Origin of the sequence: Serratia sp. C2(1), assembly GCF_036352655.1 — a bacterium.
In the GTDB taxonomy this organism is placed as follows: domain Bacteria; phylum Pseudomonadota; class Gammaproteobacteria; order Enterobacterales; family Enterobacteriaceae; genus Serratia; species Serratia inhibens.
Genome location: NZ_JAZFBA010000002.1, coordinates 1 through 114,298, shown reverse-complemented (window position 1 = coordinate 114,298; position 114,298 = coordinate 1). Strand labels below are relative to the sequence as shown.

112 protein-coding genes, 6 tRNA genes and 1 pseudogene are annotated in these 114,298 nt (G+C 54.5%); 37 read left to right on the top strand and 82 right to left on the bottom strand.

Annotated elements, in window-relative coordinates; genetic code table 11:
• Positions 1–16: 16 nt before the first annotated feature.
• The 13 genes from rpsO to rlmE all read right to left on the bottom strand — a co-directional run bounded on the left by rpsO (position 17) and on the right by rlmE (position 12,521).
• On the bottom strand, positions 17–286 hold the full coding sequence (gene rpsO, locus V2S86_RS16090) for a 30S ribosomal protein S15 (protein ID WP_004933502.1): 270 nt from the start codon (positions 284–286) through the stop codon (positions 17–19).
• 123 nt (positions 287–409) lie between these two features.
• Positions 410–1,354, bottom strand: coding sequence for a tRNA pseudouridine(55) synthase TruB (truB, locus tag V2S86_RS16085; RefSeq protein WP_212558299.1), 945 nt, complete (start codon positions 1,352–1,354; stop codon positions 410–412).
• Positions 1,354–1,764: a 30S ribosome-binding factor RbfA gene (rbfA, locus tag V2S86_RS16080; protein WP_004952863.1), complete on the bottom strand. Its 411-nt coding sequence runs from the start codon at positions 1,762–1,764 to the stop codon at positions 1,354–1,356. The genes truB and rbfA overlap by 1 nt, the downstream gene beginning before the upstream one ends.
• Positions 1,765–1,832: 68 nt before the next feature.
• Entirely contained in the window at positions 1,833–4,520 is a 2,688-nt protein-coding gene (gene infB, locus V2S86_RS16075; RefSeq protein ID WP_004952860.1) for a translation initiation factor IF-2, read from the bottom strand.
• Between the two features lie 24 nt (positions 4,521–4,544).
• Positions 4,545–6,053 (bottom strand): transcription termination factor NusA, encoded by a 1,509-nt coding sequence (gene nusA, locus V2S86_RS16070; protein ID WP_004952855.1) that lies wholly within the window; start codon positions 6,051–6,053, stop codon positions 4,545–4,547.
• A 21-nt stretch (positions 6,054–6,074) separates the two neighbouring features.
• Positions 6,075–6,527, bottom strand: a complete 453-nt coding sequence (gene rimP, locus V2S86_RS16065; protein WP_004952852.1) for a ribosome maturation factor RimP — start codon at positions 6,525–6,527, stop codon at positions 6,075–6,077.
• Between the two features lie 217 nt (positions 6,528–6,744).
• Positions 6,745–6,821 (bottom strand) — tRNA-Met (locus V2S86_RS16060).
• A gap of 60 nt (positions 6,822–6,881) precedes the next feature.
• Positions 6,882–6,968 (bottom strand) — tRNA-Leu (locus V2S86_RS16055).
• A gap of 77 nt (positions 6,969–7,045) precedes the next feature.
• On the bottom strand, positions 7,046–7,381 hold the full coding sequence (gene secG / locus V2S86_RS16050; RefSeq protein ID WP_006317502.1) for a preprotein translocase subunit SecG: 336 nt from the start codon (positions 7,379–7,381) through the stop codon (positions 7,046–7,048).
• A gap of 251 nt (positions 7,382–7,632) precedes the next feature.
• Positions 7,633–8,970 carry a phosphoglucosamine mutase gene (gene glmM, locus V2S86_RS16045; RefSeq protein ID WP_330763271.1) on the bottom strand — a complete coding sequence of 446 codons (1,338 nt, stop codon included), beginning with the start codon at positions 8,968–8,970 and terminating at the stop codon, positions 7,633–7,635.
• A gap of 7 nt (positions 8,971–8,977) precedes the next feature.
• A complete protein-coding gene (gene folP, locus V2S86_RS16040) occupies positions 8,978–9,811 on the bottom strand; it encodes a dihydropteroate synthase (protein WP_330763270.1) in 834 nt (277 codons plus the stop codon).
• A gap of 92 nt (positions 9,812–9,903) precedes the next feature.
• Positions 9,904–11,835 carry an ATP-dependent zinc metalloprotease FtsH gene (ftsH, locus tag V2S86_RS16035; RefSeq protein WP_006317499.1) on the bottom strand — a complete coding sequence of 644 codons (1,932 nt, stop codon included), beginning with the start codon at positions 11,833–11,835 and terminating at the stop codon, positions 9,904–9,906.
• A gap of 56 nt (positions 11,836–11,891) precedes the next feature.
• Complete coding sequence (rlmE, locus tag V2S86_RS16030) at positions 11,892–12,521, bottom strand: 23S rRNA (uridine(2552)-2'-O)-methyltransferase RlmE (RefSeq protein WP_004952836.1); 630 nt, start codon at positions 12,519–12,521, stop codon at positions 11,892–11,894.
• Between the two features lie 142 nt (positions 12,522–12,663).
• On the opposite strand from rlmE, the gene yhbY reads away from it, so the two are divergent.
• Positions 12,664–12,957 carry a ribosome assembly RNA-binding protein YhbY gene (yhbY, locus tag V2S86_RS16025; protein ID WP_004933536.1) on the top strand — a complete coding sequence of 98 codons (294 nt, stop codon included), beginning with the start codon at positions 12,664–12,666 and terminating at the stop codon, positions 12,955–12,957.
• Between the two features lie 114 nt (positions 12,958–13,071).
• Here yhbY and greA read toward each other — a convergent pair whose 3' ends face one another.
• A complete protein-coding gene (gene greA / locus V2S86_RS16020) occupies positions 13,072–13,548 on the bottom strand; it encodes a transcription elongation factor GreA (RefSeq protein WP_006317498.1) in 477 nt (158 codons plus the stop codon).
• A gap of 257 nt (positions 13,549–13,805) precedes the next feature.
• Between greA and dacB the strand changes: the two genes are divergently transcribed.
• The 3 genes from dacB to pmrB are packed head-to-tail and all read left to right on the top strand — an operon-like array spanning position 13,806 to position 16,971.
• Positions 13,806–15,239, top strand: coding sequence for a serine-type D-Ala-D-Ala carboxypeptidase (gene dacB, locus V2S86_RS16015; RefSeq protein ID WP_004952830.1), 1,434 nt, complete (start codon positions 13,806–13,808; stop codon positions 15,237–15,239).
• A gap of 8 nt (positions 15,240–15,247) precedes the next feature.
• Entirely contained in the window at positions 15,248–15,910 is a 663-nt protein-coding gene (pmrA, locus tag V2S86_RS16010) for a two-component system response regulator PmrA (RefSeq protein WP_330763269.1), read from the top strand.
• Entirely contained in the window at positions 15,907–16,971 is a 1,065-nt protein-coding gene (gene pmrB, locus V2S86_RS16005) for a two-component system sensor histidine kinase PmrB (protein WP_330763268.1), read from the top strand. The genes pmrA and pmrB overlap by 4 nt, the downstream gene beginning before the upstream one ends.
• Before the next feature lie 53 nt (positions 16,972–17,024).
• Here the strand turns inward: pmrB and cgtA are convergent, their stop codons facing one another.
• The 4 genes from cgtA to rplU form a co-directional block, all read right to left on the bottom strand.
• Entirely contained in the window at positions 17,025–18,197 is a 1,173-nt protein-coding gene (gene cgtA, locus V2S86_RS16000; RefSeq protein WP_311994213.1) for an Obg family GTPase CgtA, read from the bottom strand.
• 16 nt (positions 18,198–18,213) lie between these two features.
• Entirely contained in the window at positions 18,214–19,185 is a 972-nt protein-coding gene (locus tag V2S86_RS15995) for a DMT family transporter (RefSeq protein ID WP_330763267.1), read from the bottom strand.
• 105 nt (positions 19,186–19,290) lie between these two features.
• On the bottom strand, positions 19,291–19,548 hold the full coding sequence (gene rpmA, locus V2S86_RS15990; RefSeq protein ID WP_004933559.1) for a 50S ribosomal protein L27: 258 nt from the start codon (positions 19,546–19,548) through the stop codon (positions 19,291–19,293).
• Positions 19,549–19,565: 17 nt separating this feature from the next.
• Positions 19,566–19,877 carry a 50S ribosomal protein L21 gene (gene rplU / locus V2S86_RS15985; RefSeq protein WP_004933561.1) on the bottom strand — a complete coding sequence of 104 codons (312 nt, stop codon included), beginning with the start codon at positions 19,875–19,877 and terminating at the stop codon, positions 19,566–19,568.
• A 269-nt stretch (positions 19,878–20,146) separates the two neighbouring features.
• On the opposite strand from rplU, the gene ispB reads away from it, so the two are divergent.
• Positions 20,147–21,118 carry an octaprenyl diphosphate synthase gene (gene ispB, locus V2S86_RS15980; protein ID WP_006323259.1) on the top strand — a complete coding sequence of 324 codons (972 nt, stop codon included), beginning with the start codon at positions 20,147–20,149 and terminating at the stop codon, positions 21,116–21,118.
• Between the two features lie 49 nt (positions 21,119–21,167).
• Here the strand turns inward: ispB and V2S86_RS15975 are convergent, their stop codons facing one another.
• A complete protein-coding gene (locus V2S86_RS15975; protein WP_330763266.1) occupies positions 21,168–21,518 on the bottom strand; it encodes a DNA-binding protein in 351 nt (116 codons plus the stop codon).
• A gap of 181 nt (positions 21,519–21,699) precedes the next feature.
• Here V2S86_RS15975 and V2S86_RS15970 point away from each other — a divergent pair, with 181 nt between their 5' ends.
• Complete coding sequence (locus tag V2S86_RS15970; protein ID WP_006317491.1) at positions 21,700–21,960, top strand: helix-turn-helix domain-containing protein; 261 nt, start codon at positions 21,700–21,702, stop codon at positions 21,958–21,960.
• 67 nt (positions 21,961–22,027) lie between these two features.
• On the opposite strand, the gene mdh is transcribed toward V2S86_RS15970, so the two are convergent.
• Positions 22,028–22,966 (bottom strand): malate dehydrogenase, encoded by a 939-nt coding sequence (mdh, locus tag V2S86_RS15965; protein ID WP_006317490.1) that lies wholly within the window; start codon positions 22,964–22,966, stop codon positions 22,028–22,030.
• A 466-nt stretch (positions 22,967–23,432) separates the two neighbouring features.
• Here mdh and argR point away from each other — a divergent pair, with 466 nt between their 5' ends.
• From argR to yhcN (V2S86_RS15950), 3 genes are all read left to right on the top strand, one after another.
• Complete coding sequence (gene argR / locus V2S86_RS15960) at positions 23,433–23,903, top strand: transcriptional regulator ArgR (protein ID WP_330763265.1); 471 nt, start codon at positions 23,433–23,435, stop codon at positions 23,901–23,903.
• Positions 23,904–24,306: 403 nt separating this feature from the next.
• Positions 24,307–24,570, top strand: coding sequence for a peroxide/acid stress response protein YhcN (gene yhcN, locus V2S86_RS15955; RefSeq protein WP_119804623.1), 264 nt, complete (start codon positions 24,307–24,309; stop codon positions 24,568–24,570).
• A 124-nt stretch (positions 24,571–24,694) separates the two neighbouring features.
• Entirely contained in the window at positions 24,695–24,958 is a 264-nt protein-coding gene (yhcN, locus tag V2S86_RS15950) for a peroxide/acid stress response protein YhcN (protein WP_006317488.1), read from the top strand.
• A 189-nt stretch (positions 24,959–25,147) separates the two neighbouring features.
• Here yhcN (V2S86_RS15950) and mpl read toward each other — a convergent pair whose 3' ends face one another.
• Positions 25,148–26,527 carry a UDP-N-acetylmuramate:L-alanyl-gamma-D-glutamyl-meso-diaminopimelate ligase gene (gene mpl / locus V2S86_RS15945; RefSeq protein ID WP_311994219.1) on the bottom strand — a complete coding sequence of 460 codons (1,380 nt, stop codon included), beginning with the start codon at positions 26,525–26,527 and terminating at the stop codon, positions 25,148–25,150.
• Between the two features lie 169 nt (positions 26,528–26,696).
• Here mpl and fbp point away from each other — a divergent pair, with 169 nt between their 5' ends.
• Positions 26,697–27,701 (top strand): class 1 fructose-bisphosphatase, encoded by a 1,005-nt coding sequence (gene fbp, locus V2S86_RS15940; protein ID WP_004952791.1) that lies wholly within the window; start codon positions 26,697–26,699, stop codon positions 27,699–27,701.
• 41 nt (positions 27,702–27,742) lie between these two features.
• Here fbp and V2S86_RS15935 read toward each other — a convergent pair whose 3' ends face one another.
• Complete coding sequence (locus V2S86_RS15935) at positions 27,743–29,296, bottom strand: methyl-accepting chemotaxis protein (protein ID WP_330763264.1); 1,554 nt, start codon at positions 29,294–29,296, stop codon at positions 27,743–27,745.
• 256 nt (positions 29,297–29,552) lie between these two features.
• Here V2S86_RS15935 and ppa point away from each other — a divergent pair, with 256 nt between their 5' ends.
• Positions 29,553–30,083, top strand: a complete 531-nt coding sequence (gene ppa, locus V2S86_RS15930) for an inorganic diphosphatase (RefSeq protein ID WP_004952787.1) — start codon at positions 29,553–29,555, stop codon at positions 30,081–30,083.
• Positions 30,084–30,136: 53 nt separating this feature from the next.
• On the opposite strand, the gene V2S86_RS15925 is transcribed toward ppa, so the two are convergent.
• The 3 genes from V2S86_RS15925 to tamA are packed head-to-tail and all read right to left on the bottom strand — an operon-like array spanning position 30,137 to position 36,038.
• Positions 30,137–30,484 carry a gamma-glutamylcyclotransferase family protein gene (locus V2S86_RS15925; protein WP_006317485.1) on the bottom strand — a complete coding sequence of 116 codons (348 nt, stop codon included), beginning with the start codon at positions 30,482–30,484 and terminating at the stop codon, positions 30,137–30,139.
• A gap of 2 nt (positions 30,485–30,486) precedes the next feature.
• The gene (tamB, locus tag V2S86_RS15920) at positions 30,487–34,305 is read right to left on the bottom strand and encodes an autotransporter assembly complex protein TamB (RefSeq protein WP_330763263.1); all 3,819 of its coding nucleotides are present in this window, start codon (positions 34,303–34,305) and stop codon (positions 30,487–30,489) included.
• Positions 34,302–36,038, bottom strand: a complete 1,737-nt coding sequence (tamA, locus tag V2S86_RS15915; protein WP_330763262.1) for an autotransporter assembly complex protein TamA — start codon at positions 36,036–36,038, stop codon at positions 34,302–34,304. The genes tamB and tamA overlap by 4 nt, the downstream gene beginning before the upstream one ends.
• A 287-nt stretch (positions 36,039–36,325) precedes the next feature.
• On the opposite strand from tamA, the gene msrA reads away from it, so the two are divergent.
• Positions 36,326–36,967 (top strand): peptide-methionine (S)-S-oxide reductase MsrA, encoded by a 642-nt coding sequence (gene msrA, locus V2S86_RS15910; protein ID WP_442996144.1) that lies wholly within the window; start codon positions 36,326–36,328, stop codon positions 36,965–36,967.
• A 187-nt stretch (positions 36,968–37,154) separates the two neighbouring features.
• Positions 37,155–38,486, top strand: coding sequence for a hemolysin family protein (locus tag V2S86_RS15905; RefSeq protein ID WP_006317481.1), 1,332 nt, complete (start codon positions 37,155–37,157; stop codon positions 38,484–38,486).
• 136 nt (positions 38,487–38,622) lie between these two features.
• On the opposite strand, the gene V2S86_RS15900 is transcribed toward V2S86_RS15905, so the two are convergent.
• Entirely contained in the window at positions 38,623–38,829 is a 207-nt protein-coding gene (locus tag V2S86_RS15900; RefSeq protein ID WP_004952776.1) for a DUF1107 domain-containing protein, read from the bottom strand.
• Between the two features lie 325 nt (positions 38,830–39,154).
• Here V2S86_RS15900 and V2S86_RS15895 point away from each other — a divergent pair, with 325 nt between their 5' ends.
• Positions 39,155–39,709 carry a YtfJ family protein gene (locus V2S86_RS15895; RefSeq protein WP_330763261.1) on the top strand — a complete coding sequence of 185 codons (555 nt, stop codon included), beginning with the start codon at positions 39,155–39,157 and terminating at the stop codon, positions 39,707–39,709.
• A 1-nt stretch (position 39,710) separates the two neighbouring features.
• Here the strand turns inward: V2S86_RS15895 and cysQ are convergent, their stop codons facing one another.
• Positions 39,711–40,451, bottom strand: a complete 741-nt coding sequence (cysQ, locus tag V2S86_RS15890) for a 3'(2'),5'-bisphosphate nucleotidase CysQ (protein WP_006317479.1) — start codon at positions 40,449–40,451, stop codon at positions 39,711–39,713.
• Positions 40,452–40,707: 256 nt separating this feature from the next.
• On the opposite strand from cysQ, the gene V2S86_RS15885 reads away from it, so the two are divergent.
• Positions 40,708–42,660 (top strand): bifunctional 2',3'-cyclic-nucleotide 2'-phosphodiesterase/3'-nucleotidase, encoded by a 1,953-nt coding sequence (locus tag V2S86_RS15885; protein WP_330763260.1) that lies wholly within the window; start codon positions 40,708–40,710, stop codon positions 42,658–42,660.
• 48 nt (positions 42,661–42,708) lie between these two features.
• Positions 42,709–43,044: pseudogene (locus tag V2S86_RS15880) on the top strand (hemerythrin domain-containing protein); the annotation flags it as partial.
• A gap of 43 nt (positions 43,045–43,087) precedes the next feature.
• Here V2S86_RS15880 and fklB read toward each other — a convergent pair.
• Entirely contained in the window at positions 43,088–43,708 is a 621-nt protein-coding gene (gene fklB, locus V2S86_RS15875; protein ID WP_006317468.1) for an FKBP-type peptidyl-prolyl cis-trans isomerase, read from the bottom strand.
• A 288-nt stretch (positions 43,709–43,996) separates the two neighbouring features.
• On the opposite strand from fklB, the gene V2S86_RS15870 reads away from it, so the two are divergent.
• Positions 43,997–44,665: an OapA family protein gene (locus V2S86_RS15870; protein WP_330763259.1), complete on the top strand. Its 669-nt coding sequence runs from the start codon at positions 43,997–43,999 to the stop codon at positions 44,663–44,665.
• Here V2S86_RS15870 and V2S86_RS15865 read toward each other — a convergent pair.
• The 5 genes from V2S86_RS15865 to rpsF form a co-directional block, all read right to left on the bottom strand.
• Positions 44,662–45,021, bottom strand: coding sequence for a DUF488 domain-containing protein (locus V2S86_RS15865; protein WP_330763258.1), 360 nt, complete (start codon positions 45,019–45,021; stop codon positions 44,662–44,664). The two genes, V2S86_RS15870 and V2S86_RS15865, sit on opposite strands and share 4 nt — an antisense overlap.
• A 109-nt stretch (positions 45,022–45,130) precedes the next feature.
• Positions 45,131–45,583, bottom strand: a complete 453-nt coding sequence (gene rplI / locus V2S86_RS15860; RefSeq protein WP_006317461.1) for a 50S ribosomal protein L9 — start codon at positions 45,581–45,583, stop codon at positions 45,131–45,133.
• A 39-nt stretch (positions 45,584–45,622) separates the two neighbouring features.
• The gene (rpsR, locus tag V2S86_RS15855; protein WP_002210155.1) at positions 45,623–45,850 is read right to left on the bottom strand and encodes a 30S ribosomal protein S18; all 228 of its coding nucleotides are present in this window, start codon (positions 45,848–45,850) and stop codon (positions 45,623–45,625) included.
• A 4-nt stretch (positions 45,851–45,854) separates the two neighbouring features.
• On the bottom strand, positions 45,855–46,172 hold the full coding sequence (priB, locus tag V2S86_RS15850; RefSeq protein WP_212558276.1) for a primosomal replication protein N: 318 nt from the start codon (positions 46,170–46,172) through the stop codon (positions 45,855–45,857).
• Positions 46,173–46,180: 8 nt separating this feature from the next.
• On the bottom strand, positions 46,181–46,579 hold the full coding sequence (rpsF, locus tag V2S86_RS15845; RefSeq protein ID WP_006317459.1) for a 30S ribosomal protein S6: 399 nt from the start codon (positions 46,577–46,579) through the stop codon (positions 46,181–46,183).
• Positions 46,580–47,036: 457 nt separating this feature from the next.
• Here rpsF and V2S86_RS15840 point away from each other — a divergent pair, with 457 nt between their 5' ends.
• A complete protein-coding gene (locus V2S86_RS15840) occupies positions 47,037–47,303 on the top strand; it encodes a DUF1471 domain-containing protein (RefSeq protein ID WP_004952740.1) in 267 nt (88 codons plus the stop codon).
• 111 nt (positions 47,304–47,414) lie between these two features.
• Here V2S86_RS15840 and yjfP read toward each other — a convergent pair whose 3' ends face one another.
• Complete coding sequence (gene yjfP / locus V2S86_RS15835; RefSeq protein WP_330763257.1) at positions 47,415–48,167, bottom strand: esterase; 753 nt, start codon at positions 48,165–48,167, stop codon at positions 47,415–47,417.
• Between the two features lie 125 nt (positions 48,168–48,292).
• On the opposite strand from yjfP, the gene bsmA reads away from it, so the two are divergent.
• Both bsmA and V2S86_RS15825 read left to right on the top strand, forming a co-directional pair.
• The gene (gene bsmA / locus V2S86_RS15830) at positions 48,293–48,601 is read left to right on the top strand and encodes a biofilm peroxide resistance protein BsmA (protein WP_330763256.1); all 309 of its coding nucleotides are present in this window, start codon (positions 48,293–48,295) and stop codon (positions 48,599–48,601) included.
• A 112-nt stretch (positions 48,602–48,713) separates the two neighbouring features.
• On the top strand, positions 48,714–48,989 hold the full coding sequence (locus V2S86_RS15825) for a DUF1471 domain-containing protein (RefSeq protein WP_330763255.1): 276 nt from the start codon (positions 48,714–48,716) through the stop codon (positions 48,987–48,989).
• On the opposite strand, the gene V2S86_RS15820 is transcribed toward V2S86_RS15825, so the two are convergent.
• From V2S86_RS15820 to nnr, 16 genes are all read right to left on the bottom strand, one after another.
• A complete protein-coding gene (locus tag V2S86_RS15820; RefSeq protein ID WP_006317453.1) occupies positions 48,986–49,384 on the bottom strand; it encodes a DUF350 domain-containing protein in 399 nt (132 codons plus the stop codon). The genes V2S86_RS15825 and V2S86_RS15820 overlap by 4 nt on opposite strands.
• A gap of 87 nt (positions 49,385–49,471) precedes the next feature.
• Positions 49,472–51,100, bottom strand: a complete 1,629-nt coding sequence (locus V2S86_RS15815; protein ID WP_330763254.1) for an isovaleryl-CoA dehydrogenase — start codon at positions 51,098–51,100, stop codon at positions 49,472–49,474.
• Positions 51,101–51,216: 116 nt separating this feature from the next.
• Positions 51,217–51,948, bottom strand: coding sequence for a 23S rRNA (guanosine(2251)-2'-O)-methyltransferase RlmB (gene rlmB / locus V2S86_RS15810; RefSeq protein WP_006317451.1), 732 nt, complete (start codon positions 51,946–51,948; stop codon positions 51,217–51,219).
• A gap of 59 nt (positions 51,949–52,007) precedes the next feature.
• Positions 52,008–54,503: a ribonuclease R gene (gene rnr, locus V2S86_RS15805; RefSeq protein ID WP_330763253.1), complete on the bottom strand. Its 2,496-nt coding sequence runs from the start codon at positions 54,501–54,503 to the stop codon at positions 52,008–52,010.
• A 59-nt stretch (positions 54,504–54,562) separates the two neighbouring features.
• Positions 54,563–54,988 (bottom strand): nitric oxide-sensing transcriptional repressor NsrR, encoded by a 426-nt coding sequence (gene nsrR / locus V2S86_RS15800; protein ID WP_004952720.1) that lies wholly within the window; start codon positions 54,986–54,988, stop codon positions 54,563–54,565.
• 231 nt (positions 54,989–55,219) lie between these two features.
• Entirely contained in the window at positions 55,220–56,518 is a 1,299-nt protein-coding gene (locus V2S86_RS15795; RefSeq protein WP_311994236.1) for an adenylosuccinate synthase, read from the bottom strand.
• A gap of 97 nt (positions 56,519–56,615) precedes the next feature.
• The gene (locus V2S86_RS15790) at positions 56,616–56,816 is read right to left on the bottom strand and encodes a DUF2065 domain-containing protein (protein ID WP_311994237.1); all 201 of its coding nucleotides are present in this window, start codon (positions 56,814–56,816) and stop codon (positions 56,616–56,618) included.
• 62 nt (positions 56,817–56,878) lie between these two features.
• On the bottom strand, positions 56,879–57,886 hold the full coding sequence (gene hflC, locus V2S86_RS15785; RefSeq protein ID WP_330763252.1) for a protease modulator HflC: 1,008 nt from the start codon (positions 57,884–57,886) through the stop codon (positions 56,879–56,881).
• Positions 57,887–57,889: 3 nt separating this feature from the next.
• A complete protein-coding gene (gene hflK, locus V2S86_RS15780; RefSeq protein WP_330763251.1) occupies positions 57,890–59,149 on the bottom strand; it encodes an FtsH protease activity modulator HflK in 1,260 nt (419 codons plus the stop codon).
• A gap of 68 nt (positions 59,150–59,217) precedes the next feature.
• Complete coding sequence (hflX, locus tag V2S86_RS15775; RefSeq protein WP_330763250.1) at positions 59,218–60,498, bottom strand: ribosome rescue GTPase HflX; 1,281 nt, start codon at positions 60,496–60,498, stop codon at positions 59,218–59,220.
• A 98-nt stretch (positions 60,499–60,596) separates the two neighbouring features.
• Positions 60,597–60,905, bottom strand: a complete 309-nt coding sequence (gene hfq / locus V2S86_RS15770; protein WP_004952704.1) for an RNA chaperone Hfq — start codon at positions 60,903–60,905, stop codon at positions 60,597–60,599.
• A gap of 114 nt (positions 60,906–61,019) precedes the next feature.
• Positions 61,020–61,961: a tRNA (adenosine(37)-N6)-dimethylallyltransferase MiaA gene (gene miaA, locus V2S86_RS15765; RefSeq protein WP_330763249.1), complete on the bottom strand. Its 942-nt coding sequence runs from the start codon at positions 61,959–61,961 to the stop codon at positions 61,020–61,022.
• The gene (gene mutL, locus V2S86_RS15760) at positions 61,954–63,828 is read right to left on the bottom strand and encodes a DNA mismatch repair endonuclease MutL (protein WP_330763248.1); all 1,875 of its coding nucleotides are present in this window, start codon (positions 63,826–63,828) and stop codon (positions 61,954–61,956) included. The genes miaA and mutL overlap by 8 nt, the downstream gene beginning before the upstream one ends.
• Positions 63,829–63,850: 22 nt before the next feature.
• Positions 63,851–65,434: an N-acetylmuramoyl-L-alanine amidase AmiB gene (gene amiB, locus V2S86_RS15755; RefSeq protein WP_330763247.1), complete on the bottom strand. Its 1,584-nt coding sequence runs from the start codon at positions 65,432–65,434 to the stop codon at positions 63,851–63,853.
• A 7-nt stretch (positions 65,435–65,441) separates the two neighbouring features.
• Positions 65,442–65,912, bottom strand: coding sequence for a tRNA (adenosine(37)-N6)-threonylcarbamoyltransferase complex ATPase subunit type 1 TsaE (gene tsaE, locus V2S86_RS15750; RefSeq protein ID WP_330763246.1), 471 nt, complete (start codon positions 65,910–65,912; stop codon positions 65,442–65,444).
• Between the two features lie 13 nt (positions 65,913–65,925).
• Positions 65,926–67,437, bottom strand: a complete 1,512-nt coding sequence (nnr, locus tag V2S86_RS15745) for a bifunctional ADP-dependent NAD(P)H-hydrate dehydratase/NAD(P)H-hydrate epimerase (protein ID WP_330763245.1) — start codon at positions 67,435–67,437, stop codon at positions 65,926–65,928.
• On the opposite strand from nnr, the gene queG reads away from it, so the two are divergent.
• Positions 67,436–68,575, top strand: a complete 1,140-nt coding sequence (gene queG / locus V2S86_RS15740; RefSeq protein ID WP_330763244.1) for a tRNA epoxyqueuosine(34) reductase QueG — start codon at positions 67,436–67,438, stop codon at positions 68,573–68,575. The genes nnr and queG overlap by 2 nt on opposite strands.
• A gap of 309 nt (positions 68,576–68,884) precedes the next feature.
• On the opposite strand, the gene V2S86_RS15735 is transcribed toward queG, so the two are convergent.
• The 4 genes from V2S86_RS15735 to orn all read right to left on the bottom strand — a co-directional run bounded on the left by V2S86_RS15735 (position 68,885) and on the right by orn (position 69,980).
• A tRNA-Gly gene (locus V2S86_RS15735) sits at positions 68,885–68,960 on the bottom strand.
• Positions 68,961–69,014: 54 nt separating this feature from the next.
• Positions 69,015–69,090: transfer RNA gene (locus V2S86_RS15730), tRNA-Gly, on the bottom strand.
• 63 nt (positions 69,091–69,153) lie between these two features.
• A tRNA-Gly gene (locus V2S86_RS15725) sits at positions 69,154–69,229 on the bottom strand.
• 205 nt (positions 69,230–69,434) lie between these two features.
• Entirely contained in the window at positions 69,435–69,980 is a 546-nt protein-coding gene (gene orn, locus V2S86_RS15720; RefSeq protein ID WP_212558261.1) for an oligoribonuclease, read from the bottom strand.
• 184 nt (positions 69,981–70,164) lie between these two features.
• Here orn and rsgA point away from each other — a divergent pair, with 184 nt between their 5' ends.
• The 3 genes from rsgA (at position 70,165) to mscM (ending at position 75,545) form a co-directional block, all read left to right on the top strand.
• Positions 70,165–71,214: a small ribosomal subunit biogenesis GTPase RsgA gene (gene rsgA, locus V2S86_RS15715; RefSeq protein ID WP_004952676.1), complete on the top strand. Its 1,050-nt coding sequence runs from the start codon at positions 70,165–70,167 to the stop codon at positions 71,212–71,214.
• A 76-nt stretch (positions 71,215–71,290) separates the two neighbouring features.
• Positions 71,291–72,184: an archaetidylserine decarboxylase gene (gene asd / locus V2S86_RS15710; RefSeq protein WP_330763243.1), complete on the top strand. Its 894-nt coding sequence runs from the start codon at positions 71,291–71,293 to the stop codon at positions 72,182–72,184.
• A gap of 13 nt (positions 72,185–72,197) precedes the next feature.
• On the top strand, positions 72,198–75,545 hold the full coding sequence (gene mscM, locus V2S86_RS15705) for a miniconductance mechanosensitive channel MscM (protein WP_330763242.1): 3,348 nt from the start codon (positions 72,198–72,200) through the stop codon (positions 75,543–75,545).
• Between the two features lie 68 nt (positions 75,546–75,613).
• On the opposite strand, the gene epmA is transcribed toward mscM, so the two are convergent.
• The gene (epmA, locus tag V2S86_RS15700) at positions 75,614–76,591 is read right to left on the bottom strand and encodes an elongation factor P--(R)-beta-lysine ligase (RefSeq protein ID WP_330763241.1); all 978 of its coding nucleotides are present in this window, start codon (positions 76,589–76,591) and stop codon (positions 75,614–75,616) included.
• A gap of 385 nt (positions 76,592–76,976) precedes the next feature.
• Here epmA and frdA point away from each other — a divergent pair, with 385 nt between their 5' ends.
• From frdA to blc, 5 genes are all read left to right on the top strand, one after another.
• Complete coding sequence (gene frdA, locus V2S86_RS15695; protein WP_330763240.1) at positions 76,977–78,773, top strand: fumarate reductase (quinol) flavoprotein subunit; 1,797 nt, start codon at positions 76,977–76,979, stop codon at positions 78,771–78,773.
• Positions 78,766–79,500, top strand: coding sequence for a succinate dehydrogenase/fumarate reductase iron-sulfur subunit (locus V2S86_RS15690; RefSeq protein WP_330763239.1), 735 nt, complete (start codon positions 78,766–78,768; stop codon positions 79,498–79,500). The genes frdA and V2S86_RS15690 overlap by 8 nt, the downstream gene beginning before the upstream one ends.
• A gap of 14 nt (positions 79,501–79,514) precedes the next feature.
• Entirely contained in the window at positions 79,515–79,907 is a 393-nt protein-coding gene (gene frdC, locus V2S86_RS15685; RefSeq protein WP_330763238.1) for a fumarate reductase subunit FrdC, read from the top strand.
• Between the two features lie 12 nt (positions 79,908–79,919).
• Entirely contained in the window at positions 79,920–80,279 is a 360-nt protein-coding gene (gene frdD / locus V2S86_RS15680) for a fumarate reductase subunit FrdD (RefSeq protein WP_004952659.1), read from the top strand.
• 86 nt (positions 80,280–80,365) lie between these two features.
• The gene (gene blc, locus V2S86_RS15675; protein ID WP_004952656.1) at positions 80,366–80,899 is read left to right on the top strand and encodes an outer membrane lipoprotein Blc; all 534 of its coding nucleotides are present in this window, start codon (positions 80,366–80,368) and stop codon (positions 80,897–80,899) included.
• Here blc and sugE read toward each other — a convergent pair.
• The 4 genes from sugE to efp form a co-directional block, all read right to left on the bottom strand.
• Positions 80,893–81,210 carry a quaternary ammonium compound efflux SMR transporter SugE gene (gene sugE / locus V2S86_RS15670; RefSeq protein ID WP_006322027.1) on the bottom strand — a complete coding sequence of 106 codons (318 nt, stop codon included), beginning with the start codon at positions 81,208–81,210 and terminating at the stop codon, positions 80,893–80,895. The two genes, blc and sugE, sit on opposite strands and share 7 nt — an antisense overlap.
• A gap of 203 nt (positions 81,211–81,413) precedes the next feature.
• Complete coding sequence (locus V2S86_RS15665) at positions 81,414–81,545, bottom strand: entericidin A/B family lipoprotein (RefSeq protein WP_006323187.1); 132 nt, start codon at positions 81,543–81,545, stop codon at positions 81,414–81,416.
• 122 nt (positions 81,546–81,667) lie between these two features.
• Positions 81,668–81,799: an entericidin A/B family lipoprotein gene (locus V2S86_RS15660; RefSeq protein WP_061800517.1), complete on the bottom strand. Its 132-nt coding sequence runs from the start codon at positions 81,797–81,799 to the stop codon at positions 81,668–81,670.
• Between the two features lie 71 nt (positions 81,800–81,870).
• Positions 81,871–82,437, bottom strand: coding sequence for an elongation factor P (gene efp / locus V2S86_RS15655; protein WP_004952647.1), 567 nt, complete (start codon positions 82,435–82,437; stop codon positions 81,871–81,873).
• Between the two features lie 43 nt (positions 82,438–82,480).
• Here efp and epmB point away from each other — a divergent pair, with 43 nt between their 5' ends.
• Positions 82,481–83,509, top strand: a complete 1,029-nt coding sequence (gene epmB, locus V2S86_RS15650) for an EF-P beta-lysylation protein EpmB (protein ID WP_330763237.1) — start codon at positions 82,481–82,483, stop codon at positions 83,507–83,509.
• Between the two features lie 79 nt (positions 83,510–83,588).
• Here the strand turns inward: epmB and V2S86_RS15645 are convergent, their stop codons facing one another.
• The 4 genes from V2S86_RS15645 to V2S86_RS15630 all read right to left on the bottom strand — a co-directional run bounded on the left by V2S86_RS15645 (position 83,589) and on the right by V2S86_RS15630 (position 86,846).
• Positions 83,589–83,933 carry a DUF4156 domain-containing protein gene (locus V2S86_RS15645; protein WP_006322050.1) on the bottom strand — a complete coding sequence of 115 codons (345 nt, stop codon included), beginning with the start codon at positions 83,931–83,933 and terminating at the stop codon, positions 83,589–83,591.
• 246 nt (positions 83,934–84,179) lie between these two features.
• Positions 84,180–85,826 (bottom strand): chaperonin GroEL, encoded by a 1,647-nt coding sequence (gene groL / locus V2S86_RS15640; protein ID WP_004952637.1) that lies wholly within the window; start codon positions 85,824–85,826, stop codon positions 84,180–84,182.
• 50 nt (positions 85,827–85,876) lie between these two features.
• Positions 85,877–86,170: a co-chaperone GroES gene (locus tag V2S86_RS15635; protein WP_004952634.1), complete on the bottom strand. Its 294-nt coding sequence runs from the start codon at positions 86,168–86,170 to the stop codon at positions 85,877–85,879.
• Between the two features lie 184 nt (positions 86,171–86,354).
• Complete coding sequence (locus V2S86_RS15630) at positions 86,355–86,846, bottom strand: FxsA family protein (RefSeq protein ID WP_330763236.1); 492 nt, start codon at positions 86,844–86,846, stop codon at positions 86,355–86,357.
• Positions 86,847–87,191: 345 nt separating this feature from the next.
• On the opposite strand from V2S86_RS15630, the gene aspA reads away from it, so the two are divergent.
• The 6 genes from aspA (at position 87,192) to V2S86_RS15600 (ending at position 93,162) form a co-directional block, all read left to right on the top strand.
• The gene (gene aspA, locus V2S86_RS15625) at positions 87,192–88,628 is read left to right on the top strand and encodes an aspartate ammonia-lyase (protein WP_330763235.1); all 1,437 of its coding nucleotides are present in this window, start codon (positions 87,192–87,194) and stop codon (positions 88,626–88,628) included.
• A gap of 250 nt (positions 88,629–88,878) precedes the next feature.
• Positions 88,879–90,180 (top strand): anaerobic C4-dicarboxylate transporter, encoded by a 1,302-nt coding sequence (locus V2S86_RS15620; protein WP_330763234.1) that lies wholly within the window; start codon positions 88,879–88,881, stop codon positions 90,178–90,180.
• A gap of 124 nt (positions 90,181–90,304) precedes the next feature.
• Positions 90,305–90,628, top strand: coding sequence for a divalent cation tolerance protein CutA (cutA, locus tag V2S86_RS15615; protein WP_330763233.1), 324 nt, complete (start codon positions 90,305–90,307; stop codon positions 90,626–90,628).
• Positions 90,604–92,310 carry a protein-disulfide reductase DsbD gene (locus V2S86_RS15610; protein ID WP_330763232.1) on the top strand — a complete coding sequence of 569 codons (1,707 nt, stop codon included), beginning with the start codon at positions 90,604–90,606 and terminating at the stop codon, positions 92,308–92,310. The genes cutA and V2S86_RS15610 overlap by 25 nt, the downstream gene beginning before the upstream one ends.
• 40 nt (positions 92,311–92,350) lie before the next feature.
• Positions 92,351–92,926 (top strand): division control transcriptional repressor DicD, encoded by a 576-nt coding sequence (gene dicD / locus V2S86_RS15605; RefSeq protein ID WP_006322075.1) that lies wholly within the window; start codon positions 92,351–92,353, stop codon positions 92,924–92,926.
• 160 nt (positions 92,927–93,086) lie between these two features.
• Positions 93,087–93,162: transfer RNA gene (locus V2S86_RS15600), tRNA-Phe, on the top strand.
• A gap of 192 nt (positions 93,163–93,354) precedes the next feature.
• On the opposite strand, the gene V2S86_RS15595 is transcribed toward V2S86_RS15600, so the two are convergent.
• The 5 genes from V2S86_RS15595 to V2S86_RS15575 form a co-directional block, all read right to left on the bottom strand.
• Complete coding sequence (locus V2S86_RS15595; protein WP_330763231.1) at positions 93,355–94,386, bottom strand: tyrosine-type recombinase/integrase; 1,032 nt, start codon at positions 94,384–94,386, stop codon at positions 93,355–93,357.
• 86 nt (positions 94,387–94,472) lie between these two features.
• Positions 94,473–96,167 (bottom strand): TraI domain-containing protein, encoded by a 1,695-nt coding sequence (locus V2S86_RS15590; protein WP_330763230.1) that lies wholly within the window; start codon positions 96,165–96,167, stop codon positions 94,473–94,475.
• Entirely contained in the window at positions 96,161–97,615 is a 1,455-nt protein-coding gene (locus V2S86_RS15585) for a UvrD-helicase domain-containing protein (RefSeq protein WP_330763229.1), read from the bottom strand. The genes V2S86_RS15590 and V2S86_RS15585 overlap by 7 nt, the downstream gene beginning before the upstream one ends.
• Positions 97,616–97,899: 284 nt before the next feature.
• Positions 97,900–98,727, bottom strand: coding sequence for a phosphoenolpyruvate hydrolase family protein (locus tag V2S86_RS15580; RefSeq protein ID WP_330763228.1), 828 nt, complete (start codon positions 98,725–98,727; stop codon positions 97,900–97,902).
• 41 nt (positions 98,728–98,768) lie between these two features.
• On the bottom strand, positions 98,769–99,980 hold the full coding sequence (locus tag V2S86_RS15575) for a Tm-1-like ATP-binding domain-containing protein (RefSeq protein WP_330763227.1): 1,212 nt from the start codon (positions 99,978–99,980) through the stop codon (positions 98,769–98,771).
• A gap of 126 nt (positions 99,981–100,106) precedes the next feature.
• Here V2S86_RS15575 and V2S86_RS15570 point away from each other — a divergent pair, with 126 nt between their 5' ends.
• Positions 100,107–100,718, top strand: coding sequence for a TetR/AcrR family transcriptional regulator (locus V2S86_RS15570; RefSeq protein ID WP_330763226.1), 612 nt, complete (start codon positions 100,107–100,109; stop codon positions 100,716–100,718).
• 119 nt (positions 100,719–100,837) lie between these two features.
• Here V2S86_RS15570 and V2S86_RS15565 read toward each other — a convergent pair whose 3' ends face one another.
• From V2S86_RS15565 to V2S86_RS15500, 14 genes are all read right to left on the bottom strand, one after another.
• On the bottom strand, positions 100,838–101,515 hold the full coding sequence (locus V2S86_RS15565) for an N-6 DNA methylase (protein ID WP_330763225.1): 678 nt from the start codon (positions 101,513–101,515) through the stop codon (positions 100,838–100,840).
• A 121-nt stretch (positions 101,516–101,636) separates the two neighbouring features.
• Entirely contained in the window at positions 101,637–102,563 is a 927-nt protein-coding gene (locus V2S86_RS15560; protein ID WP_330763224.1) for a DUF1281 domain-containing protein, read from the bottom strand.
• A gap of 382 nt (positions 102,564–102,945) precedes the next feature.
• Positions 102,946–103,224: a TA system toxin CbtA family protein gene (locus tag V2S86_RS15555; protein WP_330763223.1), complete on the bottom strand. Its 279-nt coding sequence runs from the start codon at positions 103,222–103,224 to the stop codon at positions 102,946–102,948.
• 11 nt (positions 103,225–103,235) lie between these two features.
• Positions 103,236–104,243 (bottom strand): ArdC family protein, encoded by a 1,008-nt coding sequence (locus V2S86_RS15550; RefSeq protein WP_330763222.1) that lies wholly within the window; start codon positions 104,241–104,243, stop codon positions 103,236–103,238.
• Between the two features lie 73 nt (positions 104,244–104,316).
• Positions 104,317–104,919 carry a DUF3085 domain-containing protein gene (locus V2S86_RS15545; RefSeq protein WP_330763221.1) on the bottom strand — a complete coding sequence of 201 codons (603 nt, stop codon included), beginning with the start codon at positions 104,917–104,919 and terminating at the stop codon, positions 104,317–104,319.
• Between the two features lie 108 nt (positions 104,920–105,027).
• A complete protein-coding gene (locus V2S86_RS15540) occupies positions 105,028–105,387 on the bottom strand; it encodes a hypothetical protein (protein WP_330763554.1) in 360 nt (119 codons plus the stop codon).
• 88 nt (positions 105,388–105,475) lie between these two features.
• Positions 105,476–105,856 (bottom strand): hypothetical protein, encoded by a 381-nt coding sequence (locus tag V2S86_RS15535; RefSeq protein ID WP_330763220.1) that lies wholly within the window; start codon positions 105,854–105,856, stop codon positions 105,476–105,478.
• A gap of 128 nt (positions 105,857–105,984) precedes the next feature.
• Positions 105,985–106,398, bottom strand: a complete 414-nt coding sequence (locus V2S86_RS15530) for a hypothetical protein (protein ID WP_330763219.1) — start codon at positions 106,396–106,398, stop codon at positions 105,985–105,987.
• Positions 106,399–106,904: 506 nt separating this feature from the next.
• On the bottom strand, positions 106,905–107,801 hold the full coding sequence (locus V2S86_RS15525) for an integrase domain-containing protein (protein WP_330763218.1): 897 nt from the start codon (positions 107,799–107,801) through the stop codon (positions 106,905–106,907).
• A 2,290-nt stretch (positions 107,802–110,091) separates the two neighbouring features.
• The gene (locus V2S86_RS15520; RefSeq protein ID WP_330763217.1) at positions 110,092–111,063 is read right to left on the bottom strand and encodes a GlxA family transcriptional regulator; all 972 of its coding nucleotides are present in this window, start codon (positions 111,061–111,063) and stop codon (positions 110,092–110,094) included.
• Positions 111,064–111,117: 54 nt separating this feature from the next.
• Complete coding sequence (locus V2S86_RS15515; protein ID WP_330763216.1) at positions 111,118–111,831, bottom strand: cysteine hydrolase family protein; 714 nt, start codon at positions 111,829–111,831, stop codon at positions 111,118–111,120.
• 194 nt (positions 111,832–112,025) lie between these two features.
• On the bottom strand, positions 112,026–112,490 hold the full coding sequence (locus V2S86_RS15510) for a hypothetical protein (RefSeq protein ID WP_330763215.1): 465 nt from the start codon (positions 112,488–112,490) through the stop codon (positions 112,026–112,028).
• An 85-nt stretch (positions 112,491–112,575) separates the two neighbouring features.
• Positions 112,576–113,550, bottom strand: a complete 975-nt coding sequence (locus V2S86_RS15505) for a hypothetical protein (protein ID WP_330763553.1) — start codon at positions 113,548–113,550, stop codon at positions 112,576–112,578.
• 119 nt (positions 113,551–113,669) lie between these two features.
• Positions 113,670–113,945: a hypothetical protein gene (locus V2S86_RS15500; protein WP_330763214.1), complete on the bottom strand. Its 276-nt coding sequence runs from the start codon at positions 113,943–113,945 to the stop codon at positions 113,670–113,672.
• Between the last annotated feature and the right edge of the window lie 353 nt (positions 113,946–114,298).

The following is a 114,298-nucleotide window of genomic DNA, read 5'->3' as shown; positions in this document are numbered from 1 at the left end:
GCTGAAACTTGCTAGATTAGCGACGCAGACCCAGACGCTCGATCAGGCTGGTGTAACGTGCTACATCTTTACGCTTCAGGTAGTCCAGCAGCTTACGACGCTGAGAAACCATACGCAGCAGACCACGACGGCTGTGGTGATCTTTTTTGTGTTCTGAGAAGTGGCCTTGCAGATGGTTGATCTGCGCAGTCAACAGGGCAACCTGAACTTCGGTAGAACCGCTGTCGTTAGTACCACGACCAAAATCAGCTACGATTTGAGCTTTAGCTTCAACACTTAGAGACATTGTCATACTCCAGATTATAGATAATAAATACAGGCGCCGATCTCTAATTCAGCAACCCAATGCATAAGCTGCGCCATTCTACTCTTAGCGCAGTGCGATCGCAAGGCAGTGCGTTTTCTACCCTCAGTCGAAATGTTCGACTACCAGGCGGCGCGGCGCTACGCGACCGTCATCGGCGATGTCGCCGACGCCGATAAATTTACGCTCTTCACCTTCAGTCATTCGCACCATGCCCGAGGCCGGTGCGCCGGCAACTTGTACCGGTTGCCCCTGCTTGACGTAACCCGCAACGACGGGCAGCAAATTCACTTCCGGGTAGTTTTCTACCGGGCTGTCCATCGGCATCAGCAACGGATCGAGCAACTCGCCAGGCGCGATGTCTTGTGCCTGAGCCTGCTCCAGCAACGCATTCAACTGTTCAAGCGTGACCATGCGTTCGATTGGATAAGTCGCTACCTGCAAGCGACGCAGATAGATCACGTGCGCGCCGCAGCCCAGCAATTCGCCGAGATCATCGGTGATAGTGCGGATGTAGGTGCCTTTCGAGCAATGAATTTCCAACTCCAGCTCATCCCCTTCCCAGCGAATGAACTGCAGTTCATAAACCGTGATGCTGCGCGCTTCACGCGGTACTTCGATACCCTGGCGTGCATACTCATAGAGTTTCTTGCCCTGATACTTCAGCGCCGAGTACATCGACGGCACCTGCTTGATATCGCCACGGAAACTGTCCAGTGCCGCATCAAGTTGCGCCTGAGTGAAGTTCACCGGGCGCTCTTGCACAATCTGGCCGTCCGCATCCGAGGTGTCAGTGCGCTGACCCAGCCTGGCAATGACACGATAGCGTTTATCGGAGTCGAGCAGGAATTGCGAGAATTTGGTCGCCTCGCCCAGGCAGATCGGCAGCATGCCGGTCGCCAGCGGATCGAGCGCGCCGGTGTGGCCCGCGCGATTGGCGTTATAAAGGCGTTTCACTTTTTGCAAAGCGTCGTTGGACGACAGGCCCTGCGGTTTGTCCAGCAACAATACGCCGTGAATATCACGGCCACGGCGACGAGGGCGACTCATTAAGCCTCCTCGTCATCGCCTGATGCGGAACGGCGTTCGGCGTCGTTTTTCACCACGTTAGTCACCAGGTTGGACATGCGCATGCCTTCCACCAGTGAGTTGTCGTACGCGAAGGTCAGCTCAGGCACCACGCGCAGACGCATGGCTTTGCCCAGCAGCGTGCGGATGTAGCCGGAAGCGTCTTCCAGAGCTTTAATGCCTTTAGGTACCAGATCCGGATCGGCGTTTTCGGTCAACACGTTCAGGAAGGTGACGTAAACCTTGGCGTACGCCAAATCGCGAGAAACTTCTACACCAGAAACGGTAGCCATGCCGATACGCGGGTCTTTGACTTCACGCTGCAGAATGATAGCAATCTCTTTTTGCATCTCTTGTGCCACGCGCTGACCGCGGCTGAATTCTTTTGCCATTATGGATTCTCCAGACAAATCGGGGGGCACAAGGCCCCCCGGAACAGACTTAAGCAGATGTGCAAGCGTTAAGCGATGGTGCGTTGAATCTCAATGATTTCGAACACTTCGATCATGTCGCCGACGCGCACGTCGTTGTAGTTCTTAACGCCGATACCACATTCCATGCCGTTACGGACTTCGTTAACGTCATCTTTGAAGCGGCGCAGGGATTCCAGCTCGCCTTCATAGATAACCACGTTGTCGCGCAGGACGCGGATTGGGTTGTGACGCTTGATTGTCCCTTCGGTAACCATACAACCTGCGATGGCGCCGAATTTCGGTGATTTGAACACGTCACGCACTGCGGCCAGACCGATAATCTGCTGCTTGTACTCAGGCGCCAGCATACCGCTCATCGCCTGCTTCACTTCGTCGATCAGGTTATAGATCACGGAGTAGTAACGCAGATCCAGGCTTTCTGCTTCAATCACGCGGCGCGCAGAAGCGTCGGCACGGACGTTGAAGCCCAAGATGATGGCATTGGAAGCCGCTGCCAGCGTAGCGTCGGTTTCGGTGATACCCCCTACGCCGGAGCCAACAATCTTCACTTTCACTTCATCGGTAGAGAGTTTCTGCAGTGATTCGCTAATCGCTTCACAAGAACCCTGTACGTCGGACTTCAGTACGATGTTCAGCTCAGAAACTTCACCGTCGGTCATGTTGGCGAACATGTTTTCCAGTTTAGATTTCTGCTGACGTGCCAGCTTAACTTCACGGAACTTGCCTTGACGGTACAGCGCAACTTCACGCGCTTTCTTCTCGTCACGCACCACGGTCGCTTCATCACCGGCGGCAGGAACGCTGGACAGGCCCAAGATCTCAACCGGAATAGAAGGACCGGCAGAGGTCACTTCGCGACCCAGTTCGTCACGCATCGCACGTACACGGCCGTATTCGAAGCCACACAGAACGATATCGCCTTTGTTCAGCGTACCTTCCTGCACCAGCACGGTAGCAACCGGACCACGACCTTTATCCAGGAAGGATTCAATAACCACGCCGCTGGCCATGCCGCTGCGTACGGCTTTCAGTTCGAGAACTTCAGCCTGCAACAGGATAGCGTTCAACAGTTCGTCGATACCGGTACCGGCTTTCGCAGATACGTGAACGAACTGTGCTTCGCCGCCCCACTCTTCCGGCATAACGCCGTACTGGGACAGTTCCTGCTTAACGCGATCCGGATCGGCTTCCGGTTTGTCAATTTTGTTCACTGCAACGACCAACGGTACCTTCGCTGCTTTCGCATGCTGGATAGCTTCGATGGTTTGCGGCATCACGCCGTCGTCGGCAGCAACAACCAGAACAACGATGTCGGTCGCCTGAGCACCGCGAGCACGCATTGAAGTAAAGGCTGCGTGGCCTGGGGTATCCAGGAAGGTGATCATGCCGTTGTCGGTTTCTACGTGGTAAGCACCGATATGCTGGGTAATACCACCGGCCTCGCCTGCTGCCACCTTGGTGGAGCGGATGTAATCCAGCAGAGAAGTTTTACCGTGGTCAACGTGGCCCATGATGGTCACGACAGGTGCACGCGACTCGGCGGCAGCACCGGTATCACGGTCGCTCATCAGCGCTTCTTCCAGCTCGTTCTCACGACGCAGGATAACTTTGTGGCCCATCTCTTCGGCAACCAGCTGCGCGGTTTCCTGATCGATGACCTGGTTAATGGTGGCCATTGCGCCCAGTTTCATCATCGCTTTGATGACCTGAGAGCCTTTAACCGCCATTTTGTTAGCCAGTTCGGCTACGGTGATGGTTTCGCCGATCACAACGTCACGGTTAACCACCTGAGCCGGCTTGTTGAAGCCCTGCTGAAGGGTGCTTGGCTTACGCTTGCCTTTACCGCCACGGGTAACGGCGCGCGCTTCTTCGCGGTCTGCTTTAGACTCGGAAAGCTTGTTGCCTTTCTTCTGCTTGGTCGCTTTGCCGCCACGAGTACGGGCGCGGCGCTCGCCTTCAACTTTGGCGTCGTTTTCGTCTTCGGCTGCACGGGCGTGCTGAGAGGTGGTCACGTGGTAATCGGCTGTTTCAACCGCAGCGCTTGCCGCTTCAGCTTCAGCCCACTTCTCGCCATTCTCTTCGGCCATGCGGCGCGCTTCTTCCGCTACGCGTTTGGCGTCTTCTTCAACCTTACGGCGCACTTCCTCTTCCGCTTTACGTTTCAGTTCTGCGGCTTCGGCTTCACGGCGTGCTTTTTCTGCCTGAGCTGGCTTGGTCATTTCGTCGGTATGTTGATTGGTCACTTTTTCTTTTTCCGCTGAATTACGCTTAGCAATCTCCGCGGCCTCACGTTTGGCTTGGTCTTCGGCTGCGCGCTTTGCTTCTGCTTCGCGTTTCGCCAGCTCTTCCGCTGCGCGCTGTGCCTGCTCTTCCGCTTCACGCTGTGCCTGCTCTGCCGCTTCAGCCTGCTGGGCTTCTGGCGTATCGCGATTTACATAAGTGCGTTTCTTGCGGACTTCGATTTGCACCGATTTACTTTTACCGCCGGTGCTCGGAATATTCAAGGTGCTGCGCGTTTTGCGCTGCAACGTGAGCTTACCCGGCGCACTACCGTGTTCACGGTTAAGGTGCGCCAGTAAGGCTTCTTTCTCGTGCTGGGTTACAGAGTCTGTCTCAGACTTGTTAATCCCTGCATCAGCAAACTGCTGTACCAGGCGATCAACTGGAGTCTGAATCTCTGCTGCCAGCGATTTTACGGTTACATCTGTCGTCATGCTGTTCCTTCCTGCTACAGTTTATTACGCGTTGTCGCCAAACCAACAGATATTACGTGCGGCCATAATCAGCTCGCCGGCTTGCTCATCGCTAAGCCCTTCAATATCAGCCAGATCGTCAACACCCTGCTCGGCAAGATCTTCCAGCGTACAAACCCCACGCGCGGCCAGTTTAAAGGCCATGCTGCGCTCAAGACCCGGAAGGTTGAGCAAATCGTCAGCAGGTTTTTGGTCACCCAGGCTCTCTTCTTGGGCCAGGGCAAGCGTGGTCAATGCAGCTTTGGCGCGATCGCGCAACGCTTCAACCATATCTTCATCCAGACCGTCAATTTCCAGCAGCTCTTTGATTGGCACATAAGCCAACTCTTCCAGAGTAGAGAAGCCTTCTTCGACCAGTACGGTGGCGAAATCTTCGTCGATATCAAGATACTTGGTGAAGGTATCAATGGCGGCATGAGCTTCGGCCTGGTGCTTGGCCTGCAGATCGTCCGCCGTCATCACGTTCAGTTCCCAACGGTCATCGTCACGATGCTGTTTTAACAATTGGGAAGCCAAACGCACGTTTTGGCCATTACGGCCGATCGCCTGTGCCAGATTGCTGGCTTCAACGGCGATATCCATGGTGCAATTATCTTCATCAACCACGATAGAGGCAACGTCTGCCGGGGCCATGGCGTTGATGACGAACTGCGCAGGGTTATCATCCCACAGGATGATATCGATACGCTCACCGCCGAGTTCACTCGAAACGGCCTGAACGCGCGCACCGCGCATACCTACGCAAGCGCCGACCGGGTCGATGCGTTTGTCGTTGGTTTTCACAGCAATTTTTGCACGGGAGCCAGGATCACGGGCTGCCGCTTTAATCTCAATCACTTCTTCGCCGATTTCCGGCACTTCGATGCGGAACAGTTCTTTCAGCATCTCGGCGCTGGAGCGGCTGACGAACAGCTGTGCGCCACGAGCTTCAGGACGGACGGCGTACAATATGCCGCGAATGCGGTCGCCCGGACGGAAGTTTTCGCGCGGCAGCATGTCTTCTCGGCCAATAACCGCCTCGGCGTTGCTGCCCAGGTCCAGCGCAATGCTGTCACGGTTAACTTTCTTCACCACGCCGGTAACGATTTCACCTTCGTGCTGGCGGAAAGCGTCAACGACCATGGCGCGTTCGGCTTCACGTACTTTCTGTACGATAACCTGTTTCGCGGTTTGGGTGGTGATACGGTCAAAGGTCACAGATTCGATCTGATCTTCAATGTACCCGCCCAACTCGATGCCAGGCTCTTCGTACTGAGCGGCTTCCAGCGTGATTTCACGCGTTGGCTGGGTCACTTCATCTACGGCGACCCAACGACGGAAGGTATCGAAATCGCCGGTTTTGCGGTCAATGCTGACGCGAACCTCAATTTCCTGCTCGTATTTTTTCTTGGTTGCGGTGGCTAATGCGGTTTCCAACGCTTCGAAAATCTTCTCACGCGGAAGGGATTTTTCGTTGGAAACAGCTTCAACAACAGCCAGAATCTCTTTATTCATCCTAGTTGCCTCATCCAAACTTTAAAAGTGGGGTACCAGGTTCGCTTTCTGGATGTTGCTCAGCGCGAACACTTCATCTTTCCCTTCCACAGTAACCGTGATCATCTCGCCATCGACAGACTTAATAATGCCCTGCCATTTGCGACGGTTCTGTACGGCCATGCGCAGGACCAGGCTGACTTCTTCACCGAGGAAACGAGTATAGTGCTCAGCGGTGAACATCGGGCGATCAAGGCCAGGAGAGGAGACTTCCAAGTTGTAAGCGACTGTGATTGGTTCTTCGACGTCCAATACAGCGCTGACCTGGTGGCTGACATCAGCACAATCGTCAACATTGATGCCATTTTCACTATCAATATAGATACGGAGCGTCGATTGGCGCGCACGAATAAATTCGATGCCTACAAGCTCAAAGCCCAACGCTTCTACCGGTGCCGAAAGCATCTCTGTTAATTTTTGCTCTAATGTGGACAAGCCCACCCCCAAGACATAAAAAAAGGGCCTAATAGCCCAGTGATTCTGTTGCCAAATAACAAAAAACCCCGAAAATTCGGGGCTTTATGCAACTGGACCCTGTTTGCCGCAAAGCGGCTTCGGTGCAACTTTCTAACAAGTGCCATTTTCAAATGTTGTTCGAGAAAAGCGGATTTCAATCGAAAAGTGTATTTGAAAATAAACACTTAAAGGAAAGTGGTTGCGGGGGCCGGATTTGAACCGACGACCTTCGGGTTATGAGCCCGACGAGCTACCAGGCTGCTCCACCCCGCGTCCGAAAACGTGGCAAATACTACGCCGATAATCGCAAAATTGCAAGTTATCTCTGGGATTTGGTACCGAGGATGGGACTCGAACCCACAAGCCCGTTAGGGCACTACCACCTCAAGGTAGCGTGTCTACCAATTCCACCACCTCGGTACTGATTCTTGCTGCTAACGGCTGTTATTTTATTGAGGTAACAACAACCGTTTTCAAACTCTGTTACTGCTTGCCGCTTACTGTGGGATATCGCTGCTCGGCTTGGTTGGTGCTGCCGGTGCGGTAGTCTGCTCAGATTTCACTGGCTGACCGAGGTTTTCCCACTCGCTGCCTTTCTTGCTCTGGTTGGTGCTCAGGTTGCCCAGGATCAAACTGATGACGAAGAACAGCGCCGCCAGAACAGCCGTCATGCGGGTCATGAAGTTACCGGAACCACTCGAACCGAACAATGTGCCAGATGCACCTGCTCCGAATGAGGCTCCCATATCAGCGCCTTTACCTTGCTGCAGCATAATCAGAGCAACCAGCCCGATTGAGATCAGCAGGAAAATTACCAGAAGAGCTTCGTACATAGTTGTACCCGTATCCTTGCGGCTTCACCGCGTGCCAAATGCTTCACACCCCAAAGGCTTCTTTTCTATTAAGAAGTCGCAGGCATTGTATCAAACTGCCCACTGAAGCGGGTGTGAATACTAACCAAAGCAGCTAACCCACGCAAGGGCAATTTGCAGCCGCCGGCGCGTTTGCGGAAAAAAACACCAATAAAATTCGCAGGCTGTGTTTTCCGGGGGCTGCAAACCGCCCCCGGCTTGTCCGCGGCCCGTTAACCGGCGGACTTCACCGCATCGGCAATACGGTGCGCCAATGCGGTAACCTGCTGTTCATCCTCACCTTCCACCATCACGCGGATCAAAGGTTCAGTGCCTGATTTACGCAAAAGAACGCGGCCACGGCCAGCCAACTCGGTTTCAACCTGCTCAGCGACTTTACGCACCGCTTCAGACTCCAACGGGTTGTGCTCGCCGACAAAACGCACGTTCACCAAGATCTGCGGCAACAGTTTCATGCCGCTGCACAGATCGTGCAAACTCATGCTGTTACGCACTATCGCGGTCAGCACCTGTAGGCCGGCAATGATGCCATCGCCCGTCGTGGTTTTGTCCAACAGGATCACGTGGCCCGAGTTTTCCGCGCCAATGCGCCAGCCCAGTTCCTGCAGCTTCTCCAGTACGTAACGGTCACCCACTTTCGCACGGGCAAACGGGATACCAAGCTGCTTGAGCGCCAGTTCCAGGCCCATATTGCTCATCAACGTACCGACAGCGCCACCGCGCAACTGGCCCTGACGCAGCCCCTCACGGGCGATGATATACAGAATCTGGTCGCCATCCACCTTGTTGCCAAGGTGATCAACCATCATCACGCGATCGCCGTCTCCGTCAAAGGCCAGACCGACATGCGCTTTTTCCAGCAGTACGCGTTCTTGCAGTTGGCGAACATCGGTCGCACCGCATTTCTCATTGATATTCATGCCGTCCGGCTCAACGCCGATAGCAATCACCGTAGCGCCCAACTCACGCAACACGCTCGGTGCGATGTGGTAGGTCGCGCCGTTGGCGCAGTCCACCACGATTTTCAGGCCCTTCAGGCTCAGTTCGCTCGGGAAGGTACCCTTGCAGAATTCGATGTAACGACCGGCGGCATCGATAATCCGGCTGGCCTTGCCCAATTCGGCAGATTCCACGCAGGTCAGCGGTTTTTCCATTTCGGCTTCAATGGCTTCTTCGACATGATCCGGCAGCTTCGCACCATCAATGGAGAAGAACTTAATGCCGTTGTCGTAGAATGGGTTATGTGATGCAGAGATCACGATCCCGGCTTCAGCACGGAAGGTGCGCGTCAGATAAGCCACCGCCGGCGTCGGCATCGGGCCGGTGAACGAGGCGGATAGCCCCGCAGCGGCCAGACCGGCCTCCAGCGCCGATTCCAGCATGTAGCCTGAAATGCGGGTATCTTTGCCGATAATGATTTTGCGGGAACCGTGGCGTGCCAGCACCTTACCTGCCGCCCAACCAAGTTTCAGCACGAAATCCGGGGTAATAGGACTATCGCCGACTTTGCCACGAATACCGTCGGTACCAAAATATTTGCGCTCACTCATGTCTCTGTCATCCCTTAGCTGAAAGTGTTGCCTCGACGACACGCATCGCCTCGACGGTTTCTTTAACGTCATGCACTCTGACAATCTGTGCGCCCTGCATAGCGGCGATCACCGCACAGGCCACGCTGCCGATAACCCGCTGTTCCGGGGGTACATTCAGCAGCTGTCCAATCATCGACTTACGCGACATCCCTACCAATAGCGGCAGGCCGAAGTGATGAAACTCTGACAATCTGGCCAGCAGTTGATAATTGTGAGCCAAATTCTTACCGAAACCGAATCCTGGGTCGAGCAGCAATTTCTGATTTGTAATGCCGGCGGCATTGCAGCGTTCGATATGCTGTTGGAAAAAGGTGTTCACATCTGCAATAAGATCGTCATAGTGCGGTGCCTGCTGCATGGTACGCGGTTGCCCCTGCATATGCATCAGGCACACCGGTAGCCCGCTTTCGGCCGCCGCCGCCAATGCGCCGGGCTCCTGCAGCGAGCGAACGTCGTTTATCAGATGCGCCCCCGCCTGAGCCGACTCGCGGATCACCCCGGCTTTCGACGTATCCACCGAGATAAAAACTTCAAAACGCTGGGCAATCGCTTCGACTACGGGCACTACGCGTGCGATCTCTTCCTCTTCACTGACCTCAGCGGCTCCCGGCCTGGTCGACTCTCCGCCCACGTCAATCATGGTCGCACCGGCCGAAATCAGCGCATGCGCATGCAACAGCGCCTGATTCAGGGTGTTGTGACGGCCGCCGTCAGAAAAAGAATCCGGGGTTACGTTGAGGATCCCCATCACTCGTGGGTGGGAAAGATCGAGAGTCATGTCTCGCACGGTTAACTGCATCGCTAATTCACCTTACTGTTGCCTGGGTCACTGCCCGCCGGGCAATAAAAAACCCCGGCATGCCGGGGTTCGATGTTATTACACAGCCGAAGTTACTTGTCTAGCTGTTCAGACATGGTATTGCCTGGGTTTGGCGTGCGTGGCTCATCTACCGGCGTAGGGGCTTTTGGAGTGCCGCCGTTGTCGGAATTGCTGCCCTTGTTCACATCGTCCCAACCCGCTGGCGGACGCACATCCTTACGGTTCATCAGATCGTCGATCTGCGGCGCATCGATGGTTTCATACTTCATCAAGGCATCCTTCATTGAATGCAGGATGTCCATGTTTTCCATCAACAATGCACGCGCACGGATGTAGTTGCGTTCGATCAGGGATTTCACTTCCTGGTCGATAATGCGCGCAGTTTCATCCGACATGTGTTTCGCTTTGGCCACTGAACGGCCCAGGAACACTTCGCCCTCTTCTTCCGCATACAGCAATGGCCCCAGCTTCTCGGAGAAGCCCCATTGGGTCACCATGTTGCGGGCAATCGAGGTCGCCACTTTAATGTCGTTCGACGCACCGGTAGAAACTTTCTCTGGCCCGTAAATGATCTCTTCAGCCAGACGACCGCCGTACAGAGTAGAGATTTGGCTCTCCAACTTCTGACGACTGGCGCTGATCGCATCGCCTTCCGGCAGGAAGAAGGTGACGCCCAACGCACGGCCACGCGGAATGATAGTGACCTTGTGCACCGGATCGTGCTCAGGAACCAGACGGCCGATAATGGCGTGGCCTGCTTCATGATACGCGGTCGACTCTTTCTGCGCTTCGGTCATCACCATGGAGCGACGTTCCGCACCCATCATGATCTTGTCTTTGGCTTTTTCGAACTCAACCATCGACACGACGCGTTTGTTGCCGCGAGCGGCAAACAGCGCCGCTTCGTTGACCAGGTTGGCCAAGTCCGCACCGGAGAAGCCCGGGGTACCACGTGCAAGCACAGAAGCATCAACATCTGGAGCCAACGGCACGCGACGTGAATGCACCTTCAGGATTTGTTCACGGCCACGCACGTCCGGCAGACCCACCACGACCTGACGGTCAAAACGGCCTGGGCGCAGCAACGCCGGATCAAGCACGTCCGGACGGTTGGTCGCAGCGATGACGATAATGCCTTCATTGCCTTCAAAACCGTCCATCTCAACCAGCATTTGGTTCAGCGTTTGCTCACGTTCATCATGACCGCCACCCAGACCGGCACCACGCTGGCGACCGACGGCGTCGATTTCATCGATGAAGATGATGCACGGTGCCGCTTTCTTGGCCTGTTCGAACATGTCACGCACACGGGAAGCGCCCACACCCACAAACATTTCCACGAAGTCGGAGCCGGAAATGGTGAAGAACGGCACTTTTGCCTCGCCCGCAATGGCTTTCGCCAACAGCGTTTTACCGGTCCCCGGCGGGCCAACCATCAGCACGCCTTTCGGGATCTTGCCGCCCAATTTCTGGAAACGGCTCGGCTCGCGCAGGTATTCCACCAGTTCGCTCACTTCCTCTTTTGCTTCATCGCAACCGGCAACGTCAGCAAAAGTGGTTTTGATCTGGTCTTCCGTCAGCATACGGGCCTTGCTCTTGCCGAAGGACATCGCGCCCTTGCCGCCGCCGCCCTGCATCTGCCGCATGAAGAAGATCCAGACCCCGATCAGCAACAGCATCGGGAACCATGAAATAAAGATAGAAGCCAGCAAACTCGGCTCTTCAGGCGGTTCACCAACAACTTTCACATTTTTCGTCAACAACGTATCCAGCAACTTAGGATCGTTGACAGGGATGTAGGTCGTGTATTTGTTACTGTCTTTCTTGGTAACGTTAATTTCACGTCCGTTGATTCGCGCTTCGCGAACCTGGTCCTGGGTCAGTTCGGACATGAAGGTAGAGTAATCCACCCTACGGCCATTCGACTCGCTGGGCCCAAAGCTCTGGAATACAGACATCAACACTACCGCGATGACTAACCAGAGTATTAGGTTTTTCGCCATGTCACTCAAGGGATTAACCTCATATTACAACTGTGTTAACAAACAGCGTTAGGGTACTACAGCTTGCGCCCTGTCGCTACAATGTACACTTCGCGCGAACGTGCGCGGGAAGCGTCTGGCTTACGAATCTTAACCTTCGTAAACAGGGAGCGAATTTCCCGTAGGTACTCGTCAAAGCCATCTCCCTGGAACACCTTCACCAGGAAACTTCCGCCTGGTGCGAGGACATCACGACACATTCCCAGTGCTAATTCCACCAGATACATCGATCTCGGAATATCGACGGCCGGAGTGCCACTCATATTCGGGGCCATGTCAGACATAACCACCTGAACCTTACTTTCACCTACACGTTCCAACAGAGCTTTAAGGACCAGTTCATCACGAAAATCGCCCTGAAGGAAATCGACGCCAACGATAGGATCCATTGGCAAAATATCACAGGCGATGATGCGACCGTTACCGCCGATCTGCGTCACGACATATTGCGACCAACCGCCCGGCGCTGCACCTAAATCCACTACTGTCATGCCGGGTTTAAACAGCTTGTCACTCTGCTGTATTTCATCAAGTTTAAACCAGGCGCGCGAACGCAGTCCTTTTTTCTGCGCCTGTTGCACATATTTATCGCTAAAGTGTTCTTGTAACCAGCGACTGGAGCTAGCAGAACGCTTTTTATTAGCCATCTCGTTTTCCAACTATCATAAAAGAGTCTTATGTCAGGTTCGCTGCTCACGTAGACTCACACCGGTGAAGACCGATTTGGTGATATACATGAGATGGCGGTAGAATGTACCGTTTTCAATCCCAACTTAAGCAAAAAAGACAATGAATCTGAATAATAAACAAAAACAGCACCTGAAAGGCTTGGCGCATCCGTTAAAACCGGTTGTCATGCTGGGTAATAACGGTCTCACCGAAGGGGTGCTGGCTGAAATTGAACAGGCTCTGGAGCATCATGAGCTGATCAAGGTAAAAATCGCTGCTGAAGATCGCGAAACCAAAACCCTGATCGCCGACGCTATCGTACGTGAAACGGGTGCCTGCAACGTGCAAGTCATCGGCAGTACGCTTATTCTTTACCGCCCGTCGAAAGAGCGCAAGATCAGTCTACCGCGTTAATAAGCATTGAGTTAACGAAAAGGTGCCATGCACCTGACTCAGATAAAAGGCCGCATGCGGCCTTTTTCCTTTCTTTACAAAACCCTGGCGAATTTCTGAACGATCGGGCGTATATCAGAGATATTCAACCTTCAGGATCTCGTAATCTACATCGCCGCCCGGGGTTTTAATGACGACCACATCATCCTGCTCTTTACCGATCAAGCCGCGTGCCATGGGCGAATTTACCGAAATCAGATTTTTCTTGAAGTCGGCCTCATCGTCACCCACGATTCGGTAAGTCACTTCTTCTTCGCTATCCAGGTTCATCACCGAAACGGTGGAGCCAAAAATCACGCGGCCATTGTTTGGCATCTTGGTGATGTCGATTATCTGCGCGTTCGACAGTTTGGCTTCAATTTCCTGAATGCGTCCTTCGCAAAAACCCTGCTGTTCACGGGCAGCATGGTACTCCGCGTTTTCTTTCAAATCGCCGTGTTCACGGGCGTCAGCGATGTCCGCAATGATTTTTGGACGGCGCACGCCTTTCAGATATTCAAGCTCTTCGCGCAGTTTTTCAGCGCCAAACAAGGTCATCGGAATCTGTTTCATATAGTGAATACCTCTAAATCTTTCCTGTTCAAATAACCGTCATCCTGACGTGTTCGAATGAAAAAACGGTGGATGTATATCCCTCCGCCTCCAGGCGACAAACAAAAGAAGCCTGACTCGGGACATTCACCCAAGTCGGGATCGATTTTGCATTTTGATACGCATTTTAGCGTAGAGTTCCTTGAGGGTCATCGTTTACTTTCTCCCTGAATGCACCGTAGTATGACGGCACGTTATCCAGCTGTTATCCCGAGATTATGCGTTTTTCACGAATTGTCAGTGCATTGGCTTGCGCATTTGTTCTGAATGCAAATGCGGCCCCGGTGGAAGATTACACACAATATTTGCCTGATGGGGCCAACCTTGCCCTGGTCGTTCAGAAGATCGGCGCCGATGCGCCGACCATCGATTATCATTCACAGCAAATGGCGTTACCGGCCAGTACCCAAAAGGTGCTGACGGCGCTGGCTGCCTTGTTGCAGCTAGGTCCCGATTATCGTTTCACCACCACGCTGGAAAGCCAGGGCGATATCAGCGACGGCGTGCTGCGGGGCAATCTGATCGCCCGCTTCAGCGGCGACCCGACCTTTAAACGCCAGAGCCTGCGCAATATGGTGGCGATCCTGAAGAAACAGGGCGTGCGCCAAATTACCGGCGACGTGCTGGTCGACACGTCGGTATTCGCCAGCCACGACAAAGCCCCTGGCTGGCCGTGGAACGATCTGACGCAGTGCTTCAGCGCACCGCCGGCAGCGGCGATTGTCGATCGCAACTGCTTCTCGGTATCGCTGTACAGTGCGCCAAACCCGGGTGACATGGCCTTTATTCGCGTGGCCTCTTATTACCCGGTCAATATGTTCAGCCAGGTGCGAACGCTGGCGAGAGGCTCTGCGGACGCCCAATACTGTGAGCTGGATGTGGTGCCGGGCGAATTGAACCGCTTTACCCTGACTGGCTGTCTGACCCAACGCAGCGATCCGCTGCCGCTGGCCTTCGCCATTCAGGATGGCGCAAGCTATGCCGGCGCTATCTTGAAAGATGAACTGACGCAAGCCGGCATCCAGATAGATGGCCATCTGAAACGCCAGACTCAGCCTGGCCTGGCCGGCACGGTGATTGCGCAAACGCAATCGGCGCCGCTGCATGAGCTGCTGAAGATCATGCTGAAGAAATCGGACAACATGATCGCCGATACCGTGTTTCGCACCATCGGCCATGAACGTTTCGGCGTTCCGGGTACCTGGCGCGCCGGCGCAGATGCCGTACGTCAAGTACTGCGTCAGAAGGCCGGGGTTGATCTGGGCAACAGTATAGTGGTGGACGGCTCTGGCCTCTCCCGCCATAACCTGCTGGCCCCGGCGACCATGATGCAGGCGTTGCAGTATATTGCGCAGCATGACAGCGAACTGAACTTTATTTCGATGCTGCCGCTGTCCGGCTACGACGGCACCCTGCGCTACCGTGGCGGGCTGCACGAAGCCGGCGTCGATGGCAAGGTTTCCGCCAAAACCGGCGCACTGCAGGGCGTGTATAACCTGGCGGGCTTTATCACCACCGCCAGCGGCCAACGTTTTGCGTTCGTACAGTACCTGTCGGGTTATGCCGTACCACCGGAAGATCAGAAACAGCGCCGCGCTCCTTTGGTGCGTTTCGAAAGCCGCTTGTATAGGGATATTTATCAAAATAACTGAGGGTCGGGATGAAACTGCTGATTGTTGAAGACGATGAGCTGTTGCAGCAAGGGCTGGCGCTGGCATTGGCCAGCGAAGGTTATGCCTGCGACTGCGCGGCCACGGCGGCGCAAGCCAATACGCTGCTCATTACCAGCCAGTACAGCATGATCATCCTCGATCTCGGTCTACCCGACCAGGACGGCGCCAGCCTGCTGCGGCAATGGCGCCGCCAGCAAGTCGATTTGCCGGTGCTGATCCTCACCGCCCGCGATGCACTGGAAGACCGTGTCGACGGGCTGGACGCCGGCGCTGATGACTATCTGGTGAAACCCTTCGCGCTGGTTGAGCTGCAGGCGCGGGTGCGCGCCCTAATCCGCCGTTATCAGGGCCACAGCGACAACCTGATGCAGTTGGACGATCTCCAGCTCAATCTCTCCAGCCAGCAGGTATACGTTAACCAGCAGCCGGTTGAAGTCACGCCAAAAGAATTCGCCATCCTGTCTCGCCTGATGATGCGCGCCGGGCAAACGGTCAATCGTGAACTGTTGCAGCAGGATCTTTACACCTGGCAGGACGATTTAGGCTCCAACACGCTGGAAGTGCATATCCATAATCTGCGCCGCAAATTGGGCAAGGATCGCATCCGCACCGTCCGCGGCATCGGGTACCGCCTGGAATCTACATCATGATCAGCATGCGCCGTCGTCTGTTGTTGATGCTGGCGCTGATCCTCCTGGTCACCCAGCTTATCAGCGCCTTTTGGTTGTGGCATGAAAGCCAGGAGCAAATCAGTTTTCTGGTGGATGAAACGCTATCGGCCAAGATTCGCACCGAACGTGTCGACACCGAAATCGCCGAAGCGATAGCCTCGCTGCTCGCCCCTTCACTGATCATGATGATTGTCACGCTGCTCGCCTCTTTCTGGGCCATTAGCTGGATTATCCGCCCGCTCAATCAACTGCAACAACGGCTGGAGAAACGTTCCGCCGATAACCTGACCCCGCTCCCCCTTAACAGTGACAGCCTGGAAATGAAAGCGGTCACCACCGCACTCAATCAGCTTTTCTCACGCCTGGACAACACCATCCAGCAGGAACGGCTGTTCACCGCCGACGCGGCACATGAGCTGCGCACGCCGTTAGCGGGGATCCGTCTGCATCTGGAACTCATGGAAAAACAGGGTATTGAGCAAAGTAAACCGCTGATTACCCGCATCGACCAACTGATGCACACCGTCGAACAGTTGCTGATGCTGTCGCGCGCCGGGCAGGATTTTGCCAGCGGACACTATCAACGTTTTGATTGGGTGAACGATGTGATTCAGCCACTGCGGGAAGAGCTAGACGAACTGGCCGCTCAGCGTGATCAAAAGTTGCAATGGCAACTCCCTGCGGAGGCAAAAATTCATGGCGACCCGGTGCTGCTGCGTCTGTTGTTACGCAACCTGGTGGAAAATGCGCACCGCTATAGCCCCGAAGGCAGCCTCATTCAAGTCAGGCTTGCACCGCAGGCGCACGGCCACCTGCTGCAGGTGATCGATGAAGGGCCTGGCGTGAAGGAGAAGATGGCAGGCGAACTTACCCAGGCGTTCCGTCGTATGGATCAACGTTATGGCGGCAGCGGACTGGGGCTGAATATCGTGACCCGTATCGTGCAACTGCATCAGGGTCGCCTGACGCTGGAGAATCGCCAGGATGCCAGCGGGCTGAATGCCCAATGCTGGCTGCCTGAAAGCGTGCTGAACAAATAACGCCGATAAAAAAAGGGCCCAGCTTTGTCAACTGAGCCCCTCTTTTCGCAAGATTATTTCTGGTAAATGATTTCGACGCCTTCGTCGTCATCTTCGTCCCAGTCGTCATCCCAATCGTCATCCGCTTCGGCTTCCACTTCCGCGATCTGTTCACGGTGGTAATCGTCCCACATGAACTCGACTTTCTCAGGTGCGCTTTCTTCGATCGCCATGGCTTTCGGTTGGGTGTTGATAAAGTTCATCACGTCCCAGCACAGCGCATTGACGCCTTCGCGGTTGGCGGCGGAGATCATGTAATACTTACCTTCCCAGCCCATGCCCTCTGCGATTGCCTTGGCACGTTCGGCCGCTTCTTCCGCACCTACCAAGTCAACTTTGTTGAACACCAGCCAGCGTGGCTTCTGCGCCAGATTTTCGCTGTATTGGTTCAGCTCGTTGATGATGATTTTGGCATTTTCTACCGGATTGGATTCGTCGATCGGGGCGATATCCACCAGGTGCAACAGCACGCGGCAACGCTCCAGATGCTTCAGAAAACGGATACCCAAGCCAGCACCGTCGGATGCACCTTCAATCAACCCCGGAATATCGGCCACCACAAAGCTCTGCTCGTGATCCATTCGCACCACACCCAGGCTAGGCACCAGGGTGGTAAACGGATAGTCGGCAACCTTTGGCTTGGCTGCGGATACCGCGCGGATGAAGGTCGACTTGCCGGCATTCGGCAGGCCAAGCATGCCGACATCGGCCAGCAGCAGCAACTCCAGCAAGATGTCACGGGCCTCACCGGCAGTACCCAGCGTCTTCTGACGCGGTGCGCGGTTAACCGAAGATTTGAAACGGGTGTTACCCAGACCGTGCCAACCGCCCTTAGCGACCATCAGTTGTTGGCCGTGGCGAGTCATGTCACCGAGGATCTCGCCGGTGCCCTGATCCTGCACGCGAGTACCGACCGGTACCTTGACGATAATGTCTTTGCCACGTTTACCTGTACAGTCGCGGCTTTGGCCGTTCTGGCCGCGTTCGGCGCGGAAAGATTTCTCAAAGCGGTAATCAATCAAGGTATTGAGGTTTTCGTCCGCCAGCAGGTAGACGTCCCCGCCATCGCCGCCATCGCCGCCATCCGGCCCACCGTTCGGGATATACTTTTCGCGGCGGAAACTGACACAACCATTACCACCGTCACCTGCAACGACCAAAATCGCTGCTTCATCTACAAACTTCATTTACCGTCTCCGTAAATCATTCACCGGGCTGCTTTAAAGGAGCAACCAGGTTGGTTTCTGCGCGTCGTGGCCACCAGCGGTGACCAATTGCGGAAAACATGGCGCCCGCTACCACCACGAAAGCACCGATATAGCCGACGACATTCAATGCCGGGGCGGCGAATGCCTGTGGCCAAGCCAGCGCCAATAAATCTGAAAACAGCAGGGTAAACAGCGGTGTCAGCGTAACTAACGCACTCACCTGCGCTGCCTGCCAGCGCGCCATGGCTTCCGCCAGTGCACCATAGCCAATCAAGGTGTTAGCGCCACAAAACAGCAGACAAGCCAATTGCCAGCCACTGAGTTGGGAAATCATCTCTGGCCGGGCCAGAGGGAACAGCGCCACTGCACATAAAGTGTACAACATTACCAGGATCTGCGGTGAAGCCAATCGGCGCAACAACACTTTCTGCGCAACGCCATAAGTCACCCAAACCGCCGCCGCACAGACGCCCAGCAGTACCCCAAGGGTGTAATCCGTCAGGCGGGTAAAGATTTCAATCAGGCTGACATTGAAAAACAGCATTAGCCCACAGATCAACATCAGTGCGCCTATCACCTGAGTGATGCGCATGCGTTCTTTTAAAATCAGCACGCTGGCAAACATCATACCGACCGGCGACAGTTGGCCGATCACTTGCGACGCCGTCGGGCTGAGGTACTGCAATGAAGAGCTGAAGAAGATAAAGTTCCCCAGCAGGCCCGCAGTGGCAATTGCCAAAATTAACAGCCAGCGCGGCTGACGGAACATTTCCACCGGGGGCAGTCTGCCGCGTATCGCCAAAATGCTCCCCAGGCCGAGTGCAGCAAGGGTAAATCGATACCAAACGATGGTAAACGGATCCATCACGACCAGCACTTCTTTCATCGCAATCGGCAACGCACCCCAGCAAATCGCCGTGGTCACCGCCAGAGAAATGCCAATTCCGACCTGCTGTTTCGTTTCCATCTTACCTTTGCCAGCGCTGATGAGCCGATGCATAAGCAGCCCATAAATGTAAAAAGCCCCGCAACGAATTGCGGGGCTTACATCTATTTAGTAAGGCTCGAAAAATTATTCAGCTTCGATGCTGATGAATTTACGATTGCTCGGGCCTTTAACTTCGAACTTGACTTTACCGTCTTTCAAAGCAAACAGAGTGTGGTCTTTGCCGCAACCCACGTTGGTACCAGCGTGGAATTTGGTGCCGCGCTGACGAACGATGATGCTGCCTGCCAGTACTGCTTCGCCGCCAAAGCGTTTTACGCCCAGACGTTTAGCTTCTGAATCGCGACCGTTACGAGTCGAGCCGCCAGCCTTTTTGTGTGCCATTAATCCGCTCTCCTAACTTAAGCGCTGATGCCGGTGATTTTAACGTCAGTGAACCACTGACGGTGGCCCTGCTGCTTACGGTGGTGCTTACGACGACGAAACTTAACAATTTTAATTTTCTCGCCACGACCGTGAGCAACGACTTCAGCTTTGATCTTACCGCCATCGACGAAAGGAACGCCGATTTTGATATCTTCGCCATTAGCAATCATCAGAATCTGGTCAAACTCAACCGCTTCACCAGTTGCGATGTCCAGCTTTTCCAAGCGAACGGTCTGACCTTCGCTTACTCGGTGTTGTTTACCACCACTTTGGAAAACCGCGTACATATAAAACTCCGCTTTCCGCGTGCCCAACTATTTAGTACAGAGCGCGCTATAAATATTCACAATAGGGCGCGAATTCTACGCAATAATCCCGCATATGACAAGAGCAGAATAAGACCAGAAGCAGAAAAAAGAAGAAAAAAAGCACAGTTTCTTTCATGGCGTTTATCTGAGCCGTTTTTCAAGTACAATCAGGGGGACAGTTACCGCCATGTACCGATGTGAGCAGCGATCTCAACGCGGTGAAGAGAAACACAGCTGAAAAAAATACAATGAACCTAGAGCAAATTACCGAGTTAACCGCGCAAGATATGGCGGCCGTGAACGCAACAATTCTCGAACAGCTGAATTCCGATGTCACACTCATCAATCAGCTTGGCTATTACATTATCAGCGGTGGCGGTAAGCGCATCCGTCCGATGATCGCCGTTCTGGCGGCACGGGCATTGCACTATCAGGGTGATAAGCACATTACCGTCGCTGCGCTGATCGAATTCATTCATACCGCTACCCTGTTGCATGATGACGTGGTGGATGAATCCGACATGCGCCGCGGCAAGGCCACCGCCAATGCCGCGTTCGGCAATGCCGCCAGCGTGCTGGTGGGCGACTTCATTTATACCCGCGCTTTCCAGATGATGACCAGCCTGGAGTCACTGCGCGTGCTGGCGCTGATGTCCGAAGCCGTCAACGTCATTGCCGAAGGTGAAGTGCTGCAGTTAATGAACGTGAACGATCCGGACATCACCGAAGAAAGTTATATGCGGGTGATCTACAGCAAAACCGCGCGTCTTTTTGAAGCGGCAGCGCAATCGTCAGCGATCCTTTCCGAGGCCAGCGAAGCAGAAGAAAAAGCGCTGCAGGATTACGGCCGCTATCTCGGCACCGCATTCCAGTTGATCGACGATCTGCTCGATTACAGCGCCGACGGCAGCACCCTGGGTAAAAATACCGGTGACGACCTGAACGAAGGGAAGCCCACGCTGCCCTTGCTGCACGCCATGCGTAATGGCAACAGCGCGCAAACGGCCATGATCCGCGAAGCCATTGAGCAAGGCAGCGGCCGTCATCTGTTAGAGCCGGTTTTACAAGCCATGCAACAGTGCGGCTCACTTGAATATACCCGCCAACGCGCCGAAGAAGAAGCCGATAAGGCGATTGCCGCACTGCAGGTTCTGCCGGAATCCCCTCATCGCTCCGCGCTGGAAGGATTAGCGCACCTTGCGGTTCAGCGGGATTTTTGAGAAACAAAACCCCTTGGTAGTTTCTACAGACCTGCGACCGCAGGTCTGTTTATTTCCCCGCCGAGATACGCGCCAGCAGGCTGCCTATGCCTTCACGCATCAGGAACGCCAACACTTTCTCACGCTCGGTTTCCGTCAGGTGATAGTAATATTCAATCCACACCGCCAGAGGATCCTTGCGTTCACTGTCATAAATTGCCGGATCTTCTTTTAGTATCAGCAAATTGCGCGTACCTGACGGTAAGCTGTCAATATGATATTCCAGCGCCTTTCCCTGCACGCCTTTACGCCTGCGACTGATCCAGCCATCGCGACGCGCCATCAAATTTATTCCCTGTGGTGAAGCGGGTAATCCTGCAATGCCTGTAAGTTCCTTGGCGGCAAACCACTCTTTTTTCATAGCCATGATCTCTGGGGAAAATGTGCAACGGCGTTTTTTGGAAATTAATGAGATATTTTTATGGAAATTTAGTGGTATCCTAATTTCCGTATAAGCGTTTCATGTTGTTCAAACGATTAATCTTGACCTGTTAGTTATACCACTAACAGAACTTTCGCTAATCAAAAAAGGGAATGCAAACATGAATTCTAGGAACAAGGACTGGCATCCGGCGGATATCATTGCGGCTTTACGTAAGAAAGGAACGACACTGGCAGCAGTATCGCGCAAAGCAGGGCTTAGCTCATCCACACTGGCAAACGCGCTATCTCGGCCCTGGCCAAAAGGGGAATGGCTGATTGCCGAAGCTCTGGATGTCCATCCTGCAGAAATCTGGCCAAGCCGCTATTTCGATCCGCAAACCAACGATCTGCTAAATCGAAAAGCCCGTATCAGGTCGTGATTCGGGCATAAAAAAACCGCCGGTACGATGTCCGGCGGCTTGTGCATATTCATGCGTTCTGGGTTGATCAGTTATTGATAAACTTTTCACCCAGTTCGATATCTTTATGCAGAACATCCAGCATCTCTTCCAACGCTTTCTGCTCGAACGCGCTCAGAGTACCGATGTCTTTACGTTCTTCTACGCCGTTTTTGCCCAGCACCAGCGGTTGTGCGAAGAAGCGGGCATATTTGCCGTCGCCTTCCACATAAGCACATTCCACCACGCCTTTTTCACCTTGCAGTGCACGCACCAGAGACAGGCCGAAACGTGCCGCCGCCTGGCCCATTGACAGAGTTGCGGACCCGCCACCGGCTTTGGCTTCAACCACTTCAGTACCCGCATTTTGGATACGCTTGGTCAGATCCGCCACTTCCTGCTCGGTAAAGCTCACGCCAGGGATCTGCGACAACAGGGGAAGAATGGTCACGCCAGAGTGCCCGCCGATAACCGGCACGTTCAGCTCTTCCGGTTGTTTGCCTTTCAGCTCAGCCACGAAGGTGTTGGAACGGATGATATCCAGCGAGGTCACGCCGAACAGTTTGTTTTTGTCATAAACACCGGCTTTCTTCAGCACTTCTGCGGCGATTGCCACGGTGGTGTTTACCGGGTTGGTGATAATGCCGATGCAGGCTTTCGGGCAGGTTGTTGCCACTTGCTGGATCAGATTACGCACGATACCTGCGTTGACATTGAACAGATCTGAACGATCCATGCCAGGTTTACGCGCAACGCCGGCTGAAATCAGCACTACGTCTGCGCCGTGCAAAGCTGGAGTAGCGTCTTCGCCGCTGAAGCCTTTGATTTTAACTGCGGTAGGGATGTGGCTTAAGTCGACGGCAACGCCTGGGGTAACGGGGGCAATGTCGTAGAGAGAGAGTTCAGAACCTGAAGGAAGCTGGGTTTTGAGTAGAAGGGCGAGGGCCTGGCCGATACCGCCAGCAGCACCGAGAACTGCAACTTTCATCCTATACTCCTTTATTATCTTAAATATATATAGCGCCGTGAATACGTTAGTTACGGACCTTAAATTATTACACCTTTAAAAACAATCTCTTAACAGTCTGTTTGAGAGCTGGCGCAATAAAACTGCCGATGCCACGCTCATTTTAGATTAAATGGCTTACACATTAAGGGCATAGCGCACATTAATCAAAAATAGTGCGAGGTTATTCACAAGCAAGTTAACCGGCGGTTACATTACACCCTTACATAACATCAGAACAACATCATTTTAATAACATTTTCTTTACCGCCGCGGGCCGCTTTTTCGGTCACTGAAAGGGCATATTCATGGGGTACGGATTTTGTTAAAATGCCGCCCTTTCCTCATTGTCCGGGCATTATTGTTTTTTTCGGGCGTCCTTTTATTGCATAAAAATTCATTTATATGCATAATAATCACTTCTATTGTCAACATTCCACGGTGCAAAATGCGTAATCCCGCAAAGCAGGAAGATCTGATCAAAGCGTTTAAAGCGTTATTGAAAGAAGAAAAATTCAGTTCTCAAGGCGAGATCGTTTTGGCGCTGCAAGAAGAAGGCTTCGAAAACATCAACCAATCCAAAGTATCGCGCATGCTGACCAAGTTCGGCGCGGTGCGTACCCGCAATGCCAAAATGGAAATGGTGTATTGCCTTCCGGCCGAACTCGGCGTACCGACCACCACCAGCCCGCTGAAGAATCTGGTGCTGGATGTCGACCATAACGATGCCGTAGTGGTGATTCATACCAGCCCCGGTGCCGCGCAACTGATTGCCCGCCTGCTGGATTCGCTGGGCAAATCCGAGGGCATTCTCGGCACCATCGCCGGTGACGACACCATTTTTATTACCCCGGCCAGCAGCTTTACCGCTCGCCAGTTGTACGAAGCCATCCTGTCGTTATTCGAACAAGAGCTATGATGCACCACGCTAACAAAATGCGGCTGACGGTCGTGTTTTGTTAGCGCTTCTTTAACTCTGCCTTACCTTTTCCTTCACCCTGCCACGTTTAAAACCTGATTTCCGCTTTGCTAAAGCACATTCCAATGACATTTATACATAGCTAGTGATAGCTACTGCATTCTTCCGCACGTTTGGTCAAAAACGCTTACCTGATTGAAATTACATAAATTTAACATCGAAAGATCGTTTTATGAGCGATTTTTATTCCATAAGGTTATTAAAGATAAGAATCATCATAATAAAGTTTCACAAGAAACTGTTAGCGAACTATTAATTTTTAGAGTTACTAGATGTATACTCATTTCCGTGACGTAAATCACAGTTCATTGGAACTGATAAAAGAATACGATAAGGTGAAATCATGAAAATTAAAGCTACAGTTGCAACTCTCAGCCTCCTGTCTGTGCTTTCCTTTGGCGCATTTGCAGCACAATCCGTTGATGCAGATCAAGCAGCCAAACTGCAGTCCGCAGGCACCATTACCGTCAGCGGCGTAGCCGGTGCCCCTTCAGATATCCGTCAGGCGCTGTCTGAAAAAGCCGATGCCCGTGGCGCGACCGCTTACCGTGTGATCGAAGCGCGCAATGAAGGCAACTACCACGCCACGGCTGAAATTTATAAATAAGACCCCGGCATTACCCGGCAACGGGCAATTCCTCTCTGGAAACCAGCATTGCCGATAACAGCTTTCAAGAATAATAAACGCTGTAAAGCCCTTCCTGGCTGTTATCGCTACAGGACACACGATCATGAACATGAAAGCTACCCTCGCGGCAATTAGCCTGATGTCAGCCCTTTCGTTCGGCGCTTCAGCCGCTACGTTGATCACCAATGACCAGGCCGCGGATCTTCAGTCTGTCGGCACCATTACCGCCAGTGGCGTCACAGGTGCACCTTCGGATATTCGTCAGGCGCTGTCCGACAAAGCCGATAAACAAGGCGCTAAAGCGTACCGCGTGATCGAAGCCTACGAAAACGGCAACTGGCACGCGACTGCCGAAATCTACAAATAACAATTCAGAGAACGCGATTGCCGAACTGATTACCCTCGTCACTGCCACTGCCGAGTTCTGTCGTAAACGCGAATTCTCTGAAGATTATCGTCGTCCTATCCGACGAACCCCGTTGCCCTCGCTCGCGAGGGCTTTTTTATGGGCGAAAAAAAGGGCCGCTAGGGCCCTTCATCGAATTGTTATTGTCGATCAGTAGGTTACTTTCGGCTCTGGCTTATTGGCCAATGCCTCCAGCAGCCGATCGTGGATCCCGCCAAATCCGCCGTTACTCATCACCAGGATATGGTCACCCGGCTGAGCGGTTTTCACTATCATATCCACCAAGGTGCCGAGATCGGCGCTCCAGTGGGCCGGCTGCACGCAAGCCTCGGCCACTTCAGCCACCTGCCAGGGAATATGGTGTGGCTGGAACAGGAAGACCTCATCGGCGCGGCCAAGCGATGGTGCCAAATCGTTCTTGCTGATGCCCATTTTCATGGTGTTGGAACGTGGCTCAAGCACTGCCAGAATGCGGGCGGTGCCCCCCACTTTGCCACGCAGCGCGGCCAGCGTCGCCAGGATCGCCGTTGGGTGATGCGCAAAATCGTCGTACACCGTGACGCCGTTGGCTTCGCCGCGCAGTTCCAGGCGGCGGCGGGCATTGATGAAATCGCCCAGCGCGGCGCAGGCGTCTGCAGGCTGCACGCCAACGTGACGCGTTGCGGCAATGGCCATCAGGCCATTATGCATGTTGTGCTCGCCCACCAGCGCCCATTTCACCTCGCCAACCTTGTCGCCGTTGAGGAACACTTCATAGTGGCTGGCGTCCGGGGTCAGCTTGTGCGCCCGCCATGCCCCCTCTTCCCCAACCAGTTCCTGCTCGCTCCAGCACCCCATCGCCATCACCTGTTTCAGGTGGTTGTCGTTGTCAGGCAAAATGATCTTGCCCTTGCCCGGCACCAGGCGCACCAGATGATGGAACTGCTTCTGGATCGCTTTCAGATCGTCGAAGATGTCGGCATGATCAAACTCCAGATTGTTCATGATCAGCGTACGCGGGCTGTAATGAACAAACTTGGAGCGCTTGTCGAAGAATGCGCAGTCGTATTCATCGGCTTCGATCACAAAGAACGGGCTGCCGCCCAAGCGCGCGGAAACGTCGAAGTTCCCCGGCACGCCGCCGATGACAAAGCCGGGCTGATAACCGCAGGCTTCCAGGATCCAGGTTGCCATGCCGGCCGTGGTGGTTTTACCGTGGGTCCCGGCCACCGCCAGCACCCAGCGATCGCGCAGTACATAGTCGTGCAGCCACTGCGGGCCGGAAACGTAAGGGATGCCTTGCTCCAGCACCGCTTCCACGCACGGGTTACCGCGCGTCATGGCGTTGCCGATGATCACCAGATCCGGTGCGGGATCCAACTGAGCCGGATCGTAGCCCTGGATCAGATCGATCCCCTCTTTCTCCAACAGCGTGCTCATCGGCGGATAGACATTAGCGTCAGAGCCGGTCACCTCATGTCCCAACGAACGAGCCAGTACCGCCAGCCCGCCCATAAAGGTGCCACAGATCCCAAGAATGTGAATGCGCATAGTTTTCTCAATTGAGTACGTCGAATGTTGCCTTATTCTACCGCTCAGAATCGTCCAGAAGAAATGGATTTGCCTATGAATAGCGCTCATCTTTGGGCTACACTGCTCGCGAATACGTTGGCGGTTTGTTAACAAACCGCTACCCATCCGTAGATTCAGGGATTGTGTCATGAAAACGTTAGGCGAATTTATCGTCGAGAAACAGCACGACTTCTCTCACGCCACCGGCGAGCTGACAGCGTTACTTTCTGCAATTAAACTGGGCGCCAAAATCATCCACCGCGACATCAATAAAGCGGGTCTGGTTGATATCCTCGGTACCAGCGGCATTTCCAACGTACAGGGTGAAGTCCAGATGAAACTGGACCTGTTCGCCAACGAAAAGCTGAAAGCTGCGTTGAAAGCGCGCGGTGAAGTTGCAGGTATCGCTTCTGAAGAAGAAGATGAAATCGTGATTTTCGATGGCGAGCGGGCTGAAAATGGCAAGTATGTGGTGTTGATGGATCCGTTGGACGGTTCGTCCAACATTGATGTCAACGTCTCGGTCGGTACTATTTTCTCTATCTATCGTCGCATCACCCCGGTCGGCACTCCCGTGACCGAAGAAGATTTCCTGCAGCCGGGCAGCGCTCAGGTTGCAGCCGGCTACGTAGTTTACGGTTCCTCTACCATGCTGGTTTACACCACCGGTTATGGCGTGCATGCCTTTACTTACGATCCGTCTCTGGGCGTGTTCTGCCTCTCCCATGAGAAAGTGCGTTACCCGGCCACCGGCAACATGTATTCCATCAACGAAGGCAACTACATCAAGTTTCCTCGCGGCGTGAAGAAATACATCAAGTATTGCCAGGAGCAGGACGAAGCGACGCAGCGCCCTTACACCTCACGCTACATTGGTTCACTGGTTGCCGACTTCCATCGCAACCTGCTGAAAGGCGGCATCTACATTTACCCAAGCACCGCCAGCCACCCGCAAGGCAAGCTGCGCCTGCTGTACGAATGCAACCCGATGGCGTTTCTGGCGGAACAGGCCGGCGGAAAAGCCAGCGACGGTAAAAACCGTATCCTGGACATTACCCCGGTGAAACTGCACCAGCGTGCGCCGTTCTTCGTCGGTACCAAATCCATGGTTGAAGACGCCGAGCGCTTTATCGCCGAAAACCCGGACGAATAAAGCCTCTCTACAGGAGGCGGCTTGCCGCCTCCTGTCATCCATCATAATTTGAACGCCGCCATGCTCTGCGCCAGCAACTGAGCCTGATCCTCCAGCGAACGCGTCGCCGCCGCAGACTCTTCGACCAACGCAGCATTTTGTTGCGCAACCTGATCCATCTGGGCCACCGCCAGGTTCACCTGCTCGATACCGCTGCTTTGTTCCCGGGTAGCCGCCGAAATTTCCCGCATCAGCGCCGTTACGCGGCCCACTTCACCGGTAATGCCGTTCATGGTTTTCGCCGCAGATTCCGCCATCTGCTCACCTTCCTGCACCCGATTCTGCGACGCTTCGATCAACCCTTTGATCTCTTTCGCCGACTGCGCACTGCGCTGTGCCAGGCTGCGCACCTCACCGGCCACCACGGCGAAACCGCGTCCCTGTTCACCGGCACGGGCCGCTTCGACCGCCGCATTCAACGCCAGAATATTAGTCTGGAAGGCGATACCGTCCATCACGCTGATGATATCGGCGATGCGCCGTGAACTGTCGGTAATCGCCTGCATCTTGTCCATCACCTGGCTGACCACCTCACTGCCTTGGTTGGCGATATCGGATACGCTCAGCGCCAGCTGGTTAGCCTGCTCGCAATTCTCGGCGTTCATTTTCACCGTCGAGGTCAGCTGTTCCATGCTGGCCGCGGTTTCTTCCAGCGAGGCGGCAGACTCTTCGGTGCGCTGCGCCAGATGCAGGTTACCGGCCGCCAGCTCACGTGAACCGGTATCAATCTGGCTGCTGGCATCGCGCACCTTGCTGACCGAGCCGACCAGCGCCCGTTGCATTCGTTGCATCGCGCGGATCAAACGGCCCATCTCGGTATCCCCTTCGCCGGTAATTCGGTGCGTCAGGTCGCCGCCGGCGATATATTCCAGTTGGGCGATAGACTCATTGAGAGGGCGCAGGATAATCATCCGCAGCGCAAACCAGGCCAGTACTGCCAGCAGCACGCTGAGCAAGCCTGCAACCACGATCAGGGTGATTTTGGTGCTGGCGTTATTTTCCGCCTCATCCACCCGCTGTTGCCCCACCTGCATGGCAAAGCTGCGGAAATCGCTGAGGTCTTTTTCGAAGGCGATGCTCAGGGCCGAAATCCGGGTTTCCTGAATGTCGTAATAGTCATCGACCTTGCCGGCCTTGATGGCGTCGGCCATTGGCCTGACCCCCTGTTCGAGATAGGCCCGGTAGCTGTTCTGCAAACGGGTAGAGAGCTCACGGCCACGTTCGGTGACGGTACCGACGCTGACAAAGCGCGCCATTTCGTGCTTCGACTGCTCAAGGTAATTATAGATACGGCCTACTGTGGCATCGGAAACCTCAATCTGGCCGATTTCCCGTTGGCGCACCGCCAGCGAAGCGGCGGTTCTGGCGCGCAGCGTCAGGTTGGAACTGCTGGCCAACGATCCCAGCTCCTCCCCCAGGATCTGGTTCAGTGTATGTAGCGAGCGCGACCCTTCATTAATCGCGTTGACGCCGATCGTGCTGACCATAATCAGCAACAGCGTCGTCAGGCTAAGCAGGGCAATCAGCCCGGCCTTCACCGTAATCTTTTTTAGCATGAGTTCTTCCCGGCTTCAGAAATAGTGAGATCAAACGTAGGGGAGGTAAAACGCGGAGCCAGGTTTCGCCGGCTCATTATTATTTGATGAAGTTATCGGCAACGGCGGGAAAAACTTAACCTCGTTGGAGGATTAATCTGGAAATGCGGCGGATGGCTCCCCGGTGGGGCGTCGGTGATGAAAAGGACAGGAAATCGCAAAAGAGTCCGCTATAATAGCCGCCACTCCATTTCTGGTTTGATTAAAGGAAACCGACATGAGCTTGAATCTGGTCCCAGCTGGCAAAGACCTGCCGGAAGACATCTACGTTGTTATCGAAATCCCGGCTAACGCCGATCCGATCAAATATGAAATCGACAAGGACACCGGAGCGCTGTTCGTTGACCGTTTCATGTCTACCGCGATGTTCTATCCGTGCAACTACGGTTACATCAACCACACCCTGTCTCTGGACGGTGACCCGGTTGACGTGCTGGTACCGACCCCGTATCCGCTGCAGCCGGGTTCTGTGATCCGTTGCCGCCCGGTAGGCGTGCTGAAGATGTCCGACGAAGCCGGTGAAGATGCGAAACTGGTTGCCGTTCCGCACAGCAAGCTGACCAAAGAGTACGATCACATCAAAGATGTGAACGACCTGCCAGAACTGCTGCGTGCCCAGATCGCTCATTTCTTCGAGCATTACAAAGATCTGGAAAAAGGCAAATGGGTGAAAGTGGAAGGCTGGGCAGACGCTGCCGCTGCCAAAGCTGAAATCGTTGCTTCTTTCGAACGCGCTGCCAAGAAGTAATTCTTGCCGCCGTTCGATGAAAAAACACCGCTCAGTGAGCGGTGTTTTTTTTATTACTTTTCGTCGAGACGCTTCAACCAGTCGCCGCTGTTAATCCGCGGGTAACCGTCCACACTGTGTTTATACAGGTAGATCCACGCACTCCCATAAGGCGTCTGAATCAGCTCGCGCTTATAGTCCTTGGTGTTGCTTTTCAGTTCGTCCAGCTCTGCCAGAATCGATGAGTTAATACGGTACACCTCACAATGTACCGTGCCCTCTCCAGGGATCGCCGCCGGGTAATGGCCCAGATTATAAATCTGATAGCCTTCGAGCTCATGCTCGCCTAACCATTGGGCGTTGGTCATCCAATGGCTGTTTCCCTGTTTGCGTCGTAAACTGCCGTAGACAATTATTCGCATCGCTAAAACTCAAACTGATAGAGCAAATCTAATGCCTGTTCGATACCAGACACCGCTTCAAGATACAACTTAGGCATCAGGCGGTAACGCAACGTCAGCGTGGCCAGCGAGTCGAAAATGCCCACCCCATATTTTACTTGTAAGCCAGGGAGAACATAGCCGCTCACGACAACCTGGGAGCTGTCGCCAACCCCCTGAGTGTCCAGGGCCAAATTACTTACGCCAAACGCCTCGCCGATTTTACCCACAAGTTGACCACTTTGTGCAACCCCCATCCCAATTAACATTGAGGTCATTGCGTTGCCGTCGGCGCCGGAACTGCTCAACCCTTGCCCACGCAGCAGGTAAGACAAGGCTTCCTGCTGCGATTTAGCCGGGTCGGAGAACACTTCCAGCTTCGGCGCATCCGCCAGCCCGGTGACGCGAACCCCGGCGGTGACGCCGTCTTCGGTCGAGTCCGGATTACGGATCGCCTCAAGGTTAAGCAACGGCTGATCCGGTGGCCCCGAGAACATCAGTTGCCCCTTGCGGACAATCAGATCCTGACCATAAGCATGGAAGCGACCGGAAGGGATGTCAATCTGGCCGTTCAGGCCCAGACCTTTCTTGTCCTGCACCACTTTCAAGTCACCCTTCAACCTGGCCTTCAGGCCAAAGGCATCCAGACGTACGTCGTTGCCGACGTGGATCATCAGATTACTGTTGATTGGGATCCCGGCGGTTTTCGGCTGAATGGGTTTCAGCTGATTATCCAGCATCACTTCGTCGGAAGACACGCCCACTGCGCTTTCCGGCAGTTCCTGCACCGTTATGCGCGCCCAGGGGATATTGACTGAGCCGTTGAGCGAGAACAGCTGCGGTGTCGCTTCAAAGACCAGATCGGGCGAAACGTCGATGCGGATCATCGGCGGCACCGTCACCCGCAACTTGTCTCCCTTGGCGGCGATACGGGCGCGCCAGGCGTTAATATCGCGCCAGTCGGCGTCACCGGACAGGTTCAACTGCCCGCGGGTCGTGCCGATCAGCCCCTCCAGCGTCGAGGTCATGCCATCGAAGTTAACCACCAACCGGCCGTCAGTCATGTCAAACGGCATCCAGTGACCATCAATATCCACTTTATCCAACGCTAACCGACCATAAACCAGCGGTTTTTGCGCGCTGCCGCCCAGACGCAGGTTGGCGTTCAACAAGCCCGCCGCTTTTTCCCCCTGCATCAGCGCCGGGTTAATCATCGCCAGCGAGATATTGGTGATATTGACATTACCGCTGATAGTGCGGCGCACCTGCGGATCGGTGACCTGAATGTTGCCGTTAAACTGGCCATTATTGTTCAGCTTGATCAACCAGTCCGCCTGAGCGCGGCCGTTGGTCAGCCCAGCGTTGAGATTCAGCGTATCGAAGGCAATCGGCAGCGCATTGCCCTGCACCTGCTGCACCACTTTCACCCCGTTGCCCACCAGCGAGACTTTCGCATCAGGCAACGCGCCACCCGGTTTCCAGCTAACATCAGCCCGGCCGGAGAACACGCCGCTCAGAGCCGTTTCCGGCCCCAGGAAAGGTTTCACCATCGCCAGATCAAAGCGGTTCAGCACTACGCTGGCCTGGCCGCTCTGGCCGGCCTCAATGGTTTTCGGCACGCACAGTTCGGCATTCGGGTTCTGCCAGCAGTGCGGCCCGATACTGATTTTCTGTGCGGTATTCAGGTAGTCCAGCGCAATGGCTCGCGTTAACCGCCATTCGCCCACTGGCGTATCGAAACGGGTATTGTTCAGGTTGCCGCGCCAGCGCTGCTGCTGGCGATCGAAACTGCCCTGCAGCGCCAGTTGGCCGGATACCGGCTTGCCGTCGATTTTCAGTTGTAGCTGATGCTGTTTTTCGCTGCCTTTGGCATCCAGCGTCAGCAGGTTGATCTCCAGAGCATCCTGCTTCAGTTGTTCAACCCGTACCGCCAGTTGGCCCTGTATCTGATCGCTGGAACGCACGTCACCGTCAATTTTAACCCGATTAATGCGCAACGCCTGCCACTGCAGGCCGGAAGCGGTCAAATCGGCCAGCAACTGAGGCGCCTGCAGGTTGCCGCGCAGTTTAAGCAGACCTTTCGCCGTCCCCCCCAGCCCCGGCAGCGCGCCGTCCAGGCGCGGCGCGTCGATGTTCGCATCCAGATTCCAACTTTTCTCGTCCAGTTGGCCTTTGACGTTCAGTTGGTTACGCCCCAGCGTCAGATCGATGCCGGGAATTTTCCACTGCCCGGCAGCGTTGCCGCTGAGCGAGCCGCGCGCGGTGACTTTATTTTGCTTCACGTTGCCGTCGAGCTGCAGCACCGGCACCTGCAATTGCCAGCTGCCACCGTGCAGGCTGCCGCGAGTGGTGATCTTGCCGTCCAACTTCGCCGGCCATTCCGGCCATTGTTTGGCGGTGTTAATACCGCTTAGCATCAGCTGTGAATTCCAGCTGATGGCCTTGCTCCAGTCCACCAGCGCGGTCAAATCGGCGTTGCCCTGCAAGGCGGCCAGCCGCAGGCGATCCAGTTTGAACTGTTCGACGTTGCCTTTGCCATCCAGCGTCAGCACCGCCGGCGGCAGATCCTGGCCTTTGATGTTGGCGCGCGTCGACAGCGCATAGTCGGTCGCCTTGCCGTTGAAGCGCAGGCGGAAATCGTTGATTTGGTATTGCGCCTCGCCGCTCAGCGGCCATTTCAGCTGTTTGCTTTGCAGCGTCAGTGCCAACGGCAAACCGGCCTCGGCCAGTTGAGTTTGCATATCCAACTGCGCGCCGACCGGCCCGGACAGATTGAGCGCCACTTTCAACTCTTCACGCAACCCGCCGCCGACGTTCAGTTTGACCTTCTCGCCCTTCAGCGGCTCAATATTCAGCGTGCCGTTCGCCACCATCTCCACCGGCCAGTTGCCGGTCAGCGTCGCCTGCCCTTGGGCGGACAGCGTGCCCTGCGGCGATTTCACATCAAAATTGTCCAGCTGGATATGCTGGTCCTTGGTGCTGGCCTGCAGCAGCAGGTTGGTGATCAATACCTCGGTGTCCCCCGTCAGCCGCAGCTGTTCACCGCTGATTTCCTTGACGGTGATATCCAGCGGCAGGCGAATGTCCGGCAGATCCGGCAGCAGCGGTTTGGCGAACAGTTCTTTCAAGGTTTCGCCCAGTGGCTTCTCTTCCGGCTGGGGCGCAGGCTTGGCAGCCTCTTCGACTTTTTCGCCGACCTTTTTCGCCACCTCAACGACCGGCTGCACGGCTTCCGGCAATGGGTTTTGCGGCGTTTTCGGCAAGGCTATCAGCAGCGAGCTGATTTTAGTCGGCAACAGGGTCAGCGCGCGCTCTTGCCACTGTGCACCGGTGCGGAACTCGCCCAGTGAAATCGCCGTGTCGTCGACGCTGACCTTGACGTTGTTCAGCGCCAGCATGCGCAAGGTAATCGGGTACGGCGTGCTCAGATTCGTGGTCGGCTCGCCGGTCTCTTCCACCGGTGCCGACGGCGTCATTTCTTTGGTTTTCACCACCACGTCCACGTCCTGCGCAGTCAGGGCGTTAACGCACAGCGAACTGCGTTTAAAGCACGACAAATCCAGCGACAGGTGGAACTGCCCGGCATTCACCGTCACGCCCGGCATCTGGTATTTCACGCCCTTTAGCGTCAAATCGCGCCAACCGCCGCTGACGCCGGCAATATCCAGCCCCGGAACCCAACGCGCAGCGCCGTTGATAACCGTATGCAGGCCGCTGGTGGTGCCGAGCAAATAAGCCAACCCGCCAATCAGCAGCAACAAGACGATCAGGAATCCCAGACAAATCTTTTTAATCAGGCTCATAATTCAGGCCCCAAACCAATATAGAACTGCACCCCGTGGGTCTCTTTATCCCCAACCGGAGCGGCGATATCCAGCTTCACCGGACCGACCGGCGACTGCCAGCGCACGCCGAAGCCGGCGCCGGTTTTAACGTTGCTTTGCTTGATATCGTTCACCGCTTCGCCGGAATCCACAAACACCGCGCCCCACCATTTGCCTGTCACGTTGTATTGGTATTCCAGCGAGCCGGTCAGCATTTTAGAGGCGCCGGTCAGCTTGCCGTCATCGTCACGGGGTGAAATGCCTTTGTATTTGTAGCCGCGAATGCTGCGATCGCCACCGGCGAAGAAACGCAGATCCGGCGGCACTTTTTCAAAGTTATTGGTTTCGATCCAGCCCACCTGCCCGCGCGCAACAAAGCGGTGTTTGTCGGCCAGGGTACGTATCCAGACGTTTTGCGCCTGTATCAGCGCAAAGTCGACGCCGGACCCCCAGGTGGTGTCGGAAACGTCGAGAGAATAACGCTGGCTGTCGCCCCAGGTCGGCATCAGACCGCCGCGCGAGCGGGTACGGTTAACGCTGACGCCGGGGTACAGCAGCATGGTGGTGTCGGTGACCGTACCCTGGGTAAAGTGGTCCAGACGCCAGGTCAGGTTCAAGGCCCGTTGCCAGCCGCTGGAGAGATCCCAATTGCGGGAAACCACCGCTTTTGACGTAACGGACTTGGTGTCGTTGAGATCGACGTTCTTGAAGCCGCCCTGCAACAGGTAGTACTGCTCCAATGGGTTCTTCAACAGCGGGATTTTATAGGTCAGATCAAGCTGCTGTTCCGGTGCGGAAATACTGGCGCTGGTTTCCAGGCTATGGCCGCGATCGTTGAGCCAGGGTTTTTTCCAGGTGCCTTTTACCCGGGGGCCGACGTCGGTGGCATAACCGACCCCGGTTTCGATGGTATTGCGGGTGCGCGGCGTAACCAGCGCATCTAACGGCAAAATCTTGTTCTCTTTGGCATCTTGGAAATCAGGGGACACCACCACCGAGTTAAACCAGTTGGTGGCGGACAAACGACGGTTCAGTTCGGCCAACTCTTCCGAACTGTAATAATCCCCCTGATGAAAGGGCACCAGATTTTGCAGATAGTCTTCACGGATTTGCGAACCTTCAAACGTCACCTTGCCGAAGCGATAGCGCTGCCCGCTGTTGAAGTCGATGTCCCAATAAGCCTTATGCAATTCCTCCGCCACGCCCAGTTGGCTCTTGGTCATATCGGCATCGAAATAGCCTTTGCGCAGCGCCATGCCGGTCAGCGAACCTTTGAAGTCGTCGTATTTGCCGTGATTGAGGATCTCGCCTATCGTCGGCCGGCCCTTTTTGACCAGTTCCAGATAGTCTTCGTCGGTTTTCGCGCCACCTTCCAGTTGAATATCGGCACCGGCAATGCGCACCGGCTCGCCCGGATTCACCTTGGCATGCAGCACGGGACGCGCCAGCCCCGGGCGGTCATCCAGCGTAAAATCGATGGTGGGTTGATAATAACCCAGCGCGCGCAGCCCCTGACGGACGGCTTCATCCACGCGTGCGCGGAACCGCCCATCGGTGCCGACTTCTTCCGGCGTGATGGAAGACAACCGCACACGGACATTTTTTTCAAGTTCCCCGCTAAGTCCTTCAACCTGCAGCCGCACATTCGCAGAAAACGCCGCAGGCGTCGCGAGCAGCGCACAAAAAAAGCACAGGGCACGGTATCGTGGCACGCGTTCTCCTTAATTTATTTTACTTTCCTGTCATAACATCGCTCTCTGGTGCCAGGGCAGACTCCGCGCTATCAGGACGGCAGCCCTCTTCAGCGTTATTCCAGACGCCGCGTGTTACCGTTTACTGTCGCCGTAAACAGGCGCATTCTTCGCTTTTGGCGCTCAAAATACTGCGTTAAGCTGACACTTAATCTCAATATGCAGCTTATTGTGGGCAAAGTTTCGGTTAGATACAACCGAACCGCTGCGTCTTGGGCCAATTCTTACTGTGACAACAGGAGTCAACCGTGGTGCCATTTTTTGATAAAACCCAAACCGTCGACAAGGCGAACGCACTGCCTGGCCGCACGACGCCGATGCCGGTTGCGACGCTCAATGTGGTCACCGATCATTCGATGACCCACGTCCCGGACGGCATGGAGGTAGCGATCTTCGCCATGGGCTGTTTCTGGGGTGTTGAGCGCCTGTTCTGGCAACAACCGGGCGTCTACAGCACCGCCGCTGGCTACAGCGGCGGCTACACGCCAAATCCGACCTACCGCGAAGTATGCAGCGGCCAGACCGGCCACACCGAAGTGGTGCGCGTAGTGTTTGACCCGAAAATCGTCAGCTATAAGCAACTGCTGCAGGTGTTCTGGGAAAACCACGATCCGGCGCAAGGCATGCGTCAGGGCGGTGACGTCGGCACCCAGTATCGTTCGGCGATTTACACGCTGACGCCGGAACAGCAGACCGAAGCCGAAAGTAGCCGGCAACGTTTCCAACAGGCGATGGATCAAGCCGGTGACAAACGCGCCATCACCACCGAAGTGACGCCGGCACTGCCGTTCTACTATGCCGAAGACGACCATCAGCAATATCTGTATAAAAATCCTGAAGGCTATTGCGGGCTGGGCGGGATCGGCGTTTGTCTGCCGCCGCAGGGCTAAGCTACTATTTTTTAACCGCTGGCGGCCCCTGTGGGGCTACTGCTATACTGTGCGGGGTCGCATTTGCGGCCCCGCTTTTTGATAAAGCTCTGGCGGGCGCGATATGCGACCCCCGACAATTCTTTTTTTACAATGTACTACCCTTCCTCAAGAGCGCCGTCATCCCGTCGGCACGTATGGATAGATTATGTTAAACAGTATCTTACTGATTCTTTTTCTGATCGCCGTGAGTGCGTTTTTCTCACTGTCGGAAATTTCTCTGGCCGCATCACGCAAGATTAAACTGAAAATGATGGCTGACGAAGGTAACGTCAATGCCGCCAAAGTGCTCAAACTGCAGGAAACGCCAGGCCTGTATTTTACCGTAGTGCAAATTGGCCTGAACGCCGTGGCCATTCTCGGCGGTATCGTTGGCGATGCAGCCTTTTCCCCTACTTTCAAACTGCTGTTCGACCGCTTTTTGTCACCCGAACTGGCGGAGCAGGTTAGCTTCATCTGTTCGTTCGTGCTGGTGACCAGCCTGTTTATTCTGTTCGCGGATTTGACCCCGAAGCGCATCGGTATGATTGCACCAGAGACGTTCGCCGTCCGGATCATCAACCCGATGCGTTTCTCAATCATGCTGTTCCGGCCGCTGGTATGGTTCTTCAACGGCATGGCAAACCTGATCTTCCGCCTGTTCAAGCTGCCGATGGTGCGTAAAGACGACATCACCTCCGACGACATTTATGCGGTGGTGGAAGCCGGCGCCCTGGCGGGCGTGCTGCGTAAACAGGAACATGAGCTGATCGAAAACGTGTTCGAGCTGGAATCACGCACCGTGCCCTCTTCGATGACCTCGCGTGAAAGCGTGGTTTACTTCGATCTGCGCGAGAGCGAAGAAAGTATCATCGAGAAGGTGTCGACCCACCCACACTCCAAGTTCCTGGTGTGCGACGGCAATATCGATCAGGTGGTCGGCTACGTCGACTCCAAAGACCTGCTGAACCGCGTGCTGGGCAACCAGAGCCTGGTGTTGAGCAGTGGCGTACAAATCCGTGCGGCGCTGATCGTACCGGATACCCTGACGTTGTCCGAAGCGCTGGAAAGCTTTAAAACCGCCGGTGAGGACTTTGCCGTTATTCTTAATGAGTATGCGTTGGTGGTAGGCATCATTACGCTGAATGACGTAATGACCACGCTGATGGGCGATCTGGTGGGCCAGGGCCAGGAAGAGCAGATCGTGGCGCGTGACGAAAGCTCATGGCTGATTGAGGGCGGCACGCCGATCGAAGACGTAATGCGCGTTCTGCATATTGATGAGTTCCCGCAGGCGGGTAACTATGAAACCATTGGCGGCTTTATGATGTACATGCTGCGCAAGATCCCGAAACGCACCGACTTCGTTAAGTACGCCGGCTATAAATTTGAAGTCGTGGACATCGACAGCTACAAGATTGATCAGTTGCTGGTGACCCGATTGAGCGACAAACCTGCGGCGGTACCGCCAAAAGCGCCGGGAGACAACTCCCCAGCCTGACCCTTGCCGGCAAAAACGTCAGCGGCCCCATCGGGGCCGCGATTATTGGAGCTTTTGCAGGTACGCAAAATTTACCCTGTAAATTTCAAATTGCAGATAACAGCGCTGCGGCTTGAAATAAGGCGGGTATAGCGCATTAACCCATCTCTGATTGCAGCAACAACACCTGCCGGTTCACCTCTGACATCACACTGAAGTGGCGCCTGTCACGAATTTTCGGTATCAGGATTTTCCCTTCGTCGAACTCGAACGCGCCTACATCTTTGATATACAGCCGGCCACGAAACAGGGTCTTTACGTACTTCGCCACTTTCAATGGGTTATAACGCTGGAAGATTCTCATTCTTTTGCTCTCCTCCGTTTGGTCCATGCGCTCAGCGAGCCGCCAAGGTGGCAGCCTCTAAAGTAAGAACGCAACTTGATTGCCATGTAGTAGACCTAGTAAAGACCATATCGTTCACTTCTGCCTGGTCATCTTCACTGGATTTACACTTTTTGACAGAATTGTATATGATAATATATAACTTTTTCAGTATATCCCTTCAAAGTAAAGGTATTAGCACTCAGAAGGAAAAACTGCGATCCGGCTAACAGGACAGACCTCCGATCACCACCTATGCTTTAGGCTGTTGGGTGCTGTCGGCACCGTCCCCTTCCAAGGAGAAGGCATGAAAAAAAGTAGCATGCTCATTGTATCCCTGCTGTTTGCTCCCCTTTTGGCCTCCGCACACAATTTCCAGCTCCAGCAGCGCGTCGCGCCGGTCGGCGTCAGCGATAAAGGAGAGTTAAATTACGCTAATGATAAGTTTAGCTATAAAAACTGGAATAGCGCGCAGCTCAGTGGGAAAGTGCGAGTGATCCAGCATATTGCCGGCCGCAGCTCCGCCAAGGACATGAACGGCCCACTGATAGAAGCGATTAAAAAAGCTAAGCTACCGCACGAACGTTACCAAACGACGACAATCGTAAATACCGACGATGCCCTGCTCGGTACCGCGATGTTTGTTCGCAACAGCATTGAAGACAGCAAGAAAGAGTTTCCGTGGTCGCAATTTGTCGTCGACAGCAACGGTAACGTTCGCAAAGCTTGGGATCTGCAGCCGAAAGGGTCGGCCATTGTGGTGCTGGATAAACAGGGCAAGATCCAATTCGCCAAAGATGGCGCTTTGACGCCGGAAGAGGTGCAGCAGGTCATGACCCAACTGCACCAGCTCCTGAACTGATTCAGAACAGCGAAACCCGGAAGCCGGGGTTGAGGAAGGATTCACGCGGCGTATAAAGCAACGGCTGGCCCCGCCAATCGTGGATCTGCGCCCCGGCAGCCACCGCGACGGCATGGCCGGCGGCGGTGTCCCAGATATTGGTCGGCCCGAAACGCGGATAGAGCTGCGCCTTACCTTCCGCCACCAGACAGAACTTCAGCGATGATCCGACAGAAATAGTCTGATGCTCGCCCAGTTGGCTCAGGTAATCCTTCAATTCTTCATCGCTGTGGGAGCGGCTCACCACCACCAGCGGCGGATGGGCATTGCTGACGCCAATCGCCTGGCGCTGCCCCTTCTCTTCTTTCCAGGCTTTACCGCGCTCGGCCAGATACAACACGTCGATCGCCGGGGCATAAACCACGCCCATCACTGCCTGGCCGTCTTCAATCAGCGCGATATTCACCGTAAACTCGCCATTGCGATTGAGGAATTCCTTGGTGCCATCCAAGGGATCGACCAGCCAATAACGCGTCCAGTTCTGACGTACCTCCCAGGCTGGCGGATCTTCCTCCGACAGCAGCGGCACGTCCGGCGTTAACGCCGCCAGCCCGCGTTTGATAATATGATGCGCCGCCAGATCGGCCGCCGTCACCGGTGAATCATCTTTTTTCTGCGCCACATCAAGCGGTTGTTCACCGTCATATACCGCCATGATTGCCGCCCCCGCTTCGCGGGACAGTTGGCAAATTTGCTCTAACATCATTCACCTCAGATATGCAGTTCCGTGGGTCATTTCCCCTTCCTCATTGCTAGCAGCCTAGTTTTTTTTGCATGGAATATCCATCACAACGGTTTAACCATCGGTATTTACTCAAGTCTTTACCGTCACAACTGTGACATTTCCTGCGTAACCACGGCCAATTTTCTGCCACACTTCACAGTTTGGTGAGACAACCAATGTTAATTACATGTCCCTCTGCGATAAAACTCGAAAAATGGAATGGAGAAAGCCAAAAATGATGAAGCGTCCGCTGACGTTGTCCGCCCTCGCTATGCTGGTTTGCGCCTCGACGCAGGCGGCAACGGTCGATCTGCGCGTACTGGAAACCACCGACCTGCACAGCAACATGATGGACTTCGATTACTACAAGGATAAACCGACCGATAAATTCGGCCTGGTGCGTACCGCAAGCCTGATCCAACAGGCTCGCCAGCAGGCCACCAATGCGGTGCTGGTGGACAACGGCGATATTATTCAGGGCAGCCCATTGGGCGACTACATGGCAGCCAAGGGGCTGAAGCCCGGCGACGTACACCCGGTATACAAAGCGATGAATACGCTGAATTACGTGGTCGGCAATATCGGCAACCATGAATTCAATTACGGCCTGGATTACCTGAAAAACGCCATTGCCGGCGCCAAATTCCCGTATATCAACGCCAACGTGATCGACGCTAAAACTCAAAAGCCGCTATTCACGCCTTATATTATCGTCGATACACCGGTAAAAGACCGTGACGGCAAGGAACATACTTTACGCATCGGCTATATCGGCTTCGTTCCCCCGCAAATTCTGGTGTGGGATAAAGCCAATCTGCAGGGCAAGGTGACGGTTAACGATATTACCGAAACCGCCAAACGCTACGTACCTGAAATGCGCAAACAGGGCGCCGACCTGGTGGTGGCAATCCCGCACTCCGGTCTCTCCAGCGAACCTTATAAGGCCATGGCGGAGAACTCGGTGTACTACCTCAGCCAGGTGCCGGGCATTGACGCCATCATGTTCGGCCATGCTCATGCGGTATTCCCGAGCAAGGACTTCGCCGCCATCAAAGGCGCAGATATTGAAAAAGGCCTGTTGAATGGCATACCGGCGGTCATGCCGGGCCAATGGGGCGATCACCTCGGCGTGGTCGACCTGCAGTTGAGCAACGACTCCGGCAGTTGGAAAGTGGCCTCCGCCAAAGCGGAAGCACGGCCGATCTACGACAAAGAGCACAAGAAATCGCTGGCGACGGAAGACGCGGCGCTGGTGAAGGTGCTGGCAGAGGATCATAAAGGCACGCGTGACTTCGTCAGCCAGCCGGTCGGCAAGTCTGACGACAATATGTACAGCTACCTGGCGCTGGTGCAGGACGATCCGACGGTGCAGATCGTCAACAATGCGCAGAAGGCCTATGTTGAGCACTACATTCAAGGCGATCCGGATCTGGCGGATCTGCCGGTGCTGTCAGCCGCAGCGCCGTTCAAGGTCGGCGGGCGCAAAAACGACCCGGCCAGCTTCGTTGAAGTGGAAAAAGGCCAGCTGACCTTCCGCAACGCTTCCGATCTCTATCTCTACCCCAATACGCTGGTGGTGGTGAAAGCCAGTGGCAAAGAGGTGAAGGAATGGCTGGAATGTTCGGCCGGGCAGTTCAATCAGATCGACGTCGCCAGCAGCAAGCCGCAAGGCCTGATTAACTGGGATGGCTTCCGCACCTATAACTTCGATGTCATTGACGGCGTGAATTATCAGATCGACGTCAGCCAGCCGGCGCGCTACGACGGCGAATGCCAGTTGATCAACGACAAAGCGGAGCGCATCAAGCAGCTGACGTTCAAGGGTAAGCCGATCGATCCGAACGCCACTTTCCTGGTTGCCACCAATAACTACCGCGCTTACGGCGGCAAGTTTGCCGGCACCGGCGATAAACACATCGCCTTCGCGTCGCCGGACGAGAACCGTTCGGTGCTGGCGGCGTATATCGGTGCCGAAACTAAAAAACACGGTGCGGTACGGCCGCAGGTGGATAATAACTGGCGCCTGGCGACATTCAGTAGTACACAGCCGCTGGATATCCGCTTCGAAACCTCACCCAGTGAGAAAGCCACCGCGTTTATCAACACGCATGCGCAGTACCCGATGAAGGCTGAAGGCACGGACAGCATTGGTTTTGCGGTTTATCGGATCGATTTGAGCAGTAAATAAGTGCCAGGCCGGGGGAAATGACGTCTCCCGGCCGCCTCCCCCTTTTTCTCGCTGGCGCGCGGCCTGGCTAAACAGCTGAACCTGATCCGGCTGGATTTGGAAAACCATATGATGAAAGAAGAACAGATCCTGTTCCCAATGATCAAACAAGGTATGGGCCGCCAGGCCGCCGGACCGATCTCGGTGATGGAGCATGAGCATGACGAAGCGGGTGAACAGCTGGAAGTAGTGAAATTCCTCACCCATAACATGACGCCGCCGGAAGGGGCATGCAATACCTGGCAGGCGCTGTATGGCGGCATCGACGAGTTTATCGACGACCTGATGGAACATATCAACCTGGAGAACAACCTGCTGTTCCCACGCGTACTGAGCGCTGCATAAAACAAGGGCGCCATTAAGGCGCCCAGGGAAACCTGTTATTGAATTACAGGATTTCCAGCAGCTCGACGTCAAACACCAGCGCGCTGAATGGCGGGATGGATGCGCCGGCACCGCGCTCGCCGTAGGCCAGATCATGCGGGATATACAACTGCCATTTGGAGCCGACCGGCATCAGGGTCAGCGCTTCGATCCAGCCAGGGATCACGCCGCTAACCGGGAATTCTGCCGGCTGGCCGCGCTCTACGGAGCTGTCGAACACGTCGCCGTTAATCAGACGACCGGTGTAATGCACGCGCACGCGATCCTGACGGGACGGGATTGGGCCATTGCCCTGCTCCAGCACGGAGAACTGCAGACCGGATTCGGTCAACGTCACTTCGTCACGCTTGGCGTTTTCTTCCAGGAACTGCTGACCTTCAACGGCCATTGCCTGCTGGCGCTCACGACGCACGGCATCCGCACGCTCGTGGATTTCACGCAGTGCACGGTGCACCACGTCTACCGGAACCGCCGGGGCATTCCCTTCCAGCGCGTCACGCAAACCTGCCAGCAAAGCTTCCGGTTGTAAACCTTCCAGACCGGACTCTTGCAACTGCTGGCCGACCTGTAAACCAATCCCGTAACTTGCTTGCGCTTCAACGCTGTCAAAAGAAGGGGTTGTCATGGGGTTTTCCTTTAGTCTGTAAAAAGTCGAAAGCGCAGCATAACAGCGCCGGAAAGCCGGGTAAAATCTTGTGTGGAGAATGATGACTTTTGTCGTAGAAAAAGAAACAATAACCTCCTGTTAACGCCCGCTCCCGCGATCCCAGGCATATCGCCTGCCGCGACAACCATTGAATCGCTGCTGCCTTTCACTTCAAACAGTTAGCGGACTATACTGAAAGCAGGAAATCGGGCCGGCGGTACACCATATTGTACTGTGGCATTTTTACGCAGTTGAAGAGAGGTCACCATGGGCAGAATCTCGCCCAGGAGAAGGAAAACCACCCGTATCTACCAGCCGTTGCTGCGCTCCTGGCTGAACTTCAGCCAACGCCTGAAACCTGGCCCCGCGCCAGAGGCGGCAGAAGATCCGGATTCAGAGCAACCGCCGGTAAACGGCAAAGGACAGGGAATCAAAGCGTTACTGCTGAGGATTTGGCACCTGCCGGACAGTTTCGGCTGGATGGAACCCTTGCCCTATTTTCATCGTCGTTGGACCCTTATCTTCGGCGCGATCCTGCTGTTGGCGCTGTTATGGCCCTACTCGTCAGACAAACAGCCATTCCCGGTCACCCAGCAAGGCAACGGCATACCGCTGCAGACCGATCAGCAAGATAACGGCCAGCAGCAGCAAGCTGCCGAACCGGAACCGGCGGGTAATTGGCAACGCTACCAGATCCAGCCAGGCCAAACACTGGCGCAGCTATTTCGTGACAACGGCCTGCCGGTGAACGAAGTCTTTGCCATGGCGCAGGTGGAAGGTAACGACAAACCGCTCAGTAATATGAAAGTGGGTCAGGAAGTGCGTATCGAACGTGATGCCAACGGCGTGATTAGCGCGCTGTCGGTCACCACCGCAGACAATACCCAAGCCCTGTTCCGCCGTCAGACCGACGGCGGTTATCGCCGCGAGCGCTAATCCGCCAATTGAGACAACAGGAAGTCACGCAGCACCACGCCCTGGTTGTGCTGTGTGTCTTTACTGCCGTACAGCAAGGTCAGGGCCTGCCCTTGCCGCAATAACGCCACCAGCGGCCGCCAGGCTTCGTTTTCCGCCAGTTGCCGACGGTAACGGCGGTCAAACTCTTCCCACAGATCGACGTGTTGATGAAACCACTGCCGCAGTGCGTTATCCGGCGCAACCTGTTTGAGCCACTGCACACCCTGCAACCGTTCCTTGCTTATCCCGCGCGGCCACAGCCGATCAATCAAATAGCAGTTCTCCGGTGCCGGGCCGGTAAAGTCATAGACGCGCTGTAAGGTAATGTCTGCCATTTGCTGCCTCTCCTCACCAAGGGTAATCGCAGGGTAGCGCGTTTTACCGGGCGCAGAAAAGCAAAACGCCAGCACGAGGCTGGCGTTTTAACTTGGCTGGCAGACGCGATTAAGCTTCTGCAACCACAACTACATTCAGCTTAGCGAACACGTCGCTGTGTACCTGGAACTCAACTTCATGTTCACCAGTGGTACGCAGAACGCCGTTCGGCAGACGAACTTCGCTCTTGGCAACTTCAACGCCTGCCGCAGTCACTGCGTCAGCGATGTCGCGGGTGCCGATAGAGCCGAACAGTTTGCCTTCGTCGCCTGATTTAGACGCGATGGTTACTGAACCCAGTTCGTTGATCTTGGTTGCGCGAGCTTCAGCAGCAGCCAGAACGTCAGCCAGTTTGGCTTCCAGTTCTGCACGACGTGCTTCGAAGAACTCTACGTTTTTCTTGGTAGCAGGAACAGCTTTGCCCTGTGGTACCAAGAAGTTACGGGCGTAGCCCGCTTTAACGTTAACCTGATCACCCAGGCTGCCCAGGTTTGCTACTTTATCAAGCAGAATAACTTGCATTACCTTATCCTCTTAAAGTCGTTAATAGACAGCGGCCGATTACTGATGACGATCAGTGTATGGCAGCAGGGACAGGTAGCGAGCACGCTTGATGCAGCGAGCCAGCTGACGCTGGTATTTTGCACGAGTACCGGTGATACGGCTCGGGACAATTTTACCACTTTCGGTAATGTAGTTTTTCAACGTTGCGATATCTTTGTAATCAATCTCAACAACGCCTTCCGCGGTGAAACGGCAGAACTTGCGACGACGGAAATAACGTGCCATTAGGCTAGTCTCCAGAATCTATCAATTCAATCTGCTCGGCATGCAGAACCAGTTTGTTCAGCCCGTTGCGCCCTTGATGGCAGCTTACGAAGCCTTGCACGGTTATCTGACTGCCGACCGTTAATCTTTGAGTTAGTGCTTGTGACTGTTGTCCGCTGACAACCACGGGCATTCGGCACCATGCTTGTCTGCTGAATCCGGCTTCTATTTGCTGCGAACGGTGCTCTAGCACAAATTGGCAGTGGGGGATCCCGGAAGGACTCACCTTTCGAACCGGCGCCTTGCACACAGTGCCCGACAAAACCAGACGATTAGAGGTCACAGCAGCAATTACTCTTCAGAATCCCCAGCATCTGCATCATCTGCGGTTTCGTTAGCGAAGTCTTCGCGGCGATCGCCACGACGTTCGTCTTTCGCTTTAACCATCGGAGATGCTTCAGTTACCGCGTGCTTAACGCGCATAACCATGCTGCGGATAACGGCGTCGTTGAAGCGGAAGTTTGTTTCCAGCTCATCGATCGCTTCCTGCGGAGCTTCAACGTTCAGCAGAACGTAGTGAGCTTTGTGCAGTTTGTTGATCGGGTAAGCCAGTTGACGGCGGCCCCAGTCTTCCAGACGGTGAATCTGACCGGCAGCGTTAGTGATGGTAGCACTGTAACGCTCGATCATGCCCGGAACCTGTTCGCTTTGGTCAGGGTGGACCATAAAAACGATTTCGTAATGACGCATCGAATTGCTCCTTACGGATTATTCAGCCTCCTGTCAGGGTCAACCGTGGCCCATGGAAGCAAGGAACGTGTATATGTGTACGGCTGAAAAAATGACGCGTAATCATACTTGCGGCGGTTGGAAAACTCAAGGAAAGCGTGGGATTTATTATCGGTAATGCGAGGCCAATTCAAAAATAGCACGATTTGCTTTCTGCAGAACCTATGTATGCAGATCCATCAGTTCCAAAAATCTTTCAATAAAATCATCATCGATGCGCAAATATTATTCATTTTTTTTGAAAGAGGCTATCAAAACCACGCACTTTTTAATCCCGCCGGAAGGTCTAAAATTGTACTTATCCGCCGCAGACAGCGCGACGAAAAAGATTAGAAGTCATTCAATGCATATAAATAACTTTTTGCTGCACTGGCACCTGCTGTCAGGCCGTTGAGGCAAACGGTTAAGAGAGGCAAATATGAAACGCATTACCATCGCTACCGCCATTGCTTTACTGTTTTCCGCCAACGTCATGGCCGCCACCGAAATCACCTCCCATGAGGCCGACCAGCGCCAGAGCGTTGGGTTCGTCACGCTAAACCAGAATGTGGTATCGCCGGATGACGCCACCAGCCAGGTGAGCAAAATCGCCGACCAGCGAGGCGCCACCGCCTACCGCATCATTGCCCTGCATGAGCCGGACAGCAACAGCACCATTCACGTCAGCGCCGAGCTGTATCGCTAAACGAAAATGCAGTACCAGGGAACGAAGCCGCGCCAACAAGCGGCAAATGAGAACAGGCGACGCTCTCGCTGAACGGTAATACCTGGCCCCCTATTATTCAGGGGGCTTTTTTTACAGCACGCGGCGGAAAAAGTCTGCGGTCGCGGACAATGCCAACGGCGTAATGCGGTGCTTGACGCCCGGTTCGGTAATAAACGTCAGTTGGCGATCCCAGCCACTCTGGCGCAGTTCGGTAGCCAGCCGCAGGCTTTCCGCCGCCGGCACCACATCGTCCGTCTCGCCGTGCCACAGCAGCAGCGGACGATCGGTAACCTTTTCCAGCTGATGCTCCAGACCGTAATCCGCCAGAACGGCGATGCGCGCCTCAAAACCAGCAGCCGTCAACAGATTGCCCTGCTCATCCAGCGGCGGAAACAGCGTCTGGGCCAACGAGGTGTAATAACCGCTCCCCATCAGACTGGCGGCCGCTTTAATCCACGGATAACGCGCGAAGCTGCCTAAAGTGGTCATGCCGCCCATTGAAGCGCCGGCCACGCCAATACGCCCATCGGCAATCAGGCCACGCTGCGCAAACTGCATTTTGAGCGCCGGTAGCTCGTCAATGTTGCGTTTGAGGATCTCCCAAAAGCTGGCCAATCGCCGCTGTTCATCACCGTCAAAGCGTTCGCCGTGCAGATCGGCATCCGGCAGCACCACGCGAAAACCCGTCCTGGCCAACGCATAGGCAAAGTAGGCGTACACTTCTTTCGACGAGGTATAACCATGGTAGAAAAATACCGTCGGCAGCGGCTGATGATACTGCCCTGCCGGCACTGCATGGATCACCGCAACATCGCCCACCCGTTCATCATGTATTTCAATCATCCGTTTTCCCTCTGCGTGCTGTTTGCCTTCATAATGGCAAACTTGAGCTAAAAGCATTAGCTCAATCTGTTCCACTTTATATTGGGTTACACTGAAGCCATGATAGCGGTTTTTCCGAGGTGCCCATGAGACTTTCCCGCCTGCTGCTCCCCCTGACGCTGGCCGTGTTGCTTTCCGCCTGCGGTATTATGACCACAACACCCAAAGCCCCGCCGCCGCCAACCGATCAGGCACAGGAGATCACCCGGGCGCAAACCTCTGAGTTGGTAAAGATAGGCACCACCAGCGCACTGGTTTACGGCAGCCCGATGGACGTGGAAGCGGAGATCAACAGGAAGGCTAACGCCAGCGGCGCACGCTATTACATGATTATCATGAACAGCGAAACCGTCGTTCCCGGCCAATGGTATTCGCAGGCGATCCTGTATCGGTAAACGGCGGCGTTTTAACCCTATTTACAATGGCTTTGCACAGACTGAAGTTGGATATTGCACACTGGCGGTCAACCTGCCGCAGCCTGCGGCCGTTCGACGAAGGGGAAACGCCATGAAACGCTCCGCCGCACTCACCGCCCTCCTGCTCTCCCTGGGGTTGCTCAACGTCAGCGCCAAATCTGCCGAACTGGCGCCCGCCGACCGTGTTACGCCGCTCAGTGAAATTGCGCAGATCACCCTGGATAATCTTTCCGGCTCGCCTCAGGACGTCGAACAGGTCATAGCCCGCAAGGCTGATGAGTACGGAGCAAGCTATTACCGCATTTTGCGGATGGAGGAACAGGCGCATCAGCCCGGCTGGCGCGCCTCGGCGATTTTTTATCTTTAATAACTCATGCAGGCCGCATTTAACACGCCGCCGCTGATCGAAACGCCCCCCAGGAAAATCCCGGCGGCCAGGTGATTGGACTCAATCTTGTCACTGATGCGCGGCATGTAAATTTTAACCGCCGCGAACAGCAACAGTTGCACCACCAACGCCACTACCCCCCACAGCAAGTAGTCCAGTAGGCTGATCGAGTTGATCGCCGCGCTGGCCAGCGGGATCACATACCCCAGGCAGGCACCGACAAATCCGAAGGCGGCAGACTGGTTGTCGGCCTTGATCAATGCCCATTCGTCATGCGGCGTAATGCGGGTATAGATAAACAAGAACACCAGAACCATGGCAAAGCCACTGAAGAAGTAAGAGGCGAATGCCGCCAACGCGCTGAGAATATCCATGTCATGTTTCCTGATCAGAGGTCAGTATCCCTTACGGGCCAAGTGCTGAATTAAAAAGCTTTTTCTGTTGCGACGCCACTGTTTTCCCTAACCGTCCATCGCTCGGGCAAACAGCATATCGCACAATCGGTCAGGCAGTATCCGTTCGCCACGGGCGTCGAGCGTCATTTGGCACCAGGCTTCCGCCAGCGGTGGTGAACTGTAGCGCAGAAGCTGCGCCGCCGCGAACAGATTGAATAATATGCTGGTGACTGCGCGCCCCTGCTCCTCCTGGGGTTTACGCATCAGCTGGCTCAGCCGTCGCCACTGGTGGTCAAAATGGCGATTCTGCCCTTTAACTTCGCCAAATTCACGTTCCAGAGCTTCCTGTACAGCCGGCAATCGCCCCCAGGCCCGCATCACGTCCAGGCACATAATGTTGCCGGAACCTTCCCAGATGCTGTTCACCGGCATTTCACGATACAACCGCGGCAGTTCGCTCTCTTCGCAGTAACCCAAGCCACCCAGTACCTCCATGGCTTCGCCCACAAAAGGGATCCCTTGTCGGCAGACTTCAAACTTCGCCGCCGGGGTCAGCACCCGACACAATGCCTGCTCAAGAGGATCGCCGGCGCCGTCATAAGCACGCGCCAGGCGCATCAGCGCCGCCGTCTGCCCCTCCAGCCGTAACGCCATTCGCCCCAAGACCTGACGCATCATCGGTTGTTCGATGAGCGTTTTGCCAAATGCCTGCCGCTGCAGGGTATGGTACAAGGCCACCGATAACGCACGCCGCATCAAGCCGTGGCTGCCCAACGCGCAGTCAAAACGCGTCAGGCCCCCCATCTTGAGGATTTGCCGTACGCCATCCCCTTCCTCGCCCAACAGCCAGGCGGTGGCATCCTGGAACTCCACCTCACTGCTGGCGTTGGAGCGGTTGCCCAGCTTATCTTTCAGCCGCTCCAGCCGTATCGCATTGCGCGTACCGTCAGGCAAAATACGCGGCAGGAAGAAGCAGGACAGCCCGCCTTCGGTCTGCGCCAGTACCAGATGCGCATCGCTCTGCGGCACCGAGAAGAACCATTTATGCCCCACCAACCGGTACGCCTCTCCAGAACCACGCACTGTTAACGGGGTGGCGGTCGTCGTGTTGCTCAACACGTCGGATCCCCCCTGCTTTTCAGTCATTCCCATGCCAATCAGCAAACCGCGCTTTTGCCCGCCGGGTGACAAATGCGCATCGTATCGATCGGAAAACAGCGGCGGTAGCCAGGATTGAAATTCTAGAGGCAGTGAGCGCTGCAGCAGAGGAATGGCGCCAAAGGTCATCGTCACCGGACATAAGGTGCCGGCCTCCACCTGCGCATGCAGCACAAAGCGGGCGGCGCGCGCCACGAACGCACCGATACGGGCATCCTCCTGCCACGGCAGGTTATGCACTCGGTTGGCAATCAGCCCTTGCATCAAAATATGCCAGGCGGGATGGAAACGAACGTCGTCCAGCCGCTGCCCGGTGGCGTCGTAACGCAGCAGTTCCGGTGGGTTGGCGTTGGCCAGTCGCCCCAGCTCCAGCGATTCCTGGGTGCCCAATTGTTGGCCCAGCGAGGCGAGTACGTCTGCGTCCCAGCCAGCCTGCTCGCGCTGTATCGCCTCGCGCAACGGCGTATCGGACAGGAACAGATTGCTGTTGCCCAGCGGCTTGGGTTGATTGAAAACGGTGTGCGTAGTCCAGACCATCGGCTTGCTCCCTGAGTAAAGCGTCAGGAGTAATTATGGTCGGTAAGGAAATTTCTGCCGAAGGTGGGATCACAAGGCGGGAGATTGGCAGGGGCGCCAGCGCCCCTGCGGGTAAATCAGCTGCGCTGGCGCACCGCTTCGAACAAACAGATACCGGTAGCGACCGAGACGTTCAGCGAAGAAACCGTCCCCGCCATCGGGATGCTGATCAGCTCATCGCAGTGTTCGCGGGTCAGACGGCGCATGCCTTCGCCTTCAGCCCCCATCACCAACGCCATCGGGCCGGTCATTTTGCTCTGGAACAGCGTATGGTCGGCTTCGCCGGCGGTGCCGACGACCCAGACGTTCATTTCCTGCAGCAAACGCAGGGTGCGCGCCAGGTTGGTGACGCGGATCAGCGGGACATTTTCCGCCGCACCACAGGCCACTTTCTTGGCGGTCGCGTTCAACTGGGCGGAACGATCGCGCGGGACGATGACCGCATGCACGCCGGCCGCATCCGCGCTGCGCAAGCAGGCACCGAGGTTGTGCGGGTCGGTCACGCCGTCCAGCACCAGCAGGAATGGCGTGTCTATGCTTTCGAGCAGGCCCGGCAAATCGTTTTCCTGATACTGACGCCCTTCGCGCACCCGGGCGATAATTCCCTGATGCACTGCGCCCTCGACTTTCTCATCCAGCCACTGGCGGTTCGCCACCTGGATAACAATGCCGGTCGCTTCCAGCTCGGCGATCAGCGGTTGCAACCGGCGATCGTCGCGCCCTTTCAGAATAAACACTTCCAGGAAGCGCTGCGGATCGTTATCTAACAGGGCCTTGACGGCATGGATGCCGTAAATAATTTCGCTCATGATGCTCTTTTAACTGTGCGGCAGGCAAATGCCTGCCGGTGATAATGACGTGCGGCAGATTAAGCCTGCTCAGCACCTTTCTTCTTGCCGGCGCGTTTGGCCTTGGTCGCCGCCGCTATTTTCCGGGTTTTGTCAGACGCTTTCTTGGCCTTGGCCTTTTTGTCTTTCTTCACCTGGTCAGCCGGTTTGGCGTCGTCTTTTTTGCGGAAGGCGCTGTCCGGCTCAAAGTTGGCCGGCGGCTTGCCACCACGACGCTTGTTGCGCTGCGATGCCGGAGCACGGCCTGCGCCGGCGCCGTCACGCAAGGTACGTTGGCCGCCGTTCTTGGCGCGGTCACGTTCGGTTTTACCTTCACCACGCGGTTTGCGGGTGCTGGAGACCAAAGCAAAATCAATCTTGCGCTCGTCCATATGCACCGCTTCAACGCGGATCTCCACCGTATCCCCCAGGCGATAAACCATGCCGGAGGATTCGCCGATCAGACGCTGGCCAATATTATCGTAGCGATAATAATCGTTATCCAGCGATGATACGTGCACCAGGCCGTCGATAAACAGATCGTTCAGACGCACGAAGAAACCGAAGCCGGTCACGCTGGCGATAATGCCGCTAAACACTTCACCGACGTGGTCCTGCATAAAGTCGCATTTCAGCCAGTCAGCTACGTTGCGCGTCGCTTCATCGGCACGGCGTTCGGCCATTGAACAGTGTTCGCCGAGCTGCAGCATCTCTTCGAACTCGCTGTGCCAGCCGCCGGTCGGCGTCCAGCGCTCTTTCGGCTGGCCGTGCTCTTTAGCCAGCAGATATTTGATCGCACGGTGCAACGCCAGGTCCGGATAACGGCGGATCGGTGACGTAAAGTGGCCGTAAGAAGCCAGCGCCAGGCCAAAGTGCCCGCGGTTTTCCGGATCGTAGATCGCCTGTTTCATCGAACGCAGCAGCATGGTTTGCAGCATTTCGCGGTCAGGACGCTCAGCCACTTCATCCATCAGGGTGGCGTAGTCCTTCGGCTGCGGTTTGTTACCGCCGCCCAGCGTCAGGCCCAGTTCACCCAGTACGCTGCGCAGTGCGGTAATATGATCGTCGCTTGGACGATCGTGCACGCGGAACAGCGCCGGTTCGTTATGTTTCTCGACAAAGCGCGCTGCGGCGACGTTCGCCATGATCATGCACTCTTCGATCAGCTTATGGGCGTCGTTGCGCACCGTTGGCTCAACGCGCTCAATACGGCGTTCGGCATTAAAGATAAACTTGGCTTCTTCGGTTTCGAAGGCGATGCCGCCACGTTCCGCGCGCGCCTGATCCAACACCTTGTACATGGCGTGCAGTTCCTGCAGGTGCTTGACCAGCGGGTGATAATGCTCACGCAGCTCCTCATCGCCCTGCAGAATATGCCAGACTTTATTGTAGGTTAAGCGAGCGTGTGAACTCATCACAGCTTCATAGAACTTGGATGTCGACAGACGCCCCTGGGCGGAGATGGTCATCTCGCACACCATACACAGGCGATCGACCTGCGGGTTCAGCGAGCACAGACCGTTGGACAGCACTTCCGGCAGCATCGGGATAACCTGCGACGGGAAGTACACCGACGTCCCGCGGTTGCGCGCTTCGTCATCCAATGCGGTGCGAGGGCGTACGTAGTAGCTGACGTCGGCAATCGCTACCCACAGGCGCCAGCCGCCGCCGCGTTTTTTCTCGCAGTAGACGGCGTCATCGAAATCGCGCGCGTCTTCGCCGTCAATCGTCACCAGCGGCAGTTGACGCAGGTCAACGCGGCCTTTCTTGGCGGCCTCCGGTACTTCTTCGCTGAGATCGGCAACCTGTTTCTCCACCTGCGGCGGCCAGACATGCGGGATCTCATGGGTACGCAGTGCGATGTCCACCGCCATGCTGGTGCCCATTTTATCGCCGAGGATCTCAACAATCTTGCCTACCGCCTTGGTACGGCGGGTCGGGCGCTGGGTCAGTTCAACCACCACCATAAAGCCCATGCGCGCACCGCTGACGGCCTCGGCGGGGATCAGGATATCAAAGCTGAGACGGCTGTCGTCCGGCACCACAAAGCCGGTTCCCGCGTCCATAAAAAAGCGGCCGACGATTTGACTGGTTTTCGGCACCAATACGCGCACGATACGCGCTTCACGACGGCCCTTACGGTCGGCCGCCATCGCCTGCGCCAGCACCACATCACCGTGGATCGCCATTTTCATCTGCTCAGCCGACAAATACAGGTCGTCTTTGCTGCCTTCAATGCGCAGGAAACCAAAACCGTCGCGGTGCCCGATAACGGTGCCGCGCAGCAGGTCCAAACGTTCCGGCAGCGCATAACACTGGCGGCGGGTAAATATCAATTGGCCGTCACGTTCCATTGCGCGCAGGCGACGGCGTAACGCTTCAAGCGCTTCTTCACCGGTTAAATCCAGCTCTTTGGCCAGCTCTTCGCGGCTGGCCGGCGTTTCTCTTTTCGCCAGATGGGCCAGAATGAATTCACGGCTCGGGATTGGGGATTCATATTTTTCTGCTTCTCGTTCCAGGAATGGATCTTGTGACATTGCGGTTCCTCCGTTGTCATAAGCAGGGTGCCGCTGAGCCTTGTCTTCTCAGCGACGCTTTATTCGACAAGCAATAGCTTGTAGAGCGGTGGATTGTCTTCGACCATATCGGCCAACGTGTGGCTATCCAGCTCTTCAAGGAAATTCTGTACGCCCTGGTGGAGCACCTGCTTCAGGCGGCAGGCAGGGGTTATGTGGCAAAAATCACTGTTGCAGTTAACCAACGAGAGCGGCTCCAGCGCTCTTACCACGTCGCCGAGGCGAATGGTTTCGGCAGGCTTGCCCAAACGGATGCCACCGTTCTTTCCGCGCACGGCGGTCACAAACCCAACCCGGCTTAACTGATTGATGATCTTCACCATATGGTTACGGGACACGCCATAGACTTCGGTAACTTCCGAAATGCTGGTCATTTTGTCCGGTGGCAGCGAGGCCATGTAGATCAACGCCCGCAGGCCATAATCAGTAAAACTTGTTAACTGCACATCTACCTCTGGGTCTCTTTTTACCCGTCTGACAAGCCGATTTTCGGCATTATTCAAAAGATTACTTATTGGATAATAAACCAGCCGGAGAGTTCGCCGCTAATTATTTAGCGTATCTCAAGCTCTGGAGCGGGTGAAAGAAAGGATTTTTTGACGTGAAACCGCAATCGGGGAGAATAATGATAAAAACAAACCGGGACATGCCCGGTTTGTTTATTGCAGAAAGCCAGATTATGCGTCGAACGGGTCGCGCAGGATCATGGTCTCGCTACGATCTGGGCCAGTAGAGATAATATCTACCGGTACGCCAGTCAATTCTTCAATACGCTTGATGTAATCCAGCGCCGCCTGAGGCAGTTTGCTGTGATCTTTCACGCCGAAAGTCGTATCGCTCCAGCCCGGCAAGGTTTCGTAGATTGGCTCAATGCCTTCCCAACCTTCTGCAGCCAGCGGCGTGGTGTCCATTTCGCGGCCGTCAGGCATACGGTAACCCACGCAGATTTTCACTTCTTTCAAGCCATCCAGCACGTCCAGCTTGGTCAGGCAGAAGCCGGACAGGGAGTTGATCTGCACTGCGCGGCGAACCGCTACCGCGTCCAGCCAACCGGTACGACGACGACGGCCAGTGGTAGCGCCGAACTCGTTACCCTGTTTGCACAGGTATTCACCGGTTTCATCGAACAGCTCAGTAGGGAACGGGCCTGCACCCACGCGGGTAGAGTAAGCTTTAACGATACCCAGTACGTAATCCACGTAACGCGGACCAATACCTGAACCGGTAGCAACGCCGCCAGCAGTTGTATTGGAAGAGGTTACGTACGGATAAGTACCGTGGTCGATATCCAGCAGAGTACCCTGAGCGCCTTCGAACATGATCAGATCGCCACGCTTGCGCGCGCCGTCCAGCAGTTCGGAAACGTCAACAACCATCGCGGTCAGGATATCGGCGATGGACAGTACGTAATCCAGAGTGGCCTGATAATCAACGGCTTCGACTTTGTAGTAGTTAACCAGCTGGAAGTTATGGTAATCGATGATTTCTTTCAGCTTAACGGCGAAGGTTTCTTTGTTGAACAGATCGCCAACGCGCAGACCGCGGCGGGCAACTTTATCTTCGTAAGCCGGGCCGATACCGCGACCGGTGGTGCCGATGGCTTTCGCACCGCGCGCTTTCTCACGCGCGTTATCCAGCGCAACGTGATAAGGCAGGATCAGCGGGCAGGCTTCGGACAGTAACAGACGTTCGCGTACCGGGATGCCGCGCGCTTCGAGTTCACCCATTTCTTTCATCAATGCGTCTGGCGCCAGAACTACACCGTTGCCGATGATGCTGGTCACGTTATCACGCAGAATGCCTGAAGGAATTAAATGAAGGACGGTTTTTTCACCGTTAATAACCAGAGTGTGGCCAGCGTTATGGCCACCTTGGTAGCGCACAACATATTGAGCCCGTTCAGTCAGCAGGTCTACGACCTTGCCCTTACCTTCGTCACCCCATTGGGTGCCCAGTACGACGACGTTCTTACCCATTTTCAAAATCACCGGTTGCTTAAAAATGGATTCTACCACCGTAATTTTCGATTTTCAGCACTTTTAGCATACGATTGCGTCTTTTTTAGGCTAAACTTTAAAGCCCCGTACGGCTACGCAACATGTAGTAGATCACACAGCCCGCAACCACTATTCCCCCGCCAAATCGCCGCAACGTAGCGTCAGGCAACTGGGTCATCGCCAATACCATTTTACGCCAGGCCTGTGGAAACAACATCGGCCCCAGCCCTTCCAGCACCAAAACCAGCCCAAGCGCCAGCCAAATCGTTGAATTCATGCCTCACCCCAAAAAAGAAAGGGCCCGCGGTTAAACGGGCCCCAAAGATTTACCTGTCGCTGTTACTTGCGCGTGGAATCAGGCGACTTCATGTAGCGGAAGAAATCGCTGTCCGGGCTCAGTACCATCACGTCCTGGTTGTTGCTGCTGAAACTGGTTTCATAAGCACGCAGGCTACGGATAAAGGCATAGAAATCCGGATCCTGGCTGAATGCGGCAGCAAACAGTTTGGCGGCTTCCGCATCGCCATCACCACGGGTGATACGCGCCGTACGTTCAGCTTCCGCCAACGTACGAGTCACTTCGTAGTCCGCAGTTGCGCGCAGTTTCTCAGCTTCTTCCTGGCCTTGTGAACGGTGACGACGGGCTACCGCTTCACGCTCGGCGCGCATACGCTGGTAGATTGCGTCAGACACTTCCGCCGGCAGGTTGATCTGCTTGATACGCACGTCAATCACTTCAATACCCAGTGCCGCCATGCTGTTCGGGTTAACCTTCGGCAGGTTGCCGGTGGTTTCCTTCTCAACGCGGGCCGCAGCAGAAGCAATGGCATCATCCGCTTCGGTGGTTGCCACTTCTTCGCCGTCACCAACGGTACCCGTATTCAGCGCATCACGTACGTCAGACATCAGCTTGCCGCGCGAGTCGGTCACGATGTCTTTCACATCCAGACGACCAATCTCGGAACGCAGACGGTCACTGAATTTACGTTTCAACAACACTTCGGCTTGCGAAACGTCACCGCCGCCGGTGGCCAGATAGTAACGGCTGAAATCACTGATGCGCCATTTCAGGTAAGAATCGACGATCAGGTCTTTCTTCTCGCTGGTCACGAAACGGTCAGCCTGGTTGTCCATGGTCTGGATACGCGCGTCCAGCGTTTTCACTGATTCGATAAACGGGATCTTGAAGTGCAGACCCGGCGCATACACCAGCGGTTTGTTGTCGCTGTCACGCAGTACCTTGCCGAAACGCAGCACGATGCCACGCTGGCCTTCTTGCACCACGAACAGGGAGGCGTACAGCGCCACCAGCACCGCGAGGACGATAACTATAAAAGACTTACGCATTGATTACTCTCTCCCTACGCGAGTGGTGTCGTCACGCTGCGCATTCGCCCGGCGTTGGTCCATGACCGAGCCGCTGTTGCTACGCTGGCTGTTCGAGCCGGCGCCACTGTTGGCAGACGGAGCGGGGTTGAGACGAATCAGGCTGGTGTCTTTACTGCCTTCACCCGCCGCGCCGGCAGGGCCACGCAGCATTTGCTCAAGCGGTAACACCATCAGGTTGTTGCCTTTGTCATTCACCAGCACCTTGCGGGTGTGGCTCAGGACTTTTTCCATGGTTTCGATATACAGACGCTCACGGGTAATTTCCGGGGCGGATTTGTATTCCGGCAACAGTTTGGCAAAGCGCGCTACCTCACCCTGAGCTTCCAGGACGGTACGGTCTTTATACGCTTTCGCATCTTCCAGCAGACGCTGCGCCTGACCGTTGGCACGTGGCTGAACTTCGTTGGCGTAAGCTTCCGCCTCACGGATGTACTGCTGCTCGTTCTCACGCGCGGCAATCGCATCGTCAAATGCGGCTTTCACCTCTTCCGGCGGACGGGCAGCCTGGAAGTTGACGTCCAGCAGCGTGATCCCCATGTTGTACGGACGAATGGTCTCTTCCAGTACGCGTTGGGTATCGCTACGAACGATAGTACGGCCTTCGGTCAGGATCTTGTCCATGGTGTACTTGCCGATAACGCCACGCAGGGCACTGTCGGTGGCCTGGCTCAAGCTGTCGTCGGCACTGGTCACGCTGAACAGATAGGCTTCCGGATTGGTCACGCGGTACTGCACGTTCATTTCCACGCGCACTACGTTCTCATCGGAGGTCAGCATCACGCCGGAAGCCGCCAGTTCACGCACGGACTCCACGTTGACCGGACGAACTTCGTCGATGAAGGTCGGTTTCCAGTTCAGGCCCGGTTGCACCAGGTGGCTGAACTTGCCGAAACGAGTGACTACGCCACGTTCGGCTTCTTTGATGGTGTAGAAGCCGCTGGCGGCCCAAATCACCACCACCGCAACCGCAGCAATGCCGACGATACGGCTGCTGAAACCCGGACCTGAGGTACCGGTGCCGCCGCTGTTATTGCTGTTGGAACCTTTACCCCCGCCCAAGCCGCTCAGTTTCTTGCTCAGCTTGCGGAAGATATCGTCCAAATCAGGAGGTCCTTGCTCGCGACCGCCTTTGTTATTACCGCCAGAGTTGCCGCCATTATTATTGCTGCTCCCCCACGGGTCGCGGTCCTGTCCGTTATTACCGGGCTGATTCCACGCCATGTTTTAGCTCCATATTCTGTGATTGGGTACTTCAGGCTTACGCGAAGCTCAAATGTAACAGGATATGATCATACTATAAAGTTAATCAGGTCCTGTTCCTGTTTACAGAGGCGACGCCATTCGACAATTGGCATACGAATCACCATGCCGATACTGCCGTCTTCTTCGTTCCACTCTTTCTCAATTGCCTGAAGCTGGTAAAAACGGCTACGAAGACGGCCTGCCTGTGGCGGTAAGCGCAGCTCATATTGCGCGATTTCCCCCGATAAGCGTTCCGTCAACGCCTGATACAGCAACGGGATACCTTCACCGCTGGCGGCGGACAGCCACACCCGGATCGGTAAGTTTTCATCGTTGCGGTCGATACGCGGGACAAAATCATCCAGCATATCTATTTTGTTCATCACTAACAGTGTAGGGATCTCATCCGATTCAATTTCTGCCAGCACGGTGTTTACCGCTTCAATGTTTTCATCAACGCGGGGATCCGCGGCGTCGATTACATGTAACAGCAGAGACGCCTGGCGCGTTTCCTGCAGCGTCGCCTTGAAGGCGGCTACCAGATCGTGCGGCAGGTGCCGGATAAAGCCTACGGTATCCGCCAACACGGTATCGCCCACGTCCGCCACGTCAATACGGCGCAGAGTGGGATCCAGGGTGGCAAATAGCTGGTCCGCCGCATACACATCGGCAGACGTTATTCGGTTAAACAGAGTAGATTTGCCGGCGTTGGTGTAGCCCACCAGCGATACGGTCGGCACGTCAGCACGGGTACGCGCACGTCGGCCCTGTTCACGCTGCTTGGCTACCCGCTCCAGGCGGCGTAAAATCAAGCTAATACGATCACGCAACAGGCGACGGTCGGTTTCTAACTGGGTTTCCCCCGGCCCGCGCAGGCCTATCCCCCCTTTTTGGCGTTCAAGGTGCGTCCAGCCACGAACCAGACGCGTGGCGATATGACGCAATTGCGCCAACTCTACCTGCAGCTTACCTTCATGGGTACGGGCACGCTGGGCAAAGATGTCTAGAATCAACCCGGTGCGATCGATCACACGGCATTCACACAGGCGTTCAAGATTTCTCTCCTGCGCCGGGGAAAGGGAATGATCAAACAGGACAACAGATGCGCCACTGGCTTTTACCGCATCTGCAATTTCTTCGGCCTTTCCTTCGCCTACAAAGTACTTGGGATGTGGGGCTTTGCGGCTACCAGTAACCACTTGCAAAGCTTCAACACCCGCTGAGGACACCAGGGATTCGAACTCACTGAGATCTTCCGTATCTTTGTCTTGCGAGAAATAGATATGAACCAGGACGGCCTGCTCACCGGCTTCATAACGGTCAAACAAGCGTGCAACCTCTCAAACGGACATATACCGCGAGTTTGGGGGACATAAACAGCCCACGGCTGCTTATGCTCCCCGTCATGGTTGACTCGCAACGCGCTTTATTCAGCGTCATCGCTTTCCTGCTGCGGCTGTTGCGGCGCAGACGGGTTGTTACCATGGTGATAGTTACTGGTGCCGGCGCTCGGATTGTTGCTATGGTGCGAAACCGGGCGTGACGGAACAACGGTAGAGATAGCGTGCTTATAAACCATCTGGCTCACCGTGTTTTTCAACAGGATGACAAACTGGTCAAAAGACTCAATCTGGCCTTGCAGCTTAATACCATTCACCAAATAAATAGAAACCGGAACACGTTCACGACGCAATGCGTTCAGGAACGGATCTTGCAAAGATTGCCCCTTAGCCATTCTATCTTTTCCTTATTTGCTTGTTGTTTGTAACTAAGAACCTGTCGGCTCTAAAATAAACGACCTAAAAAATTTGCGCGCTGAATACTCATCAATTGTACACAATCACTCAACCTATGCACTAACAACCTGTATTACCGAGTCCAAAGCCTCTCCCGGCTTCTCGCTGTCCAGCCAATGTACCGAGTTCCAGCCCCGTAACCAGGTCATTTGGCGCTTGGCCAACTGACGCGTTGCGCAAATACCACGATAAACCATCTCATCGTAACTAATTTCGCCAGACAAATATGACCACATCTGGCGATAACCGACACAGCGAATGGAAGGCAAATCCGTATGCAAATCACCCCGTGCAAAAAGTGCACGCGCTTCCGTCTCAAAACCTGCCGCCAACATTTGATGGTACCGCAGCTCGATGCGTTGATGGATCAACTCACGGCTGGTCGGCGCTATCGCAAATTGGTGAACATGATACGGCAACGATTCACCCGAAATTTTAGTCAGTTCCGTTAAAGTTTTACCCGAAATAAAAAAAACTTCCAGTGCTCTGGACAGTCTCTGCGGATCATTCGGATGAATTCTCATTGCCGCAACCGGGTCAATCTCTTGTAACTGACGGTGCAAAACGTCCCAACCCTGCTCTGCCGCCTGCTGTTCGATGCGTTCTCGCACCGCCGGATCGGCGGACGGAAGCGGCGATAATCCCTCCAGCAGCGCCTTGAAGTAGAGCATGGTGCCCCCCACCAGCAGCGGGATACGGCCTGCGGCGGTAATGGCGGCCATCTCTTTCAACGCATCGGCACGAAAATCCGCTGCGGAGTAAGCTTCAACGGGATCGCGGATGTCAATCAGCCTGTGCGGAGCCTGCGCCAGCTCGTCGGCGCTCGGCTTGGCGGTGCCGATATCCATCCCACGATAAATCAGTGCGGAATCCACGCTGATCAGTTCCACAGGCAGGCGCTCACGCAGCGCGATCGCCAGAGCGGTTTTGCCGGAGGCGGTCGGCCCCATGATAAAAATAGCCGGGGGACGTGGTGTCATTTCAGTTTCAATCATGCTTAAGGGCTGTCAGTGCAGCCTGTAAATCAACAGGTTGTAAAAGTCCGCTCGGAGGTAATTTGACCAATTGCGGGCAAAGTCGTTCAACGTCGGTCAGCAATTGTATCGCTTGCGAGGTGTTCCACTGTTCGTGCTCGCTGCCTAAATGGCGGGCGATCCAGGTGGCTAACACCGCGGGCGACATCTCCTGATGCTCGGCCAGATAGCCTAGCAGTTCGGGTATCAGTTTTTGTAAATTTTGTTGGCGTAATGGTAAAGGTACTGCGCGCAGCGTCACACGCCCATGATCTGACTGCAGATCCAGCCCCATAGTGACCAGCAGCGGCTGATGGCGCACGCAGGCGGCCGCCTCGTTTTTATTCAAGGTCAGTTTAATGGGAATCAGCAGCGGCTGTGGCCGCAGGCCCTCTTCCGACGGGCTGAGCTGAGCCTGACGCAGCCAGCGTTCAGCCACCGGCAGGTTCAACAACATAAGCCGTTGGCGGCTTTCAATCAGCGCGTAGCACGGCGGGTAAATCATCAGTACCCGACCAAAGCTGTGCTGACTGCCCGCCAGTGGCGTTTCCTGCTCGATTTTCACCGGTGGGAACAGCGGCTGTTTCGGCGTTTCCTGACGCGGCTCGGCGGCGGGAGCAGCCTGCAGCAGCTTGCCATACAGCTCCCCTTCACGTTTTTGATAACCGCTGCCCGCGTGATAAGCCGGCTGTGGCGCAGGTTCGCGCGCAACCGCAGGTTCAGCCGGTGGAGGCTCGCGACGTGGCGCAGGCTGCGAGAAATGGTTGCCGCCGGCGGCGACGCGGTTTTCCGGCTGCCAGACCGGAGCGGGTTCCTGGGCCTGCTCATCCGCCAGCGGCAGCGGAACATTGCCAACCTGCTGCAGTACGGTGGTTACCGCCTGATAGATAAAATCATGTACCAGCCGTGCCTGATGAAAACGCACCTCATGCTTGGCCGGATGAACATTCACGTCAACCTGATGGGGATCTACCTCGAGATACAGCACATAAGCGGGCTGCTGCTCGTCTTTTAATTGATCCTGATAAGCCTGGCGGATGGCGTGGTTGATCAGGCGATCGCGCATCATGCGGCTGTTGACGTAGCAATACTGCATTTCACCCAGTTGGCGGGCGCCGGCGGGATCGGCCACCCAACCGCGAATGGTCAGGTCCCCGTGCTGCCAGGCGATGTTCAACGCATGCTGCAAAAATGCCGGCCCACAAATGCTGCCCAGACGACGTTCATGCTGGCTCTCGTCTTTCGCGGCGCGGTATTGGCGGATCAGTTTGCCATTGTGGCTGAGGTTTATCGCCACATCGAAACGCGCCAGCGCAATGCGCCGCACGACTTCATCAATATGACCAAATTCGGTTTTCTCGGTGCGCATAAACTTGCGGCGTGCCGGAGTGTTGTAGAACAAATCCAGCACTTCCAACGTGCTGCCTGTCGGGTGCGCCGCCGGCTTGATCGTCACCGCCTGATCGCGGCCTTCGGCATAGGCCTGCCAGGCTTCGCTTTGTTCTGCGGTGCGCGAGGTGAGGGTCAAACGAGAAACCGAACTGATGCTGGCCAGCGCTTCACCGCGAAAACCGAGGCTGACAATCGCTTCCAAATCGTCGAGGGTACTGATTTTACTGGTGGCATGACGAGCCAGCGCCAGGGCAAGATCGTCCTTGCCAATGCCGCAACCGTTATCGCGAATGCGGATCAGCTTGGCGCCGCCGCGTTCGATATCGATATCGATGCGCGTCGCCCCGGCATCCAGACTGTTCTCCACCAGCTCTTTCACCACCGACGCGGGCCGCTCGACCACTTCGCCGGCGGCAATCTGGTTGGCGAGCTGTGGCGGTAACACCTGGATGGGCATACTGGCTCCTGTCATGTTGGCGCTAGGCCTGCGGGATAGTCAGCGTCCGATCCAGCGGCGCGACGTCCGACTTCAGTTTATTCACGCGCTTCAGGTCACCGACGCTGACACCATAACGGGAAGCAATGGATGACAACGTATCACCGCGCGTCACTTTATGTTTTGACGCTTTCTTCACGCTGGGCTTCGCTTTGGCGACCGAGCGAGCTGGGGCTGGAGTTTTAACCGCCGCTGCGACGTCCAGCGGACGGTTTTCCACCTTTGGGTCGGCTTGTAGCGGATGCGCCAGGAAATAACTGCGCAGGCCATTGTGAATCGCCCTGGCAATTTTATCCTGATACGCGCTACTGCCCAGCAGCCGCTCCTCCGTGCTATTACTGATAAACCCTGTTTCCACCAGCAGCGATGGGATGTCCGGCGAACGCAGCACGCCAAGGCTGGCGTGTTCCGGTCGGCGTTTATGCAATGAACCCACGCTCTGCAACTGCTGCAATACTTTTACCGCAACATCGTAGCCCACTCTCTGCGAGTGGCCGAACTGCAGATCCAGCACCGCCTGGCTCAGGTAAGGATCGGCCTGGCTGTTAGCCAGCAAATCACCCGCACCGCCAAGCAGCTCAGACTGTTTCTCATGTTGTTCCAGCCAGCCAGCCATTTCACTGTTGGCGCGACGGTTGGACAGCACCCAAACTGAGGCTCCGTTAGCGCTGCGGTTTGGTGCGGCGTCAGCATGAATGGAGACCAGCACATTGGCACCCTGTTTACGCGCCACGTCAGAACGCCCCATCACCGAGATGAAGTAATCGCCTGTGCGCGTCAGCACCGGTTTGAACTGCGGATCGGCATCCAACATGGCCTGCAAACGGCGGGCTATGCCAATGGTGACATTTTTTTCTTTCAGGCCGTTCGGGCCGATAGCGCCCGGATCCTGCCCACCGTGGCCGGCATCAATCGCCACCACGACCCGATCGCCGGAACCTACGGAAACGCGGCTGCTGCGCGGCGTAATTTCCGATGCAGTGCCCGATACTACGCTTGGTTTATTGGTGAAGGGATTGGAGCCGCTCGGCGCTCTGCGCACCGGTTCAGGCTCAGGCTCGCTCATTACCGGCGTTTTGCGTACCGGTTCGCGGACCACTACAGGGGCCGGCGCAGGTGTAACCGTCGGGGTTCTGCGCACCACATTGGTGTTGGCGCTGCCCTCGGCGGCAATGGTAAATACTACGGTATAAATGCCGCCATTTTGGCGCGTAGCGACGCGGGTCTTCGAACGCTGGGTCAGATCGAAGACCAACCGCACGCTCTGAGCGTCTTTCGGCGTACTGGAACGGATGCTTTTTACCAGGTTCTGCCCGCTGAAATTCAGCGGAAGGCCGCCAACCTTGCCTTTTTGGTTAACATCCAGAACCACGCGGTCCGGGCCGTGCAGTGGGAAGAAGGCATAATCCGGCGGGCCATTGAAGCTCACCGATACCGTGGCCTCTCGCTGAGCATTGGATACTTTGATGTCAGACAGCGACGATGCGGCCAGCGCATTGGCCGCACCAAAAGACCCCAATACGGCGATCAGGGTGATTATAAGTAATTTTTTCAACGCATACGTCATTGCGGCGTCATTCCTGTGGCCCGTGGATACGGTCTAAAATCTGGCTACCGTAGGCGGAAACCGCCTGAATTTTTGCCTCACGCCCCAGATCCTGATAGCTGAGGTGCAGCTCCAGATCCGGATCCGGCAACACGCCGGTACCCTGCTGTGGCCATTCAACCAGGCAAATGGCATCCTGCGCAAAATAATCGCGAATACCCATAAACTCGAGTTCTTCCGGATCGGCTAGCCGATACAGATCAAAATGGTATACCGCCAGTGGCTGCAGAGCATAGGGCTCGACCAGCGTATAGGTTGGGCTTTTAACATTGCCCTGATGCCCCAAAGCCTGCAGAAAACCACGGCTGAAGGTGGTTTTACCGGCGCCCAGGTCACCGTAAAGATAAATTACGCTGGCGCGATCGCACGCCTTGGCCAAGGCGGCACCCAATGCGACAGTCGCTGCCTCATCCGGCAGAGGTAAAACGAGTTCTTTCATTCGATAGTTTCTATTATGCCAACTCAGGATTAACGTAATAAGGGATTTCAGGCAGTAAATCGCTCGCCAGCATCCCTCTTGTTCCTTGTCTTGCCGCCACGCGATCGGCAGCTGCACCGTGCACTACACACCCCGCGCAGGCTGCATCATACAGCGAGAGCTTTTGCCCCAGCAAACCGCCAATAATGCCCGACAGCACATCCCCCATACCGCCGGAGGCCATGCCCGCATTGCCGACGTCCGCTATCGCCATCTCGCCCCGGTCATCGGCAATCAGCGTACCGGCACCTTTCAGCACCGCCACGCCACCGTAATGCACCACCAGCTTGCGCACTGCAAGTAAGCGATCACTCTCAATATCAGCGGTACTGCACCCCAACAAGCGCGCAGCCTCCCCAGGATGCGGAGTAATCACGCGATTCTGACGCTTCTCGGGATTTAATGCCAGCAAGTTCAGTGCATCGGCATCCCATAACGCCGGTTTATCACTGGCTTGCAGCACTTTCAGTGCATTCCGACCCCATTCACCCTGGCCCAGCCCCGGCCCCACCACCACCACATCCGCCCAATCGAGCGCCTGTAGCAGCGTATCGTCGCTCAGACGTTGCACCATCAGCTCAGGACGGGCGGTAAGCAGTGGCCCGACATGCTCAATGTGAGTGAGTACTCGCACTAATCCTGCACCGCTGCGCAGTGCGGCTTCTGCCGCCATGCGTATGGCCCCGCCAAAGCCCTGATCGCCGCCCACCAATAGCAAACGCCCTTGCTCCCCCTTGTGTGAACAAGGCCGGCGCGGCTTTAGCCACTGGGGCAGTGAATCTGCGGTAACCCGATGAATCTGCGCCGATTGCTTTGCCAGCCAGCCCGATAATCCTAGCCTACTCTGATGAAGTTGCCCGACCCAATCACGTGCCTGGCCGGTCAACAGACCCGGTTTGAGGGCAATAAAGGTGAGGGTATGCGTCGCGCGGATGACCGCGCCGGGCGCAGCGCCGCTTTCCGCCAACAGCCCTGAAGGGATATCAAGCGCGATAACCGGCGCCGAGCTGCGATTAGCCGCCTCAATCAAGGTATTGTAGGGGGACCGCGGTGCGGTATTCAGCCCGGTGCCGAGCAGGCCATCGATAATCAGATCGATACTCTCCGGCCAGCGGCTGTCAGCCGGATGAATTTCACCCCCGGCGTTCAGCCAGGCCTGCCGGGCGGCAGCGGCCTCAACGGGCAAGGGCCGCGAGCCCTCGCAGGCAATTAACGTAATCTTTACGCCGGCGGCTGCAGCAAGTTTGGCGACCACGTAACCGTCGCCACCATTGTTACCGTGACCACACAACACCAGCCAGTGGCTGCCGGCCGGGTATTGGTCGCGCGCCAGGGCATAAGCCGCCTCACCGGCACGCTGCATCAAATCGTAGAGTGAAATACCGAGCGAAGCGGCGGCGGCAGGTTCTGCCTGCCGGATCCAGTCCGCAGACCAGACAGAGTGTGATAAACTATCGGTGTATTGTTTTTCACTGTGGCCCGTCATGACACACCCCCTCGATCTCAATCAACTCGCCCAACATATCAAGCAATGGGGGCAATCGCTAGGATTCCAGCAGGTAGGCATTTGCGATACCGATCTGAGCGCCGAAGAACCCAAGTTGCAGGCATGGCTGGACAAGCAATACCACGGCGAAATGGAGTGGATGGCGCGTCATGGCATGCTGCGTGCACGGCCGCATGAGCTGCTGCCCGGTACGCTGCGGGTGATCAGCGTGCGCATGAACTACTTGCCGGCGAAAGCGGCCTTTGCCAGCACCCTGAATAATCCGCAATTGGGTTACGTCAGCCGCTATGCGCTGGGGCGGGATTATCATAAATTGCTGCGCCAGCGGCTGAAAAAGCTCGGCGATCAGATCCAGGCTTACTGCGGCGAACTGAACTTTCGTCCCTTTGTCGATTCGGCCCCGGTGATGGAGCGCGCATTGGCCTCCAAGGCCGGCATTGGCTGGGTTGGTAAACACTCACTCATTCTCAATCGCGAAGCCGGTTCCTGGTTCTTTCTCGGAGAACTGCTGATCGATCTGCCGCTACCGGTGGATGAGCCGCAGCCGGAACAGTGTGGCCGCTGCGTCGCCTGCATCACCACCTGCCCAACCGGCGCGATTGTCGCTCCTTACACCGTGGACGCTCGCCGCTGTATCTCTTATCTGACCATCGAGCTTGAAGGTGTCATCCCGGAAGAATTTCGCCCGCTGCTGGGTAACCGTATTTACGGCTGTGACGACTGCCAGCTGATCTGCCCGTGGAATCGCTTTTCCCAACTCACCGACGAAGATGATTTCAGTCCGCGTGCTGCACTGCATGCGCCGCAGTTGATTGAACTGTTCGGCTGGACGGAAGAGAAATTCCTGCGCATCACCGAAGGCTCCGCTATCCGGCGTATCGGCCATTTGCGCTGGCTGCGCAATATTGCCGTGGCGCTGGGCAATGCCCCTTATCAGGATGCCGTAGTGATAGCGCTGCGCTCCCGGAGGCATCAAAACCCCATGCTGGACGAACATATTGACTGGGCGCTTGATCAACAGTTGGCGCGACGCGACGCGCAGGGCATAGAAGTGCAGACAACGCAGAAAAAACGATTGATACGGGCTGTGGAAAAAGGATTACCGAGGGATGCGTAAAACCACGTCGGATCCGTCGCTCCGTCCTCAATAGTCGCTCTGTGGATTTGTGCATAAAAATAAAAATGCTTTGTCTTTCAAATGCAACAAAAAGAGCAAGTGATCGGCATAACGTTTTTCGATAAAAAAATATAACTACAAATCAACGGGATATATATTTCATTTCTGTGGTGTTGATTTTTTGAACTGCGGGTATTATGAACGTTACCTGTGGATAACTCTGTTCACAACATTTCGACAGGGTGTGTACGGAGAGGCAAAAAACCGCGTCGCTGAAGGCGTTGGGTTGAGATAAATCGAAGATAAAATTGGAGCGGGAAACGAGACTCGAACTCGCGACCCCGACCTTGGCAAGGTCGTGCTCTACCAACTGAGCTATTCCCGCATTGAGATGCTTGAGCATCCGGCCATCAAACAACAACATGGCCTTTGAATTTTTTGGAGCGGGAAACGAGACTCGAACTCGCGACCCCGACCTTGGCAAGGTCGTGCTCTACCAACTGAGCTATTCCCGCGTCGCATGGGTACTGCTTAACACTTTTTTATTCATCATGCCGCATCAGCAACATTGTTGAATTTGGAGCGGGAAACGAGACTCGAACTCGCGACCCCGACCTTGGCAAGGTCGTGCTCTACCAACTGAGCTATTCCCGCCCGGCGTATCGATGTCGGAACTAAACGAAATTCTTCATCGGTACGGGGTGCGCATTATACGAGAAATCCTTTTTGCCGCAAGCCCCTGAAAGCAAAAAAACGCGATTTTTGTTTGATTGCCGATTAAAGCGTCAAACTGGCTAATTAAGCGGCGGAATCGAAAGCTTTTCACAGTACAGGGGCCCCAAAGGGGCCCGAGCGACCATCACAACTGGATGAAATGTTCGCGGTAATAGGCCAGTTCAGCCACGGACTCGCGGATATCATCCATGGCCTGATGGGTACCCTGCTTTTTAAAGCCGCTGAGAATTTGCGGTTTCCAGCGGCGCGCCAGCTCTTTCAGCGTACTGACGTCCAGATAGCGGTAATGGAAGTAGGCTTCAAGTTCAGGCATATAGCGGAACAGGAAACGGCGATCCTGACCGATGCTATTGCCGCAGATTGGCGACTTGCCCGCCGGCACCCATTGCTGGAGGAAAGCGAGGGTTTCCAGTTCGGCGGCGCGATCGTCGAAACGGCTGGCCTTCACCCGTTCCACCAACCCGCTGCCGGTATGGGTACGCACGTTCCAGTCATCCATCAGGCCGAGCTGTTCGTCGGATTGATGGACGGCGATTGTTGGCCCTTCAGCGAGAATGTTCAGATTGGCGTCGGTAACCAGCGTGGCGATCTCGATAATGCGATCGCGCTCCGGATCCAACCCAGTCATCTCCAGATCGATCCAAATCAGGTTGTTTTCGTTTCCTGTCATGATATTTCCTGCGTAAAAGCCGAAAGATAAACAAAGCGTGGGCAAGGCAGCGACCGGCGCCGGCTGTTTGCCGGCGGCGATACGCGGTGCGTAGCGGCTAACAACGGTTATTTAATATAAAATAGCGTGTATCATAGCCTTTTTGGTCGCCACGAGCGATAAAAGCCGATTCAAGTGAGGCGCAGTGACTAAGAACAAACTGTCCAAAGGTCAACAACGCCGCGTACAGGCGAACCATCAGCGTCGTCTGAAGCGCACCGATAACAAACCGGAACTGGATGATTCCCAACTGGGGGAGCCGCAAGACGGCATCGTCATCAGCCGTTTCGGCATGCACGCCGATGTTGAAGCCGCGGATGGCACCCAGCATCGCTGCAACATTCGCCGCACGTTGCGTTCGCTGGTAACCGGCGATCGCGTAGTGTGGCGTCCCGGCGTAGGTGCTCATGAAGGGGTCAAGGGTATCGTCGAGGCGGTGCACGAGCGTACCTCGGTGCTGAACCGCCCCGATTTCTACGACGGCGTGAAGCCGATCGCCGCCAATATCAATCAGATCGTTATCGTTTCGGCGATCCTGCCGGAGCTTTCGCTGAATATGATCGATCGCTACCTGGTGGCGTGCGAAACGCTCGAGGTCGAACCGCTGATCGTGCTGAACAAAATCGATCTGCTGGATCCGCCGGCGCGCAAGGTCGTCGACGGCATGATGGCGATTTACCGCCATATCGGCTACCGGGTGCTGGAAGTCTCCAGCCAGACGCGCGAAGGCATGGAGGCGTTTGAACAGGCTCTGGCCGATCGCATCAGTATCTTCGCCGGCCAGTCTGGTGTGGGCAAATCCAGCCTGCTGAACGCCCTGCTGCCGCCAAGCGATAAGCAAATTCTGGTAAATCAGGTTTCCGATGTCTCCGGCCTGGGGCAACATACCACCACCGCCGCGCGGCTGTACCATTTCCAACACGGCGGTGATGTGATCGACTCGCCGGGAGTACGTGAATTTGGTCTGTGGCATCTGGATCCGGAACAAATCACCCAAGCCTATGTCGAATTCCGTGACTATTTAGGCGGATGTAAATTCCGCGACTGTCGCCATGACACCGACCCAGGCTGCGCCATCCGCGCGGCGGTGGAAAAAGGCGATATCGCAAAAGAGCGTTTCGACAACTACCACCGCATTCTGGAAAGCATGGCGCAGGTGAAGGTTCGCAAAAACCTCACGGACGCCGCAGACTGATCGTTGCGGGCGGGCGTTGACAGTGGCAGCGCCACCGTTACAATGCGCGCCCTTTACCCTGATTCAAGAGGTTAACGTGCTGGATAGCATCAAGATAAAATTGCAGTATTGGTTGCCGAAGCTGGCACTGACCCGTCTGGCCGGCTGGGGCGCAGACAAACAAGCCGGCTGGCTCACCCAGCTTGTCCTTAAGGGTTTCGCTCGCTACTACCGCGTGAATATGCAGGAAGCGCAACAGCCAGAGCTGACCTCCTACGCCACCTTTAACGAATTTTTCGTGCGCCCGCTGCGTGATGGCGCGCGTCCCATCATCGGCGAAGCCAACTGGCTGGCACTGCCTGCCGACGGCGCTATCAGCCAGCTCGGCCCGATCCGCGAAGATCAGATTTTCCAGGCCAAGGGCCATCACTACAGCCTGGAAGCGCTGCTGGCCGGCAACTACTTGCTGGCAGAGCCGTTCCGCAATGGCCTGTTCGCCACCACTTATCTGGCCCCACGTGATTATCACCGCGTCCATATGCCGTGCGCCGGCACGCTGCGTGAAATGATTTATGTGCCGGGCGATCTGTTCTCGGTAAATCCGCTGACCGCCGCCAACGTGCCGAACCTGTTCGCGCGCAATGAGCGCGTGATCTGCGTATTTGATACCGCTATCGGGCCAATGGTGCAGATCCTGGTGGGGGCCACCATTGTCGGCAGCATTGAAACCGTTTGGGCCGGCACCGTAACGCCGCCGCGCGAAGGTATCATCAAACGCTGGACCTATCCGGCAGAAGGCGCTGAAGGCGCAATCGTACTGGAAAAAGGCGCTGAGATGGGCCGCTTCAAGCTCGGTTCCACGGTCATCAACCTGTTTACCCCAGGCAGCGTGCAGTTCGCTCCGCAGCTGAACAACGGCACCGTCACCCGCATGGGTGAAGCCTTTGCCGAAATCCCGGCTGCACCCGCCGCTGAAACACCGCAGATCTAAAGGAATTGACGCCGTGCGCCTGATTATCACGTTACTGCTCGGTTGTTTACTGTCTCAACCGGTGCTGGCCGCCACGGTGCCCACAGAGGCTCAGCTCAAGCAGGAGCTGAAGCAGGCAGAGAGCAGCAAAAACGCGCCTAATCAGGCGGAAACCACCGAGGCGCTGCAAAGTGCCCTCAACTGGCTGTCGGAGCGCCAGGAGTCGTTGACGCGCTCCGAACAGTATCAACGGGTGATCGACGATTTCCCTAAGATGACGCAGGAATTGCGCCGTCAGCTGACGCTGGAAGACAACAAAATCCTGCCGAATGGCGATAATCTGCCGGCCAGCGATCTGGAGCAACAAATCCTCCAGACCAGCAGCCTGTTGCTGGAACAGGCGCGTCTGCTGCAGCAAGAACAGGATCGCACGCGGGAGATCAGCGATTCGCTCGGCCAATTGCCGCAACAACAGACCGATGCACGCCGCTCGTTGACCGAAGTGCAGCGTCGTCTGCAAGCTCAGCCCGCCAACCCTACCACTCCGCACGCCCAGGCGGCTCTGGCGTTGTTGCAGACGGAAGCCGCGGCGCGCAAAGCCAAGGTGGATGAACTGGAACTGGCGCAACTGTCGGCCAATAACCGGCAGGAGTTGGCGCGGATGCGCGCCGACGTGTACAAGAAACGCCACGAGAAGATCGACGTCCAGCTGCAAGCCCTGCGCAACAACCTTAACGCCCAGCGACAACGTGAAGCTGAACTGGCGTTGGAAAAAACCGAGCAGTTGGCGGAGCAAAACGGCGATCTGCCGAAAAGCATCAGCCAACAGCTGCAAATCAACCGTGAACTGTCCGCCGCCCTGAACAATCAGGCGCAGCGTATGGATCTGATCTCATCTCAACAACGCCAGGCCGCCGCGCAAACGCTGCAAGTGCGCCAAGCGCTCAGTACCATTATCGAACAGGCCCAGTGGCTCGGCTCGTCGTCGGCGCTGGGGGAAACCCTGCGTGCCCAGGTGGCAACGCTGCCGGAAATGCCAAAACCGCAGCAGTTGGATGGCGATATGGCCCAGTTGCGCGTACAACGCCTGCAGTTTGAAAGCCAACTGGAGAAGCTTTCCCAGCGTGAGTTCAAACGTGACGACGGTAGCGAGCTGACCAGCGCAGAGCGGCGCATCGTTGAAGCCCAACTGCGCACCCAGCGCGAGTTGCTGAATTCGCTGCTTTCCGGCTGCGACACCCAGATCCTCGAACTGACCAAGCTGAAAGTAGCCAACACCCAATTGATTGAGGCGTTGAACGAGATCAAGGACGCCACCCACCGCTATCTGTTCTGGGTACCGGACGTCAACCCGATCACCCTGTCCTATCCGATTAACGTGGCACAGGATCTGACACGCTTATTGTCGCTGGATACGTTGGCGCAGCTGGGGGGGGCCTTCATGATGATGGTGACCAGCAAAGAAACGTTGATCCCGATTTTCGGCGCCCTGCTGCTGGTGATTTTCAGCATCAGCTCACGCAGGCACTATCACGCCTTCCTGGCGCGCGCCAACAGCCGGGTCGGCAAGGTGACGCAGGACGAGTTCTTCCTGACGATGCGCACCGTATTCTGGTCGATTCTGGTGGCGTTGCCGCTGCCGGTACTGTGGGCAGCGCTCGGTTTTGGCCTGCAAAGCGCCTGGAACTATCCGGTCGCCGAGGCGATTGGCAAGGGGGTCACCGCCACGTTGCCGATCCTGTGGATCTGTATGATCTGCGCCGCCTTCGCTCATCCGCAAGGGCTGTTTATCGTGCACTTCCGCTGGCCGGTGAAACAGGTTTCACGCGCCATGCGTTACTACAAGATGTCGATCTGGCTGATCGTGCCGCTGATCATGGCATTGATCACTTTCGACAGCCTGAAAGAACGCGAGTTTGCCAACACGCTGGGGCGGCTGTGCTTTATCCTGCTTTGTCTGGCGCTGGCCATCGTCACCAAAAGCCTTAAGCGAGCCGGTATTCCGCTGTATCTGGACAAGAAAGGCTCCGGCGAGAATATGGTCAACACCGCGCTGTGGGGGCTGCTGCTGTCGGCGCCGCTGCTGGCCGCGCTGGCCTCAGCCGTCGGTTACCTGACCACCTCGCAGGCGCTGCTGGCAAGGTTGGAAACCTCGGTGGCGATCTGGTTCTTCCTGTTGGTGGTTTACCATATTATTCGCCGCTGGATGTTAATCCAACGGCGGCGCATCGCCTTCGACCGCGCCAAACAGCGCCGTGCCGATATCCTGGCCCAGCGTGCCCGTGGCGAAGAAGAAACGCCGCATACGCCAAACAGCACCGAAGGATCGATGGATGTGGATGACTCTGAGATCGATCTGGACACCATCAGCGCCCAGTCTCTGCGGCTGGTTCGTTCGATCCTGACGATGATCGCGCTGGTATCGGTGATCGTGCTGTGGTCGGAGATCCATTCCGCCTTCGCCTTCCTGGAAAATATCTCCCTGTGGGACGTAACCTCGACGGTCAACGGGGTGGAAACGGCGCATCCGATCACATTGGGCGCGGTATTGATCGCCATTTTGGTGCTGATCGTCACCATGCAGTTGGTCCGTAATCTGCCGGCGCTACTGGAACTGGCGGTGTTGCAGCACCTTGATCTGACGCCAGGCACCGGCTACGCCATCACCACCATTACCAAGTATCTGCTGTTGCTGTTCGGCGCCATCCTCAGTTTTTCCTGGATCGGCATCGAATGGTCGAAACTGCAGTGGGTAGTCACCGCGCTCAGCGTGGGGTTGGGCTTCGGCATGCAGGAGATTTTCTCCAACTTCATCTCCGGCCTGATCATTTTGTTCGAGAAGCCGATTCGCATTGGCGATACGGTGACGATCCGTAACCTGACCGGCACCGTCACCAAGATCAACACCCGCGCCACCACCATTTCTGACTGGGATCGCAAAGAGATCATCGTGCCGAACAAGGCGTTCATCACCGAGCAGTTCGTCAACTGGTCGCTGTCGGACAACCTGACCCGTGTGGTGTTGACGGTACCGGCACCGGGCGATGCCAACAGCGAAGAGGTGACCAAGATCCTTCTCAACGCCGCCGAGCGCTGCGCGCTGGTGCTGGATACCCCGGCACCGGAAGTTTATCTGGTCGACCTGCAACAGGGTATTCAGATCTTCGAGATGCGCATCTATGCGGCCGAAATGGGCCATCGCATGCCATTGCGCCACGAGATCCATCAGTTGATTCTGGCCGGCTACCGCGAACACGGCATTACCCTGCCATACCCGCCATTCCAGGTGCGCAGCGAAACGCTGTCACGCTTGACCAGCAATGGCCGCACTCCGCCGTCCACACCGGCGCCCAACACCAAACGCGAATCAGGCAGCTTGTAAGCGCATAATGAAAAAAGGGTTCGGCACTGGCCGAACCCTTTTGTTTTCACGATAGCGCAAGTTAGCGGTTACGCGCGCCCTACCGGGAAGGCCAACACTTCGCTCAGGCTGTCGGCGCCCAATGCCAGCATGACCAGCCGATCAACCCCTAACGCCACGCCGGAACATTCCGGCATACCGTGCTGCAAGGCGTCCAGCAGGTTGTTATCGATAGGATGCTGCGGCAAACCGCGCTCCGCACGTTTGCGGTTATCCTGATCAAAACGCTGGCGCTGTTCGCGGCTGTCGGTCAGCTCGCGGAAGCCATTCGCCAGTTCGATACCCTTGAAATACACCTCAAAACGCTCCGCCACGCGGTGATCTTCGGTGCTGATCTCCGCCAATGCCGCCTGGCTGGCCGGGAAGTGATAAACGAACGCCGGCTTGTCACGCCCAATGTGCGGCTCAACGCCGACGGTGAACAGCAGTTGCAACAGCGTATCGCGGTCTTCTTCAGTATCGGCAATGTTGCTCAGATCAAGCTTGGCCGCCGCTTCACGCAGTTGCGCTTTCTCTGCCGACAGCGGATCGATATCCAGATGACGCAGGAAAGCCTGCTGATAGGACAAGGTTTCCGCACTGTCGCAATCCAGCACCTGCTGGAGCAAATCATCCACCTCATTCATCAGCCGGTACATGTCGTAATGTGGGCGGTACCACTCCAGCATGGTGAATTCCGGGTTGTGATGGCGACCGGCCTCTTCATTACGGAAACTGCGCCCCATCTGATAGATCGGGCCGCTACCCGCCGCCAGCAACCGCTTCATGTGATATTCCGGGCTGGTCATCATGTACAGCGTCAGGCCATCCGCCGCCCCCGGGCCGACAAAACGCGTCTGAAACGGGAACAGGTGGATATCGGTAACCGTCGCCTGGCTCATGGTTGGCGTCTCAACTTCCAATACGCCACGATCGGCGAAGAAACGCCGGATCTCAGTCAGGATCGCTGCGCGTTTCAACAAATTGGCGATAGGTGCACTTGGCTGCCAGCTTGCCGTTTCGCTCATGGTAATTACTCCGAAATCAAACAGGGGATGCAGTCTACTCGTATCCAGGCATGCAAACAAATTCTTAACAGCCGGGCGCCTTTGACGGTGGAAATTCCTCATAAACGAGTAGCAATAAGGTTAATAAAAGGTGAATAAACGTTAAATATCCCTTGAAGGCACTCATTCTTCCAGCCAATAGCTAAAAGACAAAACAATCGATCACATCAAATTTCTTCTACTTAACTTTAGGTATAGTTAATTCCACATAATTGGTGGGAGATATCTACCCTCAGTCTTTATGCAATACCAATCGGTTCAATTAGTTAGTGTCCGAAGCGTTTTTATAAATATTAAGCATAGATATTTAATTTGCCGTTCTTAACAAGAATATTGGAGGAATGCAGTGCAAACCTTTAACGCCGATCTTGCCATTATTGGGGCCGGGGGGGCTGGTTTACGTGCAGCAATAGCCGCAACGGAAGCCAACCCTCAACTGAAAATCGCCCTGATTTCCAAAGTCTATCCGATGCGCAGCCATACGGTGGCCGCCGAAGGGGGCTCCGCCGCCGTCACTCAGGATCATGATAGCTTCGATTACCATTTCCACGACACCGTTGCCGGTGGCGACTGGTTGTGCGAGCAGGACGTGGTCGATCATTTCGTCCACAACTGCCCGCGTGAGATGGCTCAGCTTGAACAATGGGGCTGCCCGTGGAGCCGTAAACCGGACGGATCGGTCAACGTGCGCCGCTTTGGCGGCATGAAGATTGAACGTACCTGGTTCGCCGCCGACAAAACCGGCTTCCATATGCTGCACACCCTGTTCCAGACCTCGCTCAAATATCCGCAAATCCAGCGTTTCGACGAACACTTCGTGCTGGACATTCTGGTGGATGACGGTCAGGTCCGTGGCCTGGTGGCGATGAACATGATGGAAGGCACCCGCGTGCAGATCCGCGCCAATGCGGTGGTCATGGCTACCGGCGGTGCCGGGCGCGTATACCGCTACAACACCAACGGCGGCATCGTCACCGGTGATGGCATGGGCATGGCGTTCCACCACGGCATTCCGCTGCGTGATATGGAGTTCGTCCAGTATCACCCCACCGGCCTGCCGGGCTCCGGTATCCTGATGACCGAAGGTTGCCGTGGCGAAGGCGGCATTCTGGTGAACAAGGACGGCTATCGTTATCTGCAAGATTACGGCATGGGTCCGGAAACGCCGCTGGGCGAACCGAAAAACAAATATATGGAACTCGGTCCGCGCGACAAGGTTTCGCAGGCCTTCTGGCACGAATGGCGCGCCGGACGTACCATCCCCACCCCGCGCGGCGACGTGGTCTATCTGGATCTGCGTCACCTGGGAGAAAAGAAACTGCTGGAACGCCTGCCGTTCATCTGTGAGCTGGCGAAGGCTTACGTTGGCGTCGATCCGGTGAAAGAGCCGATCCCGGTGCGCCCGACCGCGCACTACACCATGGGCGGCATTGAAACCGATCAGAACTGTGAAACCCGCATTAAAGGGCTGTTCGCCGTCGGCGAATGCTCTTCCGTCGGTCTGCACGGCGCCAACCGCCTCGGCTCTAACTCGCTGGCGGAACTGGTAGTGTTCGGCCGCGTAGCCGGGGAGAACGCCGCCCGTCGCGCGCTGGAAAGCAGCCCGGCCAATGGGAGCGCGCTGGATGCTCAAGGCCGTGATATCGAAGCCAGGTTGAGCAACCTGATGAAGCAGGAAGGCAACGAAAACTGGTCAAAAATCCGCGATGAAATGGGCCTGTCGATGGAAGAAGGCTGCGGCATCTACCGCACGCCGGAGCTGATGCAAAAGACCATCGATAAGCTGGCAGAGCTGAAAGAGCGCTTCAAGCGCGTCAAAATCACCGACAGATCCAGCGTGTTCAATACCGATCTTTTGTACACCATCGAACTGGGCTACGGACTGGACGTGGCGGAATGCATGGCGCACTCCGCCTTCAACCGCAAAGAATCGCGTGGCGCACACCAACGCCTGGACGAAGGCTGTACCGAACGCGACGACGTCAATTTCCTGAAACATACGCTGACTTTCCATAACCCGAAAGGCGCACCGCGGCTGGAATACAGCGACGTGAAGATCACCAAACTGCCACCGGCCAAACGTGTGTACGGCGCTGAAGCCGAAGCGCAGGATAAAAAGGACAAGGAGCAGGCAAATGGCTGAGATGAACACCCTGAAAATCGAGGTCATGCGCTATAACCCGGAACGCGACGCCGCGCCGCATTTCGAGACTTTTGCGGTGCCTTATGACGAGCAAACCTCGCTGCTCGATGCGTTGGGCTACATCAAGGATAACCTGGCGCCCGACCTTTCCTACCGCTGGTCATGCCGTATGGCGATCTGCGGTTCGTGCGGCATGATGGTTAATCGGGTGCCGAAACTGGCCTGCAAAACCTTCCTGCGCGAATACACCGGCGGCATGAAGGTGGAAGCACTGGGCAACTTCCCGATCGAGCGCGATTTGGTGGTCGATATGACCCACTTTATCGAAAGTCTGGAGGCGATTAAGCCCTATATCATCGGCAACAACCGCAAGCCGGAAGATGGCCCTAACCTGCAGACCCCGGCGCAAATGGCCAAATACCACCAGTTTTCCGGCTGCATCAATTGCGGTCTGTGCTATGCCGCCTGTCCGCAGTTCGGTCTGAACCCGGAATTTATCGGCCCGGCGGCGATCACCCTGGCGCACCGTTATAACCTGGATAACCGCGATCACGGCCAGAAGCAGCGTATGGCGCAACTCAACGGTCAGAACGGCGTCTGGAGCTGTACCTTCGTCGGGTACTGCTCTGAAGTGTGTCCAAAGCACGTCGACCCGGCCGCTGCCATCCAGCAGGGCAAGGTGGAAAGCGCCAAAGACTTCATGATCGCCATGCTGAAGCCGCAATAAGGGAGAAAACCGCAATGACAACACAACGTAAGCCTTATGTGCGCACCATGACGCCGACCTGGTGGCAAAAGCTCGGTTTCTACCGCTTCTATATGCTGCGTGAAAGCACCTCTGTACCGGCGGTGTGGTTCAGTATCGTGCTGATTTACGGCGTTTTTGCACTGAAAGGCGGGGCTGATAGCTGGGCCGGGTTCGTCGGTTTTCTGCAAAACCCGCTGGTGCTGCTGATTAACGTTATCGCCCTGCTGGCGGCGCTGCTGCATACCAAAACCTGGTTCGATCTGGCGCCCAAAGCCGCCAATATCGTGGTCAACAACGAGAAAATGGGGCCTGGGCCGATAGTGAAAGCACTGTGGGCGGTGACGCTGATCGCCAGCGCGATCATTCTGGCCGTAGCCTTGGTGTAACCCGGAGGAAATATGATAAATCAAACACCTAAACGCTCCGACGAACCGGTTTTCTGGGGGCTATTCGGTGCAGGCGGCATGTGGGGAGCCATTGTCGCGCCCGCCATCGTGCTGCTGGTCGGCATTCTGCTGCCGCTGGGCCTGTTCCCCGGCGACGCGCTGGGCTATGACCGCGTGCTGGCATTTTGCCAAAGCCTGATCGGCCGCCTGTTCTTGCTGCTGATGATTATCCTGCCGCTGTGGTGCGGTTTGCACCGCATCCACCATGCGATGCACGATTTGAAAATTCACGTGCCGGCCGGTAAATGGGTGTTCTATGGCCTGGCGGCCATCCTCAGCGTGGTGACTCTGATTGGGGTAGTCACTCTGTAAGCCCCTTGGCGGCCAGCCCCCGTTGGCCGCCAACCTTCGCTTTCGGCTACACTGTTTATCTGAGCCCGGTAATACAGGAGTAACCAATGCGTTTATGGTCAAAGCTTTGCGTGATTTTTTCCGCCCTTCTTTCCGTCGCTTGCAGCGTCACGCCCCCCAAAGACGTCAAGGTAGTGACCCCCTTCAATAGCAAAGGCTATCTGGGCACCTGGTATGAAATCGCCCGTCTCGATCACCGCTTTGAGCGTGGCCTGCAACAGGTAACCGCCAACTACAGTCCACGGGCTGACGGTGGCCTGAAGGTGATCAACCGCGGCTTTAATGTGCAAAAACAGCAATGGCAAGAAAGCGAAGGCAAAGCCTATTTTATAGGTTCACCGCAGGTAGCTGCTCTGAAGGTTTCGTTCTTCGGCCCCTTTTATGGCGGCTATAACGTGATCGAACTGGATGCGGAATATCGTTACGCGCTGGTCTGCGGTCCTAACCGAGATTATTTATGGATCCTGTCGCGCACGCCAACATTGGACGCCACCTCGCGCGACAGGCTGGTGCAAACCGCCAAGAGTTACGGGTTTGCTACCGATAAACTAATCTGGGTGCAACAAGCCACGACTCAGTGACTGCTGAATTTCAGCCCAAGTATGCCGACAACAATCAGGCACAGGCTGAGAATACGCGCGATATTGGTCGATTCGCCAAGCAGCACCATTCCCATAATCGCCGCCCCTACCGCGCCGATGCCGGTCCAGACAGCATAAGCCGTGCCGGCAGGCAGCGTTTTCATGGCATGCGCCAACAACAGCATGCTGACCACCATGGCGGCGACAGTGATAATGCTGGGCGTCAGGCGGGTAAAACCCTGGGTGTATTTCAGGCCGATAGCCCATACCACTTCGAGCAAACCGGCAATAAGCAGAATAATCCAAGCCATGAACAGGCTCCGTTACGATGGGGTCGTCCCCGGAAGCTGATGCGTAAACAGGTCGTCCCGTTTAGCTTTGTGAAAAATGCCTGGGAATTATACCTGCCGCTGGGCAGGATAGCAGCACACAAAGGAGGGGTTTGCCAAGCTTTAGGGGTGAAGCGGTATCCCACGGTGGGGCTGTTTACGTGGAATACCACAAAAAAAGCAGGTTATTCTGCACTGCGCTGGATGGCTTCCCCGCCGGCCTGCACGTCTTTACCTACGCCTTTGGTGGTGTTGCATGCGGTCAATGAGGTCAGGATCATCAAAGAGAAAATCGCGATAATACTTTTCTTCAGCATATGAAAGTCCTTATTTGTCAGTGATGAAAAAGTACGGCTTTCTAAGTTTAGTAAATATTAACGAGAGTTGCTGTTTAAAACGCGTTTATTTTGCACAATTACATTATTGAAATTAATGTTTTCTAACTGGCCGTCCGCGAAATAGCGCCGCCGAGGTGCTGAACATCCTCACCGAAACCGCGGAAAGTATTACAACCGCTAAGGGACGCAAGTAACAACAGGGAGATCACGGCCAACAGAGTTTTTTTCATCATGCTGAGTCTGCCAACGATATGCGCAAGGGGATAAAGCAAAGGAGCCACTCAGGGCTCCTTTGTTTGGAAACTTATTTTACGCGTGAAACGTATTCGCCAGAGCGGGTATCAACACGGACAACTTCGCCAATCTGTACGAACAATGGCACTTTTACCACGGCGCCAGTGCTCAGGGTCGCAGGCTTGCCGCCGGTACCGGCAGTATCGCCTTTCAGACCAGGATCGGTATCAGTGATTTCTGCTTCGATAAAGTTCGGTGGCTGAACGGCGATTGGGCGGCCATCCCACAGCGTGACGATACATTCCGCATTATCTTGCAGCCATTTTGCCGCGTCAGAAACGGTTTTTTCTTCAACACCGTGTTGCTCGAAAGTCTCAGGGTGCATGAAGTGGTAGAACTCACCGTCGTTGTACAGGTAGTTCATGTTGGTATCTACAACGTCTGCGCCTTCGCAAGAGTCGGTAGATTTAAAGGTTTTTTCTACGCGGCTGCCGGTCAGCAGACGGCGCATTTTAACGCGCGCAAACGCCTGGCCTTTGCCCGGTTTAACGAACTCGCTGGATTCGATGGCATAAGGCTCGCCTTCGAACATGATTTTAAGACCCGGACGGAAATCGTTGCTAGAATAAGTCGCCATGATGGCCCCTCTGAATATTTAAACTGGTAGCTTAGCCAAAAAAATGGCACACATTATAACCCAAAATACGGCATATAGAGAAGATTGGTTGCATCAACTCGCCGATGTTATTACCGATCCTGATGAATTACTGCAGCTTTTATCACTGAATACGCATCCGGACCTGCCGCAAGGCCGCGAGGCCCGTCGATTGTTCGCGCTACGCGTCCCTCGCGCCTTCGCAGCGCGTATGCGCCCCGGCGATGCCAACGACCCGCTGCTGCGCCAGGTGCTGACCGCCAGCGAAGAATTCATCAATGCGCCCGGCTTCACTACCGATCCGCTGGACGAACAGCGCAGCGTGGTGCCAGGTCTGCTGCATAAATACCGTAATCGCGCTCTGCTGCTGGTCAAGGGTGGCTGTGCGGTCAACTGCCGCTACTGCTTCCGCCGCCATTTTCCGTATCAGGATAACCAGGGCAACAAGGCCAACTGGCGTCAGGCGCTCGATTATATCCGCCAACACCCGGAACTGGATGAGATTATTTTCTCCGGCGGCGATCCGCTGATGGCGAAAGACAGCGAACTCGACTGGCTGATCGGCGAGTTGGAAGCCATTGCGCACCTGAAACGCCTGCGCATCCACACCCGCCTGCCGGTAGTGATCCCCGCGCGCATTACGCCGGAGCTGTGCCGTCGGCTGTCCGCTTCGCGCCTGCAGGTGCTGATGGTGACGCACATCAACCACGCCAATGAAATTGACCGTGAATTGCAGATGGCGATGGCGCAACTGCGTCTGGCAGGCGTTACGTTGCTGAACCAGAGCGTGCTGCTGCGCGGTATCAATGACAACGCCGACACGCTGGCGACGCTGAGCAACGCGCTGTTTGACGCCGGCATTCTGCCCTATTACATCCACGTACTGGATAAGGTTCAGGGCGCGGCGCACTTTATGGTCAGCGACGACGAAGCGCGTACTATTATGCAGGCGCTGCTGAGCAAGGTTTCAGGCTACATGGTGCCGCGTCTGACGCGAGAGGTCGGCGGCAAACCAAGCAAAACCCCCCTCGATTTGCATCTGATGCAAAGCTGATCGACCGCCCGTTCCAGAAACAAAAAGAGGCATGCCTGGGCATGCCTCTTTTTTATGTTATACCCTGCTCATTACTGCGTTACGGGCACTTGTAAACCTGGCCAATCATTTTGCTGTCCAGCGGAGCAAAGCTTGAAAGCAGGTTCTGCGTCGGGCTGGTGGCGCCATAGATAACATTGCCACCCATCGCCGCTGCCTTGTTACGCAGATCGTTTGCCGCGCCGCGCATAGAGCTGCCTTCGCCGCCGTTACCGGACAACCAATTGCTCTGGGTGCCGGTCACTTCGCCCACCAGCTGGCATTCAGCCGCCGGCTTGGTGTCGGTAAATTTAACCTGCTGGCCTGCGGCGGACAGTTCGTTGGTGCTGCTGCAACCTGCCAGCAGCATAGCTGCCGAAAGACCCAGTAAGGCTTTAATCCGCATCTTGTTCCCCATATGATATTGAGAATTCTGCACAAGCTTATCAGAAAGCGTTGCTATCTCTTAAGCATCCGTTGCCACGGGTACCGGGTCAACGCCTTGAGCGACAGCTGATGAAATATCAGTTTACCAGCTAAATCACCCCGGGCTGCAAAAATATCATCAAATACAGTGCGGCAAAGAGCACAGAATAAAAAAACCCCGGCCAATTGACCGGGGTTCTCAGCACACAGACAGTGTGGGGGATGATTACATCATGCCGCCCATACCACCCATGCCGCCCATACCGCCAGCGCCGCCTAAATCAGGCGCATCGCTTTTCGGCAGGTCGGTCACCATGCATTCGGTGGTGATCATCAGGCCAGCCACAGAAGCCGCGTACTGCAGAGCAGAACGGGTTACTTTGGTTGGATCCAGGATACCCATCGCGATCATGTCGCCGTATTCTTCGGTCGCTGCGTTGTAACCGTAGTTACCTTCGCCCGCTTTCACGGTGTTGGCAACAACAGATGGCTCTTCGCCGCAGTTCAGAACGATTTGACGCAGTGGTGATTCCATTGCGCGCAGCGCAACTTTGATACCCACGTTCTGATCTTCGTTCACGCCACGCAGATCGCTCAGTTTGGACGCTGCGCGAATCAGCGCAACACCACCACCAGCAACTACGCCTTCTTCTACCGCAGCACGGGTTGCGTGCAGGGCATCTTCAACGCGAGCTTTCTTCTCTTTCATTTCAACTTCGGTAGCAGCACCGACTTTGATTACCGCAACGCCGCCAGCCAGTTTAGCTACGCGCTCTTGCAGTTTTTCGCGGTCGTAATCAGAAGTTGCTTCTTCGATCTGCTGACGAATCTGGGACACACGGCCCTGGATCGCAGGTTCTTCACCATTGCCATCGATGATGATAGTGGTGTCTTTGTTGATAACGATACGTTTAGCCGTACCCAGGTCTTCCAGAGTCGCTTTTTCCAGCTCCAGACCGATCTCTTCAGAGATCACGGTACCGCCAGTCAGGGTAGCGATATCCTGCAGCATGGCTTTACGACGGTCGCCGAAACCAGGTGCTTTAACCGCAGCCACTTTCACGATGCCGCGCATGGTGTTGACTACCAGGGTAGCCAGAGCTTCGCCTTCAACATCTTCAGCGATGATCAGCAGTGGCTTGCCGGCTTTCGCCACGGCTTCCAGTACTGGCAGCATTTCACGGATGTTGGAGATTTTCTTGTCAGCCAGCAGGATGAACGGGCTTTCCAGCTCGATAGAACCGGTTTCCGGCTTGTTGATGAAGTAAGGAGACAGGTAACCGCGGTCGAACTGCATACCTTCAACGACGTCCAGTTCGTCTTGCAGGCCAGTGCCTTCTTCAACGGTGATAACGCCTTCTTTGCCCACTTTCTCCATGGCTTCTGCAATCAGTTTACCCACGGTTTCGTCGGAGTTTGCAGAGATGGTGCCTACCTGAGCGATAGCTTTGGAGTCAGAGCAAGGTACGGACAGTTTTTTAAGCTCTTCAACGGCTGCGATAACAGCCTTGTCGATACCGCGCTTCAGATCCATCGGGTTCATGCCGGCGGCTACTGCTTTCAGGCCTTCGGTGATGATGGATTGAGCCAGTACGGTTGCAGTGGTGGTGCCGTCGCCCGCAGCGTCGTTCGCTTTGGAAGCCACTTCTTTCACCATCTGCGCACCCATGTTTTCAAACTTGTCTTCCAGTTCGATTTCACGGGCAACGGATACGCCATCTTTAGTGATGGTTGGAGCGCCGAAGGATTTATCCAGCACTACGTTACGGCCTTTCGGGCCCAGGGTCACTTTTACTGCATCAGCGAGAACATTCACGCCGCGGAGCATTTTCACGCGAGCGTCATTGCCGAATTTTACGTCTTTAGCTGCCATTGGTATTTCCCTTCAACTCGTTTCGTTCAGTTCAGAAAGATAAAGCGTAATTACGCTTCAACAATTGCCAGAATGTCGCTTTCGGACATGATCAACACTTCTTCATTGTCGATCTTCTCTGCTTTCACGCCGTAGCCGTCGTTGAAAATCACGATATCGCCAACTTTCACATCCAGCGGTTGGATGTTGCCGCTTTCCAGAACACGCCCTTTACCCACTGCCACAACTTCACCACGAGTAGATTTACCCGCTGCAGAGCCAGTCAGAACGATGCCGCCAGCAGATTTTGATTCAACTTCTTTGCGCTTGACGATAACGCGGTCATGCAATGGACGAATACTCATTGAACGCTCTCCTGTAAGAAGGTTTCTATCAGACTTAGGGTTGTCACCGGATTGTTATTACCGGCCTCGTGGGATTTGAAATGGGGGCATTCCATCCCCCTTCAAGGGCCCGGCCAAAAAAATTTTCGCTTTTGAGGGCAATCCAGAGGGGCAAATGTGAAAAACGCGGCCGGAGCCGCGTTTTTTAACGATCGTTACGCCGGTCATGATCATCCGGCTGATTTCCCAACGTATAACGATCGTCGTCCTTACGTTGAAACTCGCCATCGAAGGTGTTGCCGTTGGCGGCATCGCCGCCCTGGCTCCAACCGCCGGGACGGTACACCGAAAGGTGTGGCATCAGTTTCAGCGTCAGCGATTTCTGCACCGGCGGCAGCAGCAGCAACAGGCCAAGGAAATCGGTGAAGAACCCCGGCACCAACAGCAAGAAGCCCGCCAGCACCAGTGATACGCTTTTCACCATTTCCGCAGCCGGGCTTTCACCTGCGGCCAGTTTCTGTTGCATTTGCACGAAGGTTTTCATGCCCTGGTTGCGCACCAACGAGATACCGACGCAGGAAGTGAACACCACCAGCAACAGGGTTATCGCCACGCCCAATACGGCGGCGACCTTGATAAAGAGAGATATTTCGATGTAAGCCAACAGAAATATCAGCAGTAACGGTAACCAGCGCACCTGGTTCTCCTATAGTCGCGGCGCGTTCCCGCAGGGTGGCGGCAACGCGAAAAAGGGGGCCGGTAAACGGCCGACATGATTACAATGGGGTCATCCCGCCGCCATTTCAACCAAAGGCCTTTTTTTATTGCTAAAGTTAACAAACGTGAATGAGATCACAGAACGGGAAAAGCGTGATTCCAGAAGGCTCAGAAGGTGATCTGGATTCCGTCATTTATTACTAACCAGCATATGATCTGGGCTGCTATGGGCGCTGTGGTTAATCGTTTCGCGCCTGAAGCCTTCGGCAACATGATTTGGTTATCAGACAAATAATAACTTCGGCAGCAACTAAAGAAGGTTCTCATGTCAAACAACATTCGTATCGAAGAAGACCTGTTAGGAACACGTGAAGTCCCCGCAGAAGCCTATTACGGTGTTCATACCCTGCGTGCGATTGAAAACTTCTATATCAGCAACAGCAAAATCAGCGATGTGCCCGAGTTTGTCCGTGGCATGGTGATGGTAAAAAAAGCCGCAGCGCTGGCAAATAAAGAGCTAAAAACCATTCCGCGCAAAATCGCCGATATCATCATCCAGGCCTGTGACGAAGTGTTGGATAAAGGCAAATGCATGGACCAGTTCCCGGTCGACGTGTTCCAGGGCGGCGCAGGTACCTCGCTGAACATGAACACCAACGAAGTGCTGGCGAATATCGGTCTGGAACTGATGGGCCATCAGAAAGGCGAATATCAATATCTGAACCCTAACGATCACCTGAATAAATGCCAGTCCACCAACGACGCCTATCCTACCGGTTTCCGCATCGCGGTATACGCCTCCAACCAGAAACTGATCGACGCTATCAACCAGTTGCGTGAAGGTTTTGATCGTAAAGCGAAAGAGTTCGAAACCATTCTGAAAATGGGGCGCACCCAGTTGCAGGATGCCGTACCTATGACCCTGGGTCAGGAATTCCACGCGTTCAGCGTGCTGCTGAAAGAAGAAACCCGTAACCTGCATCGCACGGCAGAACTGCTGCTGGAAGTGAATCTGGGTGCTACGGCGATTGGTACTGCGCTGAACACGCCGGAAGGCTACCAGCACCTGGCGGTGCAAAAACTGGCGGAAGTCAGCAACCTGCCGGTAGTGCCGGCCGAAGACCTGATTGAAGCCACCTCCGACTGCGGCGCCTATGTGATGGTACACAGCGCGTTGAAACGTCTGGCGGTAAAACTGTCCAAGATTTGCAACGACTTGCGCCTGTTATCCTCAGGCCCGCGCGCCGGCCTGAACGAAATCAACCTGCCGGAATTGCAGGCGGGCTCCTCCATCATGCCGGCCAAGGTGAACCCGGTGATACCGGAAGTGGTCAATCAGGTGTGTTTCAAGGTGATTGGCAACGATACTTGCGTTACCATGGCCGCCGAAGCGGGCCAGCTGCAGTTGAACGTCATGGAGCCGGTGATTGGTCAGGCGATGTTCGAGTCAATCCAGATCCTGACCAACGCCTGCTATAACCTGCTGGAAAAATGCATTAACGGCATTACCGCGAATAAAGAAGTGTGCGAGCACTACGTGTTCAACTCTATCGGTATCGTCACCTATCTGAACCCGTTCATTGGCCACCACAACGGTGACATCGTCGGGAAGATCTGCGCCGAAACCGGTAAAAGCGTACGCGAAGTGGTGCTGGAACGCGGCCTGCTGACCGAAGCCGAGCTGGATGACATCTTCTCCGTGGAGAACCTGATGCACCCGGCCTATAAAGCCAAACGCTATACGGATGAAAATGAACAATAACAGACACACCCGGTAGCCCTAAAAGGCACGCTAAATCCTCTGGATAGCGTGCCTTTTTACTTTCTGTCGCCCACAAATTTTTAACTTTTTATTTTCAATTTACACCCAAAATAATTGGAGCTGCATCAAGGCGGCAAGAGGGTGAATCCCCAGGAGCTTACTCAAGTAAGTGACTGGGGTGAGCACTGGCAGCCAACGCAGATGCGGCTTCAAGGATGACGGGGACATCTCATTTTAAGGAGTAGACACTATGTTAGCCGTAGAATTGGTTATCGTTCTGCTGGCCATTTTTTTAGGGGCCAGATTGGGCGGTATCGGTATCGGGTTTGCAGGCGGGTTGGGGGTTTTGGTCCTCGCGCTGATTGGCGTTAAGCCGGGCAGCATTCCTTTCGACGTTATTTCCATCATCATGGCGGTGATTGCCGCGATCTCGGCCATGCAGGTGGCCGGCGGGATGGATTATCTGGTCCAGCAAACCGAAAAGCTGCTGCGCAAGAACCCCAAGCACATCACTATTCTGGCGCCGATCGTCACCTATTTCCTGACCATCTTCGCCGGCACCGGCAATATCTCGCTCTCTGCGCTACCGGTCATCGCCGAAGTGGCGAAAGAACAGGGCATCAAGCCTTGCCGACCGCTGTCCACCGCCGTAGTGGCGGCGCAAATTGCCATTACCGCCTCCCCGATCTCCGCCGCCGTGGTGTACATGTCTTCGGTGATGGAAGGCCACGGCGTCAGCTATCTGCATATGCTGATGGTGGTGATGCCTTCGACCTTCTGCGCCGTGCTGCTGATGTCGTTGCTGGTGTCCTGGCTGTTCGATTCCAAACTGTCTAACGATCCGGTTTACCTGAAACGCCTGGAAGAAGGCCTGATCACCCTGCGCGGCAACAAGGCGATAGACATTAAACCACGCGCCAAAGCCTCGGTGCTGCTGTTCCTGCTGGGGGTGGTCTGCGTGGTGGCCTATGCCATCATCAACAGCCCGGGCCTCGGGCTGGTGGCAAAACCCCTGATGAACACCACCAATGCCATTTTGATCATCATGCTGAGCGTCGCTACCCTGACCACGCTGCTGTGCCGGGTCGACACCGATATGGTGCTCAACTCCAGCACCTTTAAAGCCGGTATGAGCGCCTGTATCTGTATTCTGGGCGTGGCCTGGTTGGGCGATACCTTCGTGCAGGCCAACATTGACTGGATCAAAGAAACCGCAGGTGCGGTGATCCAATCTCACCCATGGCTGCTGGCGGTGATTTTCTTCTTCTGTTCGGCGCTGTTGTACTCGCAGGCCGCCACCGCCAAGGCGCTGATGCCTATGGCGCTGGCGTTGAACGTCTCGCCGCTGACCGCCATCGCGTCCTTCGCCGCCGTTTCCGGCCTGTTTATTCTGCCCACTTACCCAACGCTGGTCGCGGCGGTGCAGATGGACGATACCGGCACCACGCGCATCGGGCGTTTCGTGTTTAACCACCCGTTCTTTATCCCCGGCACCATCGGGGTAGTATTGGCGGTGCTGTTCGGCTTCCTGCTGGGCAGCGTGCTGTTGTAATGTTTTTACCGGGGCTGCGGCCCCGGTTTCCCCTTTCGTCCCCCCGTTGGCGATAAACTCGCCTTCTAGCCAACTCGCCTTCAAGGTATAGTGCCCACTGATAATCTGGATGAGAGGGCCGAAAATGTCTGATTGCGAAGCTGTCGTCATACTCTGCACTGCGCCCGATGAGGCCACCGCACAAGACCTGGCTGCCCGGGTTTTGGGGGAAAAGCTGGCAGCCTGCGCCACATTGCTGCCCGGCGTGACATCGCTCTATTACTGGGAAGGGAAACTGGAACAGGAATACGAAGTGCAGATGTTGTTCAAAAGCGACCGCCACCATCAAGACGCCCTGCTCGACACCCTGAAACAACATCACCCGTATCAAACGCCCGAGCTGTTGGTGCTGCCGGTGATGGCTGGAGATAAAGACTACCTGTTATGGATCAACGCCTCATTAAAGTAATATTCCTGCTCTGCAGCCTGTTTTTTTTGCCGCAAGTGGCTCAGGCATCCTTATTCGGCCAAAGCGGCGGCAGCCAGTTCGTGCCTGTCGATCAGGCATTCGCCTTTGACTTTAAGCAACAGGATCACCAACTGGCCCTGAGCTGGCAAATCCGCCCCGGTTACTACCTCTATCGTCAACAGATCAAGCTGGTGCCGCAGCAGGCAACGCTAGGCACCTTTGAATTGCCCGAAGGACTGAGCCATAAGGATGAGTTCTTCGGTGAAGTCGCTATTTTCAAGCAACAGCTCGCGCTGAAAATTCCACTGCAACAGGCGGCCAACGGCGCCAGCCTGAGCGTAACCTATCAGGGCTGCGCGGAAGCCGGTTTCTGTTATCCGCCTGAAACGCGAGTGATCCCACTGGATGCGGTGAGCGCCGCCGCAGCGCCGCCTGTTGACGTGCCAGCGGAACCCGTGCCAGCCAACCTGCCGTTTTCGCCGCTTTGGGCCTTGTTGATCGGTATTGGCATTGCCTTCACTCCCTGCGTGCTGCCGATGTACCCGCTGATTTCGGGCATCATTCTGGGCCGCGAAAAACCGCACAGTAGCGGGCGCATTCTGGCGCTGGCGGTGGTTTACGTACAGGGCATGGCACTAACCTATACCCTGCTCGGCCTGGTCGTCGCGGCCGCCGGGTTGCAGTTCCAGGCGGCATTACAGCATCCGTACGTGCTGATCGGCCTGTCGGTGCTGTTTATCGCGCTGGCGCTGTCGATGTTTGGCCTGTATTCGCTGCAACTGCCTTCTTCGTTGCAAACGCGGCTGGCGGGCTGGAGCAACACCCAAAAGGGCGGCTCGCTGCCCGGCGTGTTCCTGATGGGCGCGCTGGCCGGGTTAATTTGCTCTCCCTGCACCACCGCGCCGCTGAGCGCCATCCTGCTTTACATCGCCCAGAGCGGCAATATGTGGGCCGGCGGCGGCACTTTATATCTCTACGCGTTGGGAATGGGCATCCCGCTGGTGCTGGTAACCCTGTTCGGCAATCGCCTGCTGCCCCGCAGCGGGCCGTGGATGCAGTATGTAAAAGAAGCCTTCGGCTTTGTGATCCTGGCGCTGCCGGTATTCTTGTTGGAACGGGTGCTCGGCGACCTGTGGGGGCTGCGGATGTGGAGCCTGCTCGGCCTGACGTTCTTCGGTTGGGCGTTAGTCCTGAGCCTGAAAACTTCACGCAGTTGGGCGCGCGTATTGCAAATGTTGCTGCTGGCGGCGGCGGTGATCGCCGCCAGGCCGCTGCAGGATTGGGCCTTTGGCACCGACAATGCACAGCAAGCTGCGGTGCCGCACCTGAACTTCGCGCGGATTAATAACGTCGAACAACTCAACCTGGCACTGCAGCAGGCACAAGGCAAGCCGGTGATGCTGGATCTGTACGCCGACTGGTGCGTCGCTTGCAAGGAGTTCGAGAAATATACTTTCAGCGACGCGGCGGTTCAGGCTAAGCTGGCTAACGTGGTATTACTACAGGCAGACGTCACCGCCAACAATGCCGAACACGTGGCGCTGCTCAAGCACCTGCAGGTGCTCGGATTGCCGACCATTCTGTTCTTTAACGGCGCCGGGCAAGAGCTGACGGCCCAACGGGTAACCGGATTTATGGATGCGCCGACGTTTGGCGCGCATTTGCAGAAAGTGGTGCAGTAAACGACACTGTGGATCAGAACTGAATTTGGAGGGAGCACAAGTGCAACGTGAACACGTTCTTGATACGGCACTGGGGCTGTTGGAACAACAGGGCCTGGCGACCACCACGCTGGAAATGCTGGCGGACAAACTCGAGGTGCAGCCCAGCGATCTCAAACGGTTTTGGCCGGATCGCGAAGCGCTGCTGTATGACAGCCTGCGTTACCACGGCCAGCAAATCGACACCTGGCGCCGCCAACTGCTGCTGGATGAAACCCTGAGCCCGCAGCAAAAACTGCTGGCGCGCTATGACATTTTGGCCGAATACGTCCAGCACGATCGTTATCCCGGTTGCCTGTTTATCGCTGCCTGCAGCTTCTTCCCGGAAACGGATCACCCGATACATCAATTGGCGGAGCAGCAAAAGCTGACATCGCTGGAGCTGACCCGCGACCTGTTGCGCCAAATGGACGCCGACGACGCCGATATGGTGGCGCAGCAAATGGAACTGATTCAGGAAGGTTGCCTGAGCAAACTGCTGGTAAAACGCCAACTCCAGGATGTATCCGTCGCCAAACGGCTGGCGGAAGATATCTTGCAGGTGGCGCAGTGCCGCAGAAACGGCGCTTTAGGCTGATTGAACGGCATAAGGCTCGGCTGCCGAAGCACTTTCGCAACCAAAACGGGCGTACTTTTGCGCGCCTTGCCTGAAAAGTCAGCAACCGAATGCTTTTTCAGGTATTTCACGCATAAAGCCGTTGACGGCCCCCGGCCAATACGGTTTAATGCTGCGCGTTGCCCGGATAGCTCAGTCGGTAGAGCAGGGGATTGAAAATCCCCGTGTCCTTGGTTCGATTCCGAGTCCGGGCACCACTAATTCTGCATCAATGCACACTGGTTAAAGGATGAGAACTTTAACGGGTGGTTAATACGGAATCGACTTGTCAAATAGGTGGTTAAGCAACCCTTTACCACTACGACGTTGTAAGTTGAATTCCTCAAGAAGGATGCCTGTGTTCACGCATAGGCGTCCTTTTCTCGATCACTGGTGATATTCACAGCAAGTTATGCCTGTGTCAAGCTTTGTAAGCTTCTCGTCGCAGTGATATCCGTATGTAAAACAAGCTCCTGTTCAAGTGCTTTCCCCGCTACTTCCATATCCAATTCGATATATTCCATAGTTGTGCTTACGTTACGGTGGCCCAGTAGATCCTTCACCAGTTTTAGATTTCTGTCCGGGGATTTCATCAGCTCCGTGGCAAGCGTGTGACGAAAACGGTGAGAGGAAATATCGAAGCCACTTTCCCTGGACAAGCGGCGATAAAAGCTACGGAACGACTGCAGAACATTTTTCTCGTCATAGATGTAATGAACATGACGTGAGCTGGTGAATCGTTTGACGTCAAAAAGCAGGTCATGCTGGCTAGCACCGCGCTCTGTTGCGCGCATAATGAGCAGCTTTATTCGCTCTCTTAATTGACGAACCAGAGGCACTTTCCACTCTCGATGTGTTTTGCTGCCTTCAAGCCGAAGCTCGATCCAGCCTTGCTCAAGGTTCACATCTCTCAGTCTGATATGGACCATCTGATTGTTACGCATACCGGTATATCGAAATGTGTCCAATACCGTCATCCAGAACCAGGTCGGATAGAGTGCGCACTTTCCACCTTTCACTGGTTTTCTCTCTTTCTCCCTCTGTTCATACTGCTGCATCACGAGGTAAAGGCGGGTCAATTGAGACTTCGTCAGTATTCGTTTTTTCTTAGTGTCAGACCGTACGACCGTTCCATTAAAAGGGTTCTCAGTATGTTGAACCAAAGATTTTTTGATACCCAGGTTAAATATTGCCCGCAGGTGAGCCACCTTATTATTCCAGGTATGTACCGAAAGATGTCTCTCCTTTAGCAGATGACGGCGCCAAAGCAACACATCCCTTTGCGTCACCATGGCTGGAGTAATTGTTCCCCCCATAAAACGCGTAAACGTTAAGGCTACTTTCCTATAACTCCATTCCGTTGCAGAACGAAGTTGCTTAGTAAAGAAATATTCCTCGAGCAGAAACTCCCACTCGTCGTGCATTTTTTCTCCGGTTTTCATTTTATAACCTCGAATTAGTGTATTTATCCACTCACAATTTGTCAGTAGTGCCCAACATCTTATGAGCGACTCACTGCATCAAACGACTATGGGATCACGAGAAACTGGCTGTCCTCTGGTACTCTTGTCCCGCCATATAAACTATTCGCCTTAATCAGGTAACCATTGATACGACGATATGGGCCCACTCCCTCTGGCTTTTGATAAAGATGGCCAATAAAGAATCTCTGCCCCTTACGGATCCGATGTCTACCCAGTTTTTCAAACGCCTTTTGGATTGAATTTCGGTCAACGCCCTCTACATTATTTTCTTTGATATACAGATGAAAAATATCTGGCACGCAGAGAAATACGAAGCCACTGACAATATGCGCCCTGGAATTCATGGCATTAATTGATACATCCCCTTTCTTGACTCCAAGACTCAACCACTGCAGGAAGGCATTCCCAATATTATTTTCTGCGGTCGCATTATCTACCTCGTTATTTTCTTCTACCTGTGCTTTCTTTGATGAATGTTGAAGCTCCGAAACAACCGTTGTATCTGTGATCTCCGATATAACTGGTTCTATTACGTCTGGTAAATCATGCCTATCTTCAATTACAGTGGTCAGGTCATGTACCGGTGCCTGATTTTCTTCGGGAATGGGGCTCTCTTTTTGAGGGGCGTCTCCCTTTTCCTGGCTATCCAGGCAAGCCGGTACTGACACCTCAACGGCCATTAATGACAACAGGGCCTGCATATCTTCCTCGATGACGACCTCAGTTTCAGGTGACAGGACCATCTCGGCCAAAGCCTGATCGTTGACTGGCGCATCCAGAGCCGAGCTCAGTAATACCTCCGTTGCTGATGCTGCATTTTCTTCGGGCTGATTTAATGTCTCTGCCGGCAGTTGCTCCTCAACGAGCGGAGGGTTGGTGCTACTGACTGCACTTTGCAAATCAACCTCGGGCACTGATGAGCTAGTCGGCGCCACCGACGATAAGGCTACTGTTAATGTGTCGGAGATAGCTGCCAGCGAGGACGTGACGGACAGGCTATCGCCGCGCGCCAGCTTGGCCGCCTCCTGGATAATGTCATCTATCACTGGTAAAGCGCTGGGCTGCCGGGAAGCGACCATCATCAACGCGTGTGTAGCCGCCGGCAGCGTTGTTAGCCAATCGATTACCTCTGCAGGCAACAGACGGGCCGCAATCATCGCACTCTGACTTGTCGTCAATGTCGGGTCTGGCGGAATCGCACTGAAACGAAAGCGGTAAGGTTCACTCGGCACTGTCAGACCGGGTAACCAGGCACGGCCACTTTGGGACTCACCCTGCAGCTGGCTCAACAACGGCAGGTAGTGCCAAAGCGCAGCGTAAAACACCACAACATTCCATTGTACATTCTGGGCCGATTGTTCTTCCGACGCGGCTCCGGGAGGCAGCATGTGCCCTTTGGCCAGGCGAACTGCATACGTCGTCGTCTGCAGGGTGACATCAACCAACCCCCCTTTCCTGGCGTACTCGCCCAATGGCGCTGCCGGCAACACCTGCATCAACGTGACCAGCTTGTAAAGTGGTTGCAGGTAAAACTGCTCGTACAAATCCTTCGGCAGTGCACTGTTCTCCCACAGCTGCTGCAGACACTGTTTACGGGCTGGCATATCCAACAGTTGCGTGACGGACTGCGGCATAAAATACCCCGCCGGTCCCGCAGCTGATGAGGGATGGGATAAGGCTTTGCTCTTAGCCGGCACCGCTCGGGTGCCGACCAACAGCGCCTTGATTGCCTTCAGCATACTGCTGTGCCCCCTTCTCTATCATCCTCGGCTTCTTCGTCGAGAAGCGCCTGCAGCAACGCGTTCGTGACCAGGGTTTTCCGCGCGCGGGTGACGGCCACATACAGCAAATTGGTCTCATCGGTGCGCTCATCCTCTGGCAAAAGCGGATCGGTGATATCGGTAAAGTCTTCATTCAGGGCAACTACCGGCCACTCCAGACCTTTACTGCGGTGTGCTGTAGAGACTGTGACCTGGGCTGCACTCTCGTCAGTTACCGCATGCTCGCGCATCACCTGCAACTTCTGCGGCAGTGGGAAGTACTGATCAAGAAGCCGTAGTCCCTGGTTCATTTCCGGATCTTTGCTCGCTTTGGCTACCGACTCGTATTCCTCAAAATCACGGTATCCTCGTGACAATGCCGGCGAGCGCATACGTTCGGGCATATCTGCAGAAAACCAGTACAGGTCCTCCAGCTCCTCGGTCTTGTAGCCCGTAATGTCACCCACCCAAAACACCTTTTTGCCGGCCAGGCTGGCGTCAAGTGCTGTGCCAATCACACCGGCAACAGTACGGCTTAACACCGTGACGTGCTGAGCCTGGGTTTCCTCCGTCAGACAGGACACCACACAGTCCTCTCCGCCATCACCGATAACAGGCAGAGTTTCGCCCTGGCGGGCCAGCAGCATGTTGGCCACTCGGGCTACCGCCGGTCCAAACCGGAAACTGTGGGTCAGGTTCAACCGTTCTGCATCAATCAGTGCCGGTGCATCCAACGCGTTCTCGGCGCCACGAAAGCGAAATATCTGTTGATGACGGTCGCCGACCAACACCACATTACAGCGCTGCGTCAGCACCAGGGCTTGCGTGACCGGATTAACGTCCTGCGCCTCATCAAACAGCAGCGTCTGACAGCGGCGTGATAGGTCTGGCTGAGAAAGTTGGTATAGCTTGAGATAGACATCATGCGTGACAGGAAAAGAGCCGTCCTGGCGCGCGGATTCTCGCCAAAGCAGTTGCGTCGCGGCCAGAATTTTCACCGCTGACAACCCGCATCGGGCGTCCTCATCGGGCAGGTGTTGTGGCCCGAAGTCGTTGTCGGCACTACACAGAAAAGCATTGAAGGTGGTGATGGCGACCCGGGTTAACGGCCAGTGTCGGGTATTGAGCAGACGGGCGACATCAGTGATCCGCAGATTTCCCGTTAGCCGCTTCTCGTAATGTCGGCCGAAATTTGGCCAGGCCAACTGGTGTGAGGTCATGCACACAACATTAAACGGGAATTTTTGAACCGCCTCATCCCTGACAGCACGGCTATAGGCGAGATAAAGCATCCTGATGTCGGGATTAGCCAGTGCAAAGCGCACGAGTGTGGACGTTTTGCCCGTGCCGGCAAACGCCCTGATGACAAGGCGGTGACCAGACCAACCGATGACGGCGGCCTGTTCAGGCGTATCAGAATAAGACATCAGCAACACTCCATAAAGTCCAGACCGACGCTATGCTGCGCAGGTAGGAACGATACGCACCACAGAAAATTCTTTTCCCAAAAGAAAAGATTTACTGTAGGCAGGCGTATTCGGGTTGATATACCGTTATCAATCCAGTGCTGTTGTGTAATCTGGTCACGCAAAGCCCATGAATAAGCCGGGCGACCCCAGGCTTATTCATGGGAAAAGATATTTAAATTATTATTAAGGTGGCCGAGCTATATATTTATCCACCCTTTAATATACGGGTATTAGTTAAATAATTAATGCCGTCTTATTTTTTTAAATTCTTCGACGGTGTTTTTAATCGCTCTTTCAGTCGGCAGTCGCTCCATCGAGCTGGCGCCGTAGAAACCGTGACAATCTGGACAATGCGCCAGGATATAGGCAGCATCTTCCGGCTCGGCAATTGGACCGCCATGACAGAGTACTATCACATCGTCACGCACCGCCTTGGCCGCCCAGGCACAAGCGTTGATAACCGGGATGCAAGATTCGAGGTCTTGGGCGGTTTCGGCACCAATATCACCACCAGTGGTTAACCCCATGTGCACGACTAACACATCAGCACCAGCCCGAGTCATCGCCACCGCATCATCTGGATTGAACACATAAGGGGTGGTCAACATCCCTTTCTCATGAGCCTGGCGGATCATATCCACTTCCAACGCATAGCCCATCCCCGTTTCCTCCAGATTCTTACGGAAATTACCGTCAATAAGTCCGACGGTAGGGAAGTTCTGCACGCCGGCAAACCCCTGGGTCTTGAGTTCATCCAGGAACGGAGAGAAATTGCAGAAGGGATCTGTGCCGCACACACCGGCGATAACTGGTGTGTTTTTAACGATAGGCAAGATTTCGTTACCCATATCACGCACTGTAAGGTTGGCGTTACCGTAGGGCATCAACCCCGCCAGTGACCCACGCCCCGCCATACGGAAGCGACCTGAGTTATAAATAACAATAAGGTCCACCCCGCCGGCTTCTTCACTGCGTGCCGATAAACCTGTCCCGGCACCGGCACCGAGAATGGGTTCGTTCCGGATGACTTTATTTTTGAGTGCTTGGATCAGTGAATTATAGTTTTTCATTAAAGTTTCCCTGGTGCTAACTACTATTAGTCTTTCTGGTATTACAAAATGCTTTTAAACTCCTGTAATACCAATGAAGTAAATTCAGCTGAGTTAATGTGGTGAGGCGTTTTGATTATCCGTCGTTGTGCCGTTTTTACCACCGTCGACTCCAACCCTTCAGCAAAAGCTTGCCTTGCCTGGGGGTCGAAGAACGGTTGGCCTGGAGCATCTAACGCAGAAAATCCGCCTTCTGGAATGATGAAACGTACCGACCCATTGCAAAGGTTGAGCTTGTGTCCAATCCATTCGCCGAGCTGGTAATTTTCCTCTGGTGTTGTGCGCATTAGCGTCACCTGAGCGTTATGTTCGACAAACTGCCGTTGAGCATAACGCTCAGGGATACTGGCTGGTCCGCCAAAATTGATCATATCCAGTGCGCCGGCACTGCCAACCCAGGGCGTCTGGGTCCGAGCAATACAATCCAGCCGGGTTTCCAGGCACGCCAGCACACCACCGAAGAGAAAATCGGCAACCTCAGTTAATGTGATATCCAGAACCCCAATGATTTCGCCATCATCAATCAACGTTTCCATACTAGTTCCGCCATTGCCGGTGGCATGGAAAACAAGCGGATCAAACTGCTTTTCCAGCAAAGCGACCAATTGATTGATACAAGGTGTAGTCACACCGAACATCGTCAGACCCAATACAGGTTTCTGTGCGCTATCTGGAACCGTCACATGATTGACTGCACCCGCAATCATGTTGGCAGCATTGGACAGAATGGTGCGAGAAAGATAATTTAGGCCGTTGAGGTCAGTCACGGTATACAGCATGGCAATATCCGCGCCCCCCACGTATTCAGCCACGTTACCGGAGGCCATCGTGGAAACTATCAGCTTGGGTATACCTATTGGCATCGACTGCATTGCCGCCGAGATCAACGCTGTGCCTCCAGACCCACCTATCCCGATCAAAGCGGAAATGTCGTCTACGGTACTACGAAGAAAATGGGTCAACGCCACAGACATGGCCGTAATCGCTCGACCACGTTCATTGCAGAACACGGCAGCGGCACCGTTCGGATGGTATTCGGCAATCTGGGAAGACGGGATATCTATCTTGCTTCCGGCACTGAGTTCAGTTGGTAGCTGGGTAGAAACGTCGATGATATGAGAGTCCACACCAGCCATATGAAGGCAGGACTTAAGCCAGACCAACTCTTCTAATTTGGTATCTGCTGTGCCTATGACATACACAAACTTGGCCATGCAACTCGCTCCATGATTAGGCGTGAAAGATTAATTCATATCGTACATTGTAAAGCTATGCTAATCTTTAATATCACTCAAGCTATTTTTATCACATATGATATTTTTTATTGAGCGAGACAAATAATGCAACTGTTTGACGAAAACAACCTGTCTCCAGTACGACGCAGAACCCTTGAACGTCTTGTTAATGCGGCACTGACGCTCTATAAGGAAGACAAATTCCCATCCCCGGAAGAGATCACTCGCGAGGCGGAATATGCCAAAGTCACGCTTAGAAGCTACTTCTCCACACACAGCGAATTCGTTGAGTACGTAGTAAAGAGGATTATCGGTTCCTTTGATAAACCGGAAATGGGGGATGACCCCGAAGAGAACATTGCTAGTTTGCTGAGCTGGGGATATGGGGAGTTGAACTCTCACGAAGCCTTGATGCGTGATGCCATGCGTATTGCGCAACAGCGCTGGCAGAGCCAGCACAAGGATGAGGAAGTTGATGAAGACAGCTGGCAGCTTAAAAAGAGTAACCGCCGTGAAGCCCTCTCAGAAGCATTAGCACCACTGGAGTCACAGCTCCCACCGGAAAAAGTGCAAAAGCTGGTTATGCTGATGTCAGTTTTGTACGGTACCGAAGCGATGACCATACTTAAAGATACTTTCGGCCTGGATAAGGACGAAATCATCGTTCTGACAACCTGGGGTGCCAAACTCATGATTCGACAGGCTGCGCTGGACTAAATTGATTACAAAGCAAATAGTTAGAAAATTCGACAATTTTCGAGCAACAGAAGTATTAGTACAATAACGGTAAAAAAGCCGGCAATACGCCGGCATTTGTTAATTCAACCTTTCACTCATTAGGCAACCTGATCTCCCCGCAAGCGTGATGGCCAGTTCCCCAAATAGTGGCCAGGTGTATAGAGTATTCGGCGCCGCTCGTTATGAAGCAAATTGCCAATCACCACTTCCCCTGCTATGCCACAGAGCGACAATTGTATATAGGCCATGCCGGCCGCCAGCGGATCGACATCCGTAGCAGATACCCACATGTGGCGGTGTGACAGATAGCCAGCCTGGTTAAGTATATCGGCGTAGGCCAGGACCATACAGCCGGCACCGCATGCCGGTTCGCCAAGTGTAATGAAGGGTTTCTCCTTGAAAATGGCGTCGACATCTCCCAGTGAAATCTGCGCCATCATCCTGCTGATGTCCCACGGCGTGAAAAACTGACCACGGTACTTGTCACCCAGCTCCAGCCGCATGAAAACCGTCCCCAGGAAGTCAGTGAACCTGGTCATCATGCTTACCGATACCAGGGCCAGCAGTTGCGCTATGCGCGAGACATCCGCTTTCTCATAGCCTTTGATGATCTGCAGGTACTTGTCCTCGCGTTTTTGGTTGAAGCAAAGGCGATTCTCCAATGCGATGACACTACAACTGACAAAGTCCTCAAACACCTTGGCGCGCCGGTGGTAGCGCGCCGTCTCGTTGAAAAGTGATATGAAGGCTTTTTCATGGTTAATAGACCCAGACATACGTGTTCTCCGAAATAAGGGAACACGTATCCCTGGCGGGAAACAATGTTCCCCGAAGGATGAAAAAAGACCACCGGAAAATCCGGTGGCCATCGTTTATCTACAGTGTCGCAGTTGGCGCTTAACTCGCTGCAGCATTATGTGGTAACGGAACGGAATCCTTGTCAGCGTAAGTGAGTTGGATCACTTCACCGCCCAGGAATTCCGGTACTATTCGACCGCCATCAACATGCTCACCGTTATCATAGCGGTCGTAACCGCTGCGGCCGGCTTCTGTCATATGCCAGCTATGCTCGACCTGGCAACTGAACTGCTCAGACAGCATCCCGATAACCTCGCCTGCTGGCGGGTACCACGGGGAATCAAAATGCACCGTCAAGGCATTGATACTGTCACGAACGCAGCCGGCATTATGGCCACATGGCCATTCAACCCCGTACTGACGTCCATACAGATCGGTTGTCGCCGGCACATCACGTAGCAGCGAACCGCCTGCTCCGTTCAGCTCCGCCGCTAGGCGCGTGGGGATCAACATCAGCATGTCGCAAGGAACGGTATACTCGGGCATGTTCCCCAATCGCTCCCAGCAACTGCCAGCATCTACATTGCTGTCAATGCCCACAACACCGAACCAGTCAGCATATTGACGCTCAATGACATCCGATATTCGCGCCTGGGCGAGTGGCGGAATGTTCTCCCACTTGACTGACGCTATCCCGGACTGGCTGTAGAGCCGCTCAATCTGCCGGATATTTTCAGCTGTCAGCGGCGCATCCGCTTTCAGTAGCCAGAACCACTGCTCAAAGGCCAGGTTCTGTACCGACGAAACGCCAGGATGTGCCAGTAAACCGGGATAAGGGACATAAACGCCCGGTTTTACCGTGGCCGGCTTCAATATGCCGGCACAGCCTGCCAGGAACATCCTGCAGCTTTGCTGGATGGCATGGCGGTAGTCAGGCACGACATGGCCATTCACCCACTGCTGCAACTCGTCGACAAACACGGATTGGCCGGTAACAACTAAACGGTTTTTGCACCAGTTCGACATGGTAGTTCTCCTCTTCTTTCAAGAAAAAAAGGAGAGATATCCCCCATTGGGGGAAAGTCTCCCCCGTTGGGTTAGGTGTTACATCATGATGGTCAGGACAAGGGTACTGCCCTGCCCTTAGTGGCTTTGTTCGCCGTAATACGCCCGGTAAACCAGGTGTTCCTCGCTTTCAGCGACTAATCCCAGCAGTACCAATAAACCGCGCTCCCACGAGCCCGGACGTCGGCTACCATCGGCGATACTCGACAGAATGTAATGGATCAGGCTCTCGACATTCTCAAGCTGAACGGCCGCGCCACAGGTCTACTGAAGCTTCAGCATATACACCAGCTCGCTGGCAATCTCAGGGTCAACGGTGATCTGCAGCCCCTTGTTGGTGGTTTTAGTCATCGGTTATCTCCTGTTCTGTTTCACCGATCACGCCCAGTTCTTCCTCCTGGCGCAGAAAGGGTGATGGTGGGGTAAAGGGATGGGTGCCCAGGCGTACCAGGTGGTATTTATCCACCAGGTTGTTGATCGCCTCAAACGGCCGCACACCCACTTCCTGCAAAGCCATCACGCACTCTGCTTCACACAGATCGGTATCGTTTAACGTCAGACCAAAGTATTTGGCCAGTAACCTGCCGGCAATGGTCTGCCAATAGCACTGTTCAATCGTCATCACCTGACTCCTCATGCCGCAACGGCAGGATCGGTTATCACCGGTACCACCAGGGGCTTCAGCAGAAACTCTGACGCCTCACGGGCCTGTTTGGCCGCCCGAAACAGCGCGCGCTTATCCTCACGTAATACCTTAAGCCAATGCTCCAGGTAGCTGTCGTGCTGAACGTCGCCAAAGACGCCAAGCTGTGCGCACATAAATGCACTGCCCAGCTCCGCCACCAGTTCTTCGAACGCGTATACCGGGTCACCGAACGCCCGGGAGGAAGACGTGATCCCCTCCCGGTTCAGCCGTGTTGCATGACCGGTGCTGTGCACCAGTTCATGCAATAACGTCGACCAGTAATCCGCCTCGGTTCGAAATTGCTGAACCTGCGGCAAGACAATCTGGTCGCGGAGCGGAGAGTAAAATGCCCTGTCCTGGTAAACCTGCTCGAACCGAACACCACAGGCATCAACGAGGGTGTTGACCTGAGCCTGCGTTTTCGCATCGACCAACGCCCCCTCCTCTTCCGGCTCCTCTGCGGGCGTAATGCCGACAACGGTTTCCGGGAGGTTGTCGCATTGGGCAACGTTAAACAGGTACAACGGCTTCAGCATGGGTATTCGCGTTATCAGCGGGTTCCCGTCCTCGTCAAACAGCTGCCGGCCGTCAGCATCCTCCACCTGCTTGTCCCAGGGTTTGAATACCACGGCCAGGGTCGCGGTTTCGCCGGCGCGCACATGGCCACCAACGGTTTCCGCCTGCTTGTAGGTGAGCCAGCGATTGGAGTGAAAGCCCCTTTCGTCCGCGGCCATCCACAACAACAGCACATTCACACCGCTGTAGTGGTAACCGGTCGTGCCGTTCTGCGGCATGATGGCCGTCGACGCGCCGCGGCCCTTGTCGGTCCGCCAGGGCTTGCGCCAGGGCAAGGTTCCCGTCTCGATGGCGGCAATGATTTTGTCCGTCACCTGCTGATACAGGTCGGGACGTTCTCGACGGGCTTTTGCCGGCCGACGTGATGATGTTTTTTTCATGGAGTGCTCCTCGTAAAAAAGGCGCATTCCTCCCTTGGCGGCGAAGAATACGCCCCAGGGGACAGAAAAATGGTTAGAAAGCGGGGTAACGCAGCGCCCCTTTCGGATTAACGGTGTCAACACGCTGTTTCAGCCGTTCGAACATGGCCAGATAGTCTTCCCGATCGGTGGGCTTTGCCCGCTTGCAATCGGTATGGCAGGCCGTAGCCAGCAGGTTGATGGCACGTTCACGCCAGCTTTTAAACTCATCCTGGCTGACACAGACCGAGTAATGGACCTCGGCCAGTTGCAGCATGCGGGCGGTCATACAACGGAAGTCGGCGACATCAACCCAGTTAACTGCAGCGACGTGCATATAGACCGTCTCGGGTAACAGGTGTATCCAGAGTTCATGCCCTTGCGACAGTATTCGTTCGATGCAACTGTCGGTCAGCACCAACACCTCGCCAAAGTCATCGCCGCCGACAAGCTGCCGGGACGTCTCATACCAGGCATCATCCTTTTGGGGATGGCAACCGTCGGCATACGCCAGGTGTTTAATACGCCCTGTGTCGTCTCGCTCACCCACGGCTGGCATCAGATAAACGCCGTCGTCTTTGGCCAACACCAGCGCACACTGATTGGCACGGATTTCAGCAACGACAGCGCGCAGTTCTGCAGGGTCAAAATGCAACATGGTAAGTCTCCTGTGTTCTGGAGACGGACTTCCCTGGGAGGGGAAGGCCCCTCCAGGGAAAATCAGTTAAATGATGGCTGTTGCGAACAACAATACTGACTGTGCGTACTACATGGGGGTGAGCAGGTTCACTTGTTCCTGTTCGATCTCTGCGTCATTACACCCTTCATCAAAGCAGCGCTTCCATACTGCCGGATCGATATCGGTGCCGAGTGTGTGCAGTACGTTGATAAGAGGCTCGCACGCTGAGCTGTCGAAGCGACCCCCATACCAGGCAAAACCAAAACGGTAGGCGGCATTAGCTACCCCACATTGGTTAAGCGAGTAGGCTTCACCCTCGCCCTTTTCATTACCTGTATCGAGACGCATCAGCGCGCGTACCGCCAACAAATGCCCTTCCAGGTTCGCCAGATCGCACAAATCCTGAGTAAGTGACTGAGGCGCTGTTGTTAAAAAGGCTACGTTCATATTCACGATAAATCCTCCAGAAATAATGAAGGGGGATTTATCCCCGAACGGGAATAAATCCCCGTCAGGGTGTGTTACTGCCTACCGCTTACGCCGCCGGCATGCATACCAGGTGTTTTACACCGTAATAGTAACGATGACGCAGACAGAAAAACTGCTTTGCAAGCTGTTCAGCCGCACGCAGCGCTGCGACCTGAGAGGGGAAGAGGGTCGTAAAGCATTTATAGTCGTAGGAAAAATCCCCCTTGTGATAACCGTTACGCGAAACGACAGTCGCTCCCCAGCCGCCGGAAGTCATTGGGTAAATAACGGCTTTACAGCTGACATTACCTGTTTCGTTGGTGAACCACTCGGTATCAATGAGGTCCTCCGCACTTGGCTGGCTCCGTTGTATTCGGTGCCAAAACGCGCGCAGACGGTCTATGAGTTGGAGTTCTGGCTGATAAGGCCATTGTGAAAGTACAGACATGGTGTTTCTCCTGTAAAAAAGGGAAACACCGATCCCAGGGGAAAGGTATTTCCCTGGGGAACTGATTGCTGAAAGCGCAATCAGACGATGGTTAAAGGTGTGGGTTCAACAAATACTGCTTTGTATCCTCAGAACTCCGCATACTCTGGATAATCCGAGCCTATGTCATTCGCGTAAGCATCGTCATAACCACTTTGCCAACCACACTGCCACAGTTCCGGGTCGAGTTGGTTGCCCAGCTTAATCGCTTGCCGCAAACCCATTCGCAGGAGCCGCTGATTCACACGGTCATAAAATTGACGGTGTCCCAACGCATGTGCTGCCCAGAACACAGTTTTATCGATAGTCAGTTTATCCTCGGAACTCCGCATACTCTGGATATTCCGAGCCGCCTGTTCGAGGTCGACAAGAATACGTTGCAAAAGCAATGCATCCTCTTCCAGTCTTGCCAAGCTGACTCCGACACTCACGTGAGGAAGCAGCTGTTCAGTCTGGTGTTTCACAAATGAAACAACGACACAGAGAAGGTTCGTTCTGTTCATGGTGTCAGTCCTGATAGAAAGACGAATAACACCAGCCCTGACGGGATAGGTTTTCCGTCAGGATAAGTACAGAGGGGGATGGTTATAACAACAGGGACAATTAAGCCCTGGAAGGTAAAGCGCAGATGTTAACAGCCTTAATCACCATACGGTGATATCTACTCTCAAAGGCGGGCAGATGTACTACACCGTAAACGGCGTGCTCCCTTTCAAGCTACGGAAGCGTTCTTTTATCACTACCCGAAGGTGGTCCTCACAAGTGACTGGACCATTGGTGGCTGTCGACTGACAGCTAGGTCACCCGAAGGCGCTCATCACAGACCCACTGAGCATTGGTGGTTGTCCGAAGACAACGAGTAAGCATGTTTATTTTCAGAGCAAACTGCTGATCTGTCAAGTGGCCTTGCTCACTCGTTTTGGAATAATACTTTCTTATTACCTAATTACGTAACGTCTCAGAACCATTATAATTATGAGGTCGCAGCCCTGTGAGAGCTGCGACCGTTTCACACTACCCATTCGATATTATTTTTAAAATAAACTTGTTTAATATATCGCCCACGGCCGTCACCATGTCCTAAATCCATCGAGACTAATGCATTTGCCTCATCTCGACTCATACCATTATTAACGTGATGGGTTACTGCATCCTTGGCATAAGCATATCGTAAACTATGAGGTGCATCCTTACCGGTCATACCAGCCTCTCGAACAATATTTCTGTATCTCTCTATCGCTGTATGTAGCGAAGGCTTATCAATCAACTTACCGTTATGTGAATCGCAATGTTTTATCGCCTTATCCAAAACAGATAAAACTTTCTCACGGTTAAAAACTGTTGTATCTCGGGGGCGACCACCCTTTGTCCCGAAAACCACCTTCACCCTATCGTTACCATTTAAAATGGCTTGCTTCCAGGTTTTTAGCGATTTGGCCGACTGAACCGTCTCCTCCGTTCTCAGCCCCAAATAACGAGATAATTGCACGCCAATTGCTACCCCTTCGTCCTTTTTAAAAACATGGCTAACAATTGCCGATAACTTACCATCGGGGAGTGGTGTTTTCGTCCCGTCACGACTTGCTCCTGATATACCCAGCGCCTGATTACTCAACTTATCATGCGAAGGGTCTGCGAGCTTATTTCTCCCCGCTGCTGACATGATCGAACGGACCGAAGCCATTTCATTTTGGAGCGTACGTATTGATATATTTTCAGCCTTACGACTATTAATATACTTTTCGATATGTGACGTCTTAACATGTTTAATGTCACGGATCTGGATATTTAATTTCGCAAGACGTTTAGAAAAACGTTCCGCTATTCTCGAACGATCAGCGACGGTTTTAAAACTCCCCCGTCCCTGGCGGGCGAGAGTAACCAGCTGCTTACTGAGTTTTGACATCGATTCTCCTCCCACGGGATACACAACCCTCTGCTTTCCACAAAGCAGACGGATCTGTATCCTGATAATTTCAACCCCGACGACACGGTTACTTTTGCGCTTCCTACGTCTCGACTGGTATCTGTGCATCGGGGCGGCGAAATGTTGAGTTATTTCGAGGCTCCCCAGGTCTCTGACCTGTTCGCGGCTTTCGCCGGCCTGACGTTAGTCAGTCTGCCTCCACACACTACTGTTCGTAGTGTCGCCATCGATACCGAGTCGATTTCCTCCTTTTAGATAGTGAAACGTTCAAAACGGTGTTTTCCGTTGTAATTACGTTGAAGTGAATGAGTGTTTAAACCGTACTGACACGGACTACGCGTTGGTCAGATGGTAGTAAAACGTTGAAAGCCACGTCGTGCGTGGGTTGAGACGTTATGCGCTACGCGCGTCACTTGGTAGTGTCTTCGCCACTTCACAAGTGACGCGCGATCCTCTGCTCCCAATGAGACTCACGTAAGCAGCCAAAGGTACCCATTGGCTTTATACGTTCGTTCAAAGGTTGCATCGTCAGCAACACGTCATTAAAGCCTTTAACAGCTTTAAAGAAGTAAGCAATTTCAGTCAGTTGTGACTGGTTTATCCAGGCAAGGACTGCCCAATGTAGATGTGTGCCTGGCGAGTTAGCACCAAGGCATTGAGATGACTTTTCAGCAGCCTTAACCGCTCCGAATACTACGTTGGGTGAGCGATATCTGCTCCCAAAGGCGGGCAGATGTACCACACCATAGCTGGCGTGCTCCCTCTCAGGCTACGGAAGCTTTCTTTTGCCATCACCCGAAGGCGATCCTCGCAGATGGCCAGATCATTGGTGGCTGTCTATCGACAGCAGGGTCACCCGAAGGCGCTCATCACAGACCCACTGAGCATTGGTGGTCGTCCGAAGACGACAGCATCGCTCAGCTAGCTTAAGCGATAATATCCTACATAGTCAATTATCGTTATCCACACACTCACAGCTAAAGTATTTCTACCTTCCCGCCATCTTATTTTGAACGCGGATAGGGTTGATAATATTTTCAATTTTCACTTTAAAAGTTTCTTCAAACCCAGTTTGCAAGACTGCCTTATTCATATCATTTACACCTCATATTTATTTAAAATAACTTATAGCTATTTAACCAGGTTTAAATAGTGGCATTGCTAATTTAATATCCTTAGCAATTTAAAATTTTAATCATCCATCCAGATTAAATCAACCAATAATTCAAAGACAAAATTAACATCTATTAATTTTTAATTACCCATGTAATTTAAAGCTGGATTTATTATTTTAGCCAACTGCAAGAGAAACTATAAATAGAGTTATGTGAAAATTATAATCGTTCTCGCAGAATATTTAAAAAGAAGTTACATACAACATTCCCTACCCAATAAATTAAATGTTTCCAGTATGGATCCAACTTTCCGACAATGCCATTAGCTTCACGCTATTTTTTGTACGAATGATAATCTTGAAAGAGCGTCAATTGCAACTCACATCCGCTACGAAAATAACACAACGCAGACTACAACTGCACCGTAATCCATCCTAAATTATATAAACCTGATAATTACACCTTATCCTTACTTTGAATTACAGGAGCACTGAATAAAAACCTTCCACATCTTAATATTACAAAAACAACCCCGTTCAAAATGACCTACACCCCCCTAAATACCACCTTATTTTTAGCTAGCCATGTGTGCTTTAATATTTAGGAAACCTGAACAATTTTTATTATTAAGTGATGCTAAATATTTCGTAAATTTTCATCTAAATTATATGGCGACATCCTATAATTCCTCAATGACTTAAATTTTCGTGTCTACGAGCCAACTTTAAGCTAGAAAATTTGTGCGTACTAGTAGGTATTGATGAGGCTATACTCGTTAACGAATCTCACAATATAAGAGTGGTACTTACCCCTTCATTTACAACGATGTGCATGCTCATCAGAGTAATTAATATTCCTGAATGCTATTTTTATATCTTGGACGCTGATTTTTCAGAAAAGGTACTACAGTTATACCTAGAATGAATAACGCATGTATCAAAACAAGAGCTCTCGGCCATGATGAAATCTTTATCTCATCTCTTAAGCAATTGGTGACTACTTTGGGAGCTATGCGTTGACTGAGCTAAATAGCCGTTCCAAAGAGTAGATCACAAGATTTAATCGCTCTGACCAATCTGGCCGGGATCTCAAAAAGTGCATGGAACTAAAGCGAGCCTATTTACACCTAATTAGTGTCCGATTTTAGTTGACCATTACACTGGATGGCTTGTACTAAACTTATTACCACGTAACTTATGCCGATAGCGCGATGGAGACGTTTTAAGATGTTTAAGAAAGTGCCGCCGCAGCGAGGTCGTGGAGGGGAAACCGACTTTCTCAGCGATAGTTTCTACTGAGCAATCGCTCTTCTCCAGCAAACGCTGTGCAGCGATGAGCCGCTGATTCAGCACCCAGGGCGAAAAGCTGGTTCCGGTGGTTTGTTGGAAACGGCGCGTAAAGCTACGGCGGCTCATACAGGCTTTTTTTGCGACGTCATCTAACGAGAGACCTTGATGAAGGTTTGCCATGGCCCATGCCAGCGCCAGAAAAAAGTTGTCTCCTTGGCGGGTATTTTGTACCGGAAGCTCGACATACTGCGCTTGCCCGCCTTGTCGGTGAGGTGGCACGACCAACTGCTGCGCTACCTGTATCGCCATGTCGGCTCCCCAGTATTTTCTCACCAGATGCAGACAGCAATCGATGCTGGCGGCGGTCCCGGCCGAGGTCACCACATCTCCTTCGTCGAGGTAAAGCACGTCATTGGCAGTATGTACGGCTGGATAACAGCGCTGAAAGTCGGGCAACCAGCGCCAGTGAGTGGTTGCCTGACGATGATGCAGCAACCCCGCCGACGCCAGCACGAACGCTCCCATGCAGAGGCCGACGAGGGTGGCCCCGCCGGCATGCGCATTGCGCAAGGCATCCAACAGAGAAGGTTCCGGTTGACGGGCCGGATTGTCCCAACTGGGTACGATCACCATATCCATACCGCTCAGCGCACTGAGCCCAAGGTTTACCACGATGGAAAATCCGGCATTGGTTTTCAACTCCCCCGGTTCGGCGGCGCAAATGGTCAGTTCGCACAGCGGCGTACCTTCGGGTGTCAGCACCTTTTCAAATACCGCAAAAGGCACCGAAAGGTGAAAGGGAATGATACCGTCGAAAACCACGATGCCTATTTTCATGCGTAATAGCGCCTGTTGAAGCGCGTGCTGCCCGGGAGCGGCATGCGCTGAACCTTATTTTGTCACCGGCAGCGCCAGGATGCCTGCGGTGGTTTTGATTTCCGCAAACACATCCGCCACACCGGCCAGTGCTGCACGCTGCAAGATGCGGTGATCGACCACGCCGCCTGCGCCGTCATCAAGATCGCGCGTCGCCGTCGCGTCTTCCGGGATCAGAACGTCATAACCGAGAGGTACCGCGTCGCGTGCGGTCGAAGAGATGCACATGTGCGTCATCAACCCGGCCACGATCAACGTTTTGATACCTTGCTTCTTCAACTGTGCGTCCAGATCGGTGCCGACAAACGCGCTCGGCGTTGTTTTGGTGATCACCGAGTCGCCTTTGGCCGGTTGCAGCGCTTGATAAAACTCAGCATAGATCGAGCCTTCGGCAAATAACGGGCCATTGGCGGGACCCTGGTGCCGTACAAAATAGACTCGCATGCCGTTTTGGCGGGCGAATGCGACCAGCTTTTTACTGTTAACTAGCACTTTGTCCCCATCAGGGATCACCATCTTGCCGCGGAAGCCGCTGCCTGAATAATATTCATTCTGGATATCCACCACGATCAGCGCTGTTTTGCCGGCGGATAAGGTGCTGGTCGCGGGAACGCCAGACATGGCTCTGATCGTTTTGGTATTCACGTTCTCTTTCTCCTGAGCAAACGCATTGAATGAAGTGGCACCCATCATGGCGACCAGCAAGGTGGCATGAACAAAAGTTTTCATCTGTACTCTCCCGTTAACGATAAGTTCGGGAGCCATTATTTCCCATATGCCTATCGTGCAGGAGTAGGGCCGATGACCAAATTCGGTACTTTTGGGCCAAATCAGTACGCAGCCACCGGTTGGGCCTAATAAGTCGTGTTAGCGATAGATGATGGCTGCTTTCTCATCAGGATGCATTGTATGAAAAGCGTCTTTTATTTATTGTTGAACTCTATCGTTTCGCTAACTCCACTTAAAAAGTAAAAGGTGAATTTCGTTGTGTCTTTGTCATGCACACTACGAAAATCTTTCAGGGGATAACATCCGGTAGTGAATCGGCTCGCATAGGGGACTGCGTTTGTTTTTTTTATCGCTACCCATGTAGTGTAAGGACAAGGGGATGTTTCTTTTTGCGCTAAAAATAGATAATAAGGTGTATCCATCAAAAAATTGTAATCTCTGATGTCGCCCGCACTTTGAACCAACACACTTTTTCCATTGCCCCCACAATTATTGCACTGCAACTGGTTGTCTTTCGTGCTGTCCAATGTGACACGATAAGGCAATTCCAGCTTACCGGTCAGTTCTTGATATAACTCGAATGATGCATGGCTTGAGAACGATAATAACAATACAAGTGTGGGAACGGTTGACGAAAAAAACCTTATAACTGACCACATAAACATCTCCTGATGTGTGAATGAATCTGATTGCGCACAGGTCCTTAAGGAGCGGCCTTTAATCGCTTTTCAATAAGAGCGTACATTAATCTGCGGCGGTTTTCACATTGCTATCAGTAGCCAGCCAGGGGGACTGAGTGCTCCAGAAAATGACATCGGCATTAAGGTAGCTTTCCGCAAACTGCACGAATTCAGCCTTGCTGAAGGGATGGCCCGTTTCAGGATTTGTGTAGGTTAAGGTGGGTTCTTGCACGGCCATGGCGACGAGCGGCAGTTTATGGCCGTATTGATGGAAGAAAGGATAGGCGTTCTTCATCTGCGCCTTATGGTTGGGAACAATATCCGGCCCACCCAGACCAATGTTATTTGCGCTGGCGAAGGCGAATAAGCGCCCCATGTAGTTGTGGTTGTTGTTCCATTCACAGGGCCAAAAATTAACATACTGCACCACATGCGATTTACGGAATGCCTGGCGTGCAAAGACCAGGTTCGCCATTTCACCGGCGAAATACGTATCGCAGGAAAAACCAATAGGCGGTTTTTTCTCGTTGATGTCGATGGCGGTTTCCGGCAGATTCACCCCGTAGATGCGGCCGTCGAAGCGTGCCGCCAGCGCCGCCAACAGCGCCTGATAGCGTTCGCGCACGGCGGGATCCCATTGCCGTGCGACCCAGCCAGAGCCTACGGGCTTCCCTTCCCCCGGGTTATCGAACTGCGGCGCCAAGCCACCTCCATAGCGAAGCTCTTTGAGCAGGTAGTCGGGAACGTAGCGGGCATGGGCTTCGAAGAAACGGTCCTGAATCTGAATGAACAGTTTTTTTCCCGTTCCGTTCAGCAAGGTGAGATCGCGTTCAATCTGCGAGAAATTGTATCTGTCCTTAACCGGTTCGAGGGAACGCCAGTTGTAGACAATTTGCGCGCCGCCAATATCTGGCCGCGCCAAAATACCCGAAGCCGCCTCAAGTTCTCCGGAACTAGTGTACACGAAGTTCACCGGTGTTTTGGCCCACACCGGTGAAGCAGCAAAAATGGCGGTGCCAAGCAGCAGGCTTAGCCTCATATTGTGTTTCACGCGCAACTCCTTTGTCGGGTAGTGGAACAGGAAAGGTGATAACCAAGACAGACTATTCATTCTAAATATCCATCACGACAAAATTTGTTTTGACAACGAACAACACATTAACGATAGATCACGAGCGCAATGGCCAGCGTCTTTTCGTTATTCAAGTACTGTAGTTCACTGCTGGAGATAATAGCGACACTATTTACCGAACGATCGTTACGAGCCGAGCAGTCGATATTGAGCTGGTTTCTCTGATGATTAATCTGGCAAGCAGGTTCGACAATTGTTCCGCGAAAATGGATCGTGCCGGACAGTGCTGCCTGAGCTGGCACGGTGGAAATAAGGTAAAGGGTGATGTTTATTATGAAATAAGGCAGGTTAATTCTTTTCATTATCGGCGTCCTTTAATTTTATGCAAAGAGTGAGTTGCGAAAATCATGAAAATAAGATGCAGGGATGGTAGGTGAATTCTGAGTAGCTTTATATCAGGGAAGGATGCTTTTATTGTAGGGAAAGGATGACATTGGATTACTTTGTTAGGTTCTTGCAAATTTATTCACTTATTTCTAGTATTTATAAACTATAGACTAGGTGGAGTAATGAAGTGTAGTGGCATAGTGAATTTGGCCACCTAAATAGAGGTGATATCATCACCTCACAGTCAAAACAGGTGACATTATGACCGGTCGTAACAGACGCAATTTTAGCCCCGAGTTTCGCCTCGAAGCTGCCCAGCTTGTACTCG

Coding starts and splice junctions, on each gene's coding strand:
- rpsO (WP_004933502.1), bottom strand. CDS start 286: ATGTCTCTAAGTGTTGAAGCTAAAGCTCAAATCGTAGCTGATTTTGGT.
- truB (WP_212558299.1), bottom strand. CDS start 1,354: ATGAGTCGCCCTCGTCGCCGTGGCCGTGATATTCACGGCGTATTGTTG.
- rbfA (WP_004952863.1), bottom strand. CDS start 1,764: ATGGCAAAAGAATTCAGCCGCGGTCAGCGCGTGGCACAAGAGATGCAA.
- infB (WP_004952860.1), bottom strand. CDS start 4,520: ATGACGACAGATGTAACCGTAAAATCGCTGGCAGCAGAGATTCAGACT.
- nusA (WP_004952855.1), bottom strand. CDS start 6,053: ATGAATAAAGAGATTCTGGCTGTTGTTGAAGCTGTTTCCAACGAAAAA.
- secG (WP_006317502.1), bottom strand. CDS start 7,381: ATGTACGAAGCTCTTCTGGTAATTTTCCTGCTGATCTCAATCGGGCTG.
- glmM (WP_330763271.1), bottom strand. CDS start 8,970: ATGAGTGAGCGCAAATATTTTGGTACCGACGGTATTCGTGGCAAAGTC.
- folP (WP_330763270.1), bottom strand. CDS start 9,811: ATGCAGTTAACCGTGCGAGACATGACTCTCGATCTTTCCCACCCACGA.
- ftsH (WP_006317499.1), bottom strand. CDS start 11,835: ATGGCGAAAAACCTAATACTCTGGTTAGTCATCGCGGTAGTGTTGATG.
- rlmE (WP_004952836.1), bottom strand. CDS start 12,521: ATGGCTAATAAAAAGCGTTCTGCTAGCTCCAGTCGCTGGTTACAAGAA.
- yhbY (WP_004933536.1), top strand. CDS start 12,664: ATGAATCTGAATAATAAACAAAAACAGCACCTGAAAGGCTTGGCGCAT.
- greA (WP_006317498.1), bottom strand. CDS start 13,548: ATGAAACAGATTCCGATGACCTTGTTTGGCGCTGAAAAACTGCGCGAA.
- dacB (WP_004952830.1), top strand. CDS start 13,806: ATGCGTTTTTCACGAATTGTCAGTGCATTGGCTTGCGCATTTGTTCTG.
- pmrA (WP_330763269.1), top strand. CDS start 15,248: ATGAAACTGCTGATTGTTGAAGACGATGAGCTGTTGCAGCAAGGGCTG.
- pmrB (WP_330763268.1), top strand. CDS start 15,907: ATGATCAGCATGCGCCGTCGTCTGTTGTTGATGCTGGCGCTGATCCTC.
- cgtA (WP_311994213.1), bottom strand. CDS start 18,197: ATGAAGTTTGTAGATGAAGCAGCGATTTTGGTCGTTGCAGGTGACGGT.
- V2S86_RS15995 (WP_330763267.1), bottom strand. CDS start 19,185: ATGGAAACGAAACAGCAGGTCGGAATTGGCATTTCTCTGGCGGTGACC.
- rpmA (WP_004933559.1), bottom strand. CDS start 19,548: ATGGCACACAAAAAGGCTGGCGGCTCGACTCGTAACGGTCGCGATTCA.
- rplU (WP_004933561.1), bottom strand. CDS start 19,877: ATGTACGCGGTTTTCCAAAGTGGTGGTAAACAACACCGAGTAAGCGAA.
- ispB (WP_006323259.1), top strand. CDS start 20,147: ATGAACCTAGAGCAAATTACCGAGTTAACCGCGCAAGATATGGCGGCC.
- V2S86_RS15975 (WP_330763266.1), bottom strand. CDS start 21,518: ATGAAAAAAGAGTGGTTTGCCGCCAAGGAACTTACAGGCATTGCAGGA.
- V2S86_RS15970 (WP_006317491.1), top strand. CDS start 21,700: ATGAATTCTAGGAACAAGGACTGGCATCCGGCGGATATCATTGCGGCT.
- mdh (WP_006317490.1), bottom strand. CDS start 22,966: ATGAAAGTTGCAGTTCTCGGTGCTGCTGGCGGTATCGGCCAGGCCCTC.
- argR (WP_330763265.1), top strand. CDS start 23,433: ATGCGTAATCCCGCAAAGCAGGAAGATCTGATCAAAGCGTTTAAAGCG.
- yhcN (WP_119804623.1), top strand. CDS start 24,307: ATGAAAATTAAAGCTACAGTTGCAACTCTCAGCCTCCTGTCTGTGCTT.
- yhcN (WP_006317488.1), top strand. CDS start 24,695: ATGAACATGAAAGCTACCCTCGCGGCAATTAGCCTGATGTCAGCCCTT.
- mpl (WP_311994219.1), bottom strand. CDS start 26,527: ATGCGCATTCACATTCTTGGGATCTGTGGCACCTTTATGGGCGGGCTG.
- fbp (WP_004952791.1), top strand. CDS start 26,697: ATGAAAACGTTAGGCGAATTTATCGTCGAGAAACAGCACGACTTCTCT.
- V2S86_RS15935 (WP_330763264.1), bottom strand. CDS start 29,296: ATGCTAAAAAAGATTACGGTGAAGGCCGGGCTGATTGCCCTGCTTAGC.
- ppa (WP_004952787.1), top strand. CDS start 29,553: ATGAGCTTGAATCTGGTCCCAGCTGGCAAAGACCTGCCGGAAGACATC.
- V2S86_RS15925 (WP_006317485.1), bottom strand. CDS start 30,484: ATGCGAATAATTGTCTACGGCAGTTTACGACGCAAACAGGGAAACAGC.
- tamB (WP_330763263.1), bottom strand. CDS start 34,305: ATGAGCCTGATTAAAAAGATTTGTCTGGGATTCCTGATCGTCTTGTTG.
- V2S86_RS15905 (WP_006317481.1), top strand. CDS start 37,155: ATGTTAAACAGTATCTTACTGATTCTTTTTCTGATCGCCGTGAGTGCG.
- V2S86_RS15900 (WP_004952776.1), bottom strand. CDS start 38,829: ATGAGAATCTTCCAGCGTTATAACCCATTGAAAGTGGCGAAGTACGTA.
- V2S86_RS15895 (WP_330763261.1), top strand. CDS start 39,155: ATGAAAAAAAGTAGCATGCTCATTGTATCCCTGCTGTTTGCTCCCCTT.
- cysQ (WP_006317479.1), bottom strand. CDS start 40,451: ATGTTAGAGCAAATTTGCCAACTGTCCCGCGAAGCGGGGGCGGCAATC.
- V2S86_RS15885 (WP_330763260.1), top strand. CDS start 40,708: ATGATGAAGCGTCCGCTGACGTTGTCCGCCCTCGCTATGCTGGTTTGC.
- fklB (WP_006317468.1), bottom strand. CDS start 43,708: ATGACAACCCCTTCTTTTGACAGCGTTGAAGCGCAAGCAAGTTACGGG.
- V2S86_RS15870 (WP_330763259.1), top strand. CDS start 43,997: ATGGGCAGAATCTCGCCCAGGAGAAGGAAAACCACCCGTATCTACCAG.
- V2S86_RS15865 (WP_330763258.1), bottom strand. CDS start 45,021: ATGGCAGACATTACCTTACAGCGCGTCTATGACTTTACCGGCCCGGCA.
- rplI (WP_006317461.1), bottom strand. CDS start 45,583: ATGCAAGTTATTCTGCTTGATAAAGTAGCAAACCTGGGCAGCCTGGGT.
- rpsR (WP_002210155.1), bottom strand. CDS start 45,850: ATGGCACGTTATTTCCGTCGTCGCAAGTTCTGCCGTTTCACCGCGGAA.
- rpsF (WP_006317459.1), bottom strand. CDS start 46,579: ATGCGTCATTACGAAATCGTTTTTATGGTCCACCCTGACCAAAGCGAA.
- V2S86_RS15840 (WP_004952740.1), top strand. CDS start 47,037: ATGAAACGCATTACCATCGCTACCGCCATTGCTTTACTGTTTTCCGCC.
- yjfP (WP_330763257.1), bottom strand. CDS start 48,167: ATGATTGAAATACATGATGAACGGGTGGGCGATGTTGCGGTGATCCAT.
- bsmA (WP_330763256.1), top strand. CDS start 48,293: ATGAGACTTTCCCGCCTGCTGCTCCCCCTGACGCTGGCCGTGTTGCTT.
- V2S86_RS15825 (WP_330763255.1), top strand. CDS start 48,714: ATGAAACGCTCCGCCGCACTCACCGCCCTCCTGCTCTCCCTGGGGTTG.
- V2S86_RS15820 (WP_006317453.1), bottom strand. CDS start 49,384: ATGGATATTCTCAGCGCGTTGGCGGCATTCGCCTCTTACTTCTTCAGT.
- V2S86_RS15815 (WP_330763254.1), bottom strand. CDS start 51,100: ATGGTCTGGACTACGCACACCGTTTTCAATCAACCCAAGCCGCTGGGC.
- rlmB (WP_006317451.1), bottom strand. CDS start 51,948: ATGAGCGAAATTATTTACGGCATCCATGCCGTCAAGGCCCTGTTAGAT.
- rnr (WP_330763253.1), bottom strand. CDS start 54,503: ATGTCACAAGATCCATTCCTGGAACGAGAAGCAGAAAAATATGAATCC.
- V2S86_RS15795 (WP_311994236.1), bottom strand. CDS start 56,518: ATGGGTAAGAACGTCGTCGTACTGGGCACCCAATGGGGTGACGAAGGT.
- V2S86_RS15790 (WP_311994237.1), bottom strand. CDS start 56,816: ATGAATTCAACGATTTGGCTGGCGCTTGGGCTGGTTTTGGTGCTGGAA.
- hflC (WP_330763252.1), bottom strand. CDS start 57,886: ATGCGTAAGTCTTTTATAGTTATCGTCCTCGCGGTGCTGGTGGCGCTG.
- hflK (WP_330763251.1), bottom strand. CDS start 59,149: ATGGCGTGGAATCAGCCCGGTAATAACGGACAGGACCGCGACCCGTGG.
- hfq (WP_004952704.1), bottom strand. CDS start 60,905: ATGGCTAAGGGGCAATCTTTGCAAGATCCGTTCCTGAACGCATTGCGT.
- miaA (WP_330763249.1), bottom strand. CDS start 61,961: ATGATTGAAACTGAAATGACACCACGTCCCCCGGCTATTTTTATCATG.
- mutL (WP_330763248.1), bottom strand. CDS start 63,828: ATGCCCATCCAGGTGTTACCGCCACAGCTCGCCAACCAGATTGCCGCC.
- amiB (WP_330763247.1), bottom strand. CDS start 65,434: ATGACGTATGCGTTGAAAAAATTACTTATAATCACCCTGATCGCCGTA.
- tsaE (WP_330763246.1), bottom strand. CDS start 65,912: ATGAAAGAACTCGTTTTACCTCTGCCGGATGAGGCAGCGACTGTCGCA.
- queG (WP_330763244.1), top strand. CDS start 67,436: ATGACACACCCCCTCGATCTCAATCAACTCGCCCAACATATCAAGCAA.
- nnr (WP_330763245.1), bottom strand. CDS start 67,437: ATGACGGGCCACAGTGAAAAACAATACACCGATAGTTTATCACACTCT.
- orn (WP_212558261.1), bottom strand. CDS start 69,980: ATGACAGGAAACGAAAACAACCTGATTTGGATCGATCTGGAGATGACT.
- epmA (WP_330763241.1), bottom strand. CDS start 76,591: ATGAGCGAAACGGCAAGCTGGCAGCCAAGTGCACCTATCGCCAATTTG.
- V2S86_RS15690 (WP_330763239.1), top strand. CDS start 78,766: ATGGCTGAGATGAACACCCTGAAAATCGAGGTCATGCGCTATAACCCG.
- frdC (WP_330763238.1), top strand. CDS start 79,515: ATGACAACACAACGTAAGCCTTATGTGCGCACCATGACGCCGACCTGG.
- frdD (WP_004952659.1), top strand. CDS start 79,920: ATGATAAATCAAACACCTAAACGCTCCGACGAACCGGTTTTCTGGGGG.
- blc (WP_004952656.1), top strand. CDS start 80,366: ATGCGTTTATGGTCAAAGCTTTGCGTGATTTTTTCCGCCCTTCTTTCC.
- sugE (WP_006322027.1), bottom strand. CDS start 81,210: ATGGCTTGGATTATTCTGCTTATTGCCGGTTTGCTCGAAGTGGTATGG.
- V2S86_RS15665 (WP_006323187.1), bottom strand. CDS start 81,545: ATGCTGAAGAAAAGTATTATCGCGATTTTCTCTTTGATGATCCTGACC.
- V2S86_RS15660 (WP_061800517.1), bottom strand. CDS start 81,799: ATGATGAAAAAAACTCTGTTGGCCGTGATCTCCCTGTTGTTACTTGCG.
- efp (WP_004952647.1), bottom strand. CDS start 82,437: ATGGCGACTTATTCTAGCAACGATTTCCGTCCGGGTCTTAAAATCATG.
- epmB (WP_330763237.1), top strand. CDS start 82,481: ATGGCACACATTATAACCCAAAATACGGCATATAGAGAAGATTGGTTG.
- V2S86_RS15645 (WP_006322050.1), bottom strand. CDS start 83,933: ATGCGGATTAAAGCCTTACTGGGTCTTTCGGCAGCTATGCTGCTGGCA.
- groL (WP_004952637.1), bottom strand. CDS start 85,826: ATGGCAGCTAAAGACGTAAAATTCGGCAATGACGCTCGCGTGAAAATG.
- V2S86_RS15635 (WP_004952634.1), bottom strand. CDS start 86,170: ATGAGTATTCGTCCATTGCATGACCGCGTTATCGTCAAGCGCAAAGAA.
- aspA (WP_330763235.1), top strand. CDS start 87,192: ATGTCAAACAACATTCGTATCGAAGAAGACCTGTTAGGAACACGTGAA.
- V2S86_RS15620 (WP_330763234.1), top strand. CDS start 88,879: ATGTTAGCCGTAGAATTGGTTATCGTTCTGCTGGCCATTTTTTTAGGG.
- cutA (WP_330763233.1), top strand. CDS start 90,305: ATGTCTGATTGCGAAGCTGTCGTCATACTCTGCACTGCGCCCGATGAG.
- V2S86_RS15610 (WP_330763232.1), top strand. CDS start 90,604: ATGGATCAACGCCTCATTAAAGTAATATTCCTGCTCTGCAGCCTGTTT.
- V2S86_RS15595 (WP_330763231.1), bottom strand. CDS start 94,386: ATGAAAACCGGAGAAAAAATGCACGACGAGTGGGAGTTTCTGCTCGAG.
- V2S86_RS15590 (WP_330763230.1), bottom strand. CDS start 96,167: ATGCTGAAGGCAATCAAGGCGCTGTTGGTCGGCACCCGAGCGGTGCCG.
- V2S86_RS15585 (WP_330763229.1), bottom strand. CDS start 97,615: ATGTCTTATTCTGATACGCCTGAACAGGCCGCCGTCATCGGTTGGTCT.
- V2S86_RS15580 (WP_330763228.1), bottom strand. CDS start 98,727: ATGAAAAACTATAATTCACTGATCCAAGCACTCAAAAATAAAGTCATC.
- V2S86_RS15575 (WP_330763227.1), bottom strand. CDS start 99,980: ATGGCCAAGTTTGTGTATGTCATAGGCACAGCAGATACCAAATTAGAA.
- V2S86_RS15570 (WP_330763226.1), top strand. CDS start 100,107: ATGCAACTGTTTGACGAAAACAACCTGTCTCCAGTACGACGCAGAACC.
- V2S86_RS15565 (WP_330763225.1), bottom strand. CDS start 101,515: ATGTCTGGGTCTATTAACCATGAAAAAGCCTTCATATCACTTTTCAAC.
- V2S86_RS15560 (WP_330763224.1), bottom strand. CDS start 102,563: ATGTCGAACTGGTGCAAAAACCGTTTAGTTGTTACCGGCCAATCCGTG.
- V2S86_RS15555 (WP_330763223.1), bottom strand. CDS start 103,224: ATGACGATTGAACAGTGCTATTGGCAGACCATTGCCGGCAGGTTACTG.
- V2S86_RS15550 (WP_330763222.1), bottom strand. CDS start 104,243: ATGAAAAAAACATCATCACGTCGGCCGGCAAAAGCCCGTCGAGAACGT.
- V2S86_RS15545 (WP_330763221.1), bottom strand. CDS start 104,919: ATGTTGCATTTTGACCCTGCAGAACTGCGCGCTGTCGTTGCTGAAATC.
- V2S86_RS15540 (WP_330763554.1), bottom strand. CDS start 105,387: ATGAACGTAGCCTTTTTAACAACAGCGCCTCAGTCACTTACTCAGGAT.
- V2S86_RS15535 (WP_330763220.1), bottom strand. CDS start 105,856: ATGTCTGTACTTTCACAATGGCCTTATCAGCCAGAACTCCAACTCATA.
- V2S86_RS15530 (WP_330763219.1), bottom strand. CDS start 106,398: ATGAACAGAACGAACCTTCTCTGTGTCGTTGTTTCATTTGTGAAACAC.
- V2S86_RS15525 (WP_330763218.1), bottom strand. CDS start 107,801: ATGTCAAAACTCAGTAAGCAGCTGGTTACTCTCGCCCGCCAGGGACGG.
- V2S86_RS15520 (WP_330763217.1), bottom strand. CDS start 111,063: ATGAAAATAGGCATCGTGGTTTTCGACGGTATCATTCCCTTTCACCTT.
- V2S86_RS15515 (WP_330763216.1), bottom strand. CDS start 111,831: ATGAAAACTTTTGTTCATGCCACCTTGCTGGTCGCCATGATGGGTGCC.
- V2S86_RS15510 (WP_330763215.1), bottom strand. CDS start 112,490: ATGTGGTCAGTTATAAGGTTTTTTTCGTCAACCGTTCCCACACTTGTA.
- V2S86_RS15505 (WP_330763553.1), bottom strand. CDS start 113,550: ATGAGGCTAAGCCTGCTGCTTGGCACCGCCATTTTTGCTGCTTCACCG.
- V2S86_RS15500 (WP_330763214.1), bottom strand. CDS start 113,945: ATGAAAAGAATTAACCTGCCTTATTTCATAATAAACATCACCCTTTAC.